This window comes from Dactylosporangium siamense (assembly GCF_016862795.1).
In the GTDB taxonomy this organism is placed as follows: domain Bacteria; phylum Actinomycetota; class Actinomycetes; order Mycobacteriales; family Micromonosporaceae; genus Dactylosporangium; species Dactylosporangium siamense.
In genome coordinates, this window is the sequence record NZ_BONQ01000029.1 from 1 (window position 1) to 110,167 (window position 110,167).

The 110,167-nt window shown below is 73.2% G+C and carries 106 protein-coding genes and 1 pseudogene (1 of these 107 cut by a window edge); 50 read left to right on the forward strand and 57 right to left on the reverse strand.

Annotation, left to right across the window (positions count from 1 at the left end; translation table 11 throughout):
- Positions 1 to 48: 48 nt before the first annotated feature.
- Entirely contained in the window at positions 49 to 1,371 is a 1,323-nt protein-coding gene (locus tag Dsi01nite_RS09565) for a sensor histidine kinase (RefSeq protein WP_203845705.1), read from the reverse strand.
- On the reverse strand, positions 1,368 to 2,024 hold the full coding sequence (locus Dsi01nite_RS09570) for a response regulator transcription factor (protein ID WP_203845706.1): 657 nt from the start codon (positions 2,022 to 2,024) through the stop codon (positions 1,368 to 1,370). The genes Dsi01nite_RS09565 and Dsi01nite_RS09570 overlap by 4 nt, the downstream gene beginning before the upstream one ends.
- Positions 2,025 to 2,153: 129 nt before the next feature.
- On the opposite strand from Dsi01nite_RS09570, the gene Dsi01nite_RS09575 reads away from it, so the two are divergent.
- Genes Dsi01nite_RS09575 through Dsi01nite_RS09585 form a run of 3 tightly spaced genes read left to right on the forward strand, consistent with a single transcriptional unit; the run spans position 2,154 to position 5,940 of the window.
- The gene (locus Dsi01nite_RS09575; RefSeq protein WP_203845707.1) at positions 2,154 to 3,230 is read left to right on the forward strand and encodes an iron ABC transporter substrate-binding protein; all 1,077 of its coding nucleotides are present in this window, start codon (positions 2,154 to 2,156) and stop codon (positions 3,228 to 3,230) included.
- A gap of 35 nt (positions 3,231 to 3,265) precedes the next feature.
- Positions 3,266 to 4,843 (forward strand): ABC transporter permease, encoded by a 1,578-nt coding sequence (locus tag Dsi01nite_RS09580; protein WP_203845708.1) that lies wholly within the window; start codon positions 3,266 to 3,268, stop codon positions 4,841 to 4,843.
- Positions 4,840 to 5,940, forward strand: a complete 1,101-nt coding sequence (locus tag Dsi01nite_RS09585; protein ID WP_203845709.1) for an ABC transporter ATP-binding protein — start codon at positions 4,840 to 4,842, stop codon at positions 5,938 to 5,940. The genes Dsi01nite_RS09580 and Dsi01nite_RS09585 overlap by 4 nt, the downstream gene beginning before the upstream one ends.
- Positions 5,941 to 6,063: 123 nt before the next feature.
- Here the strand turns inward: Dsi01nite_RS09585 and Dsi01nite_RS09590 are convergent, their stop codons facing one another.
- Together Dsi01nite_RS09590 and Dsi01nite_RS09595 are read right to left on the reverse strand one after the other, a co-directional pair.
- Positions 6,064 to 6,201 carry a hypothetical protein gene (locus Dsi01nite_RS09590; RefSeq protein ID WP_203845710.1) on the reverse strand — a complete coding sequence of 46 codons (138 nt, stop codon included), beginning with the start codon at positions 6,199 to 6,201 and terminating at the stop codon, positions 6,064 to 6,066.
- Between the two features lie 204 nt (positions 6,202 to 6,405).
- Positions 6,406 to 6,864: a DivIVA domain-containing protein gene (locus Dsi01nite_RS09595; RefSeq protein WP_203845711.1), complete on the reverse strand. Its 459-nt coding sequence runs from the start codon at positions 6,862 to 6,864 to the stop codon at positions 6,406 to 6,408.
- A gap of 40 nt (positions 6,865 to 6,904) precedes the next feature.
- On the opposite strand from Dsi01nite_RS09595, the gene Dsi01nite_RS09600 reads away from it, so the two are divergent.
- The 7 genes from Dsi01nite_RS09600 to Dsi01nite_RS09630 all read left to right on the forward strand — a co-directional run bounded on the left by Dsi01nite_RS09600 (position 6,905) and on the right by Dsi01nite_RS09630 (position 15,863).
- Entirely contained in the window at positions 6,905 to 7,297 is a 393-nt protein-coding gene (locus Dsi01nite_RS09600) for an SRPBCC family protein (RefSeq protein ID WP_203845712.1), read from the forward strand.
- A 57-nt stretch (positions 7,298 to 7,354) separates the two neighbouring features.
- Complete coding sequence (gene lepB, locus Dsi01nite_RS09605) at positions 7,355 to 7,861, forward strand: signal peptidase I (RefSeq protein ID WP_239135797.1); 507 nt, start codon at positions 7,355 to 7,357, stop codon at positions 7,859 to 7,861.
- Positions 7,862 to 8,263: a hypothetical protein gene (locus Dsi01nite_RS09610; protein ID WP_203845714.1), complete on the forward strand. Its 402-nt coding sequence runs from the start codon at positions 7,862 to 7,864 to the stop codon at positions 8,261 to 8,263. It begins immediately after the preceding gene.
- Between the two features lie 116 nt (positions 8,264 to 8,379).
- Positions 8,380 to 8,823, forward strand: coding sequence for a hypothetical protein (locus tag Dsi01nite_RS09615; protein WP_203845715.1), 444 nt, complete (start codon positions 8,380 to 8,382; stop codon positions 8,821 to 8,823).
- 2 nt (positions 8,824 to 8,825) lie between these two features.
- On the forward strand, positions 8,826 to 10,856 hold the full coding sequence (locus tag Dsi01nite_RS09620; RefSeq protein ID WP_203845716.1) for a trypsin-like peptidase domain-containing protein: 2,031 nt from the start codon (positions 8,826 to 8,828) through the stop codon (positions 10,854 to 10,856).
- A 10-nt stretch (positions 10,857 to 10,866) separates the two neighbouring features.
- Positions 10,867 to 11,799 (forward strand): AAA family ATPase, encoded by a 933-nt coding sequence (locus tag Dsi01nite_RS09625; protein WP_203845717.1) that lies wholly within the window; start codon positions 10,867 to 10,869, stop codon positions 11,797 to 11,799.
- Complete coding sequence (locus Dsi01nite_RS09630; RefSeq protein ID WP_203845718.1) at positions 11,796 to 15,863, forward strand: SAV_2336 N-terminal domain-related protein; 4,068 nt, start codon at positions 11,796 to 11,798, stop codon at positions 15,861 to 15,863. The genes Dsi01nite_RS09625 and Dsi01nite_RS09630 overlap by 4 nt, the downstream gene beginning before the upstream one ends.
- A 3-nt stretch (positions 15,864 to 15,866) precedes the next feature.
- Here Dsi01nite_RS09630 and Dsi01nite_RS09635 read toward each other — a convergent pair whose 3' ends face one another.
- Together Dsi01nite_RS09635 and Dsi01nite_RS09640 are read right to left on the reverse strand one after the other, a co-directional pair.
- Entirely contained in the window at positions 15,867 to 18,605 is a 2,739-nt protein-coding gene (locus Dsi01nite_RS09635; RefSeq protein WP_203845719.1) for a beta-L-arabinofuranosidase domain-containing protein, read from the reverse strand.
- 65 nt (positions 18,606 to 18,670) lie between these two features.
- Positions 18,671 to 19,720, reverse strand: coding sequence for an aldo/keto reductase (locus tag Dsi01nite_RS09640; protein WP_203845720.1), 1,050 nt, complete (start codon positions 19,718 to 19,720; stop codon positions 18,671 to 18,673).
- 86 nt (positions 19,721 to 19,806) lie between these two features.
- On the opposite strand from Dsi01nite_RS09640, the gene Dsi01nite_RS09645 reads away from it, so the two are divergent.
- Both Dsi01nite_RS09645 and Dsi01nite_RS09650 read left to right on the forward strand, forming a co-directional pair.
- Positions 19,807 to 20,355 carry a TetR/AcrR family transcriptional regulator gene (locus tag Dsi01nite_RS09645; RefSeq protein ID WP_203845721.1) on the forward strand — a complete coding sequence of 183 codons (549 nt, stop codon included), beginning with the start codon at positions 19,807 to 19,809 and terminating at the stop codon, positions 20,353 to 20,355.
- Positions 20,356 to 20,464: 109 nt separating this feature from the next.
- Positions 20,465 to 23,203, forward strand: a complete 2,739-nt coding sequence (locus Dsi01nite_RS09650; RefSeq protein WP_203845722.1) for a helix-turn-helix transcriptional regulator — start codon at positions 20,465 to 20,467, stop codon at positions 23,201 to 23,203.
- A 10-nt stretch (positions 23,204 to 23,213) separates the two neighbouring features.
- On the opposite strand, the gene Dsi01nite_RS09655 is transcribed toward Dsi01nite_RS09650, so the two are convergent.
- From Dsi01nite_RS09655 to Dsi01nite_RS09665, 3 genes are read right to left on the reverse strand one after another with little or no spacing between them, the layout of a single operon-like run.
- Positions 23,214 to 23,984: an oxidoreductase gene (locus Dsi01nite_RS09655; RefSeq protein ID WP_203845723.1), complete on the reverse strand. Its 771-nt coding sequence runs from the start codon at positions 23,982 to 23,984 to the stop codon at positions 23,214 to 23,216.
- 55 nt (positions 23,985 to 24,039) lie between these two features.
- Positions 24,040 to 25,002: an alpha/beta hydrolase gene (locus Dsi01nite_RS09660; protein ID WP_203845724.1), complete on the reverse strand. Its 963-nt coding sequence runs from the start codon at positions 25,000 to 25,002 to the stop codon at positions 24,040 to 24,042.
- Positions 24,992 to 25,783, reverse strand: a complete 792-nt coding sequence (locus Dsi01nite_RS09665) for an alpha/beta hydrolase (protein WP_203845725.1) — start codon at positions 25,781 to 25,783, stop codon at positions 24,992 to 24,994. Before Dsi01nite_RS09665 ends, Dsi01nite_RS09660 begins: the two co-directional genes overlap by 11 nt.
- A gap of 154 nt (positions 25,784 to 25,937) precedes the next feature.
- Between Dsi01nite_RS09665 and Dsi01nite_RS09670 the strand changes: the two genes are divergently transcribed.
- Positions 25,938 to 27,773, forward strand: a complete 1,836-nt coding sequence (locus Dsi01nite_RS09670) for a glycoside hydrolase family 15 protein (RefSeq protein ID WP_203845726.1) — start codon at positions 25,938 to 25,940, stop codon at positions 27,771 to 27,773.
- A gap of 14 nt (positions 27,774 to 27,787) precedes the next feature.
- Here Dsi01nite_RS09670 and Dsi01nite_RS09675 read toward each other — a convergent pair whose 3' ends face one another.
- Genes Dsi01nite_RS09675 through Dsi01nite_RS09695 form a run of 5 tightly spaced genes read right to left on the reverse strand, consistent with a single transcriptional unit; the run spans position 27,788 to position 35,228 of the window.
- Complete coding sequence (locus Dsi01nite_RS09675; RefSeq protein ID WP_203845727.1) at positions 27,788 to 28,771, reverse strand: alpha/beta hydrolase; 984 nt, start codon at positions 28,769 to 28,771, stop codon at positions 27,788 to 27,790.
- Entirely contained in the window at positions 28,743 to 30,032 is a 1,290-nt protein-coding gene (locus tag Dsi01nite_RS09680; RefSeq protein ID WP_203845728.1) for a hypothetical protein, read from the reverse strand. Before Dsi01nite_RS09680 ends, Dsi01nite_RS09675 begins: the two co-directional genes overlap by 29 nt.
- Positions 30,029 to 31,423, reverse strand: a complete 1,395-nt coding sequence (locus Dsi01nite_RS09685; RefSeq protein ID WP_203845729.1) for a hypothetical protein — start codon at positions 31,421 to 31,423, stop codon at positions 30,029 to 30,031. Before Dsi01nite_RS09685 ends, Dsi01nite_RS09680 begins: the two co-directional genes overlap by 4 nt.
- Positions 31,420 to 32,931, reverse strand: a complete 1,512-nt coding sequence (locus Dsi01nite_RS09690) for an AAA family ATPase (RefSeq protein WP_203845730.1) — start codon at positions 32,929 to 32,931, stop codon at positions 31,420 to 31,422. The genes Dsi01nite_RS09685 and Dsi01nite_RS09690 overlap by 4 nt, the downstream gene beginning before the upstream one ends.
- Positions 32,928 to 35,228, reverse strand: a complete 2,301-nt coding sequence (locus Dsi01nite_RS09695; RefSeq protein WP_203845731.1) for an ATP-binding protein — start codon at positions 35,226 to 35,228, stop codon at positions 32,928 to 32,930. The genes Dsi01nite_RS09690 and Dsi01nite_RS09695 overlap by 4 nt, the downstream gene beginning before the upstream one ends.
- Before the next feature lie 164 nt (positions 35,229 to 35,392).
- On the opposite strand from Dsi01nite_RS09695, the gene Dsi01nite_RS09700 reads away from it, so the two are divergent.
- Positions 35,393 to 36,280: an arginase family protein gene (locus tag Dsi01nite_RS09700; RefSeq protein ID WP_239135806.1), complete on the forward strand. Its 888-nt coding sequence runs from the start codon at positions 35,393 to 35,395 to the stop codon at positions 36,278 to 36,280.
- Positions 36,281 to 36,356: 76 nt separating this feature from the next.
- Positions 36,357 to 37,544 (forward strand): FAD-dependent oxidoreductase, encoded by a 1,188-nt coding sequence (locus Dsi01nite_RS09705; RefSeq protein ID WP_203845733.1) that lies wholly within the window; start codon positions 36,357 to 36,359, stop codon positions 37,542 to 37,544.
- 16 nt (positions 37,545 to 37,560) lie between these two features.
- On the opposite strand, the gene Dsi01nite_RS09710 is transcribed toward Dsi01nite_RS09705, so the two are convergent.
- Positions 37,561 to 38,388 (reverse strand): RNA polymerase sigma factor SigF, encoded by an 828-nt coding sequence (locus Dsi01nite_RS09710; RefSeq protein ID WP_203845734.1) that lies wholly within the window; start codon positions 38,386 to 38,388, stop codon positions 37,561 to 37,563.
- A 263-nt stretch (positions 38,389 to 38,651) separates the two neighbouring features.
- Between Dsi01nite_RS09710 and Dsi01nite_RS09715 the strand changes: the two genes are divergently transcribed.
- Positions 38,652 to 39,380 carry a hypothetical protein gene (locus Dsi01nite_RS09715; RefSeq protein WP_203845735.1) on the forward strand — a complete coding sequence of 243 codons (729 nt, stop codon included), beginning with the start codon at positions 38,652 to 38,654 and terminating at the stop codon, positions 39,378 to 39,380.
- A gap of 10 nt (positions 39,381 to 39,390) precedes the next feature.
- On the opposite strand, the gene Dsi01nite_RS09720 is transcribed toward Dsi01nite_RS09715, so the two are convergent.
- On the reverse strand, positions 39,391 to 39,744 hold the full coding sequence (locus Dsi01nite_RS09720) for a MerR family transcriptional regulator (RefSeq protein WP_203845736.1): 354 nt from the start codon (positions 39,742 to 39,744) through the stop codon (positions 39,391 to 39,393).
- Positions 39,745 to 39,748: 4 nt separating this feature from the next.
- On the reverse strand, positions 39,749 to 40,657 hold the full coding sequence (locus Dsi01nite_RS09725; protein ID WP_203845737.1) for an MDR family NADP-dependent oxidoreductase: 909 nt from the start codon (positions 40,655 to 40,657) through the stop codon (positions 39,749 to 39,751).
- Between the two features lie 127 nt (positions 40,658 to 40,784).
- On the opposite strand from Dsi01nite_RS09725, the gene Dsi01nite_RS09730 reads away from it, so the two are divergent.
- Positions 40,785 to 40,967, forward strand: coding sequence for an antitoxin (locus Dsi01nite_RS09730; RefSeq protein WP_203845738.1), 183 nt, complete (start codon positions 40,785 to 40,787; stop codon positions 40,965 to 40,967).
- Between the two features lie 49 nt (positions 40,968 to 41,016).
- Here the strand turns inward: Dsi01nite_RS09730 and Dsi01nite_RS09735 are convergent, their stop codons facing one another.
- From Dsi01nite_RS09735 to Dsi01nite_RS09745, 3 genes are all read right to left on the reverse strand, one after another.
- The gene (locus Dsi01nite_RS09735) at positions 41,017 to 41,370 is read right to left on the reverse strand and encodes an STAS domain-containing protein (RefSeq protein ID WP_203845739.1); all 354 of its coding nucleotides are present in this window, start codon (positions 41,368 to 41,370) and stop codon (positions 41,017 to 41,019) included.
- 150 nt (positions 41,371 to 41,520) lie between these two features.
- Complete coding sequence (locus Dsi01nite_RS09740; RefSeq protein ID WP_203845740.1) at positions 41,521 to 41,994, reverse strand: DinB family protein; 474 nt, start codon at positions 41,992 to 41,994, stop codon at positions 41,521 to 41,523.
- The gene (locus tag Dsi01nite_RS09745; protein WP_203845741.1) at positions 41,991 to 42,599 is read right to left on the reverse strand and encodes an SAM-dependent methyltransferase; all 609 of its coding nucleotides are present in this window, start codon (positions 42,597 to 42,599) and stop codon (positions 41,991 to 41,993) included. Before Dsi01nite_RS09745 ends, Dsi01nite_RS09740 begins: the two co-directional genes overlap by 4 nt.
- Before the next feature lie 64 nt (positions 42,600 to 42,663).
- On the opposite strand from Dsi01nite_RS09745, the gene Dsi01nite_RS09750 reads away from it, so the two are divergent.
- From Dsi01nite_RS09750 to fxsT, 3 genes and pseudogenes are all read left to right on the forward strand, one after another.
- On the forward strand, positions 42,664 to 43,257 hold the full coding sequence (locus tag Dsi01nite_RS09750) for a helix-turn-helix domain-containing protein (protein ID WP_203845742.1): 594 nt from the start codon (positions 42,664 to 42,666) through the stop codon (positions 43,255 to 43,257).
- Between the two features lie 242 nt (positions 43,258 to 43,499).
- Positions 43,500 to 43,637, forward strand: a pseudogene (locus Dsi01nite_RS58865) (VMAP-C domain-containing protein); the annotation flags it as partial.
- Between the two features lie 118 nt (positions 43,638 to 43,755).
- Complete coding sequence (gene fxsT / locus Dsi01nite_RS09755; RefSeq protein ID WP_203845743.1) at positions 43,756 to 46,368, forward strand: FxSxx-COOH system tetratricopeptide repeat protein; 2,613 nt, start codon at positions 43,756 to 43,758, stop codon at positions 46,366 to 46,368.
- Between the two features lie 69 nt (positions 46,369 to 46,437).
- Here fxsT and Dsi01nite_RS09760 read toward each other — a convergent pair whose 3' ends face one another.
- Both Dsi01nite_RS09760 and Dsi01nite_RS09765 read right to left on the reverse strand, forming a co-directional pair.
- Positions 46,438 to 47,565 carry an effector-associated domain 2-containing protein gene (locus Dsi01nite_RS09760; RefSeq protein WP_203845744.1) on the reverse strand — a complete coding sequence of 376 codons (1,128 nt, stop codon included), beginning with the start codon at positions 47,563 to 47,565 and terminating at the stop codon, positions 46,438 to 46,440.
- 5 nt (positions 47,566 to 47,570) lie between these two features.
- The gene (locus tag Dsi01nite_RS09765) at positions 47,571 to 48,221 is read right to left on the reverse strand and encodes a trimeric intracellular cation channel family protein (protein ID WP_203845745.1); all 651 of its coding nucleotides are present in this window, start codon (positions 48,219 to 48,221) and stop codon (positions 47,571 to 47,573) included.
- Between the two features lie 43 nt (positions 48,222 to 48,264).
- Between Dsi01nite_RS09765 and Dsi01nite_RS09770 the strand changes: the two genes are divergently transcribed.
- On the forward strand, positions 48,265 to 48,864 hold the full coding sequence (locus Dsi01nite_RS09770) for a hypothetical protein (protein WP_203845746.1): 600 nt from the start codon (positions 48,265 to 48,267) through the stop codon (positions 48,862 to 48,864).
- A 4-nt stretch (positions 48,865 to 48,868) separates the two neighbouring features.
- Here the strand turns inward: Dsi01nite_RS09770 and Dsi01nite_RS09775 are convergent, their stop codons facing one another.
- Positions 48,869 to 51,625: an FAD-binding and (Fe-S)-binding domain-containing protein gene (locus Dsi01nite_RS09775; RefSeq protein WP_239135799.1), complete on the reverse strand. Its 2,757-nt coding sequence runs from the start codon at positions 51,623 to 51,625 to the stop codon at positions 48,869 to 48,871.
- Positions 51,626 to 51,641: 16 nt separating this feature from the next.
- Here Dsi01nite_RS09775 and Dsi01nite_RS09780 point away from each other — a divergent pair, with 16 nt between their 5' ends.
- The gene (locus tag Dsi01nite_RS09780) at positions 51,642 to 52,364 is read left to right on the forward strand and encodes a GntR family transcriptional regulator (RefSeq protein ID WP_203845748.1); all 723 of its coding nucleotides are present in this window, start codon (positions 51,642 to 51,644) and stop codon (positions 52,362 to 52,364) included.
- 11 nt (positions 52,365 to 52,375) lie between these two features.
- Here the strand turns inward: Dsi01nite_RS09780 and Dsi01nite_RS09785 are convergent, their stop codons facing one another.
- The gene (locus Dsi01nite_RS09785; protein ID WP_203845749.1) at positions 52,376 to 53,194 is read right to left on the reverse strand and encodes a MerR family transcriptional regulator; all 819 of its coding nucleotides are present in this window, start codon (positions 53,192 to 53,194) and stop codon (positions 52,376 to 52,378) included.
- Positions 53,195 to 53,241: 47 nt separating this feature from the next.
- Here Dsi01nite_RS09785 and Dsi01nite_RS09790 point away from each other — a divergent pair, with 47 nt between their 5' ends.
- Positions 53,242 to 54,111, forward strand: coding sequence for an SDR family NAD(P)-dependent oxidoreductase (locus Dsi01nite_RS09790; protein ID WP_203845750.1), 870 nt, complete (start codon positions 53,242 to 53,244; stop codon positions 54,109 to 54,111).
- Between the two features lie 10 nt (positions 54,112 to 54,121).
- On the opposite strand, the gene Dsi01nite_RS09795 is transcribed toward Dsi01nite_RS09790, so the two are convergent.
- Positions 54,122 to 54,322 (reverse strand): hypothetical protein, encoded by a 201-nt coding sequence (locus tag Dsi01nite_RS09795; protein ID WP_203845751.1) that lies wholly within the window; start codon positions 54,320 to 54,322, stop codon positions 54,122 to 54,124.
- 249 nt (positions 54,323 to 54,571) lie between these two features.
- Between Dsi01nite_RS09795 and Dsi01nite_RS09800 the strand changes: the two genes are divergently transcribed.
- Together Dsi01nite_RS09800 and Dsi01nite_RS09805 are read left to right on the forward strand one after the other, a co-directional pair.
- Complete coding sequence (locus Dsi01nite_RS09800) at positions 54,572 to 55,771, forward strand: hypothetical protein (RefSeq protein ID WP_203845752.1); 1,200 nt, start codon at positions 54,572 to 54,574, stop codon at positions 55,769 to 55,771.
- Positions 55,772 to 55,886: 115 nt separating this feature from the next.
- Positions 55,887 to 58,268 (forward strand): ATP-binding protein, encoded by a 2,382-nt coding sequence (locus tag Dsi01nite_RS09805; protein WP_203845753.1) that lies wholly within the window; start codon positions 55,887 to 55,889, stop codon positions 58,266 to 58,268.
- Positions 58,269 to 58,299: 31 nt separating this feature from the next.
- Here Dsi01nite_RS09805 and Dsi01nite_RS09810 read toward each other — a convergent pair whose 3' ends face one another.
- From Dsi01nite_RS09810 to Dsi01nite_RS09825, 4 genes are all read right to left on the reverse strand, one after another.
- The gene (locus tag Dsi01nite_RS09810; RefSeq protein ID WP_203845754.1) at positions 58,300 to 59,907 is read right to left on the reverse strand and encodes an alpha/beta hydrolase family protein; all 1,608 of its coding nucleotides are present in this window, start codon (positions 59,905 to 59,907) and stop codon (positions 58,300 to 58,302) included.
- A 62-nt stretch (positions 59,908 to 59,969) separates the two neighbouring features.
- Positions 59,970 to 60,770, reverse strand: a complete 801-nt coding sequence (locus Dsi01nite_RS09815; RefSeq protein ID WP_203845755.1) for a hypothetical protein — start codon at positions 60,768 to 60,770, stop codon at positions 59,970 to 59,972.
- 106 nt (positions 60,771 to 60,876) lie between these two features.
- A complete protein-coding gene (locus Dsi01nite_RS09820; RefSeq protein WP_203845756.1) occupies positions 60,877 to 61,788 on the reverse strand; it encodes a hypothetical protein in 912 nt (303 codons plus the stop codon).
- Entirely contained in the window at positions 61,785 to 62,357 is a 573-nt protein-coding gene (locus Dsi01nite_RS09825) for a TetR/AcrR family transcriptional regulator (RefSeq protein ID WP_203845757.1), read from the reverse strand. Before Dsi01nite_RS09825 ends, Dsi01nite_RS09820 begins: the two co-directional genes overlap by 4 nt.
- 84 nt (positions 62,358 to 62,441) lie before the next feature.
- Here Dsi01nite_RS09825 and Dsi01nite_RS09830 point away from each other — a divergent pair, with 84 nt between their 5' ends.
- Positions 62,442 to 62,873 carry a nuclear transport factor 2 family protein gene (locus Dsi01nite_RS09830; RefSeq protein WP_203845758.1) on the forward strand — a complete coding sequence of 144 codons (432 nt, stop codon included), beginning with the start codon at positions 62,442 to 62,444 and terminating at the stop codon, positions 62,871 to 62,873.
- 79 nt (positions 62,874 to 62,952) lie between these two features.
- Positions 62,953 to 63,387 (forward strand): hypothetical protein, encoded by a 435-nt coding sequence (locus tag Dsi01nite_RS09835; RefSeq protein WP_203845759.1) that lies wholly within the window; start codon positions 62,953 to 62,955, stop codon positions 63,385 to 63,387.
- Positions 63,388 to 63,434: 47 nt separating this feature from the next.
- Here the strand turns inward: Dsi01nite_RS09835 and Dsi01nite_RS09840 are convergent, their stop codons facing one another.
- The 7 genes from Dsi01nite_RS09840 to Dsi01nite_RS09870 form a co-directional block, all read right to left on the reverse strand.
- Positions 63,435 to 64,769: a hypothetical protein gene (locus Dsi01nite_RS09840; protein ID WP_203845760.1), complete on the reverse strand. Its 1,335-nt coding sequence runs from the start codon at positions 64,767 to 64,769 to the stop codon at positions 63,435 to 63,437.
- A 4-nt stretch (positions 64,770 to 64,773) separates the two neighbouring features.
- Positions 64,774 to 65,733, reverse strand: a complete 960-nt coding sequence (locus tag Dsi01nite_RS09845; RefSeq protein WP_203845761.1) for a LacI family DNA-binding transcriptional regulator — start codon at positions 65,731 to 65,733, stop codon at positions 64,774 to 64,776.
- A 126-nt stretch (positions 65,734 to 65,859) separates the two neighbouring features.
- The gene (locus Dsi01nite_RS09850) at positions 65,860 to 66,492 is read right to left on the reverse strand and encodes a TOPRIM nucleotidyl transferase/hydrolase domain-containing protein (protein WP_239135800.1); all 633 of its coding nucleotides are present in this window, start codon (positions 66,490 to 66,492) and stop codon (positions 65,860 to 65,862) included.
- Positions 66,493 to 66,497: 5 nt separating this feature from the next.
- Positions 66,498 to 67,637, reverse strand: a complete 1,140-nt coding sequence (locus tag Dsi01nite_RS09855) for a monooxygenase (RefSeq protein ID WP_203845762.1) — start codon at positions 67,635 to 67,637, stop codon at positions 66,498 to 66,500.
- A 35-nt stretch (positions 67,638 to 67,672) separates the two neighbouring features.
- Entirely contained in the window at positions 67,673 to 68,479 is an 807-nt protein-coding gene (locus Dsi01nite_RS09860) for a methyltransferase domain-containing protein (protein ID WP_203845763.1), read from the reverse strand.
- 27 nt (positions 68,480 to 68,506) lie between these two features.
- Positions 68,507 to 69,178, reverse strand: coding sequence for a TetR family transcriptional regulator (locus tag Dsi01nite_RS09865; RefSeq protein ID WP_203845764.1), 672 nt, complete (start codon positions 69,176 to 69,178; stop codon positions 68,507 to 68,509).
- A gap of 43 nt (positions 69,179 to 69,221) precedes the next feature.
- Positions 69,222 to 69,419 carry a hypothetical protein gene (locus tag Dsi01nite_RS09870; protein WP_203845765.1) on the reverse strand — a complete coding sequence of 66 codons (198 nt, stop codon included), beginning with the start codon at positions 69,417 to 69,419 and terminating at the stop codon, positions 69,222 to 69,224.
- A 17-nt stretch (positions 69,420 to 69,436) separates the two neighbouring features.
- Between Dsi01nite_RS09870 and Dsi01nite_RS09875 the strand changes: the two genes are divergently transcribed.
- Complete coding sequence (locus Dsi01nite_RS09875) at positions 69,437 to 70,114, forward strand: GOLPH3/VPS74 family protein (RefSeq protein WP_203845766.1); 678 nt, start codon at positions 69,437 to 69,439, stop codon at positions 70,112 to 70,114.
- Positions 70,115 to 70,118: 4 nt separating this feature from the next.
- Here Dsi01nite_RS09875 and Dsi01nite_RS09880 read toward each other — a convergent pair whose 3' ends face one another.
- Positions 70,119 to 70,577 carry a winged helix DNA-binding protein gene (locus Dsi01nite_RS09880; RefSeq protein WP_203845767.1) on the reverse strand — a complete coding sequence of 153 codons (459 nt, stop codon included), beginning with the start codon at positions 70,575 to 70,577 and terminating at the stop codon, positions 70,119 to 70,121.
- A gap of 102 nt (positions 70,578 to 70,679) precedes the next feature.
- Here Dsi01nite_RS09880 and Dsi01nite_RS09885 point away from each other — a divergent pair, with 102 nt between their 5' ends.
- A complete protein-coding gene (locus Dsi01nite_RS09885) occupies positions 70,680 to 71,324 on the forward strand; it encodes a hypothetical protein (protein ID WP_203845768.1) in 645 nt (214 codons plus the stop codon).
- Here the strand turns inward: Dsi01nite_RS09885 and Dsi01nite_RS09890 are convergent.
- Positions 71,312 to 72,280 (reverse strand): aldo/keto reductase, encoded by a 969-nt coding sequence (locus Dsi01nite_RS09890; protein ID WP_203845769.1) that lies wholly within the window; start codon positions 72,278 to 72,280, stop codon positions 71,312 to 71,314. The two genes, Dsi01nite_RS09885 and Dsi01nite_RS09890, sit on opposite strands and share 13 nt — an antisense overlap.
- A 103-nt stretch (positions 72,281 to 72,383) precedes the next feature.
- Here Dsi01nite_RS09890 and Dsi01nite_RS09895 point away from each other — a divergent pair, with 103 nt between their 5' ends.
- From Dsi01nite_RS09895 to Dsi01nite_RS09905, 3 genes are all read left to right on the forward strand, one after another.
- The gene (locus Dsi01nite_RS09895) at positions 72,384 to 73,256 is read left to right on the forward strand and encodes an AraC family transcriptional regulator (RefSeq protein ID WP_203845770.1); all 873 of its coding nucleotides are present in this window, start codon (positions 72,384 to 72,386) and stop codon (positions 73,254 to 73,256) included.
- Between the two features lie 216 nt (positions 73,257 to 73,472).
- Positions 73,473 to 74,195, forward strand: coding sequence for a nucleoside/nucleotide kinase family protein (locus Dsi01nite_RS09900; RefSeq protein WP_203845771.1), 723 nt, complete (start codon positions 73,473 to 73,475; stop codon positions 74,193 to 74,195).
- Positions 74,196 to 74,482: 287 nt separating this feature from the next.
- Positions 74,483 to 75,265: a hypothetical protein gene (locus Dsi01nite_RS09905; protein ID WP_203845772.1), complete on the forward strand. Its 783-nt coding sequence runs from the start codon at positions 74,483 to 74,485 to the stop codon at positions 75,263 to 75,265.
- On the opposite strand, the gene Dsi01nite_RS09910 is transcribed toward Dsi01nite_RS09905, so the two are convergent.
- Positions 75,260 to 76,183, reverse strand: a complete 924-nt coding sequence (locus Dsi01nite_RS09910; protein WP_203845773.1) for a LysR family transcriptional regulator — start codon at positions 76,181 to 76,183, stop codon at positions 75,260 to 75,262. The two genes, Dsi01nite_RS09905 and Dsi01nite_RS09910, sit on opposite strands and share 6 nt — an antisense overlap.
- 61 nt (positions 76,184 to 76,244) lie before the next feature.
- Between Dsi01nite_RS09910 and Dsi01nite_RS09915 the strand changes: the two genes are divergently transcribed.
- Positions 76,245 to 76,571 carry a DoxX family protein gene (locus Dsi01nite_RS09915; protein WP_203845774.1) on the forward strand — a complete coding sequence of 109 codons (327 nt, stop codon included), beginning with the start codon at positions 76,245 to 76,247 and terminating at the stop codon, positions 76,569 to 76,571.
- Here the strand turns inward: Dsi01nite_RS09915 and Dsi01nite_RS09920 are convergent.
- Positions 76,560 to 77,114: a TetR/AcrR family transcriptional regulator gene (locus tag Dsi01nite_RS09920; protein ID WP_203845775.1), complete on the reverse strand. Its 555-nt coding sequence runs from the start codon at positions 77,112 to 77,114 to the stop codon at positions 76,560 to 76,562. The two genes, Dsi01nite_RS09915 and Dsi01nite_RS09920, sit on opposite strands and share 12 nt — an antisense overlap.
- A gap of 75 nt (positions 77,115 to 77,189) precedes the next feature.
- Between Dsi01nite_RS09920 and Dsi01nite_RS09925 the strand changes: the two genes are divergently transcribed.
- A complete protein-coding gene (locus Dsi01nite_RS09925) occupies positions 77,190 to 78,143 on the forward strand; it encodes an alpha/beta hydrolase (protein WP_239135801.1) in 954 nt (317 codons plus the stop codon).
- 57 nt (positions 78,144 to 78,200) lie between these two features.
- On the opposite strand, the gene Dsi01nite_RS09930 is transcribed toward Dsi01nite_RS09925, so the two are convergent.
- Together Dsi01nite_RS09930 and Dsi01nite_RS09935 are read right to left on the reverse strand one after the other, a co-directional pair.
- A complete protein-coding gene (locus tag Dsi01nite_RS09930) occupies positions 78,201 to 78,869 on the reverse strand; it encodes an MBL fold metallo-hydrolase (protein WP_203845776.1) in 669 nt (222 codons plus the stop codon).
- A 29-nt stretch (positions 78,870 to 78,898) separates the two neighbouring features.
- Positions 78,899 to 79,972 (reverse strand): CapA family protein, encoded by a 1,074-nt coding sequence (locus Dsi01nite_RS09935; protein WP_239135802.1) that lies wholly within the window; start codon positions 79,970 to 79,972, stop codon positions 78,899 to 78,901.
- A gap of 19 nt (positions 79,973 to 79,991) precedes the next feature.
- Between Dsi01nite_RS09935 and Dsi01nite_RS09940 the strand changes: the two genes are divergently transcribed.
- On the forward strand, positions 79,992 to 81,800 hold the full coding sequence (locus tag Dsi01nite_RS09940) for a hypothetical protein (RefSeq protein WP_203845778.1): 1,809 nt from the start codon (positions 79,992 to 79,994) through the stop codon (positions 81,798 to 81,800).
- Positions 81,801 to 81,865: 65 nt separating this feature from the next.
- Positions 81,866 to 82,555 (forward strand): hypothetical protein, encoded by a 690-nt coding sequence (locus Dsi01nite_RS09945; protein ID WP_203845779.1) that lies wholly within the window; start codon positions 81,866 to 81,868, stop codon positions 82,553 to 82,555.
- A 4-nt stretch (positions 82,556 to 82,559) separates the two neighbouring features.
- Here the strand turns inward: Dsi01nite_RS09945 and Dsi01nite_RS09950 are convergent, their stop codons facing one another.
- Positions 82,560 to 82,952, reverse strand: a complete 393-nt coding sequence (locus tag Dsi01nite_RS09950) for a PPOX class F420-dependent oxidoreductase (RefSeq protein ID WP_203845780.1) — start codon at positions 82,950 to 82,952, stop codon at positions 82,560 to 82,562.
- Positions 82,945 to 83,628, reverse strand: a complete 684-nt coding sequence (locus Dsi01nite_RS09955) for a DUF899 domain-containing protein (protein ID WP_203845781.1) — start codon at positions 83,626 to 83,628, stop codon at positions 82,945 to 82,947. The genes Dsi01nite_RS09950 and Dsi01nite_RS09955 overlap by 8 nt, the downstream gene beginning before the upstream one ends.
- Positions 83,629 to 83,718: 90 nt before the next feature.
- On the opposite strand from Dsi01nite_RS09955, the gene Dsi01nite_RS09960 reads away from it, so the two are divergent.
- The 3 genes from Dsi01nite_RS09960 (at position 83,719) to Dsi01nite_RS09970 (ending at position 85,949) form a co-directional block, all read left to right on the forward strand.
- Entirely contained in the window at positions 83,719 to 84,174 is a 456-nt protein-coding gene (locus Dsi01nite_RS09960) for a winged helix-turn-helix transcriptional regulator (protein WP_203845782.1), read from the forward strand.
- Between the two features lie 137 nt (positions 84,175 to 84,311).
- Positions 84,312 to 85,100: a hypothetical protein gene (locus Dsi01nite_RS09965; RefSeq protein WP_203845783.1), complete on the forward strand. Its 789-nt coding sequence runs from the start codon at positions 84,312 to 84,314 to the stop codon at positions 85,098 to 85,100.
- Between the two features lie 291 nt (positions 85,101 to 85,391).
- Positions 85,392 to 85,949, forward strand: coding sequence for a GNAT family N-acetyltransferase (locus tag Dsi01nite_RS09970; protein ID WP_203845864.1), 558 nt, complete (start codon positions 85,392 to 85,394; stop codon positions 85,947 to 85,949).
- Between the two features lie 67 nt (positions 85,950 to 86,016).
- Here Dsi01nite_RS09970 and Dsi01nite_RS09975 read toward each other — a convergent pair whose 3' ends face one another.
- A complete protein-coding gene (locus Dsi01nite_RS09975) occupies positions 86,017 to 86,502 on the reverse strand; it encodes a hypothetical protein (RefSeq protein ID WP_203845784.1) in 486 nt (161 codons plus the stop codon).
- A gap of 2 nt (positions 86,503 to 86,504) precedes the next feature.
- A complete protein-coding gene (locus Dsi01nite_RS09980) occupies positions 86,505 to 87,371 on the reverse strand; it encodes an RNA polymerase sigma-70 factor (protein WP_203845785.1) in 867 nt (288 codons plus the stop codon).
- 241 nt (positions 87,372 to 87,612) lie between these two features.
- Between Dsi01nite_RS09980 and Dsi01nite_RS09985 the strand changes: the two genes are divergently transcribed.
- The 3 genes from Dsi01nite_RS09985 (at position 87,613) to Dsi01nite_RS09995 (ending at position 90,028) form a co-directional block, all read left to right on the forward strand.
- Positions 87,613 to 88,098, forward strand: coding sequence for a carboxymuconolactone decarboxylase family protein (locus Dsi01nite_RS09985; protein WP_203845786.1), 486 nt, complete (start codon positions 87,613 to 87,615; stop codon positions 88,096 to 88,098).
- A 237-nt stretch (positions 88,099 to 88,335) separates the two neighbouring features.
- A complete protein-coding gene (locus Dsi01nite_RS09990) occupies positions 88,336 to 89,487 on the forward strand; it encodes an epoxide hydrolase family protein (protein ID WP_203845787.1) in 1,152 nt (383 codons plus the stop codon).
- A 106-nt stretch (positions 89,488 to 89,593) separates the two neighbouring features.
- Positions 89,594 to 90,028 carry a VOC family protein gene (locus Dsi01nite_RS09995; protein WP_203845788.1) on the forward strand — a complete coding sequence of 145 codons (435 nt, stop codon included), beginning with the start codon at positions 89,594 to 89,596 and terminating at the stop codon, positions 90,026 to 90,028.
- A gap of 19 nt (positions 90,029 to 90,047) precedes the next feature.
- Here Dsi01nite_RS09995 and Dsi01nite_RS10000 read toward each other — a convergent pair whose 3' ends face one another.
- Positions 90,048 to 90,878, reverse strand: a complete 831-nt coding sequence (locus Dsi01nite_RS10000) for a helix-turn-helix transcriptional regulator (RefSeq protein ID WP_203845789.1) — start codon at positions 90,876 to 90,878, stop codon at positions 90,048 to 90,050.
- A gap of 133 nt (positions 90,879 to 91,011) precedes the next feature.
- Here Dsi01nite_RS10000 and Dsi01nite_RS10005 point away from each other — a divergent pair, with 133 nt between their 5' ends.
- Positions 91,012 to 91,530 carry a hypothetical protein gene (locus tag Dsi01nite_RS10005; protein WP_203845790.1) on the forward strand — a complete coding sequence of 173 codons (519 nt, stop codon included), beginning with the start codon at positions 91,012 to 91,014 and terminating at the stop codon, positions 91,528 to 91,530.
- Here Dsi01nite_RS10005 and Dsi01nite_RS57230 read toward each other — a convergent pair.
- Positions 91,488 to 93,476 (reverse strand): sensor histidine kinase, encoded by a 1,989-nt coding sequence (locus Dsi01nite_RS57230; RefSeq protein WP_239135803.1) that lies wholly within the window; start codon positions 93,474 to 93,476, stop codon positions 91,488 to 91,490. The two genes, Dsi01nite_RS10005 and Dsi01nite_RS57230, sit on opposite strands and share 43 nt — an antisense overlap.
- Positions 93,477 to 93,484: 8 nt before the next feature.
- Entirely contained in the window at positions 93,485 to 94,177 is a 693-nt protein-coding gene (locus tag Dsi01nite_RS10015) for a D-alanyl-D-alanine carboxypeptidase family protein (protein ID WP_203845791.1), read from the reverse strand.
- A gap of 154 nt (positions 94,178 to 94,331) precedes the next feature.
- Here Dsi01nite_RS10015 and Dsi01nite_RS10020 point away from each other — a divergent pair, with 154 nt between their 5' ends.
- On the forward strand, positions 94,332 to 96,719 hold the full coding sequence (locus tag Dsi01nite_RS10020) for a putative bifunctional diguanylate cyclase/phosphodiesterase (RefSeq protein WP_239135804.1): 2,388 nt from the start codon (positions 94,332 to 94,334) through the stop codon (positions 96,717 to 96,719).
- A gap of 19 nt (positions 96,720 to 96,738) precedes the next feature.
- Here the strand turns inward: Dsi01nite_RS10020 and Dsi01nite_RS10025 are convergent, their stop codons facing one another.
- From Dsi01nite_RS10025 to Dsi01nite_RS10045, 5 genes are all read right to left on the reverse strand, one after another.
- Positions 96,739 to 99,246: a CHAT domain-containing protein gene (locus Dsi01nite_RS10025; protein WP_203845792.1), complete on the reverse strand. Its 2,508-nt coding sequence runs from the start codon at positions 99,244 to 99,246 to the stop codon at positions 96,739 to 96,741.
- A 90-nt stretch (positions 99,247 to 99,336) separates the two neighbouring features.
- Positions 99,337 to 100,920, reverse strand: a complete 1,584-nt coding sequence (locus Dsi01nite_RS10030; RefSeq protein WP_203845793.1) for a S8/S53 family peptidase — start codon at positions 100,918 to 100,920, stop codon at positions 99,337 to 99,339.
- Positions 100,921 to 100,994: 74 nt separating this feature from the next.
- Positions 100,995 to 101,456, reverse strand: a complete 462-nt coding sequence (locus Dsi01nite_RS10035; RefSeq protein ID WP_203845794.1) for a hypothetical protein — start codon at positions 101,454 to 101,456, stop codon at positions 100,995 to 100,997.
- On the reverse strand, positions 101,453 to 102,070 hold the full coding sequence (locus Dsi01nite_RS10040; protein WP_239135807.1) for an RNA polymerase sigma factor: 618 nt from the start codon (positions 102,068 to 102,070) through the stop codon (positions 101,453 to 101,455). The genes Dsi01nite_RS10035 and Dsi01nite_RS10040 overlap by 4 nt, the downstream gene beginning before the upstream one ends.
- Before the next feature lie 86 nt (positions 102,071 to 102,156).
- The gene (locus Dsi01nite_RS10045) at positions 102,157 to 103,095 is read right to left on the reverse strand and encodes an NADP-dependent oxidoreductase (RefSeq protein ID WP_203845796.1); all 939 of its coding nucleotides are present in this window, start codon (positions 103,093 to 103,095) and stop codon (positions 102,157 to 102,159) included.
- Between the two features lie 48 nt (positions 103,096 to 103,143).
- Between Dsi01nite_RS10045 and Dsi01nite_RS10050 the strand changes: the two genes are divergently transcribed.
- Positions 103,144 to 103,755, forward strand: coding sequence for a TetR/AcrR family transcriptional regulator (locus Dsi01nite_RS10050; protein ID WP_203845797.1), 612 nt, complete (start codon positions 103,144 to 103,146; stop codon positions 103,753 to 103,755).
- Positions 103,756 to 103,757: 2 nt separating this feature from the next.
- Here Dsi01nite_RS10050 and Dsi01nite_RS10055 read toward each other — a convergent pair whose 3' ends face one another.
- Positions 103,758 to 104,165, reverse strand: a complete 408-nt coding sequence (locus tag Dsi01nite_RS10055) for a DUF1622 domain-containing protein (RefSeq protein WP_203845798.1) — start codon at positions 104,163 to 104,165, stop codon at positions 103,758 to 103,760.
- A 480-nt stretch (positions 104,166 to 104,645) separates the two neighbouring features.
- On the opposite strand from Dsi01nite_RS10055, the gene Dsi01nite_RS10060 reads away from it, so the two are divergent.
- The 3 genes from Dsi01nite_RS10060 (at position 104,646) to Dsi01nite_RS10070 (ending at position 107,980) form a co-directional block, all read left to right on the forward strand.
- Complete coding sequence (locus Dsi01nite_RS10060; RefSeq protein ID WP_203845799.1) at positions 104,646 to 105,773, forward strand: SigB/SigF/SigG family RNA polymerase sigma factor; 1,128 nt, start codon at positions 104,646 to 104,648, stop codon at positions 105,771 to 105,773.
- A gap of 137 nt (positions 105,774 to 105,910) precedes the next feature.
- Entirely contained in the window at positions 105,911 to 106,666 is a 756-nt protein-coding gene (locus Dsi01nite_RS10065; RefSeq protein WP_203845800.1) for an ATP-binding protein, read from the forward strand.
- A 48-nt stretch (positions 106,667 to 106,714) separates the two neighbouring features.
- The gene (locus Dsi01nite_RS10070) at positions 106,715 to 107,980 is read left to right on the forward strand and encodes a PP2C family protein-serine/threonine phosphatase (protein WP_203845801.1); all 1,266 of its coding nucleotides are present in this window, start codon (positions 106,715 to 106,717) and stop codon (positions 107,978 to 107,980) included.
- Positions 107,981 to 107,983: 3 nt separating this feature from the next.
- Here Dsi01nite_RS10070 and Dsi01nite_RS10075 read toward each other — a convergent pair whose 3' ends face one another.
- Together Dsi01nite_RS10075 and Dsi01nite_RS10080 are read right to left on the reverse strand one after the other, a co-directional pair.
- A complete protein-coding gene (locus tag Dsi01nite_RS10075) occupies positions 107,984 to 108,343 on the reverse strand; it encodes an STAS domain-containing protein (protein WP_203845802.1) in 360 nt (119 codons plus the stop codon).
- A gap of 79 nt (positions 108,344 to 108,422) precedes the next feature.
- Positions 108,423 to 108,635 (reverse strand): hypothetical protein, encoded by a 213-nt coding sequence (locus Dsi01nite_RS10080; RefSeq protein WP_203845803.1) that lies wholly within the window; start codon positions 108,633 to 108,635, stop codon positions 108,423 to 108,425.
- Between the two features lie 54 nt (positions 108,636 to 108,689).
- Between Dsi01nite_RS10080 and Dsi01nite_RS10085 the strand changes: the two genes are divergently transcribed.
- Both Dsi01nite_RS10085 and Dsi01nite_RS10090 read left to right on the forward strand, forming a co-directional pair.
- On the forward strand, positions 108,690 to 109,445 hold the full coding sequence (locus tag Dsi01nite_RS10085; RefSeq protein ID WP_203845804.1) for a response regulator: 756 nt from the start codon (positions 108,690 to 108,692) through the stop codon (positions 109,443 to 109,445).
- Positions 109,442 to 110,167 carry the start of an ATP-binding protein gene (locus Dsi01nite_RS10090; protein WP_203845805.1) on the forward strand. The gene runs 963 nt beyond the window's last position, so the window shows 726 of its 1,689 coding nt (coding positions 1–726); its start codon is at positions 109,442 to 109,444; the stop codon falls past the right edge of the window. The genes Dsi01nite_RS10085 and Dsi01nite_RS10090 overlap by 4 nt, the downstream gene beginning before the upstream one ends.

A 110,167-nucleotide genomic window follows, 5' to 3' on the forward strand; every position in this document is an offset into this window, starting at 1 on the left:
GCCGCCGCGATCGTCGCGGAGCTTGCGCAGGGTCGGGACGAGCAGGCGCTATGCACCTGTTCCGGGCACCGGGAGCGCAACGGTGGCGGTGCAGCCCGCGCCCGGCATCGACGTGATCGACAGCGTTCCGCCGGCCGTGGCCGCCGCCTGTGCCAGCAGGGCGAGTCCGAAATGACCGTCCGGTGGCGCATGGCCGGGGTTGAACCCCGCGCCGTCGTCCCGGACCACCAGCACGACCTCCTGGCGGCGCGCGACGACCGTCACGGTGACGGTGATCCGAGCGGGCCCGCCATGCCGGACCGCGTTGCGGACCAGCTCGAGTGCCGCCTGGCTCACCAGCACCCGATGCGGTCCACGGATCAGGTCGGCCGCCGCGGAGACCGTGACGTCGAGCCTGACGGTCCCGCCGACGTGCTCCTGGAGCAGCCCGGGCAAGCTCTCCGCGAGATCGCCCGCCGGGGCGGCGGGCAGCAGTCCGCCGGTGAGCGCGCGGAGCTCAGCGATGCTGATCCGCACGATCTCCCTGGCCGTCGCCATCCGGTGACCGCCGGCGTCGGATCTGGCTGCGGCGGCATCGGACAGGACGATGCCCGCCGCGGCGAGGTTCTGGATCGGGCCGTCGTGCAGTGCCCGGGCCAGTTCGCGGTGCTGCCGGTCGCGCACCGCCGCGGCGATCGCAGCAAGATCGGCGCGCTGGGCGGCCAGCCGACGGGAACGGCGCGTGGCGCTCACCGTCAACGGCAGCGCGACGGCGGACGCGCCCAGGACGACGAACAGCAGCGAGGGCAGTTGCGTCCGGGCGACCTGCCACGCCGCGGCGCCTGCGCCGGTCGGCACGTATGTCTCCAGGCTCAGCAGGTTGTCGCCGGCGTCGCGGAAGGTGGTGAACACCTCCAGCAGCTGATTGCGGTGGTCGACCTCGAATCGGTGCTCGATGTCGTCGGGCACTGCCAGGGCGGCGCCCTCCCCGGCCCGGCCAACCGGTGCGGCGGACGCGAGAGGGCCGTCAGCGGCCCGGGTGAAGCCTTCCAGCTGCGGCCGGTCGGAGACGACGATCCTGGCGGTGCCGTCGCTGATGATCCACAACTTGACCCGGAGAAGCACCCCCGAGCGCAGGAACGGGTCCAGCGCCTCCAGCAGGTGCGCCCGGTGGTATCCGTCGGAGCTGCCGTAGTCCGCGGCGGACAGCGTGTCGATCACCGTGGCGCTGACGGCCGATGCCGTGCCGACGGCCTCCCGCACGGAGGACGCACGGGCGGCGCTCGCCATGCCCGGGCTCGCGCCCGCGACGGCCACGACCGCGATCAGGGCGGTGACCGCGAGGTGGCGCAGCACGGGCCGGCGCCAGGTCACCCCACCGCGGCCGGTCACGGATACCGCTTCCCCGTGGTGACCAGGCCGGACTCGACGGCGGCGGCGACCGCGGCGTGCTGGGTGTGCACGCCGAGTTTGGCCAGGATCGTCTTGATGTAGTCACGCACGGTGTGCATCGACAGGCCGAGCTCCTGGGCGATCCGCCGGGCGTCGGCACCGCAGGCCAGCAGGGCCAGCACCTCGCGCTCGCGCGGGGTCAGTTGCGGTCCGGCGGCGCCGTCGAAGCGCCGCCGGGGCGGTGGCGCACCGCGCAGGACGCCGAGCACGGCGGTCAGGGCGTCGTCCTTGGCCAGGAACGCGTCGGCACCGGCGCGGTGCGCGGCGGCGGCCAGATCGGCACGCGGGTGCCCGGTCAGGACGACCAGCAGCGCCGCCGGGCGCATCGCCCGCAGCGCCTCGACGACGGCCAGGCCACCGGCGTCGGGCAGGTGCAGGTCGACGATGGCGACGTCGAATGCGTAGACGGCGGCCTTGGCCAGCCCGTCCCGCGCCGAGTTGGCCACCGCGACGCACCGCAGGTCCGGTTGGGCGTCCAGCGCGAAGGCGAGCACGTCGGTGAAGATCCGGTGGTCGTCGACGAGCAGCACTGCCCGCGGCTCCCGGCCCGCCCCGCCCGCGCCGGGTACGGCGGGCATGGTCGCCGTGCTCATCACGCCATCGATCCCTTCCGGGGACAACCCCCCAAATTTGGGGGCTCAGCCGGGGTTGGCCCAGCCCTACGGTACTTAGGCAAGCCTAACGTAATACCGGCGTGAGCTCTCCAGCGAAGGACCACCTCGATGTTGATCACTTTTGCCCCGACCCGGCGGCGGGCGCTCGCAGCGCTGCTGGCCATTCCGGTGGCGGCACTGGCCGCATGCGGCGGCACCGACGCCGGCAGCGGCGCGGCGGCCCCGACCGGCTCGTCCGCGCCGGCGCTGGACCGCAACGCGACACTGACGCTGTACAACGCGCAGCACGACACATTGACCAAGGCGTGGGTGGAGGCGTTCACCGCCAAGACCGGCATCAAGGTCGAGATCCGGCAGGGCAGCGACCTGACCATGGCCAACCAGCTGGCCGCGGAAGGCGCCGCGTCACCGGCCGACGTGTTCCTGACCGAGAACTCCCCCGCCATGTCGCTGGTCGAGAACGCCGGCCTGTTCGCACCGGTCGACAAGGCGACGTTGGCGCAGGTGCCCGCCGAGTACTCCCCGTCGACCGGCAACTGGGTGGGCATCGCCGCCCGCAGCACGGTCCTGGCGTACAACCCCACCAAGGTCACCGACGCGGAACTGCCGAAGTCCATCATGGACCTGCAGGACCCGAAGTGGAGCGGCAAGTTCGGCGCCGCCCCCAAGGGCGCGGACTTCCAGGCCATCGTCTCGGCGATGCTCGAGCTCAAGGGCGAGGCGGCCACGAAGACGTGGCTGGCCGCGCTCAAGGCCGGCGGGCAGGCACACACCGGCAACAGCGCGGCCATGAAGGCCGTCAACGCCGGCACGTCCGCGACCGCCGTGATCTACCACTACTACTGGTACGGCGACCAGGCCAAGACGAAGGAGAACAGCAACAACGTCAAGCTGCACTTCTTCGGCGGTCAGGACCCGGGCGCGTTCGTGTCGGTGTCCGGTGGAGGGGTGCTCAAGTCCAGCAAGCACCCGGCCGAGGCGCAGGCGCTGCTGCAGTACATCACCGGCAAGGACGGCCAGAAACTGCTGGCCGACAGCACCGCGTTCGAGTACTGCGTCGGCAGGGACGTGCCGTCCAACCCCGCCTTGAAGCCGCTCGCCGAGCTCGGTGCGCCGAAGGTCGACCCGTCGAAGCTCAACAGCAAGAAGGTCGTCGACCTGATGACCGCCGCCGGGCTCATCTGAAGCATCATCCGAATCCGGCACCGCACGCTCCAGCCGTGACACCAGCCATGATCCCCACCGGGCCGGCAGCAGGTGCAGCCAGGCGGCGACTCCGGTCGCTGCCGCCGCTGCGCCTGCTCGTGCCGTGCCTGCTGATCGCGGGCTTCACCGCGATCCCACTCGCCGTCATCGTCTACTACTGCTTCGACGTCGGCTGGGCCGTCGTCGAGCCGCTGGTGTTCCGGCCGCTCATCGGTGAGCTGCTCGCCAACACCGTCCTGCTGTGCGCCACCACGACCGCTTGCTGCCTGACGGCCGGGGTGGCCCTGGCGTGGCTGGTCGAGCGCACCAACCTCCCGGGCCGCGGCCTGTGGCTGGCGCTGCTGGCCAGCCCGCTGGCGATCCCCGCGTTCGTGAACAGCTACGCCTGGATCAGCCTCGTGCCGGAGCTGCACGGGCTCTGGGCGGCCACGCTGATCACCTCCCTGTCCTACTACCCGTTCGTCCTGCTGCCGGTCGCCGCCGCCCTGCGCGGCCTCGACCCGGCGCTCGAGGAGACCGGTCGCAGCCTCGGCCTCGGCCCGGTCAGGGTCTGGGCCCGGGTCGTGCTGCCGCAGCTGCGGCCCGCGATGCTCGGCGGCTCGTTGCTCGTCGCGCTGCACCTGCTCGCCGAGTTCGGCGCCATCGAGCAGCTGCGGTACGCCACCTTCGCCACCGCGATCATCGCCCAGTACGAGTCGACGTTCGCGTCCACGGCGGCGAACGCGCTCGCCGCCGTCCTCATCGCCTGCTGCCTGCTGTTCATCACCCTGGAGGTCCTGACCCGCGGCCGCGCACGGACCGCCCGCCTGGGATCCGGTGCCGCCCGGGCGGCCACGCCGGTCCGGCTCGGCCGCCTCACCGCACCGGCCGTCGCGGTGCCGCTGGCCGTCGTCGGTCTCGCCGCCGGCGTGCCCGTCTACAGCGTCACCCACTGGCTCGGCCACACCGGCAGCGCCGGGCACGCCATGTCCGCCCTGCTCCCGGTGCTGGCGACCACCGCCGAACTCGCCGCGCTCGCCTCCGCCGCCACCGTCGCCGCCGGGTTCCCGCTGGCGTGGCTCTCGGTGCGGCACCGCAGCCTCATGACCACCGTGCTGGAACGCAGCACCTACCTGGCCAGCGCCGTCCCCGGCGTCGTCGTGGGCCTCGCACTGGTGACCGTCGCGATCCGCTACACCCGGCCGCTCTACCAGACCACCATCCTCGTGGTTGCCGCATACGTGATGCTGTTCCTGCCGAGGGCGATGGTGAACCTGCGCTCGGCGATCGGCCAGGCACCGCCGGTGCTCGAGGAGGCGTCGCGGGCGCTCGGCCAGACCGCGTCCGCCACGTTCCGCCGCGTCGTCATCCCGCTCACCGCACCCGGGGTCCTGTCCGCGGCCGCACTGGTGTCCCTCGCCGTCACCACCGAGCTGACCGCCACGATCCTGCTCGCACCGACCGGCACCCACACGCTGGCCACCGAGTTCTGGTCCGCCGCCGCCGAGATCGACTACCCGGCCGCCGCACCGTACGCCGTCTGCATGATCGTCCTGTCGCTCCCGTCGGCCTACCTGCTGCTGCGCCAATCAGCCCGAGGAGTCACCCGATGACCGCCCTGTCCGTGCACGGACTGCACAAACGCTACGGCCGGGTGCCCGTCCTCAACGGCGTCGACCTCGACGTCGCCCGGGGATCCGTCACCGCGATCCTCGGGCCCTCCGGCTGCGGCAAGACCACCCTGCTGCGGATCGTCGCGGGATTCGACCGGGCCGACGCGGGCACCGTCACCCTCAACGGCACCGACGTGTCCAGCGGCCGCACCGTCCTGCCACCCGACAAACGCGCCATCGGCTACGTCGCGCAGGAAGGTGCCCTGTTCCCGCACCTGGACGTCCAGGCCAACATCACCTTCGGCCTCCCGTACCTGACCACCGGCAGGCGCCAACGGCGTGACCGCGCCGCCGCCCTGCTGGAGCTGGTCAGCCTCGATCCGTCCCTTGCCCGCAGGTACCCTCATCAGCTCTCCGGCGGCCAACAACAACGCGTCGCCCTCGCTCGCGCCCTCGCCCGCAAACCCTCGCTCATCCTGCTCGACGAACCGTTCTCCTCCCTCGACGCCGCCCTCCGCGAAGCCACCCGGACCGCCGTCGTCGCCACGCTCAAGGCCGAGAACATCTCCACGCTCCTGGTCACCCACGACCAGGCCGAAGCGCTGTCCATGGCCGATCACATCGCCGTCATGACCGACGGCAGGTTCACCCAGACCGGCCCGCCGCAACAGCTCTACGCCCGGCCCGCCACCCTGGGCACCGCGCTCCTGCTCGGACCGGCCAGCACCCTCGACGGCACGGTCGACAACGGCCGGGCCAGCTGCCCACTCGGTGCCCTCCCCCTCACCCGGCACTGCCCCGACGGCGACGCCACCGTCGTCATCCGCCCCGAACAGCTCCACCTGTCCGACGCCGGCACCACGGCCGACACCGGCGCCACGGTCATCGGGTGCGAGTTCTTCGGCGCCGACACGGTCGTCACCGTGCGGATCGCCGGCGGTGCCACGATCCGGGCCCGTGCCGCCGGCACCACCCCATACCACCCAGGACGACCGGTCGCCGTCACCGTGCACGGACCGGTGCACGCCTACCCACGGCAGGGGCCTGGCAGCCGCCCCGACGACGTGCCGCCGGCCGACGGACCGGGCTCCAGGTAGGGCCGGGCCGGCCCTCCGCGGTTTCAACGATCGTTCAGCGCATCCGCACCGTTCGCGCGCTCATCCGCACCGTCCGCGTGCTCATCCGCACCGTCCGCGTGCTCATCCGCACCGTTCGCGCGCTCAGCCGCCCAGCCAGCCGACGATCCGCTCGCGCACCGGCGGGTGGCCGAAGAAGCCGATGTGGGCGATGAACGGCGGGCCACCGACGACGTGCAGCGGGTCGTCCACGTTCGCCCTTCCGGTCGTGGACCGGGTCACCGGTTGTCGCCTCGACCGTACCGTTCGTCACGGCCGTCCGGTCATCGACCGAACCGCTCGCACCACGGATCACCCGGCGGACCCGCTCCGGGCCGGTCACACGTCGACCGCGGCGCGGCGTCCCGCTCGCAACATCGCGTCCATCCATGGACCACCGGCTATACCGTGCCGGCGACTTCCGTTCCGCCGCCGAGGAACTCCACGTTATGCCAGGTCCCGTGCCGCCTGCTGAAGGAACCGGTCCACCTCGTGCCGGGCGTACCCCCGGAACTTGACCGCGAACACCGCTTCCCGCACGACGTCGGCGGCCTCGGCGCGGGCGGTGGCACTGCCGGACTGCAGCGCCCCGCCGACCTGCTCGACGAGGTCGTCGACCGCGGTGATGTCGTAGCCGCGCAGGACCACGGCGAACTCCACCGGCGTCGGGTCCGCCAGCGACCCGTCCTGAAGCTGCGCGGTCAGGCGCGCGATCGCGCCGGCGACCTGCCCCCGGTCGAACCCGCGCAGCACGACGGGCAGGTTCGCGCCGCGCAACGCGTCGACCGCGGCCGCCCGCGCACGTTCGTCGGTGGTCGTGAGCGCTTCGGCGGCCGGGGCGAGGAGCGCGTCCACGGCTCTGGGGTCGTAGCCGCGCAGGACCACGGCGAACTCGAAGGGGATCACCCGATCAGTGTTGCGACGGTGTCAAGCGCATGATGGGTGGATGACGCTGCGGCGGGAGATCAGCGTCGAGGGGCCGCGCGACGTGGACGACGTCTGGGACCGCTACGTGCGGCCCGGGCGGTGGCCGGAGTGGTCGCCGCAGATCCGTTCGGTCGACTATCCGCTTGAGGTCCTGCGACCGGCGACGTCCGGTGTGGTGCACGGACCGGCCGGGATCAGGGTCCGTTTCCACGTCGTCGACGTCGACGGCCGCAGTGCGATCCGGAGCTGGTCGTGGATCGTGTCGGTGGCCGGGGTACGACTGACGCTCCGGCACACCGTCCAGGCCATCGCCGCCGGCACGCGGACCGGGCTGGCGGTCGAGGGGTTCGCGCCGGTGGTGGCGAGCTACCTGCCGGTCGCCCGCGTGGCGCTGCACCGCCTGGTGCGGTGAGCCGGCGACCGTCGAAGCGGGCACATGGGTGACGGGCCGGCGGTGTATCGTCCGCGGATGCGGACCCGGATCCTGCTGTGCGCGGTGTTGCTGCTCGCCGGTTGCGTGGCCGACGGGCCGAAGACCAAGCAGTACTCGCTCGGCACCGACGCCATGCTGCCGAAGCTGAGGGCCAACCAGCCGTTCACGGCCAAGGTCGTGAAGGCCGGCACGTACAAGCCGACGCCCGGTGACGTGGTGGTCTTCCGCAACCCGGCGAAGTGGGGGCCGAGCGACAACAAGTCGGTGAAGCGGGTGATCGCGGTCGAAGGATTCGTGATCGCGTGCTGCGACGTCGACGGGCGGGTGACCCTCGACGGGGTCGGGCTGGACGAACCGTACCTCGGTGAGAACTCCCCCCTCGGAGCCTCGCCAGTGGCGGGCCAGTGCACGTCGCGCCGGTTCGGGCCGGTCACCGTCGAGCCCGGCCAGGTCTTCGTCATGGGCGACAGCCGCGGCGTCTCCATGGACTCCCGCTGCCTCGGCACCGTCCCCAACAGCAACGTCATCGGCGTGGTCGAGTAGGTGGGGATCGCCGAGGACTACTCGTGGAAGTCGGCCACGGTGCGGGTGACGCAAGCCGTCCTCGGCACCATCGCCGTGTCCCTGGTCCTGGGCATCTTCTGGCCCGCGGCCGCTGCGGTGGTCCTCCGGCTGACGGGCGCGTTTGCGATCATGACCTTCATTCGAACGCTCGGCCCGACGGCCCGGTTCCGGGACACGGTGCTTGTCCTGGCCGGGTTGCCTGTCGCACTCGTCGTCGCGTGGTACGGCGATCGGGTCATGCCGTGGGACTCGTTACCCACGTGGCTCGAACCCTTCGTCGCGTCCGTGCTCCCGGCCTGGGTGTACTGCCTGGCCATGAGCTGGATCATCGACCGGCTGGTCACCCGGCGGCGGGCGAGAGCCGTCGCGCCCGAGGTGTAGCGCAGGAGTCCTGGCCGTACGTGCGCCGGTGGATGGCGGAACGGGGAGTTCCTGCGCCGCTACCGGGTGGATAAGGTCAGGTCGCTGATCGCCGCCCAGGAAGAGGAGACTCCAGCGTGGAGACGCCGCCGTTCGAGTCGCCGGAGATCCAGGTCGGGGTCCTGCTGACGCCGTCGCCGGCGGCCGCCGGCGACGTCGAGCGCTACAACGGCGAGCTGGACGACTCCGGTCACGCGCAGGCGTGGGGTGAGCGGGGCCGGCACGCCGCGCCGCGGCGCACTGTGGCGGTGTTGGGCCAGGACGTGTTGCGGGCCGCGGCCGAGGCGGTCGGTCGTGAGGTCGCCGTGGTGGTCAGCGGCGTCGTCAACGGCCTGGAGCACCCGGGCTCCGCGGGGTCACAGACCGGCTCCTTCGACATCGACGGCGTGGACCTCAAGTTCGGGGTGAAGGCCACGATCGGCGCCGGCAAGGCGGTCGAGGCGCTGCTGAGCGCCAGCAGCGAGGCCACGGTCGAGGTGACGTTGACCCTGCGCCGGCGGAGCGCGGCCGGAGACCGGTAGCGATGGCGGAGCGCGGAGTCGGCCGGCTGCTGACCTCGGCCGAGCGCCAGACCTGGCCGGACGGGCCGCTGCGCAGCGGGTTCGTCATCGACGGCCGGCACGTCCTCACCGCCTGGCACTGCGTGGATCGGGTCGGCGGCACGTCGGCCCGGCTGTGGCTGCGGCTGCACGGCGACACCGGCCGCGTCGACGTCCCCGTCGCATACGTCGACCACGTGGCCGACCTCGACGCCGCGGTGCTGGCCCTGGACGAGCAACGCGCGGACGGCGTGGAGGAGCTCCGCCGGCATCTGGAGTCGGTGGCGTTGCCGCTCGGCGCCGACGTCCAGGCCTACGAGGAGGTCCGCATCGCCGGCTTCCCCCAGCTGAACCCGGCCGTCCAGACGGTGGTCCTGGTCGGGAAGGTGAGCTCCGCCGCCGCGGTCGTCGGGGGCAGGCGGGCGATCCGGCTGCACGTGCCGGAGATGGCCGCCGCCTACGGCGAGAGCCCGCAGGGCATGTCGGGCGGGCCGCTGCTGCGCCGTGGACCTGGCGGCGTCGAACGGGTCGTGGGCATCGTCTACGCGTTCCCGCCGTCGCCGACGGGCGCCGGGACGCTCGGCGGTGAGGTGCTGTGCCGGCAGATCGCCGACCTGCGCGACGCGTTCCCCGCGGTGGCCGACGCACTACGCCCCGCGATAGCCGACGCACTACGCCCCGCGCCGGCCGACGCACTACGACCCGCAGCGGCGGACGCACTCCACCCCTCGACGGGCGAACCGCTGCGCCCCTCGGCGGGCGACCCGCTACCGGACCGGGGTGTGGAGCTCTCGTCCGACGTCGTGGACCGGTACCGGCCGATCCTGACCGCGGCGGAGATCCGGCCACCGGCCCACTGGACCGAGCGGGAACTGGCCGCCATCGCGGACACGATCGACGCGCCGTCCCGGGCCGCCCACGCCGTCCTGGCGCTGCGCCGGGCCGCCGCCGCCAAGGCGGTGTGCGCCGGTATCGGCGTGCACGCGGCCGAGTTGAGCCGGCTGCACTCGATCTACCAGCGGGAGGTCGGCGCCTGGCCCGCGGGCGCGTCACTGGACGCGTTGCTGGTCGAGGCCGCCGACGTGCACGCCCACGAACGCGCCACCGGCACCGGCCTGCCGCTGGGCGCCCTCGCCCGGTTCGTGGTCGGGGTCGCGGCCGCGGTCGGCGCCGAACCGGCGGCACAGTCGGCGTTCGTCGAGTGGATCGGCGACCTGGGCCACCAGCTCGCCGACGCCGCCCGCCTGTACGCCGAACGCCGCAGCACCGGTGCCTGGCTGCTGCTCGACCTGGGCGACGAACCCCTGCCGGGTGAGCCGCCGTGGCCCGCCGTCGTCGGCTGGACGTACGTGTCGACCGGCCCCGACGTGGTCGGACAGATCTCCTGCGACCGCACCCCGGACGGGCTCCTGCAGGCGCTGCGCGCGGTGCTGCGGGCCGTGCCGCCGGCGTGGCCGCTGATCGTCGACCTGGCCGTCCCGCACGCGCTGCTGTGCGAGGGCATCGAGGAGTGGCCCGTCTACGAGGTCGACGGCGAGCTGGAGCCGTTCAGCGAGTGGGGTCGCCCCCGGCTGCGCTGGTCCAGGCGGCGCCGCCAGCCGGCGCTGCAACGGCGGCTCGTCGAACGGACCGGGCAGGCCCGCTGGGAGGCGATCCCGGACCCGCTGCCCGAGGACCTCCTCAGCGATCATCCCCGGCTCCGCGAACGGATCCGGGCCGAGCGGCATCAGCCGTGGCTGCTGGGCGGCGCTCCCCCGGACCGCGCCGACACGCTGCGGATCCTGCTGCGGGAGGGGTGCGGCTTCGTGGTGTGGTTCCCGTCGGGGCTGCAGCCGGCCCAGCACGACAGGATCCGCGCCGCGGTGGCCGGCGTGTCGGCGCCCGCCCGGCGGCACGCGCTGCCCGACGAGCTGCCCCGCTTCACCGGCTTCCGGCCCGCCGTCATCTGGGACGACCCACGTGGCCGGGACCAGTTCTCGCTGCCACCGCTCGCCGCCGCGGAGTCGATCACCTAAGGAGCGCCACATGCCCTGGCACATCTTCACCGGCAACGGGCAGCCGGCCAGCGAGACCGAGGCATGGCGGGCGCTGCCGCCGGCGCCGCCGTGGCGGGACCGGGCGACCGCGATCGAACACTTCGTCATCGGCCCCGAGCTGCTCGACGCGGTGAACACGGCGCTGCACCTGCGCCGGCCGCTGCTGCTCACCGGGGCGCCCGGCTCCGGCAAGTCGACGCTCGTCGCGCTCATCGCCGCCGAGCTGCAGCTGGGTGAGCCGCTCGCCTGGCACATCACGTCGCGCAGCACGATCACCGACGGGCTGTACCAGTACGACGCGCTCGGCCGCCTGCACGCCACCCAGGCGCAGCCGGCGGGCGGCGCCGCGGTCGAGCAGTTCGTCACGCTCGGCCCGCTCGGCACCGCCCTGGCCGCCGCGGACCGGCCCCGCGCGGTCCTGATCGACGAGATCGACAAGAGCGACTTCGACCTGCCCAGCGACCTGCTCACGGTGCTCGACCAGGGTTCGTTCGACGTGCCGGCCCTGGTCCGCGACGCCCAGTCCGGCGCCGGCTCGGCGCACCGGGTCCGCGGCGCCGACCGGGCCGGGTACACGGTGACCAACGGTGTGATCCGCCGGTCGCACTGGCCGGTGATCGTGCTGACCAGCAACGGCGAACGCACGTTCCCGGCGCCGTTCCTGCGCCGGTGCGTCCGCTTCGAGATCCCGACCGCCACCGAGTCCCTCATCCGCGACGTCGTCGCCGGGCACCTCAGCGGCGTCGAGGACCGCGAACGCGACGAGATCCACCGCTTCGCGCGACGCCTCGTCGAGGGCGAGAGCCTGGCCCTGGACCAGCTGCTGAACTTCCTGCACCTCGTCTCCGGCGACGCCGCCCCGGACCCGCAGACCCGCGAGCGGGTGGCGCGGATCCTCCTGGAAGAGCTGAACGGCAAGTGATCGACCGGGTCGTCCGTGCCATCGCCGCGGCCGCGCCGGGCTGCAGCGCGGAGGCCATCGCCGACGCGCTGTGGCTGGCCACGCTCGCGGCCCGGCAGGACCCCGAGCCCGACGTGGCACTGCCGGCCGCGGCAGACCCGCGCCCGCCCGACCGTGACACCACCCCCGCTGCGCCGGTGCCGCCTCCGCGCGCCGAACCGCCCCCCGGGCCACCCGCCGGCGACCTCGTCGAGACCGGTCCTGCCGAGACCGCTGCGGCAGGTGTACCGGCGATCGCGGTCGGACTCACCGCTGCCGCGGACCGGCGCCAGCAGATCCCGGCCGCGTACGCCCTCGCGCCGTTCCGCCGGGTGCACCGGCCCGGCCCGCCCGTCGTCGACATCGACGCCACCGTGGACGCCACCGCCGACGCCGGGAGCCTGACGGTGGTGACCCGGCCCGGCCGGGAACGCGGACTGGACGTGGCGATCGTCGTCGAGGACTCCCCGGTCGCGGCGGCCTGGGCCGAGGCGATCGCCGACTTCGAAGGAGTGGTACGCCGCGCCGGCGCCTTCCGCCAGGTGACCCGCTGGACCCTGCACTGGGAGCCGGCCCCGGTGCTGCGGGACGCGAACGGCGCCGACCACGGCCCGCTGCGCCTGACCGACCCGACCGGCCGGCGGCTCATCCTGGTGGTGACCGACGCGACCGCCGACCCCTGGTACGCACCGGAGATCTGGACCCTGCTGCAACGCTGGGCCCAGCTGATGCCGGTCGCCGTGCTCAACCTGCTGCCGGCGCGCTACTGGGGTTTCACCGCCGTCGGCAGCCCGACGGTGGCCCTGCGGGCCCGCCGCCCGGGTGCCGTCAACGCCACCGCCGACGTCCTTCGGGCGTGGTGGTCCGGCGACGACACCGGTCCGGTGGCGGTGCCGGTCGTCGCGTTGCAGCCGGCGGACGTGCGCCGCTGGGCGCACGCCATGGCCGCCGGCACCGGCTGGATCGACGCGGTCTGGGCCGGCCCGCCGGACGCCCGCCCCGGCGGCGAGACCAACGCCGGGCTGTCCGCGGCGGACCGGGTCCGCGCGTTCCAGGCCCGCGCCACCCCGCACGCCCAGACCCTGGCCCGCATCCTCGCCGGCGCGCCGGTGCTGTCCCTGCCGCTGCTGCAGATCCTGCAACGCGAGCTGCTGCCCGCGGCCGGCCCGGCCGAACTCGCCGAGATCCTCGTGAGCGGCCTGCTGGAGCGGCTGCCGGCCGCACCGACCGGCCCGCAGTCACGGCTGCGGTGGCGGCCCGGGATCGCCGAGCTCCTGGCCCGCGGCACGTCCGCGAGCCAGGACTGGAGCGTGTACGAGGTCCTCAGCGCACACCTGCAACGCTGGGCCGGCTCGGGCCAGTCCATCGAGGCGCTGCTGGCCCATCCCCTGGGCCCGTACACCGTCGACCCGGACCTGGAACCGTTCGCCCTGATGAGCCGCCGCCTCGCCCAACGCCTCGGCATCGACGCGCCACCGTCGCCGGCCGACGGTGCCGATCGGCCGGCAAACGGTGCCGCCCGCACCGCAACAGTGCTGTGCGTCGACGGATCGAGCAGCTGGTACTGGAGCCTCGGCCGGGGCGTGGAAGCCTGGCACGCGGCGATGGCCGACGGTCTGGCCCGCGCAGTCGACGACCCGCAACAGGTGCCGCTGCGCTTCCCCGACAACGTCGAGGTGATCGACTTCGCCGACCTGTTCGGCGGTGGCCCACCGCCCACCAGCGCGACCGAGATGGGCAACCTCGAACGGGCCGTGCTGCTCGGCTGGCTGAGCGCGTCCGGCGCCGACGACACCGCCGCGCGCACGCAGTCGTGGTCGAAGGTGCGCGCGACGGTGCTACGCACGCTGAACTGGACCACGCAGGGAAAGACCCTGGTCAGCAGGTCCGGATCGCCGCTCGCGGAACTGATGGTCCGCTACCTCACCGATCCCGACGTCCGCACGGCCGTGCAGCAGCGTATCGCGGCCGCCATCACCCCGAACATCAAAGTCATCGTCGCGAGCTCGGTCGGTGCGATCGCCGTGTACGAGGCGCTGAGCGCGCATCCGGAGCTGACGATCCAGGCGCTGATCACCTTGGGTGCGCCGCTCGGCGATCCGGTCGTGCTGCCGCGCCTGCAGCCGCCGCCCGGCCACCCGCTGACCAACGTCGGCTTCTGGACGAACATCGCCGCGCAGGGAGATCTGGTCGCACACGTGGACCAGTTGCCGCGCGGTCTCGTCGACAGGTGGCAGAACGTCTTCGTCGACAACGGCGACCAACCGCACGGCGCGCTGCGGTACCTCGGTCAACCGGAGACCGGCGCCGCGATCCTGGCCGGGCTCACCGGTCAGCGACCCGTGGGCGCACCACGCTTCGACAACCTCGCGGCCTCGTGCGTCGTGCTCGTCCACGCCGCCGGGCTGACGGGCAGCGGCTTCTTCGTCGCGCCCGGCGTTGTCGTCACCTCGGCGCACCTGGTGCGCGGGGGTGACGACGTGCAGGTTCGGTGGCGGGATGAGCAGTTCACGGCGACCGTCCGCTGGGCGCCGGACGAGACATCGCCCGACCTCGCAGTGCTGGACGTGGAGCTGGCGCCGCGCCGGCACCCGACGCTCCGGCTCGCAGACCGGACGCCGGCGCTCGGCGCGTCGCTGATCACGGTTGGATTCACGCAGGTGAGCGGTGGCCCGGAACTGCAGGCTGCCCACCTTGCATATCAGGGAAGCTCCGGCGGGTTCCTGAGGCTCCTCGGCGAGGTCCGACCCGGCATGAGCGGCGCACCGATGATCGACCCGCAGACCGGAGCCGTCCTCGCGGTGGTGAACAGCACCAACCAACTGGAGTCGGCCGTCCACGCCGTCCCGATCGGTGCACTCCGCCAGATGCCGGTGCAGGAGTATCAGCGGCTGCTGCGTGCCCACGACCTGCACCACCGCAACGACCCTGACCCGGCTGCATCCGAAGAGCGGGAACTCCTGGCGCTGCTCGCCGAACACCCGGCCGCGCCGCAGGTCGAGCACCACCGGGCGTTCGAACGGGCGACGGGTGGCGCTGTGCGGGAGCCCGAGCTGCCCTTGAACGACTACCGCGACGTCGTCGCCGAGCTCGGCGAGCTGATGACGCCGGCAGGTGAGGTTCCGCCGGTGCTTGGCTATGTGGCATCGCTGGCCCGCACCTCCGAGTCCCTGCGCACCTGGCTGATGCGCGCCGCCACCGAGCGCGGGTTGGACACCGAACTGCTCGCGCAGATGTCCGCGCCGACGCGAACGTCGCTGATCATCAGCGTCGAACCGGCGGTGCGGGCGCCGGACCGCTACAGGTCCACCATCTGGTTCCACCACGAGGCTTCAGCAATCTCGCAGTTCACTTCGTTCGAGGTCGCCGCCGGGATCGAGGAGATCGGCCGGCAACTGCGCCGCAGCATCGCGGATGCCATCCACGCGACCGAGCCTGACCGGCACCTGGATCTGCTTGAGTTCGTCGTGCCGGACACGCTCATGGATGTCGACTTCGAGAACTGGAGGGAGCCGGGCAGGAGTCGGCCGGAGTTCGGTCGTTCGCACGCCGTGGCGGTCCGGTCGCTGGACCGCTTCCGCGACGTGGAGATGTTGACATCGTCCTGGCGCCGGTGGGAGGCCATCGGAAGCAAGGCCGCGATCACGCCGCGGGCCATGCCGTGCAGGTTCGACGACCAGCGTCTTGAGTCACTCATAGAGGACCTCGAACTGGACGACGGTGACGTGCCGGTCTTCGGCAGCTCGCCGGTGAGCACCGACGCGTTCGCCACGATGATCTACTCCGGCGTGCCGGTCATGGCCTGGCGCCGCGGCGCCTGCGCCGGAACACCGGACGGAGACCATGAGCAGTGCCAGGGACAGCTGAGTGCCGCGGAGATCTGTCGCGCTCTGCAGGGCGCGCACCGCGACGACCTGCCCGAGCGGGTGCGACACCACCGCATGGTCGCGGCCTCCATGCTCACACCCGATGAGCATGTCGGCCGCGACCTCGTCCTGCTCTGGGACGACCCAGGCAGAAGGCTGGACCCGCTGCCTCTTTCCTGACGGTCAGCGCAGGCGCCACAGGTGGTCGGCGGTGCCGCTGTCGTTCCATTGCAGGCACACGGCGCCCGCCGTCGTGGAGGCGTCCTGGACGCCGAGGATCAGGTTGCTGTTGACGTTCAGCAGGCGGAACTGGTCGCCGTTGCCCGTCACCAGGATGCGCCACAGGTGGTCGCGGGTGCCGCTGTCGTTCCACTGGAGGGCGGCGGCGCCCCGTGCCGTGGACGCGTCCTGAACGCCGAGGACCTTGCCGCTGTTCTGGTTGCGGATGCGGAAGGCGCCGTCGGCGTCGGGCACGAACGTCCAGCCGTGGTCGGGGGTGCCGGAGTCGTGCCACTGCACCGCGGCCGCGCCGTCGGCGCCGCTGGCGCCCTGGACGCCCAGGATCAGGTTGCTGTTGACGTTGTGCAGGCGCACCCAGCCGTCGGGGATGATCTGCCACAGGTGGTCGTCGGTGCCGGTGTCGGACCACTGGACGAGGGTGGCGCCGCGGGTGGTGACGCCGCCGTTGACGCCGAGGACCTTGCCGCTGTTGCGGTTGATGAGCTTGACCCAGCCGCCGCCGGCGTCGACGAGTTTCCAGTCGTGGTCGGCGGTGCCGTTGTCGTTCCACTGCACGACGGCGGCACCGTCCGATGTGGACATGCCGGTGACGCCGAGGACCTTGCCGCTGTTGCGGTTGCGCAGGCGCACGAAGCCGGCCGACGGGACCAGCTCCCACCGGTGGTCGGCGGTGCCGCTGTCGTCCCATTGCAGCGCGGGCGCACCGTCCACGGTGGACATGTCTTGGACGCCGATGATGAGGCCGCTGCGGCGGTTGCGGAGGCGGACGTACCCGGACCTGGTCGGGTTGGTCCAGTACACGGTGCCGTACTGGTTGTGGGTGTCGAAGTACGGCCGCAGCGTGACCGCGGAACCGTCGGCGCGGGCGGTGAAGGTGAGGGTCCCGGCCGGCACGATGGACGCCGGATCCAGCGAGGGCAGGTGTTGCAGGACCTGCGGGCTGGGCGCGGGCGGCGAGCCGGGGTTGGGGCCCTGGCTGAACGCGCCGTACTGCCCGGCGAGCAGCACCGGCCCGTAGCTGACCGACTGGACCGTCGGGTCGTCCGGGGTCGAGGTGAGCGCCAGCGCCATCGGCAGGGTCACGACGATGGTGTCGCCGTTGGCCCAGGCGCGGGTGAGCGTCGCGTAGGTGCCCGGCACGACCGCCTGCGGGGCGCCGTTGACGGTCAGTGCCGCGCCCGTGGCCCACTTCGGGATGCGGACCCGGATCGTGGCGCTGCCGGAGCCCGCGACGGTCAGCGTGCTCGTGTCGGCCGCCGGGTAGTTCGTGGTCTGGGTGACGGTGAGGCCGGTCGCGGCCCAGGTGAGCACCGACGGGATGAACAGGTTGACGAAGAGGGTCCGGCCGTTGGCGAAGTAGATCGAGTCGTTGAACTTGGCGTATGTCTCCAGGCTGCTGCCGGTGTCGCACCAGAAGGTGCCGTAGTCGTCGTCGTACACCTTGGCCGCGCCGGGTCGCAGGTCCAGGTAGTACGTGACCCGGCCGTGCGCGCTGGCCGGGTCCTGCTGCGGCAGGATCTCGTTGTACAGCGCGTGCTCGTAGTAGTCCATGTAGTCGGCGCGGGCCGGGTTCAGGAAGAACAGCTCGCGGGTGAGCTTCAGCAGGTTGTACACGTTGCAGACCTCGCACGAGGCGCGCGAGAGCCGGTTGGAGATCTGGTCCGGTCCGTGGAAGATCTCGCCGTCGCTGTTGCCGCCGGTGCTGTAGGTGTGATGCTGCAGGACGATGTCCCAGAAGTTGCGGGCGATGTCGTAGTACCGGGTGATGCCGGTCGCCTCGTACTCCTTGACCGCGCCCATCAGCTTGGCCAGCTGCGTGTTGGCGTGCAGCCCGGCGAGCTGGTCCTGCCCGGCGGCGAGGGGGTCGTAGATCCTGGCGTGGTCGAAGCGCTGGGCCACGGTGAGCCAGCGGCTGTTGCCGGTCAGCTGGTAGAGGTTGGCGAGGATCTCGTTCATGCCGCCGAACTCGGTGTTCAGGTTGCTCTGCATCGTGTCGTAGCCGCGCTGCCCGGTCCACCAGTCGACCCAGTCGGCGAGGTTGAGCAGGACGGTGAGCGCCTGGTCGCTGCCGACGAGCCGGTGCGCGTCCAGCAGCCCGGCCATGAGCTTGTGCGTGGTGTAGAAGACGACGAAGAACTCGCCGTTCTCCATCCGGGTGAAGTAGCTTTCCGGGAAGCCGGCGAGGTACCCGGTCCGGAACCCGGCGGCGCCGGCGTTGGCCTGGCACTTGGCGAGCTCGGCGACGAGGTACGTGACGTTGTTGCGCAGCTGCGTGTCGCCGGTGGCGGCCACGGCGAGCGACGCGCCGGACAGGTAGTGCCCGGCCATGTGCCCGCGCCAGCTCCAGGTCGGGCTCTCCCAGCCGCCGCAGGGTGCGGCGCCCTGCGTCGACAGGCCGGCGGTGGCCCGGTAGTTGTAGAGCAGCCGGTTCATGTCCAGGAACCGCAGGTACGCGAGGCGGCGGTTCTGCGCGTCCAGGAACCGGCTCGGGGTGAGCCGGACCGCGCCGGCGGGGAGCGGGTACACCTGGACCCCGAAGTCGGCGCGGACGTTCGCGACGGGCGGGGTCGCCGCATGGGCCGTGCCGGGCGGCAGCAGGGTGGCGAGGGTTGCGCCGGCGGCGGTGCCGGCGGTGAGGCGGAGCAGGTGACGACGGTCGAGACCGCCGGACGAACCGGTCATTGACGCACTCCCGTTGGCGGACGATGTGAGCGCTAACATTCAGGTCGCTCAGTTTCCGACAGGCTTCACCACTTGTCAACACTTCTCGAAACGCCCGACCGTAAGGCCGCGCGGTGCTGCCCGTTCGTCGGCGGCACGACCGTGAACTGGCTCGCGGCGTCCAGGCGCGCGGCGGCCTGCTCCGGCAGGTCGAACGCGAGGCCGGCCAGGCCGGCGGTCAGCTGGTCGACGGTGCGGGGGCCGAGGATGACGGAGGTGATCGACGGCCGGCGGGCCAGCCAGGCCAGGGCGATGGTGGCGGTGGTGGTGTGCAGCGCCGCGGCGACGGCGGCGACCTCGTCGCGGATGTCGAAGTGCCGTGGGGCGAGCACGCCGGCCACGAAGTCGCGGGCCATGGGGCTCGGCATGTCGGCCCACTGGGCCAGCCGGGATCCGGCCTCCGGCGGGGTGTCGCGGCGGTACCGCCCGGCGAGCAGGCCGCTGCCCAGCGGACTGTACGCGAGCACGCCGAGGCCGCTCTGCACGCACGTGGGCAGGATTTCGGCCTCGATGGCGCGGGCCATGACCGAGTAGTTGGCCTGCAGACTGACCAGCGGCGTCCCGGCACCGCGTTGTGCGGCCCATTGGGCGGAGACGATACCGGCGGCGGTGAAGTTGGAGCAGCCGATGTAGCGCACCTTGCCCGCGCGGACGAAGCCGTCCAGCGTCGCCATGGTTTCCTCGATGGGGGTGTCCGGGTCGGCCACGTGACACTGGTAGAGGTCGACATAGTCGGTGCCCAGCCGGCGCAGGCTCGCCTCGAGTGCGCGGGTCAGATGGGCTCGCGACAGGCCCCGGTGGTTGGGCCCGACACCCTGCGGTGCCGCCCCCTTGGTGGCCAGCACGACGTCGGCGCGGCGCGATGCGATGGCCCGGCCGACGATCTCCTCGCTGCCCCCGCCGCGGTACGTGTCCGCGGTGTCGATGAGATTGTGTCCGGCGTCCAGGAACGCACCGACGATGCGATGGGCTTCCGGCTCGGATGTCGGCGCCTGCAGGTCGGTGCCGAAGTTCATGGTGCCCAGCGCGACCCCGGAGACGCGCAGGCCGGATCGCCCCAATGCCAAGGTGTGCATGCTTCCCCCGCTAGAATCGGAATCATGATTCCGCTTGAAGATACGGAACCTGGATTCCGCTTGTCAACGGTACGGGTGGGCGCGGCGTGATCCGTTCGGATGCCGCGCGCAATCGGGCCAAGGTGCTGGAGGCGGCCGAGGCCGTCCTCGACGAGCACGGTCTGTCCGCCCGTATGGACGAGATCGCCCACCGGGCCGGCGTCGGTGTCGGCACGCTCTACCGGCACTTCGCCACCAAGGAAGCCCTCTACCAGGCCATCGTGACCAGCCGGGTCGACCTGCTCCTGGAGCAGGCCACCCGGCTGGAGGCGACCGCGGCGCCGGAGACCGCGTTCTTCACCTTCTTCGCCCAGATCGTCGCCGACGCCGGACGGAAGAAGCCCCTGACCGACGCCCTGCGCGGCGCCGGCATCGACATCAAGGCCGGGCAGACGCAGCAGCAGGCGCGGATGCGCGCGGCGATCGCGGACCTGCTGCACAACGCCCAACGCGCCGGCACCGTCCGGTCCGACATCGGCCTGCCCGAGGTGCTCGCCCTGCTGCGGGGCGCCAGCATGGCGGCCGAAACCGGCGACTACCCGGCCGCGGTCCTGGACCGGAGCCTCGCCGTCCTCTTCGACGGCCTGAAACCCTGACGCGGCGTGAGTACGGGAACTCACAGCACCGGGACCTTGGGAGCGCGCCCGTCGGCGGTACCCTCATGACCGAAACTGGCGGGCACGATCTGGGTTGGTGACTCTCGGTATGGCTGGCGGTCACCTGTTCGGACGGGACGTCGAGCTGGGGCGCCTGGACGCGCTGGTGCGCGGGGTCCACGACCGGGGTGGTGCCCTGGTGGTGCACGGGGAGGCCGGCATCGGCAAGACCCGGCTGCTCGCCGAGGCGCGCCGGATCGCGGCCGCCGCCGGGATGCTCGTCCTGGCCACCGCGGGCGTCGAGGCGGAGTCCCGGGTGCCGTTCGCGGGCCTGCACAAGCTGCTGCAACCCGTCTTGGCCCGCGCCGAGGCGCTGCCCGGGCCGCAACGCGACGCGGTGCTCGGGGCGTTCGGCATGGCCGACGTCGGCGGCTCGGACCTGTTCCTCATCGCGCTCGCCGTGCTGAACCTGCTCGCCGACGCGGCCACCGGACCCGGGGCCCTGCTCGTCGTGGAGGACGCGCACTGGCTGGACCCGGCGACCGCGGAGATCCTCGGGTTCGTCGGGCGCCGCCTCGAGGCGGACCCGGTGCTGCTGCTGGCCGCGGTGCGCGACGGTTTCCCCACGTCGTTCGGCACGGATCTGCCCCGGTTGCGCCTCGACCGGCTCGACGAGGAAGCGGCCGAGGCCGTCCTGGACGCGCACGTGGCCGGCCTGCCCGCGGGTGCGCGGCGGCAGCTGCTGCAGGATGCCGCCGGCAACCCCCTCGCCCTGGTCGAGCTGTCGTCCGCCACCGGGCGCGCGGACCCGGCCGGGCCGATGACGGCGCGGCCGCTGACCGACCGGCTGCAGGAGGCGTTCGCGGCGAGGATGGTGCAGCTGCCCGCGGCGACCCGGACGCTGCTGCTGGTCGCCGCGACCAACGACGGTGACGCGCTGTCCGAGGCGCTCGCCGCGGCCGCGCTCGTCACCGGTGGCGTCGTCACCGCCGGTGACCTGCCGCCCGCCGTGGCCGCGTCGCTGGTCGACGTGGACGGCGACCGGATCCGGTTCCGGCACCCGCTGATGCGCTCGGCCATCCACCAGTGGGCCGACCTCACGCAACGAGACGCGGCGCACGCCGCGCTGGCACGGGTCCTCACCGGCCGGCCCGAGCGGGGCATCTGGCACCGGGCCGCGTCCGGTCACGGGCCGGACGAGGAGGTCGCGGCCGGCCTCGAGGAGATCGCCACCGCGGCCCGGCGACGGGGCGCGACGCTGTCGGCGCTCGCCGCGCTCGAACGGGCCGCGCAGCTCACCGACGACCCGGCGCGGCGGGCGGCCCGGCTGTTGCGCGCCGCCGAGGCCGCCGTCGAACTCGGCCGGCAGGACGTCGTGCACCGGCTGCTCCACGACGCCCGGACCCTGGAACTGTCGTCGTGGCAGCGGGCCCAGCTGCTGTGGATCGAGGCCAGCTTCGGCGGCGGGCTGCGTGACGAGCACCGCCGGCCCGCCGCGGTCGCCGACGTCGCCGAGGCGGTCGCCGCGGACGGGCACGTCGACGTGGCGGTGCGGCTGCTGAACGGGGCCGCGCTGCGGTCCTTCTGGACCGAGGCCGACCTGCCGGCCCGGCACCGGATCGTCGACGTCGCCGAGGGGCTGCCGATCCGGGCGGACGACCCGGACCTGCTGGCGATCCTCGCGTTCGCCGCGCCGATCGAACGCGGCGCGGCCGTCATCGACAGCCTGCACCGCGGCGCGGCGCGGGCCGGCGGCAACGCCGAGGCGCTGCGCCTCGTCGGCAGCGCCGCGGTCCTGGTCGGCGCGTTCGACCTGGCCGAGGCGTGCTGCACGGCGGCGCTGCCCGACCTGCGGGCGCAGGGCCGCCTCGGGCTCGTCGCGCGGGCGCTCGGGGCGCAGGCGTGGAGCGCCGCCCACCTCGCCGACCTCAACGTCGGCATCCCCGCGGCCGAGGAGTGCACCCGGCTGGCGCGGGAGACGTCGCAGCCGCTGTTCGTCGGGATCGGCCAGGCCACCGCCGCCGTCCTGGCCGCGCTGCGCGGCGACGAGGCGGCGGTGCTGACCCTCGCCGGTGCGGCGGAGCAGGCCGCCACGTCCGGCCGGGTCCGCCCGGTGCTCGCCACCGCACGGCTCGCCCGCGGGCTCGCCGCGCTCGGCGCCGGGCGCTACGCCGACGCCTACGAGCACCTGCGCCGCATGCACGATCCGGCCGACCCGTCGTTCCACCCGGCGCTGCGCTGCTTCGCCCTGTCCGAGCTCGCCGACGCCGCCGTGCACAGCGGCCAGCACGACGCCGTCACCGGGATCGTCGCGGAGCTCGAGGCGTTCGCGCTGCAGACGCCGTCGCCGGCCCTGCACGGCGGTCTGCGGCACGCCCGCGCGGTCCTCGCCGGCGACGACGAGGCGGAGGCGTTGTTCGAGGCCGCGCTGCGGGTCGACGCCGGGCCGTGGCCGTTCGCGCGGGCCCGGGTGCAGCTCGCCTACGGGCAGTGGCTGCGCCGGCAGCGCCGCATCGCCGACTCGCGGACGCTGCTGCGCACGGCCCGGGACACGTTCGACACCCTCGGCACCGTCCCGTGGGGCGACCACGCCCGGCGGGAGCTGCGCGCCTCCGGTGAGACGAGCCGCCGGCAGATCGTCGACGCCCGGGACCGGCTCACCGCGCAGGAGCTGCAGATCGCGCAGATGGCCGCGGAGGGGATGACGAACCGGGAGATCGGCGAACGGCTGTACCTGTCGCACCGCACGATCAGCTCGCACCTGCACCGCATCTTCCCGAAACTGGAGATCACGTCGCGGTCCCAGCTGGCCGGGATCGTCCGCGTCCCGGCCGGCCACCCCGCGTAATACGCGTCTCCTACAGCGTGCTGATGAGGCCGCCGTCGACGGCGAAGTCCGCGCCGGTGACGTTCGCGGTGCGGTCGCTGGCCAGCAGCAGCACCAGGTCGGCAACCTCCTGCGGGCGGGTGAACCGGCCGGTCACGGACTCGCCGGCGGCCCGGTCGGCGATCGCGGCAGGGTCGCCGCCACCGAGTGACCGGGCGATGGTCGCGGCGACCCCGTCGTCGCCGAGCCACAGCCCGGTGCTGACCGGCCCGGGGCTGACCGTGTTGACCCGCACCCCGCGCCCGCCGACCTCCTTCGACAGCGACTTGGAGAAGCTGGCGAGGGCGGCCTTGGCGGCGCTGTAGTCGATGACGAGCGGGTCGGGCAGGGCGGCGTTGACGGACCCGACGGTGACGATGCTGCCCGCGCCGCGCTCGATCAGGTGCGGCAGCGCGGCCCGGGTCGTGCGGACCGCGGCGAGGAAGTTCACCGTCAGCGTCGACAGCCACTCCTCGTCGGTGACGCTGAGGAACCCGCCCGTCCGCGGCCGCACCGCCCCCACGTTGTTGACCAGGATGTCGAGCCCGCCGAACGCCGACACGGCGGCGTCGATCAGCCGGGCCGGGCCGTCCGGCGTGCTGAGGTCCACCTCGACGGCCAGCGCACCGGACGCCGGGGTGGCGCTCCGGGCCCCGGCGACGACGTTGACGCCCTCCCCGACCAGGGCCTCGACAACGGCCAGGCCGATACCCTTGCTGGCGCCCGTGACGACGGCCGTCTTGCCGGACAGGTGCAGATCCACGTCGGTTCCTCTCTGATGCGGACGTTGGTGTCGTACCCCGGAAAAGGCGCCTTGCTCAGTGCAGGGCGGCGGACAGGAACGCGACCGCCTGCGTGATGGCGGCCTGCGCGGCGCCGGTCCCGCGCAGCGCGTCGAGCGCGACGAAGTCGTGCACGACGCCCTGGTACCGCACGGCGGTCACCGGCACGCCCGCGGCCCGCAGCCTGCCGGCGTAGGCCTCACCCTCGTCGCGCAGGACGTCGGCCTCCGCGACGACGACCAGGGCCGGCGGCAGCCCGGTGAGCTGCTCGACCGTCGCCCGCAACGGCGACGCGGTGATCTCGGCCCGCTGCCGCGGGTCGGTGGTGTACTGGTCCCAGAACCACTTCATCGCGTCGCGGCGCAGGACGTAGCCCTCGGCGAACTCGTGGTAGGAGCCGGTGCCGAACGCGGCGTCGGTGACCGGGTAGAACAGCACCTGCCGGGCGAAGGACACCCCGCCGCGCTGCTTCGCCAGCAGCGTGACCGCCGCGGCGAGGTTCCCGCCGGCGCAGTCCCCGGCGATCGCGACCCTCGCCGGGTCCAGCCCGTGCCCGGCGCCGGACCCGGCGATCCACTGGGCGACCGCGTACACCTCCTCGAGCGCGGTCGGGTACGCCGCCTCCGGCGACAGGCTGTAGTCGGGATACACGACCGCCGCCCCGACCCCGACCGCCAGCTCGCGCACCAGCCGGTCGTGGCTGCCCGGGCCGCCGAACACCCAGCCGAGGCCGTGCACGTAGAGGATCACCGGCAGCGGACCGGCCGCCCCGGGCGGGGCGACGATGCGGACCGGCACCGGCCCGGACGGCCCGGCGACGACCAGGTCGGTCACGTCGGCGCCGGGCAGGAACGGCGGGCGCGCCTGGAGCTCCGCCACGATCCGGCGGCCTTCGGACGGGTCCAGCTGATACAGGAACGGCGGCTCGGCGTAGTCGTCGGCGAACTGCTGGGCGGCCGGCTCCAGCACCACCGCCGCCCGCGCCGCCTCAGAGCCCATGCTGTCGAAGCCACGCCAGGCTGTCGTCGGCGATCGCCCGCCAGCCGCTGTCGATCGTCAGCGAGTGGGCCCGGTCCGGGAAGTCGTGGATGTCGGTGACCGCGTGCGAGTGGCGGTACTGCTTCAGCGTCGCGCGGGTCACCGACTCCGGCACCGTGTGGTCCCGGCCGCCCGTGACGAGCAGCAGCGGCCCGCGCAGCTCGTTGGCCGTGTCGACCTTCGCCGGGGAGTGCGGGTCGAAGTTGGCCGCGGCCGCCTCGAACAGCGGCTTGCCCGGCGCCGGCACCGCCCAGCGGTCGAACAGCTCCTGCGACTCCTGCTCGGTGACCGCGTTGCCGAACGCGAACCGGAACTGCTCCGCCGTCAACGACACCGCCCGGTGCTTGTTCGCCGGGTTCTTGAACACCGGCAGCGTCGCCCGCAGCGCCGACAGCGGCAACGGCAGGACCCCCTTGATCTGCGCGGCGTCGATGGCGACCGCCGCCGCGGCGAGGTCCTGGCCGAGGAGCTTCTGGGCGATCATGCCGCCGAACGAGTGACCGATCAGGATCGGCTTCGCCGGCAGGCCGGCGATGACCTTCGCGTAGTGCGCGACGACGTCGTCGATGCCGTGGTCCGCGACGGCCTCGGGGTGTTCGCGGGCCTCGGCGACGGTCCCGGGCTCACCCGGCCAGCCGGGCGCGACCGGCACGTAGCCGGCCTCCTGGAACAGCTCGACCCAGGGCTGCCAGGACGAGGCGTGCAGCCACAGTCCGTGGATGAAGACGACGGGCGTGCTCATCGGTGTGCTCCTCGCGGTTGCAGAAGTGCGGTCGACGAACGGTAGCGCGCGCCCTGTGGACATTGAGTGGACAGAAACTTGTCGCCCGAAAAGGAGGAGGGCACCCGGCGGACCGAGGTGAAAGGTGGGTGAACGACGAGCAGGAGGTATCCCGATGGCGACGTACCCCACGATCGAGCAGCACGGCCTGATCGGTGACCTGCAGACGACGGCGCTGGTCTCGCAGGACGGCGCGGTGGACTGGTTCTGCGCGCCGCGGATCGACTCACCGAGCATCTTCGCGGCGCTGCTCGACCCGAAGGCGGGCGGACACTTCAAGATCGCCCCGGAGGGTGAGGACCACACCACCCGGCAGCTGTACCTGCCGGGCACCCCGGTGCTGATCACCCGGTTCCTGAGCGACGCGGGCGTCGCCGAGGTCGTCGACTTCATGCCGGTCACCGGCACCGAGGTCACCGACACCCACCGGCTCGTGCGCCTGGTGCGGGTCGTGCGCGGGCAGATGCGGCTGCTGTTCGACTGCCAGCCACGGTTCAACTACGGCCGCGACGAGCACGAGCTGCAGCTGTTCCCCGACGGCGCGGTCTTCCGCAGCGAACAGCAGAACCTGACCGTGCACACCGCGCACCGCGACGGGCCGCTGCTCAACTCGGACAACGTCTGGACCGACGGGACCGGCGGGTTCCAGGCCCTCGCCACGCTGCACGCCGGCGAGATCGCCGGGATCATCCTGGAGACCGGGACCGACGGGCCACCGCAGGCGCTGCCCGCCCGGCAGGTCGAGCGCATGTACGAGGAGACCCGTGACTACTGGCGCGACTGGATCGGCCGCTCCCGGTACACGGGACGCTGGCGGGAGATGGTCGAACGCTCCGCGATGACGCTGAAGCTGCTGACCTACGCGCCGACCGGGGCCCTCGTCGCCGCGCCGACCGCCGGACTGCCGGAGCAGATCGGCGGGGAACGCAACTGGGACTACCGCTACACCTGGGTCCGCGACGCGTCGCTGTCCGTCGGGGCGCTGCTCGGCCTGGGCTACAAGGACGAGGCGCAGGCCTACCTGCGCTGGCTCGACGCGCGGGTCCGCGATGCCAGCGAACGCGGCGCACCGTTGCAGATCATGTACCGCGTCGACGGCTCCCCCGAGCTCGACGAGGAGGTCCTCGGCCACCTCGACGGCTACCGCGACTCCCGCCCGGTCCGGGTCGGCAACGGCGCCGCCGGGCAGCTGCAGCTCGACGTCTTCGGCGAGGCCCTCGAGGCGATGTGGCAGGCCGACCAGGCGGGCCTCGTCGTGACCGCGGCGGGCTGGCGGCACGCCCGCACCGTGCTGGACTGGCTCACCGAGCACTGGGACCAGCCGGAGGACGGCATCTGGGAGACCCGCGGCGGCCGGCAGGACTTCACCTACGGCCGGCTGATGGCCTGGGTCGCGTTCGACCGGGCCATCCGCATCGCCCAGCACCGCGGCCGCCCCGGCCACGTGGCCCGCTGGGCCGCGGCCCGCGACGCGATCTACGAGCAGGTGCTGAGCCGGGCGTACAACGAACAACGCCAGGCGTTCGTCCAGCACTACGCTTCCGACGTCCTCGACGCGGCGCTGCTGGCCATGCCGGCCGTCGGCTTCATCGCCCCGAACGACCCGCAGTGGCATTCCACGCTCGCCGCCATGGACACCGAACTCGTCGCCGACAGCCTCGTGTACCGCTACGACCCGGAGGCGTCCCCGGACGGGCTGCGCGGCTCCGAGGGCACGTTCACCATGTGCACGTTCTGGTACGTCGACGCCCTGGCCCGCTCCGGCCGGCTCGAGGATGCCCGGCTCACCTTCGACAAGATGCTCACGTACAGCAACCAGCTTGGCCTCTACGCCGAGGAGATCGCGCCGAACGGCGACCAGATCGGCAACTTCCCGCAGGCGTTCAGCCACCTCGCGCTCATCAACACCGCGATCCTCCTCGACCAACAACTCACGGCGGCCGCGCACTGAGACCCGAGCGATGGTCAGCGGCTCAGGGCGGCCAGGGACAGCAGCAGGTGGATGGTCTCCGGATACCAGATGTCGGAGTGCGCGCCCAGGGCCGCCGGGCCGCGGTTGAACCGCCAGGCGGCGTCGACGTTGGTCACCTTGCCGAACTCGTCGGTGGTGTACGGCTCGTCCAGCCGGTGCAGCGGCACGGACCGCGCGTCCAGGGCGCCGCGGGCGCCGAGCCCGGGCTCACCCTCCGGGAGCTGATGCCACAGCGACAACGCCCGGTCGTGCGGGGACACGGTGAGCGCGACCGGGCCGACGATCGGGGCGCTGCCGTCGACCAGGGACCGGAACCGGTGCTGGAAGACGTCGGTGCGAGCGGCCATCTGCAGCCCGGTGAAGCTGTCCACGGCGAAGCGGTGCGCGGACGTCCACGGCCACGCCAGGACCCGCTGGTCCGGTGACGCCGCCGCACGGATCGCCTCGCCGAGGAGCCGGCACCCGAAGGAGTGTCCGACGCAGTGCAGGAACTGCCCGCCCGCGGTCCGCAGGGTGTCCGGGCGGTACGGGCTGGTCCTGGTGTGGTCGAGCAGCCCGAGCAGCCCGGCCATGACGTGTGCCGCGTCCCCGGTCGTCGTCATCGCGTGGGCCCGGTCGCGGATCTTGCGGTAGCCGGCGGTCGTCGGCAGGCTCTGCGACGGCCATTGCACCGAGAAGAAGTACGGCCGGAACCCGTCCAGCGCCGGATAGCGGGCCGGATCCTCGGCGTGCAGGTCGCGGATCCCGGCGAACAGGCGGCGGGACGCGGCGTCGGCGCGGCGGCCGGTGTTCTGCCAGCCGTGCACGAAGACGAAGATGTCGGTGACGCCACGCGGCAGGTCCACGAGCGTGCGCAGGTGGGCACCGACCCGGCCGGGCGGGACCCGCTCGCCGCCGGTGAGGAGGGCCCCGTCGGTGTCGAGACGGATCACGTCGAAGTCGGTGAAGTCATCGGCGGTCGGCAGCGGGCTCCGCATCTGTCTCCCATCGGCAGAAGTGTCCGTCGATTCCCTGATACAGCGAGTACGCCAGGCCGAGGGGGTTGCGGTGGTCCCGGGCGAACTCGCGGACAAGCTTGCGCATCGCGGTGCCGAACCGGACATCCCGCTGCCGGGGCAGAATCAGCTCGAACAGGCGGCGGCCGAACTCGCCCGCGAACACGGTCGGCACGTTGACGACCGGGCCGACGACGCAGTTCGCCCGGCGCTGCAGCAGCATCGGGACGAAGTCCGTGAGCGAATTGGAGTTGGCCGCGCCGGCCTTGCAGGCGTTGACCACGACCAGCGGTCCGCGGCTGAACCCGTTGAACAGCCACGACCGCAGGTCCGCGGGTGAGACCGCCTCGCTGTCGTCGAGGCCGAACATCAGCCGCTCCGCATCGGTGCAGTGGCAGCAGAAGTACACCAGGTGGTCGTCGGCTCCGTCGGCGCGAAGCCGGATCCGGAGCTCGTCCTTCGAGGTCCGTTCCTGCACCCTGCCGAACTGGGCGAGCACCCCGAGCACGGGGCCGACGACGGGTGCGTCGGGCTGGCCGTCGTCGCGGATCCGGTCCAGGCTGATGTCGTAGTACGCGCCCGCGTCGACCTGCGTGTCCACCCGGATCGCGGTGTCTGGTCGCTCCTCGATGTCGAAGGTCTGCTCGACGCGGTGCCGGTAGCCGATGAAGGCATCGAGCTCGACCGGAAACTTCGGAGGCAGCGGCTGCCAGATCTGCTCGGGTACGTACAGCATCGCCCACGGCACCACCACGTCATCGGAGCAGACGGTGATGGTCTGCTCGCCGCTGCGGAGCACCCGCGCGATCCGCTCGCCGACCTCGCGAAGCGCCGGATCCCCGTTGAACAGCTGCTGGAAGAGGACATGACCGGCGTCGGCGAGACGGCACCACATGGCGTCGACGAGTTCGTCCGCCAGTTCGCGGAAGTCGAACCTGTCGGCGAAGGGGTGCCGGCGGTAGCTGTGCGCGTCCCGGACGTCGACCAGGTAGGTCGCCCAGTCTTTGAGCAGGTTGTTCACCAGCTCCTGGATCTCCTCCGGAGTGGACTTGAGATGTCCGATGACGCGCATCGCGCTGTCCTCGGACAGACTCCTGCCGTACGCGTGGACCTTGAAGCCGCCGGACACCTTCCAGAAGTCGATCCGGAGGGTGCGGAAGATCCCAGGACATGGGGGGCCCGGAGCGTGGAAGTCGTCGCTGGCGTCGAACTCGTCGTGCAACTCCACCTCGTGCCGGGTCATATGGTCACAGGGTGGCTCAGGCGGGCGGTCCGCGGCGGCCGCACGTCGGTGCGCCGCAGCAGGACGCCGTATGCGGCGTCGTAGACCAGCACCTGCATGCGGGTGACGCCGGAAAGCTCCGGCCGCACCTCGAACCGCAGCTCCGGCAGCGCGACGAGCGGGTCGAGCCGGACGCTGTGCACCAACGGCAGCACGTCGCCGCCCTCGACGCGCAGCACGATGTCGAGGTGGCGGGCGCCGGCCGGCGGCAGGTCGGCGGTGACCGCGGGCGCGGCGACCGTGTAGTGCACCGCGAACGGCTGGTCCAGTCGCAGCTCCGGGCCGAACGCCTCGATCCAGATATCGGTCCTGCGCCCCGGCGGCCCGGCCGCGAACGCGTCGTCGGGCACGGCATCGAGGCCGGCGGCGTGCAGGACGCCCGCTTCGCTGTTGCGGTCTCCGTGCAGGCGGAACAGCACGGCGGCGGCGAGCAACGTCCGACGAGCGCCCGCCGCGTCACCCAGGTGGAGCAGGTACTCGCCCGCCGCCCACTGCAACGCCGCCTGCAGCGGCGACAGCTGGTGCCCGAGCATCGGGTCGACCCGGGCGGCGTCCTGCCGCGCGAAGTCGAGCTGCTCTCGCGCCTCGACCGCGCGGCCGGTGGCGAGCAGCGCCCGCACCAGCACGCAGCGGGCCCTGGTCGCACCGGCGTAGTCGTAGATCCGCTGGAACCGGTACAGGGCCTCGGCGGAACGGTGCACCGCGCGCACTCTGGACCGTTCCGGCTCGACGTCGGGATCGAGCCGCAGCTGGTCGATGCGCAACTCGGCGAGACGCAGCAGCAGGACCGCCGAGCGCAGCGCGTCATCGGCGAACAGGGCCCGCAGGACGTGCAGGGCCTTTGACGCGGACTTCCACTGGTATCGGCGGCAGGACCGCTCCGCGTCGATCCACGTCTCCCAGAACATGAGCTCGTCGTCGTCGGTGTTGACGGTCAGCACCACCGGCAGCCGGTGCAGTGCCACGCTGCGGGTCAGGTCGATCAGCCGGATCAGCGACTTGTCGCCGACCTGGTCGGCGAGCTGGGCGGCCCGGCCGAGCTCGACCGCCGCGTCCCGGAACGCGCCGTGGTGCAGGTGCACCTCGCCGAGACGGCGGTAGGCCTCGGCCTCCTGGCGCAGCGCCGGGCCCGTGTCCTCCCGCAGGTTGGCCCGGCGAGCGGCCCGGGCGAGGCGGTCGTAGGCGAACGCGAGCCCCTCCCCTGCCTGCTTCTCGCCCTCTGCCGCGTTCTCCTCGGCGTACGAGCCCAGCCGGCCGAAGTACCGTCCCAGGGCGAGGTCGACCTCGGTCTCCGCGTCGGCGTCGCCGAGTCGTACCGCGGCGTCGCGGGCCAGCAGGAGCGCCTCGATCATCTGCTCCCGGCTGATGCCGTCCGCACGCTGTCCGCGAGCCTGACCGCGATCCGCCAGCACAGCACGAACCTGCGACGCTGGTGGGCGGCGCCGACGCAGCGCAGCAGGTTGCGGTACTCGGCCCGGACCCACCGGCCGGGCAGCCCGTCACTGATCCTGGGCAGGGCCGTCGCCGCCGCGAACCACCGCAACGGCTGCGGGGCCGGGTTGCGGTCCCGGTAGCCCGCCTCCGACGCGGCGAGGATGAGATCGATCGCCTCCAGGTAGGCCTCGTCGACCCGCTCCAGGATCCTCACCGCGTCGACGGGACCCCGGACCGACACCGCGAAGCTGCGCACCAGCGGGTGCAACTGGTACCGGTCCAGGCCGGTGACCTCGTCAAGCCCGGCGATCGTCAGCAGCTGCCGCTCCGCGAGGCGGCTCACGGTGTTCTCGACCGCGAGCTGCTCCACCCGGTGGCCCGCGGCGTCATAACCGAGCAACGGCGCGAGGACCCACGGCACGAAACTCGGGGACTCGATCAGCGACAGCAGCGCGAACGCCTGGCGTTCGGCCCGGTCCAGCCTCGAGTACTCGCTTTCCACTCGCTCGTGCACCACCGGCAGGTGCCGGCGCAGCGCGTCGGCGCCGGGTTCGCTCTGCCAGCCGCGCAAGCGCAGCGCCGCCGGGGCGAGCGCCCCGCCGTCCCGGACGATCTCGTCGCCGACCGCCCGGATCGCCAGCGGGAGCCGGCCGACCCGGTCGACGATCTCGATGGCGAACTTGCGGTCCTCGTCGAGGGTGTTGGAGACGGCCCGCAGCATGGCAAGCCCGTCGTCCATGCTGGGCACGTCGAGGGCGAGCGACTCCACGCCCAGCGCCGGACCCAGGTTCCGGCGACTGGTGACGATGACCGCGCAGTTGGCCCCGGCCGGGATCAGCCGAGCCACCTGCTCGTGGTCGCGGGCCGCGTCCAGGACCACCAGGATGCGCGCGGTCGCGGTCAGGGAGCGGAAGAGCGCCGCGCGGTCGTTGGTCGACATCGGCAGCTCGGCGTCGGGCCGCAGGTCGGCGAGGAAGCTCTTGAGGATCTCCGCCTCCGGCCGGATGTTGCCGGCGTTGCCCAGGTTGGCGTACAGCTGCCCGTCGGGGAACTCGGCCGCGAGGGTGAGCGCGAACTCCCGGGCGAGCGCCGATTTCCCGACGCCCGGCAGGCCGTGGATGGGCAGGATGATCGCGCCGTTGGAGGCTTCCGGTTCCCGCAGCCGCTCGTACCGCTCCCGCAGCTCGGCCAGATGGCGCGTGCGGCCCCGGAAGGTCGCCAGCCGTGGCAGCCTGCCGCCGACCACCTGCGTCGCCGGCAGCGGGCCCACCGGCCGGGGCCGGCGGGCGGCCCACAGCGCCAGTCCCGTGGCCACGCCCAGCAGCACCGCGCCGGCCAGCCGCAGCGGCATCGGGCCCGACCAGATCAGCAGCCCTCCCGCGGCCGCCGACGCCACGGCAACGGACCAGAACATCACCCGGGTCATGTCCCACCTCCCAGCACCGCCGTGTGGTGTGCCGCCAGGTGCTGGCGGACCCGGGTCAGCCGCTCCCGGGCCCGCGCCGACGCGGCACTGCGTTCGATGGACTCGTACAGCTGCTCCGCCGCCCGCCACAGGTCCACGGCCTCCGCGATGTAGCCACGCTCGGCCTGGACCTCGCCGAGCCGTTCGGCGGCGGTGGCCTCCACCCAGGCGTCACCGCAGTTGTGGAACGTCTCCAGCGCCTCGGCGAGGAACCGCACCGCGCTGTCGGGGTCGTCCACGGCGAGGACCCGGCCGATGATCTCGCGGCAGTGCGCGCTGCCGTAGCGGTGCCGCATCCCGCCGAAGCGGTTCAACGCGTCCAGTGCGAGCTCCAGCACCTGCTCGTGCTGCCCCCGATGCCGGGCGACCTGCGCCTGCTCGTAACCGATCCAGCTGCGCGAGAGCTCCTGCTGCTGCTGCTCGGCGTCCTGAGCGCCGTGCCGCAGCACCCACTCGGCCTCGTCCAGCTGGTCGAGCGCGATCAGGACCCGGCTCTCCGCGTAGGCCAGGGCCGGCAGCTGCCGGCGCTGGCCGGCCTCCGCTTCGGCCCGGTCCCGCGCCTCCCTGATCAGCGGCAGCCCGGCGGCGGGGTGGGCGCCGAGGGACTCGACGATCGCGCGTTCCCGCAGCAACCGGATCTCCTCCGACGGGTTCGGGGTGGCCCGGCACAGGTCGCTCGCCGCGGCGAGCAGCCGGCGCGCGTCGTCGAGCTGCCGCTGGCGGCGGTGCAGCTTCGCCCGGATGCGCAGGGCCCGCACGTGCGGCAACGGGTACTCGACCGGCAGCGACGCCAGCAGGTCCCGGACGTCCTCCAGGCCACCCAGTTCGGCGTGCAGCTCGGCGAGCATCGCGGTCGCCTCGGCCGCGGCCTCCCGGTCGCCGCAGTCACGGGCCAGCGCCACCGCGTCGCGGGTGTTCTTGAACGCCCGGGAGATGTTGCCCTTGTCGAGGGTCTGCTGCTCCGTTTCGAAGACGTCGGCGAGGTCCACCTGCTGCGTGCTGCGCCCCTCGCGGGCCGCGTCCAGCCGCGCGGTCGCCGCCGCGCGCTCGGTGTCGTCGTACCGGTCGCCGGCCCGCCGGCGCGCGTAGCGCTCGACGTGCTCCAGCAGCCGGAACTCCTGCACACCGACCGCGTCCACGCTGTGCCGCTCCAGCAGGCCGACGCCGGTGAGCCGCAGTGAGTACTCGAACGCCTCCCCGTCCAGGACGACCTCGCCGAGCAGCGCGGCCAGCTCCCAGTGCGCGAAGTTGCGCCGGTCCAACAGCCCGAGCGCGACCAGGGCGTCCTGCTCGCCACTGGTCAGCATGCTGTACGCGAGGTCCAGCGCGTTGTCGAAGGTGCCTTCACGACCGCCACCGCCGCGGGCCATCCGCCCCAGCGCGACGTCGAGCCGGCTGTTGGGCCGGTTCGCCAGCGCCATGCCGACCAGCTGGATCGCCAGCGGATGGTAGGCGGCGGCCCGCACCAGCTGCCGCGCCGCACCCTGCTCGGCCACGATCCGCGCGTTGCCGACGATCGCGGCCAGCATCTGCAGCGCCGCGGCCGGCTCCAGCCGCCCGAGGTCGAAGTCCTTGCCGGGCAGGTCGTCGAGCCGGTTGCGGGACGTGATGACCACCGCGCACCAGCGGGTCCGCGGCAGCAGCGGCCGGACCAGCGCCGCCCCGGTCACGTCGTCGAGGACGATCAGCAGCTGGTTGTCCTCGCCGAGCCGGCGCAGCAGCCGGCGGTACATGACGGCCTGCCGCCACGGACTGTCGGGGACGACGGTGCCGGCCGGGCTGAGCGCGGCAATGAACCGGCGGCGCACGGCGACGATCGCGTCGCCGGCCGGGGTCTCCGGCACGAACCTCGCGAACAGCTCACCGGCCTTGAACTTCGGTGCGGCGCGGTGGGCGGTGTACACGGCCAGCGCCGTCTTGCCGATGCCGGCCACACCGTGCAGGTTGGCCACCCGACGCCGCTGGACGGCGTCCTCGAGGTAGGCCTGCAGTTCCGCGACCTCGGCCTCCCTGCCGGTGAGGTGGGTCGGCGGCGGCGGCAGGTTCGACGGCGCGACATACCCGGCGGGCCGCAGCCCACCGCGGGAGACGACCGCCGGGCCGGCGACCGCGACCAGAAAGCCGGCCAGCGCCGCGGCGAACGCCTGCCACCCGTCCCGCTCGATGGCGGCGACCGCGACGACACTCACGACGATGACCAGCACCAGGGCGGTGGCCCGCACCGGCACGATCCGGAGTCGTTCGGGCGGTCGCGTCATGAGGCCCCCCTCGCGGTGAGTGCTCCCAGCATGACGCAGCGCTGCCGCTCACGCCATCCACGATCGGTTGGATGATCGCCCCGAACGTCGATCTTCGCCAGTGCCGTCGGTGGATCGGTTTCCGGTTTCCAGTTTCCGGTTTCCGGCAGAATGGCCGGGTGACGATGCGCCGGCCCGGGTTCGCTGTGATCGCCGCGCCGTCGGCGTTGGGGCTGCAGGTCGACGGGGTCGCCGGGCTGCCCGACGCGCTGCTCGAGGCCGGGCTCGGGGACCTCCTCGGCGCACGGTTCGCCGGCCGGGTCGAGGCCCCGCCGCGACAGGACGGCGTCGACCCCGTGACCGGCGTCCGCAACGCGGGCGGCGTCGCCGGCTACGCCCACCGGCTCGCCGGGACGGTCGCCGAGGTCCTCGACCGGGGCGAGTTCCCGGTGGTGCTCGGCGGTGACTGCTCGATCCTGCTCGGCAGCCTCCTGGCGCTGCGCCGGCGCGGGCGGCACGGGCTGCTGTTCCTGGACGGGCACGCCGACTTCTACCAGCCGGACACCGACTCCGAGGCCGAGGCCGCGTCGATGGAGCTCGCGTTCGCCACCGGCCGCGGCCCGGCACTCCTGGCGGACCTCGACGGCACCGGACCGTTGCTGCGGGACGAGGACGTGGCGGCCTTCGGGATGCGCGACGCGGAGGAACAGGCCGCCGCCGGCTGCGCCCCGCTCCCCGACACCCTGCGGTCGTGGGACCTCGACCGGATCCGCCGGGTCGGGGTGGCCCGGGCCGCCGCCGAGGCGGTGGCCCACGTGGCCCGGCCCGAGCTCGACGGGTGCTGGATCCACGTCGACGCCGACGTGGTCGACGACGCGGTCATGCCGGCCGTCGACTACCGGCTCGCCGGCGGGCTGAGCTGGGCCGAACTGCACACCGTCCTGGCCACCGCGATGGCCGGCGGACGCGTCGTCGGCTTCGAGGTGACCATCTACAACCCGGACCTGGACCCCGGCCGCACCGCCGGCCGCGCCCTCGCCACCACGATCGGCGGCGCCCTGACCCGGGCGTGATGATCGTGTGGAGGTACCGGGCGGATGGCGTGCAAGCCGTCGCCGGGACGGTGTCGCGCACCTACCGTCGGCAGGTATGCAGACAGTGGATGTACTGGTCGTGGGCGCGGGACTGGCCGGGCTGCACACGGCGCGGCTGCTCGCGCGGCAGGATCTGGACGTTCTCGTCGTGGACCGGCGCCGGTCACTGTCGGCGGGCATCCGCACCACCGGGATCTTCGTGCGCCGCACCCTGGACGACTTCGACCTGCCGGCGCACCTGCTCGGGCCCGGCGTCCGGGACGTGCTGCTCTACCCGCCCTCACGGCGCGCGCCGATCCGGCTCACCAGCGACCGCGACGAGTACCGGGTCGCCGACATGGCCGGCATCTACGAGCACGCCCGGCACGCGGCGGAGTCGGCCGGGGCGCGCGTCCAACTCGGTGTCCGATACACGGGCATCACGGCGACGGCCGCGGGGCGCAGCGGCATCACGGCGACAGCCGCGGGGTACACCGGCATCACCGGGCACACCGCGACCTTCGAGCAGGCGGAGCCGGTCCGGGCCCGGTTCGTCGTCGGCGCTGACGGCGCGCGGTCCCGGGTGGCCCGCGACCTCGGCCTCGACGTCAACCGGCGGATGCTCGTCGGCGCCGAGATCATCCATCCGGTCGCATCGACGACCTCCACGCCGGCGTTTCATTGTGTACTGGACCCGCGCGTCGCCCCCGGATACCTCGGCTGGGTCATCGACGACGGCCGGCACGCGCACGTCGGTGTCGCCGGCTACCCGGGCGCGATGCGGGCCGGCGTGCGGCACCTGCTGGACACGTTCGCCGCCGACGCCCCCGGCGGGGTGGCACCGGCCGGCCCGGTGGAGCGGCGCGGCGGGCCGATCCCGGTCGGTGGGGTGCTGCGCCGGATCGCGTGCCCGGGCGGTCTGCTCGTCGGCGACGCCGCGGGCGCGGTGTCGCCGTTGACCGCCGGCGGCCTCGACCCGTGCCTGCGCATGTCGGAGCTGGCCGCGACCGTCACGGCCGGCTACCTGCGCACCGGCGACGAGCAGCTGCTGCGCGGCTACGACGGCGGCGCGTTCCGGGCCCGGTTCCGGGGGCGGCTGCTGCTGCGCCAGGTCCTCGCCGGCGTCCGCTCCCCCGCCGCCGCCGAGGCCGCGGTCGCCGTGCTGCGCACCCGGGCCGGCCGGGCCGTCGCCGCCCGGGTCCTGTTCGGCGACGGCTCGTTCCCCGACGTCGCCCCGCGGCTGGCGGTGACCGGCGCCTCCTGAGCTGGCGGCGCACGGGTCAGCCGGCGAGCAGGCCGGCCCGGAGCTTGGTGAGGGCGGCGGCCTGGAGCCGGGACACGTGCATCTGGGACATGCCGAGCTGGTCCGCGATCTGCGACTGCGTCAGGTTGCCCGAGAACCGCATCGCGACGATGCGCTGCTCCCGCGCCGGCAGGCGGGCGAGCAGCGGCCGCAGTGCCTCGCGGACCTCGACCTGCTCGATCTCGGGATCGGCGCCGCCGAGCAGGTCGCCGAGGCCGGTGACCTCACCGTCGCCGCCGTGCACGGGCGCGTCGAGCGACGCCGTCTGGTAGGCCTGCCCGGCCTCCATCCCCTCGATGATCTCTTCCTCGGTGGCGTCGAGGTGCACGGCCAGATCGGTGACCGTCGGCGACCGGCCGAGCGTTTGCGTGAGCTCCTCGGTGACCCGGCTGATCCGCATCCGGATCTCCTGGAGCCGGCGGGGCACCCGCACGTCCCAGCATTTGTCGCGGAAGTGCCGCTTGAGCTCGCCGGTGATCATCGGGATGGCGTAGCTGGTGAAGGCCGAGCCGCGCCCGGGGTCGAACCGGTCGACCGCCTTGACCAGGCCCAGGTTCGCCACCTGCGCGAGGTCGTCGAAGAGTTCGCCGCGGTTGCGGAAGCGCTGCGCCAGGTACCTGGCCAGCGGCAGGTACATCTCGATGAGCCGGGCGCGGATCCGTTGCCGGTCGGCGCTTCCCTCGGGCAGGTCCGCCATCAGCGACAGCAGCGACATCGCGGCGGAGTCCATCGCATCCCGCGATCCGGACGCATCCCGCGACCCGGACCGGGAGGTGGACAGCGTGGATTCGGCAGTTGCGGACATGGGGCATCCATCCTTCAGAGGAGGCGCGCGGCGCAGGCCCGCTTCCGTCTTGGCACCCGTTGCTTGAGTGCGCGGTGGGGCGGCCACGCTGCGGGCCGGGTGGCAAGGATCGCCGCTGCTGGACGATGCGCGAACCGGGCCCTTTCCTCGACCGTAGCCCGGCCCCCCGGCACCCGGAAGGCCTGGACCAAGATTTTGCGTCGTTTTTTGCGTCGATTTTTTCGGGGTCGAAGCCGGGGATCGGGTGTGGCAGGCTGAGCCGTGTGCGGAGCATCGACGCCCTGTTCGTGGATGGGTCCGGCATGCTCCGCGGGTTGTTCCCGCCCGGCCCGCTGATCTTCCCCGTCGCCGCCACCGAGATCCTCGCGCTCGACGCCGCCGTCCGCGTCGCCACCACCGGACACCAGATCCAGCCCGGCGCGCCGCGTCCCTGGCTCGAGCCGTTGATCGGCTACCTCAGCCGGCGCCTGCCGGCGTTCGAGCGGGCCCTGTCCGCCGAGCCCGCGGTCGTCCAGAGGTCCCTGGACCGCGCGGCCGAGCGGCTGGCCGCGCTCGAGGATCTCGGCGCTCCCGCCGTCGTGCTGGATGCGGCACGCCGGCACGCCCGCGCGGTGGGTGCCGCATCCTGGTCCGTCTCGATCGACCTCGCCGCGTGGATCCCTGATCCGGCCGCGATCGCCGCGACCGTGGACGTCGACCGGTGGCCGACCCGGCCGCCGGTCGTCACCGCGGACATCTCCGACCTCGTGCTGCTCGCCGCGCTGTGCACCGTCGGCCCGCACGCCGCCTCGGTGCGGGTCGACGACGCCGGGCGCGGGCGCGACGGGCACGGGCTCCGCTGGCGTGGGCTCGGCGGCATCGGCGAGGACCGGCCCGGCCCCGAACCCGGTCTGGTCCCCGACGGCGGCGTCGTCGTCGAACTGGCCGTCGACGACGAACGGGTGCACCGCCTGCAGTTCGCGGGCGCCTACCTCGCGGTGGAGCTGGCGTGACGCAGCCCGGTCAGGACGGCATGCGGGCGGTGAGCGCGTCGTGCAACGTGGTCAGGGCGCTGATGCGGTCCCGGAGCTGGTCGACGCGCTCCCGGGCCACCCGCATCGCGGTGGCGCAGCCGCCCTGGTCACCGAAGGCCGGCGGCAGCGGCTGGTCCAGGAACCTGACGAAGCACCGCACGTCGGCGACGGTGAAGCCGATGGCCAGCAGCTCCCGGATGTTGTTGACCCGCAGGACCGCGCCGTCCGGATAGCTGCGGTAGCCGTTGCCGGACCGCTCGCTGTGCAGCAGGCCTTCGGCTTCGTAGTGGCGCAGGGTCCGGGTGGTGACGCCGGCCGCCCGCGCGAGCTCCCCGATCCGCATCCAGTTACTCTGCCAGGCGCACCAGGACCGTGCCGACGAAGCGTCCGGCGAACAGGTCCAGCAGCGCCTGCGGTGCGGCTTCGAGACCGTCGACCACGGTGTGCGCGAAGTCCAGCCGGTGTTCGTCCACCAGCTGCAGGTAGGCGGGTTCCAGCGCCGGGTCGCCAGTGACGCCGTGCAGCGACAGCCGGCCGCGGATCACCGTGAGCAGGTCGATGGTCGGTTCGGCGGCACCGCCGAGCTGCTGGGCGAGGGCACCGCAGAGCGCGACCCGCCCGCCCGGGTTCAGCGTGGGCAGCGTCACGGTCAGCAGCGGCCCGCCGACCGTGTCGACGTAGACGTCCGGGGCGACCTCCAGCAGCTGCTTGGCGACGGTGGCCGGGTCGCGGTGCTCGAAGGCGTCGTCGTACCCGAGCCGGTTGACGAGTTGCGGCACCTTCGCCGCCGTGCCGGTGCTGCCGACGACCCGCCCCGCACCCATCGCCCGGGCCAGCCGCCCGGCGACGCTGCCGACGGCACCGGCCGCGCCCGACACGTACACCGTCTCCCCCGGCCGGAGCCCGGCGGCCACCAGCCCGGTGTACGCGGTCAGCCCGTTGGACAGCAGCAGCACCGGATTGTCGCCGTCGACCACCCGGCACTGCGCCGCGTCCAGCAGCGTGAGCTCCTGCCAGCCCCGCATGTGCACGACGGCACTGCCGGCCGGCACCGCCGGATCGCTGGACGCGACGACCGTGCCGAGGGTCTTGCCCGCCATCGTCGGCAGCAGTGACCGCATCACCGCGCCGAGCAGCATGAACCGGTTGCGCACCAGCACCTGTCCGGCGCCGGGCTCGGCGACGTCCTCGGTGGTGACGGTGAAGTCCGTGGCGTGGGTCGCGGCCCCGGTCGCCTGGACGCGTCTGCTCCGCATGGCCGGAACCGTAAACGTTGCCGCATGCGGCAAGGTCAAGCGCGAAAAAGCGCTGCGGTGGCCGCATCGAGCTGGGTGTGCCGGGTAGTGACGACTTCGTACCCGCTTCCGACACCTGGAGGATGAGATGGGCAAACTCATGGACAAGGTCAAGGACCTCGCCCACCGGCACGACGACAAGGTCGACCAGGGCATCGGCAAGGCCGGTGACCAGGCGGACCAGCGCACCGGAGGCAAGTACACCGAGCAAATCGACAAGGGCGTCGACGCCGCGCAGCAGCACACCGGCGAGGGCGACACCCAGCGGTGAGCCGGACCCCGATTGCGACGGTGGCCGCGGGCGACCCGGCCACCGTCCGTCACCGCAGCTCGCGGGCCACGTCCTCCTCGGCGGCCTCGACGCTGTCGTAGATGCCCAGCAGCCGGTCCACCGACGTCAACAGGAACACGTTGCGCACCGACGGCTGCACCGACACCAGGCACAGCCGTCCACCTCGCTGCTGCAACAGCTTGAACGTCGACACGATCGCGCCCAGCCCGCTGGAGTCGAGCTTCGGCACCCCGGCGAGGTCCAGCACGATGCACCGGGCGCCGTCGTGCATGACCCGCTGCAGGCACTCCCGCAGATCCGGCTCGGTCACCAGGTCCACGATGCCGCCCACCCGCACGATGGTGCAGTCCCGGCCGGGCCGGACCTCCAACGACAGCTTCACGCATGCCCCCGATCAGACTGTTGCCGGTTGTTCCCGCCGATAGGCATGGACGGTCACGTGGTGCCCGCCCGCCCTCCGCGGCAAACCCGGCGCCGCAGCGCCTCATGACGGGGGCCTGAGCCGGCTGTGAGCGGCTCGACCGGATCGACGTCACCGGCCGGTGGCACCGTCGATCTGCTCGCGGAGGATGTCGGCGTGGCCGGCGTGCCGGGCGGTCTCCTCGATCATGTGCACGAGCACCCAGCGCATGGACGGGGCCGGTCCCCGGCGGGCGGGTAGCGTCAGGTCGGTGCAGGCCGCGATCACCGCGTTCGCCTGCGCGACGGCGTCCCGGTAACCGGCCAGCACGCCGTCGACGGTCTCCCCGGCCGACGGGCGCATGGTGCGGCGCCAGTCGCTGGTGCGTTCACCGAGGAAGTACCAGCGTTCGACGTGGGTCAGGTGCTTGACCAGGCCCAGCAGATTGGTGCCGGACGGCACGCCGGCGGTGCGGACCTGTGGCTCCGGCACGCCGGCGACCTTGGCCGCGACGGCGTCGCGCAGGTAGTCGAGGAACCCGGCCAGGGTCTCCGTCTCCGAGGCACCCGGCTGCGGGGGTCCCGCGTCGCGGCGGCGGGCCGTCATGCGTCGGACCGCTGGATGAGCAGGACGTTGTCGGTGACGGTGGCGGTCTCGCCGGAGGGGCCGGTCGCTTCGCGCCGCGGCATGTCGGCGCGCAGGATGCGGCACCGCGAGAGGTCGAGGTCGGCGGCGATCTCGTCGGGGGTCGGGAAGTGGGTCTCGGGGTCCTGGTTCCACGACCAGGGGGCAATGGAGCCGTGGTCGACGACCAGGAGCAGGCCCCCTGGGCGCAGGGCCCGCACGGCGGTGCGCAGCACCCGGCCGCGGTCCAGCGGGAACGGCGTCTGCAGGTACTGCGCCGAGACGAGGTCGAACGTCCCGGCGGGGAAGGTGCCGGCCAGGTCGTGCTGTTCGGCGGTGACCCGGCCGTCGACGCCGGCCTCGCGGGCCCGGGCCCGGACCTGTTCGACGGCGACGCCGGAGATGTCGACGGCGGTGACCTGCCAGCCGTGCCGGGCCAGCCAGACGGTGTCGCCGCCGGCGCCGCAGCCCAGGTCCGCGGCGGCACCCGGGGGCAGCGGCCCGGCGGTCTCGACGAGCAGCGGGTTGGCGTGCGTGTCCCAGGTGCGGCGGGTGCCGTAATGCTGATCCCAGAAGGCGGAGTCCATGACCCCAGGATCGCCACGGCGGTGACGGGTTGCAAGAAAACTTGCGGATCCGCATGATGACCTGATGGACGATGTCCTCGCCGGGGTCGGGCCGCGCCTGCGTGACCTGCGCAAGGCGCGCGGCGCCACGCTCGCCGACCTGGCCGCCGAGACCGGCCTGACCGCGAGCACGCTGTCGCGCCTGGAGAACGGCAGGCTCCGACCGACCCTGGAGCAGCTGCTGCCCCTGGCCCGGGCGCACGGTGTCCCGCTCGACGACCTGGTCGCGGCGCCGCCCACCGGCGACCCGCGCATCCACCTTCGGCCGGTGCGGCGGTTCGGGCTGACCGTGGTGCCGCTGACCCGGCGGCCCGGCGGCGTGCAGGCCTACAAGGTGGTCTATCCGCCCGCCGGCCGGGCGGCCACCACGCGGCTGCAGACCCACGACGGCTACGAGTGGTTCTACGTCCTCGAGGGGCGGGTCCGGTTCGTGCTCGGCGAGCGGGAGTTCCTGCTCGGCGCCGGCGAGGCCGCGGAGTTCGACACCCGGGTGCCGCACTGGATCGGCAGCGCCGACGACCGGCCGGCGGAGCTGCTCACGCTGTTCGGCCCACAGGGCGAGCGGGCCCACCTGGCACCGACAAGGCCCTCGCAGCCCGCAAAGCCCGCGAAGCGGTGACCGATCGTTCAACGATCCCCTCGATCGTGCTCATCGTGTTCGGCGCGCTCGGCATCAAGTAGCACGTCGACTAGCGTCAATGTCCCGGCGAGTCGCTGACATAACTCTTCGTTATCGAACGCTTCCAGCGCTCAACTGATTGCACGACGCAAGGTGCGTGCATCCGTTTGGGTTGTAAGAAAAACTGACGGGTTGTCGTCACCGGCCATGCCAGCCCTACCCCGGGGCGGCATGGCCGTCGCGCCGTCCCGGTATTGAGCGGACCCCCGGAATCTGAAAGTGTGGGTGAGCACCGGTTGTTCACCGGAGTCCGGGCCGGAGTTCCTGCTATCGTCTGGCACCGGACGGCAGAGCCACCACTCGCTTGTGTCAATTCATGAGAACGACATTCACTTCATCGCTGCGCAGCGGCTCGGCCGGCTCCCCGGCTGGCCGATACCCGCGCGGAAGCGTCGGTCGACGATGTCTTACGTACCCGATTCAAGCAGGGAATCCGGAATGTCTGAAATACTCCCACTGTCGGTCCCGCTGAACGTGCCCGACGCCAGGCAGCCCCTGCCCTATGACTCCTACGACGCGGAAGGGAATGCGATGTCCGTCGTCACCGAAGACGCGCCACGCCACGCCCGGACTGCACCCATCATCGGCAACCTGCCGTTGCGCAACCCGAACTTCACCGGGCGGCGCGACCTTCTGGACCGGCTGCACGAGCGGTTGCGCACCGGGACCACTGCGGTCCTGCCCGAGGCGATCCACGGCGCCGGCGGCGTCGGCAAGTCGCAGCTGGCGGTCGAATACGTCTACCGCCACCAAGAGGACTTCGACCTGATCTGGTACATCCCGGCCGAGTGGCCGTCCCAGATCCAGTCCGCGCTGGTCAGCCTGGCCCAGCGGCTCGACCTGCGGGTGCCGATGACCGCGAACACCGCGGTGCCGGCCGTGCTGGAGGCGCTGCGCCGCGGCCAGCCGACGGCGAACTGGCTGCTGGTCTTCGACAACGCGGAGGACCCTGAGGACGTTGAGCCCTTCTTCCCGAAGGGCGGCACCGGCCGGATCGTCGTCACGTCACGCAACAGCCAGTGGCGGGAGAAGGCCAACAGCCTGCCCGTCGACGTGTTCGACCGGCAGGAGAGCATCGAGCTGCTGCGCCGGCGCGGCACCGAGCTCTCCGAGGACGCCGACCGCCTCGCCGCGGCGCTCGGCGACCTCCCGCTGGCCATCGAGGTGGCCGCCGCGTTCTGTGCGGAGACGAGGATCGGCGCCGACGAGTACCTCGCGCGGCTCCGCGGCGCCCTCGCCGACATCGACGAGGTCGCCGGCTCGCAGCAGGACTACCCGACCCTCGCCGCGGCCTGGAAGCTGTCGCTCAACGGCCTGCGCGAACAGGATCCCACCGCGCTGCGGCTGCTCCAGGTCTGCGCGTTCTTCGCCCCGGAGCCGATCAGCAAGGCGCTGCTGGCCAAGCCGCGGTCCCTGCGGATCGACCCGGAGCTCGATGCGCTGATGCGCTCCCCGAACCGGCTCAACCAGGCCATCCGCACCATCGTCCGGCTGTCGCTGGCCCGCATCGACTACCGCACCAACGCGTTCCAGCTGCACCGGCTGGTGCAGCGGATGCTCGTCGCCCAGCTGCCGCCCGACGACCACGAACGGATGCGGCACGCCGCTCACCTGCTCCTGGCCGGCAACGACCCGAACCGGCCGGACGACGCCGAACACTGGTGGCTGTACGCCGAGCTGTTCCCGCACATCCGGGCTTCCGGGGCCGAGCACAACATGGACGACGGCGTCCGGGCGCTCATCCTCAACGAGACCAAGTACCTGTGGCGCTGGGGTGACCACATCGGCGCCCGCGCCCTCGCACTCGGCGCGCACACCGCGTGGACCGAGCTGGGCGACGAGGCGGACCCCGACACTCTGCGGCTGGCGGCCTGGCTGAGTTTCATGCACTTCGTGGTCGGCGACTACGACACCGCCGCGGAGCTCAACGCCAGGATCCTGCCGCTGTATCAGCAGACCTTCGGCGAGAACGCCGAGGAAACCCTCAACGTCATCGGCGCCATCGCCGCCGACCACCGCGTGGCCGGCGACTTCGCCGGTGCGCTGAGCCGGTGCGAGGACGTCTACCGCCGCTCCGACCGCGCCTACGGCGCCGACGACCCGTTCACCCTGAGGGCCGCGCACAACCTCGCCGTCAGCATGCGGCTGTCGGGGCTCTTCGGCCCGGCGCTGCGGCTCGACGAGCGCACCCACAGGTGCTTCGTGCAGGTCCTCGGCGCCGAACACGCCGACACGCTCAGCACCGAGGGCGGCATCAACCTGGACCGCCGTGAGCTCGGCGACTATGCCGCCGCCCACCGCAGCCAGGAGTCCGTCGTGGCCACCGCCCGGCGGGTGTTCCAGTACGAGGACCACCCCGACCTGCTCCGGCAGCGGCTCGTACTGGCCGGCCTCCGCCGCAAGGCGGGCGAGCACCACGCCGCGCTCGACGCGTCCAGCGACGTCCTGCGCCGTTTCCGGTCCCGCTACGGCCCGGAGTACCCGGACACCGTCCTCGCCGCCCTCACCGTCTCCATCGACCTGCGGGTGACCGGCAACCTGCGGGCCGCGCGCGAGGCCGGCGAGCAGGCCGTCGAAGGGATGCGGGCCCTGTATGGCAACGACCACCCGCACACCGCCGCGGCCGAGGTCGACCTGGCGGTCACCCTGCGGCTGCTCGGCGAGAGCGACCGGGCCAAGGCGATCGACCAGGACGCGCTGGCCCGCCTGACGGGCAACCTCAACGATTCGCACGTGCTCGTCATCCGCGCCAGGATCAACCTGGCGAGCGACCACTTCGAGCTCGGCGAGCTCCAGGCCGCGCACGACCTGGACGCGTTGAGCTTCGCCCAGTGCGACGAACAGCTCGGCTCCGCCCACCCGACAACCCTGTCCTGCGGCGCCAATCTCGCGATGGACCTGCGTGAGCTGGGCCGGCCGGCCGAGTCGGGCACGCTGTTCGAGGAGATCATCGAACGGTTCCGCACCACGCTCGGCGTCGACCATCCCGCCACCGCCGCCGCGACCGCCGGCGTGCGCGCCAACTGCGACATCGACCCGCTGCCGCTGTAACACCCGTCGTCACGGCCGGGCGGGTCGCCACTCCGCCCGGCCCGCGTCACGGACATCAGCGGCGATCCCCTAGGCCTGCAGTTTCGCCGACGCGGCGATGAGGAGGTCGACCGCGGGACCTTCGGGCACGAAGAACTGGACGGCCTCGACGAGTTCGGTCAGGCCGCCCGGGAATCGCAGGCAGGTCCGCACGATGCTGATGGCGTCCGGGCGCGCCGCCGGGTGCCGCCGGATCGACCCGTACAGCGACCCGCGCAGCAGCTGCAGAATCTCCTCACGGGTCGCGGGTTCGCGGAACTCGGCGAGCGCGAGCAGCGCCTCGACCACCGGCACGAGCGCCGAGGACGGCGGCGGCACCGGCACCTCCGTGACCGGTGCCGCCGGGTGCCGGGACGCGCTGTGCAGCAGCTGGCCCTCGTCGCCGAGCTCGTTGCGATACCACAGATAGGTCGGGGTCTGCCGGGTCAGCCCGGCTCCTCGCCGGGTGCTGAACCGCTCGCGGAGCGCCTCGAACAGCGCGGGCGGATCGGCGAGCAGCGCCGCGCCGCCGTCACGGTGCAGCAGCCGCAGCACCTCGCGGCTGAACAACCCGGTCCGCTGCACCCGTAGGTCGGCGGCGCCCTGCCCGTGCCCCGCGGCGAAGAGCACCTGCTGGGTGAGCCCTGCGACGGGCTCCCCAGCCGGAAACGTCTCGTGCCCGCGCACCCGCAGGCGGCCGCCGTCGTCGTGCAGCTGGCACACGTCGACGAGCCACAGCTGCCGCCGCAACGCGGTGACGACGTCCGAGGTGTAGGTCGCCAGCAGCGAGTCGAGGTCGACGTCCACGGCGTCGGACTCGATCGTGTCGGCGAGGTACAGCCGCCGGCGCCGGGCGGTGTCGAGAAACCCGTGGCCGCCCCAGACGACATACAGGTCCGTGGCGTCGCTGGCGGGCAGCTCCCGCAGGAACACCTGCCGGACCGTGCCCCGGTCGGCGGGCCGGCAGCGCACGCCGTCCGGCAGCGCGCCGTGCGGCGGCAGCGGCGTGGACAGCACCTGCACCCGCTGCGCCGGCACGCCCCGGTCGAGGAAGTACTGCGCGAACCGCAGCGCGTCGGGCACCGGCCCGGCCAGCGACCAGCCGGCGCCCGCCTGGTGCTCCCCCACGCCGACGACGACCACGGTGGCGGTGGCCAGGTCCGCGCCCGCATCCGTCACGGGGCTCACGATACGTCGCGGCCACCGGACGCGTCGTGGTGGCGGGCGCGGGGCGCGGTCCAGTGCCGGAGCATCGCGGTGAGGCGGAACGCGAAGACCAGCGCCGCCGCGCCCACCGCGACCGCGGGCACGGGCAGGCCCGCCTCGTGCGCCACGGCGACGATGACGGCGCCGGCGGCGGCCGGGATCGCATACAGGTCCGTCTCCACCTGCACGAGCGCCGGGGTCTCCCGGGCGGTGATGTCGCGCAGGACCCCGCCGCCGACCGCGGTGGTGATGCCGAGCAGCACCGCCTGCAGCGGCCCGAGGCCGAAGTCGAAGGCCTTGAGGGTGCCGGTGACGCAGAACAGCCCCAGTCCGGCGGCGTCGAACACCAGCACGGTGAACGTCAGCCGGTGCACGAGACCATGGGCGAAGAACGTCACGACGGCGGCGAGCAGCGGCACCACCAGGTAGCTCAGCTCGGTGAACGCCGCCGGTGGGGTCGCCCCGATGATCAGGTCCCGCAGGATGCCGCCGCCGAGGGCGGTGAGCAGCGCCAGCACGACGATGCCGACGACGTCGAAACCCTTGTAGACGGCCATCAGGGCGCCGGAGGTGGCGAACACGTACAGCCCGGCCAGTTCGAGGATGGTGATGACCGTGCTCGCCGACATCCCCACAGTGTCCCGCCGTCGGGTTGCCGTACGCTCGGCGGCCATGCGACGCGTCCTCGGCTGGATCCTTCCGGTGCTCATCACCGCGGCGGTCGCCGTGTACGTCGGCGGCGTGGTCACCGGCCGCTGGGACGCGAACCCCGAGCTCGGCTCCGGCGCGAACGCGGCGCCGTATCCGGAGTCGACCGACCCGGAGCAGCGCAAGGCCCAGGCCGAGCTGTGCCCGCTGATCGACCGGCCCGACGTGTACGGGCTCGTCGAGCCGGCGGGCAAGTCCAAGGGCACCGGCACCTCGTACCTGCGCGACACCGACTGGCACCAGTGCTCGGTGTCGCTGCCGACCAGCGTGCTCAGGCTGGCCGTCGGGCACGACCGCACCACGATCGCGGCCTACCAGAAGCTGTTTCCGGAGGCACAGCCGCGCACGGTGCTCGGCCGGCCGGCGCTCTGGACCGCCGGCAAGTCGATGATCGTCAACTCCCCGTGGCAGGAGGCGACCCTGCTGATCGCCTGGAACCGCGCCGACACGGGCGGGATGGTCGAGCTGACCATCCTGCGCACCAAGCTCAACCCCGCCGACGAGGGCACGCTCACCCAGATCGCGGAGCGGCAGGTCCCGGGCGTGCCCGGCTGGACCAACTGAAGGTTCAGCGATCCAGCAGCTGCGCGAGGTGGACGGCCGGCCGGTCCCGAAGGTCGGCGACCTGGGTGCGGCACGAGAACCCGTCGGCGAGCACGACCGCGTCCGGGGCGGCGTCGAGGGCCGGCAGCAGCTGCTGCTCCGCGACCGCGACGGACACCTCGTAATGGCCGATCTCGACGCCGAAGTTGCCCGCGAGGCCGCAGCAGCCGGCCAGCCGCCTCACCTGCGCGCCGGTGGCCTTGAGCAGGTCCGCGTCGGCCTTCCAGCCCAGGACCGCGTGGTGGTGGCAGTGCGGCTGGGCGACGATCTCGACGCCGGACAGGTCCGGCGGGGTCCAGTCCGGGGTCTGTGCGAGCAGCTCGGCAAGGGTGCGCACCGACCCGGCGACCACCGCCGCGTCCTCGTCGCCGGGCAGCAGCTCGTGGATGTCGGAGCGCAGCACCGCGGTGCAGGAGGGTTCGATGCCGACGATCGGGACGCCGGCGCGGGCGTCCGGGGCGAGCGCCGCGACGGTCCGGGTGAGGATCTTCTTCGCCGCGTCCAGCTGGCCGGTGGTGATCCAGGTCAGGCCGCAGCACACCGTCCCGGACGGCAGTCTGGGTTCGTAGCCGGCGGCGCGCAGCACCCGTACCGTCGACTCCGCCGCCTCCGGGGAGAAGGCGTCGGAGAACGAGTCGGCGAAGAGGACCACGGGTTTGCCGCCCGCGGCCGGCTGGAACGTGCGGCGGAACGGGCGCCGGGCGAACGCGGGCACGGTGCGGCGCCGGTCCACGCCGGCGAGCCACAGCAGCAGGCCGCCGATCACGGGCAGGCGCATGCCGAGGTTCGCCAGCCGCGGCGTCCAGCCGGCCAGACGGGCCCAGAACGGCAGCCTGCCCAGCGTGTAGTGCGACCGCGGCCGCAGCTTCTTCCGATACGTCTGGTGCAGGACCTCGGACTTGTACGTCGCCATGTCGATGCCGGTCGGGCAGTCCGACGCGCAGCCCTTGCACGACAGGCACAGGTCCAGCGCGTCGTGCACCGACGGGTCCGACCAGGTCAGCTCGCCGCGCACGACCTCCTGCAGCACCCGGGCGCGGCCCCGGGTGGAGTCCTTCTCCTCGCGGGTCGCCAGGTAGGACGGGCACATGACGCCGCCGGCGGCGGAGTTGTCGGCCCGGCACTTGCCGACGCCGGTGCACCGGTGCACGGCCTGGGCGAGGTCGCCGCCGTCGTGCGGGTAGGCCATCGCGAGCGCCTTGAGCGGGAACCGCCCGGCGGGCCGCACGTCGGCGTCGACCGGGTCGGGGTCGACCAGGACGCCGGGGTTGAGCAGGTTGTCCGGGTCGAAGGCGTGCTTGATCCCGGCGAACAGGGCGATCGCGTCCGCGGAGTACATGTGCGGCAACAGCTCGGAGCGGGCCCGGCCGTCGCCGTGCTCCCCCGACAGCGAGCCGCCGAACTCGCCGACCAGCTTGGCGGCGTCGGTGAGGAACTCGCGCAGCACCTTCGTGCCGCCGGGCTCGCCGAGCGGGAAGTCGAGGCGGACGTGCATGCAGCCGTCGCCGAAGTGCCCGAACGGCGCCGACGTCAGCTTGTAGGAGGCGACGAGCTCGTCGAACCGGGCCAGGTAGGCGCCCAGCCGCTGCGGCGGCACGGCGGCGTCCTCCCAGCCGGGCCACGCGGGACGGTCCGACGGGGCGCGCCCGGCCAGGCCGGCGCCGTCCTCGCGGATCCGCCACAGCTGCGCCTGGACGAGCGGGTCGGTGACGACGAGGGCCTCCTCGCCGATGCCGTCGGCGGCGAGGCGGCGGGCCCGGGACTCGACCTCGCCGAGGTCGTCGCCGGCCAGCTCGACGAACAGCCAGGCGCCGCCGCGCGGCAGCGACGGGACGGCGGCCGGCCCGCGCCGGGCCACCAGCACGTCGATCAGCCGCGAATCGAGGCCCTCGCACGAGGTCGGGCCGTGGGCGACGACGGCCGGGGCGCTCTCGCCGGCGGCGACGATGTCGCGGAAGCCGAGGACGACGACGACCCGGACCGGGGCGTCGACGACGAGCTTCACGGTCGCCTGGGTGATGACCGCGAGGGTGCCTTCGGAGCCGACGAGGGCCTGGGTGAGGTCGAAGCGTTCGGGCAGCAGGTGCTGCACGGCGTAGCCGGAGACCTGCCGGCCGAACCGGTCGAACTCGGTCCGCGCCGTGGCGAGGTGCCCCTCGATGACTGTTTTCAGCTGGTTTTTCAGCATTTCTGGTGGCTTTTGGGTACTGATCTGCTCGCCCGCGGCGGTCAGCAGTTCCAGGCCGGCGACGTTGTCCGACGTGCGGCCGTAGGCCAGGGAGCGCGAGCCGCAGGCGTTGTTGCCGATCATCCCGCCGATCGTGCAGCGCGGGTGCGTCGACGGGTCGGGCCCGAACCGGACGCCGTGCCTGGTGACGGCCTTCTGCAACACGGCGTGCACGGTGCCGGGCTCGACCACGGCGGTGCGGGCGTCCGGGTCGACGGACAGGACGCGGTTGAGGTGGCGGGAGAAGTCCAGCACGATCCCGCGGCCGACCGCGTTGCCGGCCACCGATGTGCCGGCGCCCCGGGAGGTGAGCGGCACCCCGGTCGCACGGGCGACGGCGAGCGCCGCGGCCACCTCGTCGACGTGCCGCGGGCGGACGACCGCGAGGGGCGGGATCCGGTACAGCGAGGCGTCGGAGGCATACATGCCCAGGGTGCCGGCGTCGGCCCGGACCTCGAGCCCGGCCTGCTGCAGTGCACCCACCACGTCGTTCATGGGTAACATGTTACTCATGCCCTCGCCCGACCTCCCAACCGAGGCGCCGTCGTTCGCTCTCCGCGCACCCGCCCTCGCGCTTCGCCTCCCGGCCGAGGCGCCCTCGCTCGCCGAGGCCGTTGCCCAGGCGGTCCGCGACGGCGTCGCGGCCGGGGAGCTGGTGCCCGACCGGACCTACTCCGTGTATCAGCTCGCCGAGCTCCTCGGCGTCTCCCGCAGCCCGGTCCGGGAGGGGATGCTCCGCCTGGCCGAGGCGGGCCTGGTCGAGATCCGGCGCAACCGCGGCTTCCGGGTGCTGCCACCACGCGCCCATGACGTGGCGGAGATCATCGAGATCCGCCTCTGGCTGGAGCCGCCGGCCGCCCGCAAGGCCGCCGCGCACGGCACGGACGAGCAGCACGCCGCCATCCGGGCGGCCCTCGACACCATGGCCGCCGCGGCCGCCGGCGGCGACGAGGCCGCCTTCTGGCCCGCCGACCGCACCCTGCACGACCTGCTGCTGCGCGCCGCCGGCAACGCCCGGGCCGCCGGGATCGTCGCGCAGCTGCGCTCCACCACCGCCCTGCTCGGGCCGCCCACCACGGCCAGCGGCCGGGCCCTGGCCCAGATCCACGCCGAGCACGAACCGGTCGTCACCGCCGTGATCGCCCGCGACGGCGCCGCCGCCGAGGCCGCCATGCGCACCCACCTCGAGGCGACCGGCGCCCTGCTCGTGGCGAACCTGACCGCCCGGCGCTGACGCCGAGCCGGTCAGGCCGGCTCCGGGGCGAGGCGGAACACCGGCCAGCCGATCTCGGTGCGCCAGTCCGCGGGTGTGGGACTGTCGCGGGGGCCGACCAGGTAGGTCTCGTCGACTGGGCCGTCGACCGCAAGGGCGTGCTCCACCACCCACGCTCCCAACCGGCCGTAGGTCACGTCGATGTCGTCGTGCCGGCCGGCGTGCACGGCGACGGCGACGTCGGCCGGTGGCAGCTCGACGATCTCGATGCGCCCCCGGGCGAGGGGTTCGCGGACCGGGCGGTACACCGTCATCGCCCCGGCGCCGGCGGTGAACAGCTCGTTGGCGTAGCGGCCGCCGGGCGGGCCGGTGCGCTCGGCCGGACCGAACGCGGCGTCCAGCTCGGCCATCGCGGCGTCGTACCACCGCGTTGCGTCCTGCAGTGTGACGTCGCCGCGGACCGCGACGACCGATCTGGCGGGCAGGGAGCGCAGCTCGACCCGGAAGTCGTCCTGCTCCGGGCGCAGCAGCCGGCGCAGCGACACCACGGCGGCCCGGGTCCGTTCGAGTTCCTCCTCCAAACGGCGCAGGTGCCCGGCGATGAGATCCGCGCGCCGCTGCGGGTCGTCGGCGGCGAGGATGGCCCGCACCTCGACCAGCGGCACGTCGAGCTCCCGCAACCGGTGGATGACCTGCGCGGACGGGATCTGCTCGGCGGAGTAGTAGCGGTATCCGGTGAACGGGTCGACCGCGGCCGGCTCCAGCAGGCCGCCCTCGTGATACCGGCGCAGCGTCCGCACGCTCAGACGGGTCAGCGTGGCGAACTCCCCGATGGTCATTCCTTGGCGCATGCGTCCAGTCTTGACCCTCTCCCGGCGGGAGACTGCACGGTTGACGCATGGACCTTTCTCCCCCAATTACACCAAATTCGACGTGGTTCATCACCGGTGGGACGCCGGGTGGCTTCGGTCAGGCGTACGCCGACGCCGCCCTCGAAACGGGTGACCGGGTGGTGCTGACCGCGCGGCGCCCCGAGCAGCTGCGGGAGTGGGCGCGCCCGCACGGCGACCGGGTGCTGCTCCTGCCGCTGGACGTCACCGACGCGGCGCAGATCCGCGACGCGGTGGCCGCGGCCTCTCATGCCTTCGGCGGGATCGACGTGCTGGTCAACAACGCCGGGCGCGGATGGTACGGCTCGATCGAAGGCATGGCCGAGGATGCGGTGCGCCACACGTTCGAGCTGAACTTCTTCGCCCTGCTCGCGGTGACCCGTGCGGTGCTGCCCGGCATGCGGGAACGGCGCCGCGGCTGGATCCTCAACATGTCCTCGGTCGCCGGCCTGCGCAGCGTGCCCGGGTTCGGCTACTACAGCGCCGCGAAACACGCGGTCGAGGCGGTGACGGCGGCCCTGCGCGAGGAGGTCGCCCCGCTGGGCATCCGCGTCCTGGCGATCGAGCCCGGAGCGTTCCGCACCAACGCCTACGCCGGCTTCGCCGACGAGCCGCTCACCGAGTCCATCCCGGCCTACCACGGGATGCTCGACGGCGTGCGGTCCGCGATGATCGACCAGGACGGCACCCAGCCCGGCGACCCGCTGCGCGGCGCCCGCGCGGTCATCGCCGCGATGGCCGAGGACCCACCGCCGCACCGGCTGGTGCTGGGCAGCGACGCCTACGACGCGGTGACGTCGACGCTCCGCGACGCCATGACCGACATCGCCAGGTCCGAGGCCGCCTCCCGCGCCGCCGACTTCCCGCCGAGCATGTGAGGCCGGATCCCTACCTCCGCTCGAGTGCGACGACCGCATCCAGCAGACAGTGCAGGCAGAGTTCGTAGCGGTCGGCGTCCACCCGGTCGAACAGCAGCTCATCGAGCGGCACACCGTCGGTCCGCTCCGGCTGGCCGGCGATCGCCAGCTCGGCCAGAACGGCAAGTTTGAGATCGTGCAGTGCCGTCGGCTCACTGTCCAGGGTGCTCATCGCCCCTCCGGTTCCGACTCGGAGCGTGGACGGAAACACTGCCCACCCGGTGCCCGTTCCCGCCGGGCGCCGCACCGACGCTCACCCGAAGGGATGAGTTACGGGCTCATGCACATGCATCTGAACCTGTACGGTGCTCGCGTGACGACGCCGCCCTCTCCCTCCGGGCCGAACCCGGACGTTCCTGCGTGGGGCCCACCGAACACCCCCGCACCGGGCATGCCGACCTCCGGCATACCAGCGTCCGGCATGCCGATGCCCGGGCCACCCACCTCCGGCTTCCCCGCGTTCGGCCCGCCCACCTCCGGCTTCCCCGCGTCCGGCCCGCCCACCTCCGGCATTCCCGGGTACGGGCCGCCGGACCCGTTCGGGGCACAACCCCCCGGTGCACCCAACTGGATGACGCCGCCTACGGGTCCCGTCATCGGCGGACCGGGCAGCTGGCCGAGCGGTTATCGGCCCCCATCCGGCAGGCCCGGCAGGTCGCGGAACAAGCTCATCGTCGGCGTCGTCGCCGTCGTGCTCCTGCTGGTGTGCGGTGTCGGTGGGGTCGCCGCGTTCGTCGGTGGTGACTCCGACAAGACGCCGGCCGCCGTGGGCGCGACCAGCAGCGCGTCGGCGAGCCCCACGCCGAGCAAGGCGCCGGAGCCGATGACCTCCACCGCGTACCAGTCGGTCCTGACCGAGGTCGACGGGCTGCTGGGGCCGGCGTGGCAGCTGGTCGTCGCGGCGAAGAACCAGACGGCGACGACGGATGCCGTGCAGGCGCTGGCCGACGCGGTCAGGACGAGCGCGCCCAAGTTCGCGTCCCTCACCCCGCCGAAGGAGGCGGCCGCCGGCCACGAGCAGATCAAGCGGGCGTTCAACTCCTTCAGCAGCGACATCAGCGCGCTGGCCGGGGCCGTGAAGTCGGGCGAGTACTGCGCCGGCTCCTCGGCGGTCTCCCAGGTGACCAGCCTGCCCTCGGCGAACCTCCTCCGGGAGGCGGTCAAGGCCTTCGGGACCTCCTTCGCGTTCGGCGCGTGGCTGCCGGCACCGGTCGCCCAGCAGACCCGCACCCTCGCGAACGGCACCATGGTGAAGAAGGGGACCCTCAACGGCTCGGGCGAGTTCACGATCAACAACAACGGCAGCCAGACCGACGTCACCGTGAGCCTCGTCCCGAACGGCGGCAAGGTCGCGGCCTTCACGGTCTTCGTCTCGGCCGGCAAGACGTTCAAGGTCAAGAAGGTCAAGGACGGCAACTACCAGGTGTACATGAGCAGCGGCGTCGACTGGGACGCGGGCGTTGCCGGGTTCACCCGCTCCTGCGATTTCGAGAAGTTCGCGGACGTCTTCGAGTTCAAGACGACGAGCCGGCAGTACACCACCTGGGAGATCACCCTCAAGGCCAGCGTCGGCGGCAACGCCGACACCGACCCGGTCAACCCCGGCGACTTCCCGCAGTGACCACGGTCCGACCGGACCACTGACCGAACGACACCCGTCGATCGGCCTATGCTGCCACGGCAGGTCGGGACCTATCCTGCTGTGAGTGGATGGTCCCGACCGGTAAAGGCGGCGGATGGTCTTCGGCGCGGACGAGCAGGACCTGAGCAGCGCCGGGCGCGGCGTGGAAACGTTGGCGGAGCTGGCCGGCCTGCTGCGTGCCCTGCGGCGCCGGCACGCCCGCCGGTGCGGCGAGCGGGAGTTGTCCTACCGGACCCTCGCCGCCCGCACCGGCTGGTCGCACACCGCGGTGGCCGAGTACTTCACCGGCAAGACGCTGCCGCCGACGGACCGGTTCGACGTCCTCGTCGACCTGCTGGGCGCCGGCCCGGCCGAGCGGGGCGCCCTGGCCACCGCCCGTGACCGCGTCCACGAGCGGCGCCGGGGCGACACCCGCCCGCCGGACCCGCAGCCGGACCGGGCGGCGGCCGCCCCGGTGCCACGGCAGCTGCCGCCCGCGGTCCACCAGTTCAGCGGCCGGTGCCCGGAGCTTGCCGAGCTGACCGACCTGGTCGCCCGGACCCCGGCGACCGGGCCGGTCACGGTCGCGATCACCGGCACCGCCGGCATCGGCAAGACCGCCCTCGCGCTGCACTGGGCGCACCGGATGGCCGGCCGGTACCCCGACGGCCAGCTGTATCTCGACCTGCGCGGCTTCGACCCGAGCGGCGCGGCGATGCCGGCCGGGGAGGCCCTGAGCCAGCTGATCGACGCGCTCGGCGTGCCATCGCAACGGATCCCGCCGGACCTGGCGGCACGGGCGGCGCTGCTGCGCACCGCCCTTGCCGGCCGGCGGATGCTCATCGTCCTCGACAACGCCCGCGACAGCGCCCAGGCCCGCCCGCTGCTGCCCGGCACGCCGGGCTGCCTGGTCGTGGTGACCAGCCGCAACCAGCTTCCCGGTCTGGTGGCCGCCGCGGGCGCGCATCCCGTGACGCTCGACCTGTTGGGCCCGGACGAGGCCACCGAGCTGCTCCTGCGCCGCGTCGGACCGCACCGGGGCCAGGTGGAGCCGGCGGCGGTCGATGCCATCGTGGCCCGCTGCGTCGGGCTGCCACTCGCCCTCGCGCTGGTCGCCGCCCGCGCCGCCACCCGGCCACGGGCCATGCTGTCGTCCCTCGCCGGCGAGCTGCGCGACGCCCGCACCCCACTCGACGCGCTGGACATCGACGAGCCGGACGGCGCGGTCCGGACGGTGTTCTGGTGGTCGTACCGCGCGCTGCGACCCGCCGCGGCGCGGCTGTTCCGGCTGCTCGGCCTGCACCCCGGCGGCAGCGTGTCGGTGTGGACCGCCGCCGGCCTGGCCGGGCTGCCGGTGGATGGGACGCGGCCGTTGCTCGCCGAGCTGGTCCTGGCGAACCTGCTGACGGAGCACACCGGCGGCCGGTACCACCTGCACGACCTGCTGCACGCGTACGCGACGGAACGGGCCACGGCGGAGGAACCGTCCGAGCAGCGGGCCGCCGCCGTGCACCGGATGATCGAGCACTACCTGCACACCGCGCACCACGCCGACGCGCTCCTGGGCTCCCAGCGGGAGGAACTGATCCTCGACCGGCACGAGCCCGGGGTCGAGCCCGTCGCGGACCGCCGGGCAGCACTGGAATGGTTCACCACTGAGCAGCCCGTCCTGCTGGCGGCCGTGCCGCTCGCGGTGGCCGCCGGGCTCGACGCCACCGCGACCCGGCTCGCCTGGACGCTGACCACCTTCCTCGACTGGCGCGGGCACTGGACGGCCCTGGTCGAGGTCCAGCGGGCCGCGCTGGCCGCCGCCGAACGCATCGGTGACCTGGCGTTCCAGGCTTACGCGCGGCGCGGCCTCGCCCGGGCGCACACCCGCACCGGCCGCTACGCCACGGCCCACCGGCACCTGGCCGCCGCGCTGGAGCTGCACCACCGATGCGGCGACCCGATCGGGCAGGGTCAGACCCACCTCAGCATCGCGCTGGTCCTGGAGCGGGAGCAACGCTACGCCGAGGCGCTCGACCACGCCCGCCGCGGGCTCGAGTCGTTCGGGACGGTCGACAACGGCCGGTGGAGGGCTCGCGCGCTGAACGTGGTCGGCTGGTATCACGCGCTGCTCGGTGACCACGCCCGGGCGCTGACCTCCTGCCGCGCGGCGCTGGACCTGCTCCAGGACTTCGAGACCCCGGCCGATCACGTCTACACCTGGGACAGCATCGGTTTCGCCCTGCACCACCTGAACCGGTTCGACGAGGCCATCGCCGCCTACCGGGAGGCCCTCCGGCGCGGCCGGGACCTCGGCGACCGGCACGTCGAGGCGATGATCCTCGACCATCTCGGCGACGCACACCGCGCCGCCGGCGCCGTCGACGAGGCCCGGGCCGCCTGGCAGCGGGCCGCCGGCCTGCTCGACGAACTGCACCTGCCGGACGACCTCGAACAGGTCCACGCCCGGCTGGCAGCCATCGCACCACGCTCCCCGCAACCGGCGTGAATGCCGCCCGTGGCGGCGACGCGGTTGACGATCAGACGAAGGCCAGGGCCACCACCACCGCGACGATCGCCAGTGCGGCGGTCACCGATGTCGTGCTCGGTGCGACGACGGCCGCGGCGAGCACGACCACGGCGAGACCGGTCAGGACGAGCAGGAGCACCGGCGACAGCCGGGACATCCTGCCGAGCAGTCCGCCGTCGCTGTCGACCAGCCCATCCGGGCGGTCCGCCAGTCCGGTGGTGATGTAGGCGGCGACATTGCGGCGACGTTCCGGAGTCGCGAGAGGTGCGCCGTGCCCGCCGGAGAAGAACGGCCACTGGATCGCCGGCGGCGCGTCGAGCTCTGCGAACCCGCCGAACCCCCCGTTACCGACGTCGTGCATCCGCAGGCCGCGCAGTCCCTGGGCGAGCAGGGCCACCGGGATGTCGCGATTGCCGCGGTCACTGCGGATCTGGCCGATGCGGGGCGCCCGGCGCACGTCGCGCAGATAGGTGTGCCAGGGGAAGGTGGCCGGCAGGACGCTGCCGGCGAGGTACACCCGACGGAAACGCACGGCGGGCACCGTCTGCAACGCCCGGCCGAGCAGATACGTGCCGTTGCTGTGACCGACGAAGTGGAAGTTCGCCGTCGGGTGCTGGGCCACCTCGCCCGAGTACTGGTCCAGGAACCAGCGCACCTTGCGCCGCCGGGTGACCGGGAACGCGAAGGCCAGCGCCGAGAAGTACCGGTAGCTCGGCGTCACCACCCGCCACTGCGTGCCGGTGTCCTCCACCAGCTGCCGGACCTCCCGCACCCAACCATGGACACCGGCTCGGATCCCGTGCACGACGAAGACGACCTCGGTCGCCTCCCGCTTGACCGGCGGTGGCGTCGTCGGGTCCGGCGCCCCGAGGATGTAGGAGCGGAGCAGGAGATACCGGTTGTCGCGGTCCGGCCCGGCGACGTCGAGCACGTCGAAGTGCGCCGCGTCGGCCACCTCGACGTGAGCGGCGCGGGGGAACTGTTCGATGTCCCGGCTGTCCTCGCGCCGCACCAGCCGGTCCGACGTGCCGAGGAACTGCACGACGAACGGCTGCCGGTCGGGGTGCTCCGCCAGGTGCCGCATCCAGGTGAGCCGCAGGTCGGTGACGAACGGCGCCCCGGCCAGCGCGTCCTTCCACGCGAAGCCGAACGGCGACGCCAGCGAGATCACCACCTTCTCGGCCAGCAGCCGCGGACCGCGGCGGCCGGACTCCCACCGGGTCGAGAAGCCCCGGTTGATGCCCGCCATGAGCACGATCCGGGTCACCTTCGCCGCCCATGGGCGGGGCGCGTCACCGGAGAACGCGCCGCATCCGTCGAGCCAGGCCCACCGCACCACCAGCGCGCCAAGGCTGCTGCCGAACAGGATGATCTCGTCGTACGGGCTGTCCCGCGCGGTTGCGGCGGCGTCGAGCTCGGCCAGATGCGCGGAAAGGTTGCCGGCGTAGCCCTCCAGGGTCCTTCCCCGGGTGTACTTCCCGAGGTGGCGGCCGTGGGCCGGCCAGGACAGGAACGTGTCGCCCTCGCATTCCGGCTCGGTCTCCAGCCGCGCCTTCAGCCCCTCCCACAGCAGCCGGGAGCCGGTGATCGCGGGCACGTACAGGAACAACCGACGCATACGCGCATGGTCGACCCATTACACAGCGTTGTCAGTCCAGTACCTGACGGGCCTGCAGCTCGTCAATCAGCGTCATCCAGGACCGCAAGCGGCAGGGACGCCAGTTCATCGATACTGGTTGCGCGCACGTGGATGCCGTCCGGGGCCGACCACTGCCACTCCGGGCTCCCCACCGCCCAGATCTCGACCTGGAAACTCCCATCGACGACGGTCAGGGTGTTGGCGGTGCGGTCCCGGCGGACGGTGCAGTCGCGGCATCGCAACACCGACACCCACAGGTCGGCCGGTCCCCGCATGTCGACCTGGAGGAGCCGCCCCTCACCCCGCACGGCGACCACGGTGTAGCCCGGAATCACCGGCAACACCCGCGGCGCCGACGCGTAGGTCTCCTTGCGCCACCGGTACTGGGACGCGTCGTCGTAGGCGATCATCAGCGGTGCGGCCGCGACGACGAGGACGCTTGCGAGCACGCGGACCTTCCGCGACGCGCCCCGGCCGAACCCGACGCCGGCCGCGCCGTACATCAGCACGACGACCAGCGCCCAGCCCAGCCGCTGTTCGGTCACCGATTCGACCGGCCCGCTCGTGACCGCACCGGCCAGCAGCACCACCCACATGACGAAGGGCGCGACGATCACCCAGGAATGCCGCCACGGCTCCGTTCCCCGGTCGAGGAGCGCCCAGACCACCACCCACCCGGCCGCCGCGGCGGCGAGCACGATCATCGGTCCGTACACGAGAAATACGATGAGACCGCCGAAGCCGCCCATGGTGGACAGGTCCGCCGCGAAGGCCCAGACCGACGCGACGATCGGCACGCTCGCACCGATGCCGACCAGACCCGCCCTTGCCCTGTCATCCATTGGCGTCAGCGTGCCCGGCCGACGTCCGATCCCGCGACAGCAGGCGCGGGATCTTCACAACATCATCACCCGCCCGGCTGCACCCGCGCCGGAGCCGGACGACGTGTCAGGAGCAGTCGAACCGATAGTCGAACGGGCGATCGGCGCAGGTTGCGCAGACGAACACGTAGATGCCGCCGACGTCGCCGAGCATCAGGCCGGCCGGGTTCTGGATGCGCCGCCAGGGATGGTCGTCCGCGGCGTCGAATCCCCAACCGGCCATCGCCTCGCGGTCCTGCAGCGGGACCCACCGCTTCTCGTCACCGCGGCTGAACTCCCAGCTGGCCACGGTGAGGAGGTGATCCATCCGTGCGCCGCAGCCGCAGACCGGCCAGTCCGGCACCTGGGTCCAGCCGGGATAGCCGCCCACCTTCGTGCCGGATGCGACCGACAGGTCGTCCTCGTACTGCCAACCGGTGTCCCGCTCGACCGCGGCGATGTCGTCCCGGATCTGCGACCAGACCGCCGCGGGCAGGTCGTGCTTCGGGTACTCTGTGACCCGCTCGGGGTGCAGCACGCACGGATCGGGCACGTGCCAGGGGTCGGCCTCCCCGTCCGGCTCGGGCATCGCCTGCCGGCGGTCACCGATCTCCGCGCGGCGGCGCCATCGCAGCTGCGGCCGGGGCGAACTCCACGGCTGGTGATCGAACGGGCACCACAGCACCTGCAGCACGTCCGTGCCGGCGGGGAACGGAAGCTCGGGAACGTCCTCGGCGAGCAGTTGCAGCACCGGGACGAGGGGCACCTCGACCTCCCCCGGCTGCTCGTCGAGGTGGTCGTACGGATCCGGCCCATCGCACATCGGCCACGGCTCCGTCGCCGGCCACAGCAGCGGACCGCCCATCGAGCTCTGCTCGGCGGTGGGCGCGCCACGCCTGGGATGCAGCCGCACGGCCGTCATGGCGAGCGACGCCACCTGCGGGAAGACCTCGGAAACGACGATCGGGCTGGAACCGGTGGTGCGCACGGTGACGCTCACTTCGACGGCGGTGTGGTCAGGCTCTGGAAGCACGGGCGCAGCAGGTCGATGATCTGCTCGGGTGAGGCGTCCGCGAGGTGCGTGAGGCGCAACAGGTACCGCTCGGCGATCACGCCGTGGACGATGGCGCTGAGCAGGCTCGCGCGCAGGTCGGCGTCGGGCGTCGGGATCGCCTCGGTGATCTGGTTGAGCTGGGGCTCCGCGGCGGCCCGGTAGCGGTCGGCGGCGTCGGCGTTGGTGAGCATCGAGCGCAGGACCGCCAGGGAGGCGGCCGGCTCGCTGGTCAGGCGCCGGCCCAGCGACGTGAGCAGCGCCTCGGCGACCTCGCCCGAAGTGCCGCCGGGCAGCTCGTCGGCGGGCACCTCGACGGCCCGGGCGAAGAGCAGGTCCTTGCTGCCGAAGTAGTGCATGACCAGACCGGCGTCGACGCCGGCGGCCGATGCCACAGCCCGGATGGTGGTCCGGTCGTAGCCGAGCTCGGCGAAGATCTGGCGGGCCGCGGCGAGGATCCGCTCCTCGGTCCGGTGGCGTTGCTGCGCTCTGGTCGGGCGGGCGCTCGGTTCGGTCACGGGTTCATTCTACGGCCGTTGACCGACAGCCCTCGCCGTTCTACACTCGTTCAATCAACAAGCGTTGAATGAGAGGAGGCGACGGTGACCGTCACGTCCCGCGAAGTCGCCGAGCAGCTCCTGCGCGCGAGCCGCGAGCAGGACACCGAACGGTTCGTCGACCTGTTGGCGCCGGACTGCTGCATCGAGTGGCCGTTCCGCCCGGCCGGCGTCCCGGGCCGCGTGCAGGGCCGCGACCGGATCCGCGAATTCCTGACCACGCAGGCCAACGGCTTCGTCACGTTCGACGAGTACCGCGGGACGGTGTTCCACGAGACGACCGACCCTGAGGTGGTGATCGTCGAATACGAGGCGCACGGCACCGTGGTCCCCACCGGCGCACCCCTGCACCAGACGATCATCGCCGTGTTGCGGATCAGGGACGGCCTGGTCGTGTCGTACCGCGACTACCTCAACCCGCTGGTCCTGGCCGAAGCCCTGGCGAGCGTCAGCTCCGGTGCGGATCGCCTCCGGTGACCGACCGAAGTCGTGTCTGACCCGTCGCGGCGCGGGCCCGGTTTGGCCCACCGCCACCTGGACGGCTACCGTGCCGTCGATGCGTGACCAGCCGACCGCTCAGCAGCTGCTGACCCTCGCCCGTGCGGGCGACCTCGAGCCGATCCTGCACCTGTGCGACCTCGACGGCCACGGCGACCTCCTCGCCTACAAGTGGCTCACCGTCGCCGCCGACTTCGGTCACGACGACGCCGACGACCTGATCGACGACGTCCTGCAGGTGACGTCGCTGCGCTACGACGACGACAGTTCCCTGACCGGCGAGGTCCACTTCGAGCTCGGCGTGGCGTACCTGACCGGCGGCGACGGCCTCCCCGTGGACCCCGAACTGGCCCGGCGGCACCTCACCGCCGCGGCGGACGCCCGCTACCCGGCCGGCATCCAGGGCGGCGACGAACTGGTCGAGGCCGCCCGGGCCGCGCTGACCGGCGGGGACCGGCCGCTCTTCGACGCGATCTACCCGCCCGCGACGTGACCGGCGACGCCCGCCGGCGCGGTGGACCGGTCGCTCTTCGACGCGATCTACCCGGCCGCGACGTGACCGGCAACGCCCGCCGGCGCGGTTGACTCGACCTGCTGCAACGTCGTCGGGTCGATGCTCCACGCCGCCGCGACCCGCATGACGGTGTCCTCGTCGATGTCCCAGTCGTCCTCGGTCATCGCCGGGACACCGAGGTCGGTCTCCACGGCGGTGGGCTGCCCCTGCTGCTCAAGCGTGCCGTCGCAGCGCAGGTGACGGACGAGCCGGCCACCGGTGGCCAAGGCCCACTCGTGATACTCCGACCCCCGGTGGGTGCCGAAGAACTGGACCTCGGTGCCGAGGCGGGCGCTGAGGTCCGCCACGGCGAGCCCGTCGAACGACAGCACGGCGCCGACGACGAAGACCCATCCCGCGGTCGGCGGCGAGACGAACACCTGCTCGTCGTAGGCCGCCTGCACACCGTCATACCAGTCGACCGGCTGGGCGCCGAGCAGCCCGACGGCGGCGGCGACCTCGTCGAGCCGGCCGTCGCGGACCGCCAGCCAGCAGCACTTGTATCCGAAGGCCGCGGCCGGGGTCGTCGGTGCCGGCGGCAGGTCCCGGAGCAGCCGCGCCGCCTCGACGCATGCCTCGGCGAGCCGGTCGACCCGGCCGAGCCACGGCGGACCCCAGACATCCTCGCCGTCCGTCGTGTGGGCGCCGGTCACCCGGATCGTGCCGTCGGACAACTCCTCCAGCGACACCGACGCCCTGCCGATCGAGCCCGGCTTGACCGACACCGCCGCCAGCGCCGCCTCATACGCCGGGGCCTCGGTGTGGTCGCGGTCGCTATCGGTGAGCCCCGCGCGGACCGCATCGGGCAGGGCCGGCCCGCCGGCGGTGAGGTCGAGGACCCGGGCGGGCCCGACGGACCATCCGCCGATGCTCGGCATGACCACCAGCTGCCGCGCCGCCGTGGTCAGCAGCACGACCTGGCGCAGGGTGGGCCACCGCGGCTGCATCAGCGCCAGCTCGCGGCGCACCTCGGCACCCAGCGCGGCGAGGTCCCCGGGCACCGCCCGCGCCGGGGCGTCCCGGTCCTCCGGTTTCGCATCGACCTGCCACCTGCGGTCGACCTGATATGCGCGGACCCGTTTCTCCGGGCGATACCGGCGGGTCGCGACGCCGGCCACCTCCTCGCAGAACACGTCCCACGGGGTCCGCTCGACCGGGGGTGACCACGGGTAGCGGCGTTCGGTGCGCAGGTGCTCGTGGTGGCGGATGAGCAGGCCCAGGTCCGCGTCGCCGACGGTGTCGGCGACGCGGACGCCGGACGATCCCCAGGTGCCCGTCACATACGTCCGGCCCTGGAACACGTGGATCTCGGCCCAGCTCACGGGATCAGCTCGATCCGCGCAGGGTGAGGGTGGTCGGCAGGCGGCCCGGCGGGGGCAGCGCCGGGTCGAGCAGCCGGCGGATCGCCGACTCCGCCTCCTCCTCCACGGGCATGTAGACCGACGACAGGTCCGCGGCCTCGGCCAGGGCGCTGCCGTCGAAGCTGACGACGGCGACGTCGTGACCGACCCGCCGGCCCGCCTCGCGCAGCGCCTGCAGGACCCCCATCGCGGACACGTCGCAGGCGGCGAACACCGCGTCGAGCTCCGGGTCCCGGGCCAGCAGCTCCTTCGCGGCCGCATACGCCCGCGCGCGGGTGAAGTCGCCGTCGATCGACGCGACGGGCTGGGCCGCGCCGGCCATCACCCGCAGGAAGCCGGCCTTGCGCTCCAGCGCGCACGGGGTCGGCGGGCCGAACACGGCGCCGATGCGGCGGCGGCCGGTGCTGACGAGATGGTCGGCGGCCTGGTGCCCGCCGCCGTCGTTGTCGGGGGCGACGAACGGGATGCCGGGCGCCGTCTCACCGAGCGCGATCGTGCGGTTGCGGCGCAGCCGGGCCGCCGCCGCGGCGGGCATGTTGATGAGGACCTGCCCGAACGGCGGGTCCACATCTCCCGCCGGCGGGGTCGCGACCCGCCTGACCTGCAGCGCCACGTCCTGGCCGGCGAGGGCGCGCAGCGCGCCGGTCAGCACCCGGCCGTAATACGGCTTGACGCTCAGCGCGTCGGGATCGGGGTCGACGATGAGGACCTCGATGCGCTCCACCGGACCCGCCGTCATCCGGCCGGTCGCCAGCGCCCGCGCCGCCGCGTGCGGCTGGAAGCCGAGCTCCTCGGCGGCGTCACGGACCCGCCGGCGGACCGCCTCCGTCGTGCCGGGCAGGCCGTTCATCGCCCGCGACGCGGTGGCCCGGGACACGCCGGCCACGCGCGCCACGTCGGCGAGTTTGGGACGCTGGTTCTCCACGCGGCTAACTTAGCCGCTACCACCGACAAAAAACCGCGCCGAGTTTCGTCGCGACGGCGCACGGGCATCCCGGCACCATGACTCCAGCGATGTGGATCGGTGTCGCCATCGCCCTGCTGGCCGGCATCATCGGGGTGCCGCTGGCCCTCGGCGTGTTCCGGAAGCGATGACCGCCAGCAGCCCGTCCAGCGGTCCCGGCAGGGCGTCCCGGGCGGCGGCGGCCTCGACCAGCAGGCTCGCGTAGCGCAGCTTGCGCCGTGAGCCGGCGCCCAGGAACCGCCGCAGCTGCGCCGGCGCGGGCCGGTCCCGCCACGCCGGCTGCCGCTGCATGGACCGCAGCGACCCGAGGTCGCCCTGGGCGTCGAAGAGCGCCTCGACGCCCGCGACACCGACCGCCCGGATCAGCTCGTCCTCCAGATCGTCGACGCAGACGCACACGCCGAGCGGCGTCGACGAGGCGGTGGCCAGTCCGCGCCGGAACAGGCCCTCCTCCCGCAGGTCGCACAGTCCGGCGAGGCGCACCGGACCCAGCGTGGGCACGAGGCGGCCGATCGCGTGCGCGCCGCCGATCGGCACGACCACGACCCGCTCCGCGTCGAGGTCCCGGCCGCGGGCGGCGGCGGCCGTCTCCACCGCGATCTGGTCGCTGATGCCTTCCACCAGCACCAGCGTCGCGGCGCCGCCGGCCTTGGCGAGGGCGCGGGCGGTGGCCCGCGGCGGCGCGTCGGGTCCGTGCGGGTAGCCCGCGAGCTCGGCCACGTGCCTCAGCCTCCGGTGGCCATGATGACCAGGCCGAGACACATCTCGTCGCTGGTGCCGTCGCCCCACACCACATACCGCGGCGCCGTCCCGCGCAGCTGCGGCAGCACGGCCCGCAGCGCGGCGTCGTGGGTGCAGGTGACCCGCAGCGTGTCGCCGGGCCTCAGCGCGACGGGCTCGGCGAGGGGCCGGATCGCCTGGTCGTCGAAGTTGTACGCCGGGACGTCCAGCAGCGTCCGCGCACCGGGCCGGCCGGGGTTGAGCTCGATCCTGACGGCGCGGCCCAGCAGGTGCATGTGCCCGGCCACGGCGTACACCGTGCCCGGCCGCGAAACGGGTCGGTCGCAGTGTTGCGTCGGCCCCGCGACGGGCGGTTTGCCCTGGTAGCACAGCCGCACGAGCTGTTCCTCCCGGCCGCCGACCTCCTCCCCGAACCGCGCGGTCACGTCGGCGATCGCGGCGGACCGCTCGCACAGCGGGCCGGACTCGCCCGCCGTGCACGGCAGCTCGATCGGTGCGAGCAGCAGCGAGGTCTGCAGCGGCGTCATCGCCTCGGTGGTGTCGTTCAGCCGCAACCGGATGCTCGACTGATCGGCCCCCTTGGTGGCCAGCAGGTTGTAGTGGATCTGCATCACCAGCAGGCTGCCGGGCGGCATCGGGTAGCCGAGGTTCGGCGCGAGCAGGGTCTCGTTCGAGCCCGGCGCCCAGGACGCGACCCAGGTGTCACCGGCGACACCCGAGTCGCCGAAGCACGTCCAGCCGTCGCCGGGCGTGCCGGCGTCGAGCTTGCGGGCCGCCGCGGCGGAGCCCGGCCCGATCCGGAAGAAGATCGCGTGGTGCACGATGTCGGCGTTCTGCGGCCGGAACTGGCTGCCGGTCAGGTACGCCTCGCTGGTCAGCTCCGGGTCGATCAGGAAGCAGCGGTACTCGTCCGTGCCGCCGTTCGGCGCCTTCGGCGTGTACCGCGCGGGCATGGACAGGTCCTGGAACCGCTCACCCGCCCGCAGCGGCGCGGCCGGCTGGGCCGAGACGTGCCCGGCGTGCGCACCGGCCGGCGGCGTGGCGACCGGTTGCGGGTCACCGGTGCCCTTCGCGCACGACGCGACCAGGACGACCGCCGCGAGCGCGGCGACGAATCCTCGCATGGCACCCCCCGGTATCCGACCGGACATCGACGACGTTACCTCCCATCGAGGGGTTTCCGGCCCCACGCCGAGATCATCGGTGAGGTGGCGAGGTCGAGCCGCCCCGCCGTGACGTTGTCCAGGTGCTCGTCGATCTCGCCGTCCGTGGCCAGACCGGCGGCGACGAGGCGGTCGCGGATCTGCCGCACCGTGGCCGCCTCCAGCGCCGCGCAGGCTCCCCCGGTGATCGGGAAGTAGGCGTCGGCCCCGACGTCGGTCAGGCCGGCGGCGCGCAGCAGTCGGGGCAGGGTCCGCCCGTAGGACAGGTCGACGCCGCGCCCGGCCATCAGGGTGCGGAAGCCGTGCTTGAGCCGGTTCGCCAGCCGCTGCTCCGGGCCCGACTCGTCGGGGCTGACGAGCGGCTGCAGCGCCGGGTCGGCCTCCTCCAGCAGCAGCCACCCGCCGGGGCGCAGCGCTGCGACCATCGCGGTGAGGGCCGCGGCCCGCTGCGGGACGTGCACGAGGACCAGCCTCGCGTGGACGAGGTCGAACCCGTCGCCGGGCGGCGGTTCGGCGCCGACGTCGTGGCGCAGGATGCGGTACCCGGTGCCGGCCGCCGTCCAGGTGACGTCGATGTCGGTGGCCAGGACGTGTCCCGACGGTCCGACCCGCCCGGCGAGCCAGGCCGGCACGCTCGCGCCACCCGCGCCGACCTCCCAGCACCGCCAGCCCTCGGCGATGCCGAGCGCGTCGATGTGCCGGAACGTGGACGGGTCGAACAGCGCCGCCAGGGCGTCGAAGCGGGCGCCGGCCTCCGCCTGCTGGTTGTCGAGGAGGTACCCACGCTCGTCGCCGCCGTCCATTGGCACCAGCGTAGAAGCTACGTCGCCTTACCGCGGGCCGGACATGCCCGTGAGGATGAGGTCGATGCCGGCCAGGAACTGTTCGCGGTCGTCGTGGTCGCGCAGCTGGTCCGCGACGCCGCGGGTGAACGGGTACTCCTCCGCGTCGAGCCCCGACCACACCGCCGCCGCGGCCTCCAGGACGGCGGTGCGGTCCGTGCCCGGCTCCTGCGAGCGGGCCAGCGCCGCGTTCTGCTGGGCGACCCCGAGGATGTAGTGCAGCACCGCGGACGCGGCCGTGAACTGCCCGGCGGCGGGCACGCCGAGCGCCTGCACCTGCCGCCCGACGCGTTCGAAGATCCGCAGCAGCGCCGGCTGCGCGGGCGTGCGGGACAGCTGCGTGCCCGCCCACGGGTGCACGTCGATCGCGTCGAACACGCCGAGCGCGACCGCCCGGATGGCGTCCCGCGGCGTCTCGCCGGCGACGCCGGGCACCGTCGCGGGGATGAGCACGGCGTCGGTGGCGGCGATGAGCAGCTCGCTCTTGTTCGCCACGTGCCAGTAGATCGCACCGGGCCCGGTCCTCAGGCGCGCGGCGAGCGCACGGAACGTCAGCCCGCTCTCACCGGCGTCGTCGAGCAGCTCAACGGCGGCGGCGACGATCCGCTCCCGGGAGAGGGCGTCCTCGCGCCGCTCCGGACTCCGCGTCCTGACTGCCATGCACCGCATCCTGCCACAACCTGGAACACCGTTCCACAGACCGTCAAGCGTGCCTGGCGAGCCGCCACGCACACAGCAGGACCGCGAGGGGCAGCGGGATCGCCGGCCACCACGGCCAGCCCTGTTCGACGAACACGGCCACCCCGGCCAGCACGAACGCCAGGGCGGACCCGGCCACGCCGGCGAGCAGCAACGGGCCGCCGCAGATCGATGGATTCGCGACGGTACCCAATGACGGCAACGACTATCGTGGAGATCATGAGCAACGGACTGGCTGACGACTTCCTGCTGCTGGCGCTCGACGACCGCGGCACGAACCTGGTCGGCGACCCCGGCCTCGACTACGGCCTCGCCGGCGCCGTGTTGCTGGACCTGATGCTGGCCGGGCGGCTCGGCCTCACCGACGGGCGGGTCGTGGTGACCGACCCGGCGCCGGTCGACGACCCGGTCGCGGACGCGGCGCTGACCCGCGTCGTCAAGGAGGCCACGCCACGCAAGCCCGACGCGTGGATCCAGCCGCTCACCGACGGGCTGCGGGCCAGGGTGCTCGAGCGGCAGGTCGAGGCCGGGGTGCTGCGCGTCGAGCGGGACAAGGTGCTGTGGGTCTTCCCGCGCACCAGGTACGCGTCGGCGACCGGCGACGAACCCGTCACGGAGACCGCGGTGCGGCGGGAGCTGGCGGAGGCGGTCGACGGCACCGGTGCGGTGCCGGCCCGGACCGCGGCGCTGCTGGGGCTGGTGCAGGCGGTCGGCCTGGCCGGCCAGGTGTTCCCCGACCACGACAAACGGCACCTGCGGGCGCGGCTGGACGAGATCGCCGAAGGGAACTGGGCGGCCGAGGCGGTGCGCCAGGCGATCGCCCAGATCCAGGCGGTCATCGCGTCGATGGCGGCGATGACCGCGGCCACGATGGTCATCACCACCGCCACCGGCTGACGCGTCAGCCGGTGGTGTTGCGGATCATCCGCCGCAGCACCTGCAGCGCCGTGACGTAGTCGGCGTCGTCGATGCCGTCGTGGATCAGGGCGCGGATGGCCGGTGCGTGCCGTTTGAGGCCGGCGCGGGCCTCGTCGCCCGCCTCGGTGATCCACAGCCGGTCGTCGCCGTCGCGGGTGAGCCAGCCGCGCTCCACCAGGACCGCGGACTCGGCCTCCAGGTCGTCCTCGGACCTGAGGTAGGTGCGCATCGCCTCGCGGAGCTGGGGGACGGTCATGCCGTGGCCGTCGGTGGACAGGTCGTGTTTCGACAGGTTGCGCAGCAGCCAGTACTGCGGCTGCGTGAACCCGAGCTCGGCCTGCCGCGCGCGGGTGAAGGCGATGAGCGACTCGTAGGCCACGCCGGTCCAGAAGGCGGCGGGCTGGTCCACGAGGTCGGCGTCGGTCAGGTACTCCACGGTCATGTGCGCTCCCCTGTGCTGGTGCGACCACCGTAGAACCTCAAGTTTGGTTGAGGTCAACCGCGCCTGGCACGATGCGGCGACGTGCTACCCGGGGGAGACTGCATGTCCGACGCTGCCACAACCCAGTTCGTGCTGGTCCGCTCGCGGCGGCGGGCAGGTCTCCCGCTCGCCGTGACGGTGCTGTTCCGCGGGCTCGTCGTCGCGTACGCGGTGCTGCTGGGCGCCGAAGGCCCCTACCTGCTCCTCGTGATCGGGATCTTCGGGCTGGCCGGCGTCATCGGCCTGGTCGCGTTCATCGCGACGCTCAACTCGCCGCCGGCCACGCTGAGCGCCGACGGGCTCCGGGTGCGCGCGGAGGCCATCTCACCGGGCCTGACGGACATCGCCTGGTCCGACGTCCGCGAGGCGTGGTTCGCGTACTACGGCAGCCAGCGCAGCCTCGGCGTGCTCGCCGGAACGCGGGAGCGGGCGTACGTGACGCCGATCCCCGACGGCACGATCGACCCGGCGGAGGTCGCCGCGGCCGTGCACGAGCTCAGCGGCGGCCTGGTCACCGTCGCCGACACTCCCCCGGCCCGCCCGCAGACCGGCTCGGCGATGTTCCGGCGCGGCGGCTACGGCCGGGAACGCAAGACGTCGCTGCTGATCGCCGTCCTGCCCTGGGTGGCGATCCTCGCGCTGCTGCCGTGGCTGCTGGACACGCCCCAGCCATGGGACCAGTCCTGGTGGCCCGGTTACCACCAGTAGTTGTCCTGCGGCGTGTACGGGGCCTCGAGCGCGGCGATCTCGCTGCCGGTGAGCTCAAGGGCGAGCGCCGCCACGGCGTCGCGCAGGTGGTGCGGTTTGGTGGCGCCGACGATCGGGCCGGAGACGACCGGTTTGGTCAGCAGCCAGGCCAGGGCGACCTGCGCCATCGGCACCCCGCGGGCCTCGGCGACCCGCTGGACCGCGTCGACGACCGGCCGGTCGACGTCGCGGTCGAACGCCCGGGCCACCGCGTCGGACGAGGACCGTGCGGTCTGCTCGCCCCACGGCCGCGCGGCCCGCCCCTTCGCCAGCGGCGAGTAGGGAGTGAGGCCGACGCCCTGGTCGAGGCACATCGGGATCATCTCCCGCTCCTCCTCGCGCTTGAGGACGTTGTACTGGTCCTGCATGGCCGAGAACGGTGTCCACCCGCCGAGGGCCGCGACGTGCTGGAGCTTGGCGAACTGCCACGCCCACATGGACGAGGCACCCAGATAGCGGACCTTGCCCGCCTGCACCAACGTGTGCAGGGCGGCCATGGTCTCCTCCGCCGGCGTGTCGGGGTCGAAGCGGTGGATGTAGTAGACGTCGATGTAGTCGGTGCCGAGCCGGCGCAGCGACGCGTCGGCCTGCTCCAGGATCGCCTTGCGGGACAGGCCGCTGCCGCCCGGCCCGTCGTGCATCCTCCCGCTGACCTTGGTCGCCAGCACGATGTCCTCGCGCCGGGAGAACCGGGTGATCGCGCGGCCGACGAACTCCTCCGACGTGCCGCCCTGATACACGTTGGCGGTGTCCCAGAACGTCACGCCGAGCTCGACCGCCTGCCGGAAGAACGGCGCCGCGGCGTCCTCGTCCAGGGTCCACTGGTGCATGCCGGCGGCTGCGGTGCCGTAGCTCATGCATCCCAGCCCGATCCGGCTCACCCGCAGACCCGCCCGGCCCAGCCGTGTGTATTCCACCGTCATGCCCCTCCGCGACCAGACAGAACCCGGCACAGGATGTCGGGTGGCGCAGGTCCGCGCCCGCTTAGCGTGGTGATCGCAAACAGGAAGGATACCGAGGATGCTGGACCGGCTGAACGCGGCGATGGAACACATCGAGCGGCATCTCGACGGGGAGATCGACCTCGCCGACCTCACGAAGATCGTGGTGACGTCGGAGTACCACCTGCGGCGGCTGTTCGCGTCCCTCGCGGGGATGCCGCTGTCGGAGTACGTCCGGCGGCGCCGGATGACCGTCGCCGGTGCGGAGGTCCTCGCCGGCCGGGAGACGCTGCTCGACATCGCGGTCCGGTACGGGTACAGCTCCGGCGAGGCGTTCGCCCGCGCGTTCCGCGCCGTGCACGGCGTCGGGCCCGGCGAGGCGCGCCGGGCCGGCGCGGCCCTGCACTCGCAGCCCCGGATGTCCTTCCGTCTCGTCGTCGAAGGGAGCAGCAGCATGCGATACCAGATCGTGCACCGGGACGAGTTCCGGGTCGTGGGCAGGAAGGCCCGCGTCCCGCTCGTCCACGAAGGCATGAACCCGGCGATCGCCGCGTTCATCCGCGGGATCGGGCGGGAGGAACTGCAACGGATCGAGGCCCTGTCCGACGCCGAACCCGGCGGCATCATCAGCGCGAGCGTCAACATCGCCGAAGGCCGGGCCGAGGGCACGGAACTGGACTACCACCACGGGGTGGCCACGACCGGCGCCGCGCCCGCCGACCTGGACAGCCTCGACGTCGACAAGGGGACGTGGGCGGTGTTCGACAGCTACGGCCCGTTCCCGCAGGCGCTGCAGCACCTGTGGCGGGACGTGTTCACGGAGTGGTTCCCGTCCAACCCGTACCAGAGCCGGCCGGGGCCCGAGATCCTGCGGGTGCGGCTGAACGGCGGCGCCACCGAGGCCGAGGCACAGCTGTGGATCCCGGTGGAGCCCGCCGCCCAGGTGCGGTGAACGACGGGCCGGCGCGAACCGCGCCGGCCCGTCGGCATCGGGTCTCCTTGCGTCCCGGTCGGTGATCCGCCGGCAGCCACCACCCTCGTCGAGCTCGAGGCCGAGATCCCGCACAACGGGCGACAGCACCGCTGGTCCTGCCCGACGGGCACCGGCCGGGCACCTGGGCACGCCGGACGGCATGCCGGGACAACCGCATGTGGATACAGTTCGACGATGCCCGAACCTGGTACGTCGCCGAAATCTGACCTGGAAGCACGGCAGCAGGTCATCGACGGGTTGGCCGCCCGGATCCTCGCGTTGCGACTGGGGCACCCGGCCCGGGTGGGGATCGACGGTCACTCCGCGGCCGGCAAGACGACCCTGGCCGACGAGCTGGCCGCCGCGCTGCGGGCGAAGACGGCGCGGCCGGTGCTCCGGGTCATGATCGACCACTTCAAACGGCACGTCGACCTGCGCACGCGGTATCCGTCCGGTTCGCCGGAGAGCTACTACCACGAGATGTTCGACGTCGACGCGATCCGCGATGCGCTGCTGGTGCCGCTCGGGCCCGGCGGCGACCGCCGGTATCGCACCCAGATCATGGACTTCAGCGGCCGCGCGTCGATCGACTCAGGGGTCGTGGTGGCCGCGGACGACGCGATCCTGGTCGCGGACGGTGGTTTCCTGCAGAAGCCGGCCCTGGCACCGCACTGGGACCTGTGCGTGTACCTGCACATCGAGGTGGCGGAGGTGCTGACCCGCGGCACGGCCCGCGACCAGGAGTGGATGGACTCGGCGGAGGCCGCCGCCGAGCGGTATCGCACCTACTACATTCCCGGCGAGGAGCTGTACCTGGCCGAGATCCGGCCCGCCGAACGGGCGGACATCGTCATCGACAACCGGGATTTCGACGCACCCCGCGTCATACGTGACGCTTCCGATCGAGCCGCGCCCTGAGGTCCGCTTAAGGAAGCCGGCCGGGACCGTTCGAGCGGTTTCGGACCCGCCGTCCCGTTCCGGCGGGGCTCCCCACTCCCGGATGCCCGCCGACCGGGTCGTGGCGGTGCCGCTGTCGGCAACCGGGCCGGCCGAACGGCTGATGCGGGTCGCCGGGAGCGGGCCCGCGCTTGCGGAAGACTTAAGTTGACCTGCGGCGGGACGCCTCATAGCTTTCGAGACGCAGCGGACGGGCCCGGCACCGGGCACCGTCCGCCGTCCATGTCCGGCACCGGCGAGAGGCGACAATGGGCGATCATCGCTTCCGGGCACGGCGGCACTGGCCCGTGTGGTTCGCCGCCGCCGCGATCCTCGCCGGCCTGTGCGGCATCGCCGTCAACCCGTTGATCGGCGGCCACGGCCCGGTCGGCGGCAACCGGGCGGTGCAACCGCCGTTCGTGCCGGCGCCGCTGAGTTCGCAGAGCCCAACGGCACCGCCCAGCCCGGCGCCGTCCAGCCCGGCGCCGTCCACGCCGGCGCGGACCGGGAACCTGCTCGCCAGTCCGGGCGGCGACGACGTGCCGGGCGGCGTCGGCGACGCCACCAAAGGCATCGCCGGGTGGACGGTCCTGGAGGGCGCCCCGGCCGTCATCCGCTACGGCAGCGACGGCTTCCCCGGCACCGCGAGCCCGGGCCCGGCCGACCGCGGCCAGAACTTCTTCGGTGGCGGCACCGTCGCGCTCAGCCGCCTCGGCCAGACGGTGCAGCTGCCGGACCATGCCGGTGACGCCCGGTTCAACCTCGCCGGCCTCCTCGGCGGCTATGCCGAGCAGGGCGACAGCACCACCTGCACCGTGACGTTCGTCGACGCGAGCGGCAAGGCGCTGTCCAGCGTGACGCTCGGCCCGGTCACCGCCGCCGACCGGGGGCAGCGCACCGGCCTGTTCAAACGGGCCACGACCGGCACGGTGCCGGCCGGGGCCCGCACCGCGGAGGTCGAGCTGTCGTTCGTGCGGGCCGCGGGCACCGACAACGACGGCTACGCCGACTCGCTGTATCTCGACGTGACACCGCTGTCAGACGGGTCATAGCCCTTCCCCGGCGTGGGTTGAACGCGGCGATCCGGTCGCGTGCAGGCAACAGGCGACGAAGTCCTGGACGACCGGGTCGCGGTCGGCGGCCGGTGGCCAGGCGACGCCGACCCGGCTGGGGCTGACGCCGCGGACCGGCCGGTACGTGACACCGGGGCGGGCGTAGAACCGGGCCGCCGACGCGGGTGCGAGGGCGACACCGTCGCCGTTGGCGATCGCCTGCAGCCAGTCGTCGGGCTGGTCGGTGACCGCGCCGATGCGCGGCGGACGGCCGTCGCGTTCGCCGGCGGCGAGCCAGTAGTCCCGCCACGGCCCGGTCCCGGCGGGCGCGGCGACGAACGGCTCGCCCCACAGGTCCTCGAACGGGATCTCGTCGTGGACCGCCAGCGGGTGCGCGGCGGGCAGGGCGACCCAGCGTGGTTCGGTGATGAGCACCCGCACCCGGAATCCACTGGAACCGGGGAACGGCAGGCGCAGCAGGGCGGCGTCGACGTCGCCGTCGGCGAGTCCGGCGGTCGGGTCGGACCAGGACGCCTGCCGCATGGTGACGTGCCAGTCCGGCCGGATCCGGGTGAACCGCGCGACGATCTCCTGGGTCGCCTCATTGGCGGCGTTGGCGAGGAACCCGACGCGCAGGACGTGGTCCACGCGCCGGGCCGTGGCCTTCGTCTCCCGCAGCGCGTTGTCGCAGGCGGCGAGCGCGGCCGGCGCCCGCGCGGCGAGGGCCCGGCCGGCGTCGGTGAGCGCCATCCCGTCGTGCGACCGGGTGAACAGGCGCACGCCGAGCTGGGTCTCCAGCTGTTTGATCTGCTTGCTGAGGGCCGGTTGGGACACGAACAGCCGCTCGGCGGCGCGGGTCAGGTTCGCCTCGTCGGCGACCGCGAGGAAGTACCGCAGCAGCCGGGTGTCGACGTCCATGCCGTCAGGTTATCGATGCGGGTATTGGACCGTCGCGGTGCGGCCGGTCGAGGGTGGGGGCATGGTCATCATGTACGTCGTGACGGCGGCGCTCACCCTCGCCGCAGCCGCCGCCGACCTCGTCCGTCCACAGTGGATTCTGGCGAACATGTCGCGGTACGGGGTGCCGCACGCGTGGTTGCCCCTGCTCGGGGCGGTGAAGGCGGCCGGCGGCCTGGGGCTCCTGCTCGGGCTGGTCGCGCCGGTGATCGGCGTGGCCGCCGCGGTGGGGCTGGTCCTGTACTTCATCGGCGCGGTCGGCACCGTCGTGCGGGCGCGCTGCTGGTCACACCTGCCGGCGCCGGGCCTGCTCCTGGCACTGTCCGCCGGCTGCTGCTTAGTGTCGTAGGACCATGGCGACGAGCGCGTCCACGTCGGCGTCCACCATCGGCTCGCCGGTCATGCCCATCCGGTGCAGCAGGGTGCCGACCACGACGTCGATGAGGAACAGGACCCGCTGCTCCGGCTCGCCGAGGGTGTCCTGCAGGGCGAGGCGGTACGGATCCTGCAGCTGCGTGGAGAGGACCTGGCGCAGGGCCGGGTCGTTGACGGCGTCGGTGAACACGCCCGCGAAGGCCGCGCCGATGCCGGGTTCGCCGATCTTCGCCGCGATCCAGCGGATGGCGGCCGACAGGATCTCCTCCCGGTCCGCGCCGTCCAGCGGCACGGGTCCGAACGCGTCGACCAGGCACGCGGTGATGAGCGCGCCCTTGGTCGGCCAGCGGCGGTACACCGTCGTCTTGGCGATGCCGGCCGCGGCGGCGATGCGGTCGACGGTGGCGTGCGCGTAGCCGACCTCGTGGACCGTGCGCAGCGTCGCGGCGAAGACGGCCGCGTCGACACCGGCTCGGGGACGGCCGGGGGTGCGGGCCGGGGTCGCTGGTCGGGGCATGGACACAGCATACCGAGTTATGCTACTTCTAGTATCGATACTTCAGGTAGCGTAATTTGATCGACAGGAGAAGCCATGACCGCTCCCCTTGGCATCCGGCTGCTGCAGACCCTGCGCAAGGAGCCCGACTGGTCGACCATGCCGGACGACGAGCTGGCGGCGTTCCGCGAGGCCGAGAACCGCCGGCGCGCCTCCACCCTGATCCGGGTCGTCACCGGCTTCCCGTCCCGCGGCGTCACCATCGGCTGGGAGCCCTTCCCGCTGCCCGATCGTTCGCTGCAGGTCCGGGTGTACCGCCCGGCGCAGACCCACGCCCGCCTCCCGCTCGTGGTGCACGTCCATGGCGGCGGGTTCGTCGGCACCGCCGTGCAGAGCGACTGGGTCAACAGCCACCTCGCCGCGCAGCTGCCCGCCGTGGTCGTGTCGGTCGAGCACCGGCTGCTCGCCCCGGGGGTGCCGCTGTCGGCGGCCGTCGACGACGGCTGGGACGTCCTGCGCCACGTCGTGGCGAACCCCGCGCGGTGGGGCATCGACCCGGCGCGGGTCGCGGTCTTCGGGGAGAGCGCCGGATCGGTGGTCGCCGCCCTGTCGGCGATCCGGGCCCGCGACTCGGATCTTGCCCTGCGGGCGCAGGTGCTCGTCAACCCGTGCGTCGACCTGACCACCACCGCGTTCGACTACGCCTCGATGCGCGAGCACGCCGACAGCCCGACCCTCACCGTGCCGCAGCTGCACCTGTTCCGCCGGCTGGCCGTGCCGTCGGGCACCGACGCCCGCGCGGTCTCACCCCTGCACGCCGACAGCCTGAGCGACCTGCCCCCGGCGCTGGTGGTGGTGCCGACCCTCGACCCGGTCGCCGACCACGGCCGCGCCTACGCCCGACGCCTCCGCGACGCCGGCACGACCGTGCAGCTCACCGAACACCCGGGCGCGACCCACGCGTTCCTCAGCATGCCCGGCGTGGTCCCGCACGCCAAGGCCGCCCGCGCCGAGATCACCGGCTTCCTCCACGGCCGCCTCACCGCCTGACGACGCCGCGGCCGGTGCGATCTCACGAACGGCGCCACGACAGCGCGCCGCCGGGCGTCACGCGGACGTCAGGTCGCGGAACCGGTCCGCGGCGGCCGCGGTCACCGCGCGGCCATGGCCGAACACGGCCACCTCGAACCGCAGCTCCGCCAGCCGCGCGACGCTCGCGTCGGCCGCGGCGGCGTCGGCCGTCATCAGCCGCGGCGTGCGGCGGACCTTCGTGCCGCCACCGCCCGCCGCGTCACCGGCGAACAGCACGCCACCGCCGCGGTCCAGCAGAAACGACACGTGCCCCGCGGTGTGCCCGGGTGTGTGCACGGCGGTGAACCCCGGCACCGAGAACGGCCCGTCGGCAGCCAGCACCTCGTCGACCGGTGCGGGCTCGGGCACGCCGGTCACCAGCTTCGTCACCCGCTGGAGCGGGGTCAGCGGCATCGGCGCCGCGCCGGTGATGATCGGCGCGTCGAGGGTGTGCGCCACGGTGCGGGCGCCCGACACCCGGCGGATGTGGGCGGCGCCGCCGGTGTGGTCGGCGTGCCAGTGGGTGAGCAGGACGGCCCGCACGTCCCCGACCGTGCGCCGGGCCTCGTGCAACGCCTGCTCGACCTTGGCCGAGCGGCGCGGCAGCCCGGTGTCGACCAGCACCACCCCGTCGTCGACCACGACGAGATGCGCGTGCACGAACGCGATGTCGATCTCGAACACGCCATCGACCACCTGCCGCATGGCGCCCATCGTAGTCCGTGAAAAGGTGCTCACGGTTGCGCCGGCGGGGCCGGGGCCAGACCCGTACAGCGGCGCAGATCGGTGAAGCGTTTGAGCAGGGCCGTGGCGGCGGCGCCGGTGACCGGCTTGGGCTGGCCGGTGCCGGACACCACCGCGGGGACGAGGTCGGCGCCGACGACGGAGCGGCCGCGGACCCGGACCTTCAGCACGCCGGTGTCGGCCGAGCCGACGTACCAGACGAAGTTGCCCAGACCGTAGGCGACGTACGTGCGGCCGAGCCAGCCGTCGCCCTGCAGGACGTGCGCGTGCGCGCCGATGATCATGTCGGCGCCGGCGGCGGCGAGGGCGGCGGCGAAGGACTTCTGGTTGGCGTTCGGGCAGGAGTCGGTCTCGGTGCCCCAGTGGTTGAACACGACCACCAGGTCGGCGCGGTCGCGGGCGGCCCTGACCGCGGCGACGGCGCGCGGCACGTCCCAGGCGAGGGCGATCCCCGAGGTGGTCGGGCCGGCCTTCCAGCTCTCGGCGAGGGTGTGGATCTGGCTGAAACCGACGATCGCCACCCGCACGCCGCGCGCGGTCAGGATCAGCGGGGCGTACGCCTCGTCGATCGTGCGGCCGCCGCCGAAGACCGGCACCCCCGCGGCGGCCGCGCCGTCCAGGGTGTCGGCGAACCCGACCCGGCCGTAGTCGAGCGCGTGGTTGTTCGCGACCGACACGGCGTCGACGCCGGCGGCCCTGACCGCCTCGTACGCCGACGGGGGCGCCCGGAAGTGGAACTCCTTCGGCTCGGGCGTGCCGCGGGTGGTGACCGCGGTCTCCAGGTTGACGACGGCGAGATCGGCGGCCGACAGCTCACCGGCAAGCGGCCCGAACGCGGTCGCCGGGTTCTTCAGCAGCGCCGCGGTCCGCTCGGTGAAGTGCACGTCACCCCCGAACGCCAGCGTCAACTCAACCGCCGCCGCCGGTGAGGGTGTGGATGACGGCGACGCGGTCGGCACGGCGCCGGGAACACCGGACGGCGACGGCCGCGCCGCCGGAGGGCCCGCGTCGCAGCCGGAGAGCAGCACGGCCGCCGCCGTCGCAAGGACCCATCGCGCCTTCACAGCGCATAGGGTACGAGCCGTGCGAACGCCCGACGAGCTCGACACCATCGACTGGACGGCCCTGACCCACGCGTACGGCGAGGCGGAGGACCTGCCGGAACTGGTCCGCGCCCTCTACGACGCGGACGCCGCCGGTGACGCCCTCCACGAGCTGTACGCCACCGTCTGGCACCAGGGCAGCGTCTACCCGGCCACGGCGGCGGCCGTGCCGTTCCTGGCCCACGCGGCGGTGCACGGCGCCGACCCGGCGGGAGTGCTGCGGCTGCTCACCCATATCGCCGACCGGCCGGCCGAGGAGCTCGGGCACCCCGTGGCGGTGGCCGTCGTCGAGGCGAGCGCGGCCGCCGCCGTGGACCTGCTGCCCGCCGCGCGGCACGCCGACGCCGACCTGCGCGCCCGGTACGCCCGGCTGGCCGCGGCGGTCCCGCTGCCGCTGCCCGACACCGTCGTCGCCGAACTCGCCGCGCTCGAGGCCGGCGACCCCGACGTCGACGTGCGCGCCGAGGCACTGACCGCGCTCGCGGCGCACCACCCGGTGCCCGAACCGCGCCTGCGGGCCGCGCTTTCCGATGCGTTCGCCGCGGTGCGGCTGACCGCCGCCGTGCTGACGATGCGCCGCAGTGGCACGCCCTATCCCCCACCGACCGTCGAGGTCGTCGCGGCGGTCGGGGACCGGCCGCGCGGCGACGACCAGGCCAAGCGGATCACCGAGCTGCTCATCGAGGAGCCGGACACCGGGTTCGCGGTGGCGGCACGATGGATCGACGCCGGCGACCACGACGGTCACGGCTCCACGCTCGCGGCGGAGCTGCACCGCACCTGGCGGGACCGGGACGAGCTGACGGCGCGGCTGCTCACCCGCGCCCTGCCGCACCACGACACCGGGCTGTGGCAGCGGCTCGTCGACCTGGAGCTCGCACTGTCCGCGCTGCCGGCCCTGCCGGACACCACCCGCCGGGCCCTGACCGCGGCGGCCGGGCACGCGGACGAGCGGGTGCCGCCGGTGGCGCTACGCTGCCTGGCCCGGTTCGACGCGGTGCCGCCGGACGCCGGGCCGCTGCCCGCCGGGGTCCTGGCCGTCCTGCCCGCCGGGAACCGCCCCGTGGCGGCGGTCCGCGGCGCGCTCGCCACCGCCGAGGGCAACGACGCGATCGCGCTGGTCCAGTCGCTGAGCCCTGACGACGCCGCGCGGCTGCTGCCGGAGCTCCTCGCGCTCGCCGGACGGGGCACGGCCGCCGTCGTCATCGTCCGGCTGCTCAGTGACATCCCGGGCGCGGCCGACGACCCTGGGGTCACGGCCGCGCTCGCCGACGCGATGCGCGCCCAGGAGGGGGTGCTCGCCCCGGACGAGATGCGACGGGCGACCGCCGCCGCCTCGTGGCTCCTGCTCGGCCACCCGCCGGCCGGCGCGCTCGACGTGCTGCGCGAGGTGCTCACGACGGGCCGGATGCCACCGTGGTACCTCGGCGAGGTCGCCCGCGCCGCGACCGCCGCGGCACCCCTCGCGGACCTGGTCACGCCGATGCTCGACGGCAGCTACGACTGGACCCGGGTGCGGGCCGCCGCCGCGTACGGGCGTATCACCGGCGACACCGCCACGGCGGCCACCCGCCTCGGGGCGGCCCTGGGCGCGGTGGGTGACGCGGCGGTGCCCGTACACCTGGCCGCAATGGAAACGCTCGCGGCGTTCGGAGTGGCGGCGGCCGCCGACCGGGTCCGTGAATTCCGTGACTCGCCGCGCCGGGTGCTCAGCGCGACGAGCTGGCCGGTCGAGATCCCGCATCCCGATGACCGGCTCCGCGACGCGGCCCGGCGCGCGCTGCGCTGACATCGCCGGTGTCCGGTTCCCGTCGCGAACGGGACCATGGACCTCGATGTCCCTACCTTCGGCGAATGACCCTCCCTCTCGCACCGAAACCGGCCACGGTGCGCCTCGCCCGCCTCCTGCTGGCGCTGCTCGCCGCGATGCAACTGCTCAGTGGCCTGCTCGCGGTACTGTTCCTCGACGACATCCGGGCCGGCTACGTCGACGCCTTCGGCGACCCGGACAGCGCCTCCAAGGGCACCGTGTCCGCAGTGACCGGGCTCGTGCTGTGCGCGGTGTACGCGCTGATCATCATCGTCCCGGCGCTGCTGCTCGGCCGCCCCCGGCAGTGGGTGCGGGTCACGACGATCGTCCTCGCCGGCCTGTCCTACTGCTGCGTCTCCCCGCAGATGTTCGGCGGCGTGTCGATGGCGTCGCCGCGCATCTCCTCCGGCTCCGGAGGGCCGAGCCGCACGCAGGTGGACCAGAGTCTGGCCGACCACCTCCCCGGCTGGTACGGACTGGCGAACGTGGCCTTCGCCGTGATCGGGCTGCTCGCCGTGACCGGTATCATCGTGCTGCTGCTCCTGCCGCCGTCGGCCGCCTGGTTCCGCCGGCCGGTCGTTGCCGGGCCGCCCGCCTACGGTCCGCCGCCGTTCGGCCCTCCTGCCTACGGCCCTCCGCCGTCCGGGCCGCCGGCCTACGGGCCTCCGCCGTCCGGGCCGCCGGCCTACGGGCCTCCGCCGCAGGGTCAGCAGTGGCGGCCGCCGAACGGGTGACGGTTCAGCCGAAGGTCGGCGCCTGGGCGTGGGTCGGTTCGATGAGGAGCACGACCCGGTCGGTGCGCAGCGGGTACGGGCCGCCGGTGTACTTGTGGGCGATCCGGTCGATGATCCGCCAGGCGTCGGCATCGTCGAGCACCTCGGCGACGCGACCGCGGATGAGCGCGGTGGCCTTGGGATCGGCCTGGTCGATGATGGAGATGGCGACCCGCGGGTCGCGGGCGACGTTGCGGGCCTTGCGCGACCCCGGTCCGGTCAGCACCGCGATGCGGTCGCCCTCGCGGTCGACCCAGACCGGCACGACGTGCGGCGAGCCGTCGGGCAGCAGCGTCGCGATGTGGGCGTAGTTGACGTCGTCGACCAGCCGCGCGACGTCGGCGGAAAGCTCAGCCACGGTGGGCTCCGATCGGGTACTCGTCGTGGGGCCGTAGCCACTGCATCGTCGGGGTCTGCGGCCAGCCGTCGGGTGAGTCCTCCCAGGCCTCCTGCCGCCCGAACGGCGTCAGGTCCAGCAGGTTGAAGTCCAGGCGCAGCCGGTCCACGCCGCGGCCGGTGGTGGCGTACGTGCGGAAGACCTCGTCGCTGTCCTCGTCGCGCAGCAGGACGCTCAGCGCGAAGCCGTCGATGCGCAGGTCGTCGTGGAAGGTGGTGCCGTGGCAGGAGTACCAGGGCACGGTCCAGCCCATCCGGCGGCGCACCGGTTCGATCTCCTCCTGCGGGGCGCGGGACATGAGGATCAGCCGCGTGTCGCGAGCGCCGAGGTGGGCCTGCGAGTGCTCGGCGAGGTTGTCGGTGAAGGTGCTGCAGCCGGGGCACAGGTGATCGTGGCCGGGCTCCCGCATGAAGTGGTAGACGACCAGCTGCCGGCGGCCGTCGAACAGGTCGGTGAGGCCGACCTCGGCGCCGTCCGGCGCCACGAACCGGTAGGACGGGTCGAGGGCCACCATCGGCAGCCGCCGCCGCTGCGCCGCGAGCCGGTCGAGGGCGTGGGTGAGTTCCTTCTCCTTGACCAGCAGCGCGTCTCGCGCCGCCTGCCACTCCTGCGGCGAGACGACCTGTGGGCGTTGCATGGCGACCTCCGGCTGCGGTTGGGTGCGTTCCTTCAGGGAACCCTATCGTAGAGCGTTCCTTAAGGGAACCCAGTCGGCTATGGTTGCGGCATGCAACGCACGCAGTTCGCCGACATGGCGTGCTCCATCGCTCGCACCCTCGACGTCATCGGCGAACCGTGGTCGCCGCTGATCCTGCGGGACGTGTATGTCGGCATCAACCGCTTCGACCAGCTGCAGGACGACCTCGGCATCTCCCGCAAGGTCCTGGCCCAGCGCCTCGCCTGGCTGGTCGAGCAGGACGTCCTGGAGCGCCGGCAGTACACCGACCGGCCGCCGCGACACGAGTACGCGCTGACCGTGAAGGGGCAGGAGCTGTGCGACCTGCTGCTGGTGATGGTCGGCTGGGGCGACCGCTGGACCGCGGGTCAGGCCGGGCCGCCGGTGCTGTACCGGCACCACGCGTGCGGCGAGATCGCCCACGCCGAACTGCACTGCTCGCACTGCGACCGGCCGATGCGCGCCACCGACATCGACGTCCTCCCCGGCCCGGGCGCCGCGCCCTGACCCGACGGGCTACCTCTGCGCCGCGACCGTCCCGTCGGGGTCCTTGCGCACGCCGGTGAGGCACCCGCGGCAGTCGTGCGGTGGCTGCCCATGCACAGGCCGTCAACGACCTGCCATGTCGCGGTCAGCCGCTCTCGGTGGACACGCTGACGGCGCGGACCGGCGCCTCGGTGCCCGCCGGCCTCGACGACTGGGTCCGCGCCGAGCCGGGCAACCCGACCGCCCTCGCGGTCCGCGGCGGCGTCGAGGTCATCCGCGCCTGGGAGATCCGCGGCGGTTTCGTCGCGCGCCAGACGCAGGAGCAGCGGCTGCGCGACTTCATCACCGTCCTCGGCCAGGCCGAGGGCTACTGCCGGGCGGCCGCCCAGGCCGACCCGCGCGATCCGGCGCCCTGGGCCTACCTGCTCCAGATGGCGCGCGGCCAGCAGGTCGGCACCGACGAGGTGCTGCGCCGCCGGGACGAGCTCGAGGCACGCGCGCCGCAGCACTTCACGTCGCAACTGCACGCGGCCATCGCGCTCGGCCCGATGTGGGGCGGCTCGGCCGACCTGGCCGTCGACCACATCCGCAAGTGGCTGACCTCGGCCCCGGCCGACTCGACCCTGCCCGCGCTCTTCTTCGTCGTGCAGTTTCAGCGGTTCCTGCGGGAGGGGCGAGGCTTCGCCCGTGACGCGGAGGTCCGCGCCGACGGTCACCGGGCGGCCGAACAGTTGCCGGCCCGGCCCTGCGCGACGCCGGACGAGTTCCTGGCCCACAACTACGCGGCCGCCTGGTTCTCGCTGACCCGCGAGCCCGGCGCCGCCAACGGGCACTTCAAGCTCCTGGGGGGCAACGCCACCGAGTACCCGTGGACGTTCCTCGGCGACCGGCCGCTGGCCACGTTCCGCGGCAAGCGGCAGAGCGCACTGCTCCGCCTGCCGTTCTGAGCCGGAACCCGCGACCGCTGCCGCAATGGCGCGGATCGCGCTGGGATACTCCGTCTGGAGGCAGTGGGCGAGGTGCCAGAGCCCCGCCTCCACCAGTCGCGGATCGTTTGAGGTCAACCCTTGCAGCTTGGTGGCCGTGTCCGCGGGCGGCCATCCCGTTTCGATGTCGTCGAAACTCTCGAAGGCGGTCCAGTCGGTTTCTTCGAGGATCGTGCGTGCCTCAGGAAACCCGCCGGCCATCGCCAGATCGTCGCACGTGAGCGCTTCGACGGTCTGGTATCAATGGAAGCTGTGCCCGAGCTGAGCCTGCCAACCGCGCGTGTGCAGCGGTCGTTCCGCGCCGCCATGGCCGAGTTCGGCGGTGAAGGCCGGGGAGAGCCCGCGGACTTCAGCATGATCGGCAAGGAGATCAGGGGCTTCGCGGAGCGCTGGTCGTCGCCGGACGGCTTCGCCGCCTACGTCGACTGGTTGCGGGCCCAGGCACTGGAGGACACGACCCGGCCGGACGGCATCGTGCCGTCGACGACACTGTGGTGGGTCGAGGGCGAGGACTACCTCGGTCGCATCGCGATCCGGCACCGCCTGACCGCGAGCCTCCTGGAGGAGGGCGGTCACATCGGCTATGACGTGCGGCCGTCGGCGCGCCGCCGCGGCCACGCCACCGCGATGCTGCGCGCCGCGTTGCCGCTGGCGCACGGGCTGAACATCGAGTCCGCGCTGGTGACCTGCGATGCCGGCAACGTCGCCTCCCGCCGGGTGATCGAGGCGAACGGCGGGATCCTCGAGGACCAGCGCGGCGCCAAGTTGCGCTTCTGGCTGCCCACCGCGCCGCCGGCTCAGCGTTCCTGACATCGCCCGCATCGTCCGCCGGAGAAGCGCTCCCCCACCTGGAGCCGGACGGCAACGCAGCACCTCGTCACCGACGCAGCAGTCGACTGATGCCGCTGCGGCGCGGCCCCTTGAAGTGTGGCCATCGGGGAGCGGGCCACGGGCTGCCGGCGATCGCCTCCAACGCCGTGGACAGTTCCTGGCGGGTGATGCGCGTCTGCTCACGCGCCCAGAACCAGCCGTTCTCCCGCTCCCTTTCGACCAGTCTGCGGAGGATGAACACCCTGCGCCAGTTGCGGTGGAAGTCCTCGGCGACGAAGAACGACCAGGTCCTCATGACGCTCTCGGCCAGCCGTGCCCGCCCCAGCGGGTCAACCGTCGGGAAGGTCACCGAACCGGCGCACCGCTGCAGCTGCTCGTCGCTGCGGTCGTCCCAGAGCTGCAGCGTCCAGCCCGGCCACAGCCGTGGCCAGTACCCGGCCAGGCCTTGCAGCGGCCGCACCGCGCTCCACACGCCGGCGGTGCGCGTGCCCGGGTCGAGGTGCAGACCTGCCAGGTCGAGGTTGGCGTCCATGCTCAGCGGCGCAGGGTGGTCTCCCGCCGCATGTGCGACAGCTTCTCGGGATTGCGGACGACGTAGAGCCCGGTGATGTGCCCGTTGTCGATGCGCACCGCCATGACGGTGTCGATCTCGCCGTCGAGCCGGAGCATCAGCGCCGGGTAGCCGTTGACCTGTGCCTGCTGCAGCGACGCCGTGGCGGCGATCCTGCCCAGCACGTGGGCCACGCTGCCGGCACCGACGACGGGCGTCAGCGCGGCCTGTTTGATTCCGCCGCCGTCACCCAGGAAGACGACGTCCGGAGCGAGGAGGTCGAGCAGGGATTGCAGATCGCCCGTTTCGATCGCCCGCTGGAACGCGTCGAACGCGCCTCGGGTTTCGGCTGCGGAAACAACTCCGAGCGGTCGGCGCGCGGCGACGTGGGCCCGGGCCCGGTGGGCGATCTGCCGGACCGCGGCCGGGCTTTTGTCGACGGCTCCGGCAATCTCGTCGTATTCCAGATCGAACACCTCACGCAGCACGAACACCGCCCGCTCGGTCGGTTTGAGTGTCTCCAGCACCAGCAGCATCGCCATCGAGACGCTGTCGGCCAGTTCGACATCGTCGGCCACGTCGGGCGCGGTCAGCAGCGGCTCGGGCAACCAGGGACCGACGTAGGACTCCTTGCGCCGGCGGAGCGTCCGCAGCCGGGTCAGCGCCTGGCGAGTGGTGATCTGGACCAGGTACGCACGCTGATTCTGGATCGTGTCCAGATCGACGCCCACCCACCGCAGCCAGGTCTCCTGCAGGACGTCCTCGGCGTCGGCGGCCGAGCCGAGCATCTCGTAGGCGATGGTGAACAGCAGGTCGCGGTGGGCGACGAACGCCTCGGTGGCGGTCTCCATCCGGTCGCCCCGAGCGACCGGCTCGGCTGTGTCCGTTGTTCGCTCGCTGCGCTGGTTCATAGCTGGTTCCCGCCTGTTCGCTCTCGACTGCGCCGTCCACGAGATGCCGATCCCAGCTTCTTTGTGACACCCGCGATCAGTGCCTCGCGTCACATCACTGCGCTGTCACACGGATCCGGTCGCCGACATCTCGTGTTCGTCCGGTGCGACAGCACGCAACTGCACGAGTAGGGACGAAGTCATGGAACCCCGGTTCAATCTGTTCGCCAACGAGATCGGCGCCAAGATCGGCAAGAGGATCGCCAACGTCAGCATGGTGATCGAGCAGTCGCCGCTGTCCAAGGCCGTCCAGGAGTTGGTCAACCTTCGCGTCAGCCAGATCAACGGCTGCGGATTCTGCGTCGACTACCACACCAAGGAGGCGGCGGCCGCCGGCGAGACCGCGGTCCGGCTCCACCTGGTCGCCGCATGGCGCGAGTCTACGGTGTTCACCGACGCCGAGCGGGCCGCGCTGGCGCTCGCCGAGGAGGGGACCCGGCTCGCCGACGCCCACCACGGCGTGTCCGATGAGACCTGGGCCCAGGTGCGCAAGCACTACGACGACGACCAGACCGCCGCGCTCGTCTCCGGGGTCGCGATGATCAACGCGGCCAACCGGCTCGGCGTGATCCTGCGCAACCCGGGTGGGTCCTACGAGCCTGGCATGTTCTCCGGCATGACGAGCTGATCGGCAGACGAGTCCGGCCCGGCCAGGATCAGCCGATCCAGGCCGGGCCCGCGCATGTCGGTGCGCGGCCGGGCGTCGACTCGCACATCGCGCCAGAAGGGGATGTGTATAGTGGATCATTGTCAGCGATGAGGGAGGTGAGCCCGATGAACACCCAATGTCACGTCTGGGCGCTCCACCCGGCCATCCCTTCCAGCTGACCTCGCGTCGGGGAGCGCCCTCCAAACCGGAGGACCAATGACCTTCTCCCCCTTCCGTATCGGCGTATCCGATGAGGTACTCGCCGATCTACGGGCCAGACTGGCCCAGACCCGCTTCACCACCCGCAGCGGCGATCAGCCGTGGCAGGCCGGTGCCGACCCCGACTACCTGCGGGACCTGGTGTCCTACTGGATCGACGGGTTCGACTGGCGCGCTCAGGAAGCCGACCTCAACGCACTGCCGCACCGCCAGGCCCAGATCGGCGGCAGGCGGTTGCACTTCCTTCACGTACCCGGGACCCGCCCGGCGGACGCGCCCGCACCACCACCGCTGATCCTGAGCCACGGCTGGCCCAGCAGTTTCGTGGAGATGCTGCCGCTGGTCGATCGCCTGACCAACCCCGCGCAGTACGGGGAGGACCCCGCCGACGCGTTCGACGTGGTGGTGCCCTCGCTGCCCGGCTTCCTGTACTCCGAGCTGCCCAACGGGCCGCTCACCCGCGCAGCGATGGCGCGGACGCTGCACGCGCTGATGACCGACGTCCTCGGTTACCAGCGCTACGGCGCCTTCGGCGGCGACATCGGCGGCGTGGTCACCGGCTGGCTGGGCGCCCTGTACCCCGAGCAGGTAGCCGGCATCCATATGATCCACCCACCGTTCCCGGCCAGCTTCGACTCCCACCCGCTCTCGCCCGCGGAGCAGGCGTATCTCGATGCCGAGGCGGCGTACGACGAGACCGATGGCGGCTACAGCGCCATCATGGGCACCCGGCCGGACACCATCGCCGCCGCGCTGCATGACTCCCCAGCCGGCCTTGCCGCCTGGCTCGTCGACAAGTACCGGGACTGGACCGACAACCGCGGCGACCTGGAGCGCAGTATCGACCGCGATACCCTGCTCACGACCATCACCCTGTACTGGGCGACCGGCACGATCGGCTCGTCGTTCCGGCAGTACGTGGACTTCGGCCACAACGGCCCACGGCCCGCCATCACCGTGCCCGCCGCGTTCACGGTGAGCACCGAACCGTCGCACGCCAACTTCCCTCGCGATATCGCCGAACGCGCCTGCACCGACATCCGGCACTGGAGCGAGCCAGGTAGGGGCGGACACTTCATGCCGCTGGAGCAACCGGACCTGCTCGCGGGCGAGCTGCGACAGTTCTTCACCTCGCTCCGCCCGCGCTGATCGGGAGGGAGCCGGGTCACCGAGGACCCGGCTCCCTCCTGTTCCGGTCACCCGGACTGACGTCGTCGACCGTGCGAGTCTCGCGGAACGGCGTATACAGATCACCATGACCATCGTGTGGGGAGTCACCGTCGACTGCGCCGACCCGAAACGGCTGGCCGCGTTCTGGCGCGAGGCCCTCGGATACGTGGATGCTCCGGTACCCGACGGCTTCGCCACCTGGGAGGAGTGGCTGATCCGGTGGGAGGTGCCGGAGGACGAGTGGAACGACGGCGCCTACCTGGTCGACCCCGACGGTGTCCGGCCCAGCCTGTCGTTCCTGAAGGTGCCCGAGCCGAAGGTGGTCAAGAACCGGCTGCACATCGACCTCAAGGCCGGCGGCCGGGACCAGCCCCAGGACGTGCGGTGGCCGCAGGTGGCCGCGACCGTCCAGCGGGTCCTCGACGCGGGTGCCACCGTGGTGCGGGAGGTGGCCGTCGGCGGCGTCCCCAGCCACGTCATCATGGCCGACCCCGAAGGCAACGAGTTCTGCGTCGTCTGACGCCGGCGCAACAGGACGGCTACGGCTCCGCCGCGGCCGAGCCGACAACCGCCAGGAGGGCGAGCCTGCTGTCGGCGTCGCTGCCGGGCTCGGCGGAGTACACGACGATGCGCAGGTCGCCGCGGCTGGTCGTCAGGATGTCGCAGTCCAGGTCGATCGGGCCGACCTCGGGGTGCAGGACGGTCTTGCGGGACGGCCCGTGCTCGGCGATCTCGTGGCGCTGCCACAGGTCCCGGAAGCGGTCGCTGCGTCCGAGCAGGCGGGTGACGAGCGCGCGCAGGTCGGGGTCGTCGGGATACCGGCCGGCGGTGCGCCGCAGGTCGGCGACCATGGACGCGTCGAAGTCCGGGTCCGGCGGGTGGCGGGTGGTGCCGGCGGTGAAGGCGCGCCACACCGTGTTGCGCTCGGCCTCGGGCAGCGCCGTGGGATCACCGACGAGCGCCGCCCAGGTGCGGTTCCACAGCAGCAGGGTCCACATCGCGTCGAAGATGGCGACCGGCCGGTCGTCGGTGCGCTCAACGAGCCGCCGGATGCTGGCGGGCACCAGCCGGCTGATCCGGCCGCCGCCGGTGGCGTGCCCGGCCAGGTGCAGCAGGTGCTCCTGTTCGGTGTCGTCGAGCTGCAGCGCCCTGGCGAGCGCGGCGCACACCTGCGGCGACGGCGCTGAGGCCCGGCCCTGCTCCAGCCGCACGATGTAGTCCGCGGAGACCCCGGCGAGGACGGCGAGCTCCTCGCGCCGCAGCCCGCTGGTGCGCCGGACGGTGTGCGCCGGCAGGCCCGCCGCGCGGGGCGACAGCCGCCCGCGCCAGACCCGCAGCACCGCGGCCAGCTCCCCGGATTCGCCGCTCATGCCCCCATCGTGCCAGCCCACGCCCTGGGCAGCCTGGTACCACCGATACCAGGAAGCGGCACGCCTGGACCGGGCCGGAGGCGGGCCACACACTCGGCGTCAGTCCGCACCGCCGTCCGAGAGAGGCACCGTCATGCCCGAACCCCGCTTCAGGACCCTGGCCCTGCTGCCCATCGTGCTCTTCATCCCGTCGCTGGTGTCCTTCGCCGTCTCCGAACCCGGCGTCGTGTGGCCGGAGTACAGCGGCGTCTTCTTCCACCTCGCCATCCTGTTCCTGGTCGCGCGGATGGACGCCCCCCAATGGGCGAAGGCCGCCGGCTACAGCTGGATCGCCCTGGACGTGCTCACCGGCATCCTGTCGATCAACGACGTGCCGTACGAGATCACCTGGCCGGTGCGTCTGGGCGGGCACGTGTTCGCCGGCCTGTGGATCGCCGTCAGCTCCGTGCACGCCCGGTCGGTGGCGATCCGCGTCGTGGGTGTCCTGACCGGTGTGTGGCTCGGCGCGTTCTCGTTCGTCGCCGACGTCGCCCCGGAGGAGGCCCTCTACCCGGCCGGCCTGCTCATCGTCGTGTGGTTCGGGCTGTTGGCCGTCCGGTACGAGCAGGATCAGCGCCGCCGCGGGACCCAGAACTCGATCTCGGTGCCCTGACCGGGACGGCTGAAGATGTCGATGGTGCCGCCGAGGTCGGTGATCCGGCCGCGGATCGACTGCGCGACGCCGAGGCGGCCCTCACCGGCCGCTTCGGCCAGGCGGACCGGGTCGAAGCCGACCCCGTTGTCCCGGACCGTGACCCGCACCCCGTCGCCCTCGTCCTCCAGCAGCACCCAGGCCCGTGCGTCCGGACCGGCGTGGCGCCGCACGTTGTCCAGGGCCGCCAGCACCACGGCGGTCACCTCACCGGCGGCGGGTTGCGGCAGCGGTACCGGATCCGCCGGCGCCGCCACTTCCACGGTCGCCGATGCCAGGGCGGTCAGCGTCGTACGCAGGTCGTCGGAAGCCGGTGGTTTTTCACCCGGTGGGGTGGGCGCGCCGCCGCTGAGCAGGCTGCGCAGCGCCACCTCCTGCTCGCCGGCGAGCGCGGCCAGCTGCGAGCCGGTGCCGCCGAGGTCGGCGCCGTGCCGCTGGACGAGGGCGAGGACCTGCAGCACGCCGTCGTGGATGGGGCGGGCCAGGCGGTTGCGCTCCGCCTCGGCGGCCTCGAGGCGGATCTGCTCGGCGAGGCGGCGTTCGGCCCGCCGATTGGCCCACTGCCGGGCCAGCCCCAGGCCGCCGACCCCGGCGGCGGCGACGAGCAGCAGCCAGACGGACACGTCGAGGTCCGCGGCGCGGCCGTAGCCGGACCAGACCGCGGTGCCCCGTGGGTTGGTGCCGTTGACGACCTGCAGCCCGCCGATCGCCAGCATGCCGGCGAGCGGGCCGAGGGCGGCCGGCACGACACCGGCCGGGGTGAGGGCGGTCGCGGTCGCGCCGACGACGGCGGTCGCCGCGGCCGTGACGACCACCGCGAGCAGCACCCCCGGGATGACGCTCTCCTGGTCCGCGAGTTTCTCCGGCCGGCCGCTGGTGGCGACGGAGACGATGATCAGGGCGACGGCGGCGGTCACCGTGACCGCGGCACTGAGCGGGTAGCGCCAGCGGCTGCCGGCCAGCGTCGCGCCGAGGGCCAGCCCGGCGAGCACGGCGACCCAGGACGCCGGGCCCAGCTTCAGCGACGTCAGCGCGAGCAGCATCGGGCCGACTGCGGCGACCTGCACGACCGCCGCGGTCAGCGCGCCGCCGAGCGACCACGGCCCGGTCATCGCGGCCAGCACCGCCACGATGACGACCGCGATCGCGCCGATGACCGCCGACTGGGCGTACTGGTGGCGGTTCAGCGAGCTCTCCGACACGCCGATGAGCACCGAGAGCCGGTCGCTGGTCAGCTGCCCCAGCGGCCAGGTGAGCGCGATCGCCAGCCCGCCCGCGACGACGAGCCGCCACCGCCGGCCCCGGCTTCCGCCGGCCGGGAGCACCGCGGTGTCGCCCCGGCGCAGCAGCCACCCCGCCGGGACGGTGCCGGCCAGCGCGGCGACCGCAAGGCCGGCGAACCAGTCCAGGCCGCCGCCCCGGCCGGTCCCGAACCAGTACTGCAGCACGGACGCCGAACCGATCATGGCGGCGCCGACGCACGACCCGGCGACGACGGCGCCGAGCCGGATCTCCCCGCACCGGATCAGCGACTGGGCGGCGGCGAACACGCCGATGACGACGAGGGGCCGCACCGCGAGCAGCAGCGAGCCGAACCACTCGGGGGTCGCCACCCCGGCGACGCCGCACAGCAGCGCGGTCAGCGTGAGCAGCGCCGCGGCCGACAGCAGCCACGGCCACCGCCGGATCGCGAGCAGCCCGGCGACCACGGCGACGACCGGCGCGCCGACCGCGACGACGGCGTCCAGAGCTCCGGACACGCCGACCGGCCGCCCCTGCAGCGGCACGTCGAGCAGCAGCGGCATGGGGCCGCTCCGGCGCAGCGGCACCACCAGCAGCACCGCGGCGGCCAGCGCGGCGGTCACGGTGGCGGCGCGCAGCGCGGGCGTCGTGGTCGGCTCCTCCATGCGAACGATCATTGCCGATCCGCTCCGGCGGCGATGAGCCCGGGGGTGCCGGCGATGAGCCCGGGGGTGCCGGCGACGAGCCCGGGAGTGCCGGCGACGAGCCCGGGAGTGCCGGCGACGAGCCCGGGAGTGCTGCAGAGCGTGAGGCCGGAGTGCGGCAGGCGGACCGGGCGGCCGTCCGGGCGGTACTCGAAGTGCCACCACTCGTTGTCGTAGGTGCGGTAGAGGCTGTGCCGGTCGCCGTGCCGTTCCAGCCAGCGGGCGCCCTCGCTCGGGCGGACGTCCAGGGCGGTGCCGGCGACGTGCCGGGACGCGTGCGGTGGCAGCACCCGCCGGGTCGCCGCCGCGACCGACCCCTCGTCCGCCACCGCCTGCCGGAACAGCCGGGCCTGCTCGATGGGGTCGCGGTAGCCGGACGTCAGCCCGATCAGCTCACCGTCGCGCCACAGCGCCTCGGCCCGGGCGGCTTCGAACGCCGCCCGGGTCGCCCCCGTCAGCCCGCCGAGGTCCTCGGCCGGGAACCGCGCCGCGAGCGCCCACTGGCACGCCGTGTGCCTGGCCCGCCCGGGCGCGGCCACCCACGCCGCCGGGATCAGCACGACCGCGAGCGTCCGGGTGATCCGCCGGTACACCCCGTCGCGCCGTCGGATGGGCGCGGTACGGGCGGGGCCGGTGCTACGTTCGGTGATCGCGAGCGGCATGCCAAGGACGATGCCAACCGCGCCGCCCCGCGGTCCTGAGTCGGGTTACCCATCTCGGGTAGGTACCGCCACTCAGACCGGCACGGGTGCGAGAACGCCCGTTTCGCACCTGAGCGGCGCTCAGGGCGGGCCGGCGGGGGCCGATAGTGCGGCCATGAGCGCCTCGCCACCCACCAGCCGCCCGACCGGTGGCGTGGTGGCACCGTTGCGGGTGACCGGCTCCCTCGCTGTCGCCGCCGCTCTGGTCGTCCTGTCGACGCTGTGGTTCGGCGTCGGGCTGGTGTACGAGACACCGTCGCTGCTCGGCTGGTCGGCGCTGCTGGTGAGCGTCCCCGTCGCCGCGGCCAGCTCGTGGCGGGCCGGCGGCTCACCGGGCGGGGACCAGCCGCGCACGTTCTGGCGGTATGTCAGCGTCGGGCTGGTGCTGGTCGGGTGCGGCGCGATGAGCAACGCCCGCGACAACCTCATCGGCACCGACCGCAACCAGCACGTCAGCGGTGTCACCTCGGCCATCTACCTCAGCGGCCTGCTGGTCATGATGATCGGCCTGCTGCGCATCCCCGGGACGCGTCGCACCGGCGGCGCCTGGACCCGGTTCGGGCTCGACATCGCCACGGTCATCGTCACCACCCTCACGTTCGCGTGGCATCTGGTGTACCCGCGCTGGGAGACCTGGTTCGCCGGCAGCGCCGGGGACACGTGGTCCGCGCTCACCGTCGTCGGCGGCGGCTTCATCTGCGTCTTCGCGTTCATCAAGGTCGCGTTCACCGGGACCGGCCCGATCGACCGGCGGGCGCTGCACCTGCTCGCGCTCACCGGCGCCGTCGGCGCGGGCGGCGGGTCGCTCGCGCCGCTGCTGGCGTCCCGGCCGCACCTCAACACCGCCCACCTGATCCTGCCGGCGACCTGCCTGGTGCTGTGCCTGGCCGCCGACCGGCAGCTGCGGGCCGCGTCCCTCGCACCCGTCCCCGACCGGCCGCCGGGCCGCAAACTGAGCACCATGCCCTACGCCGCGGTCGTGGCCACCGGCGGGCTGCTGCTGCTGTCGTCCATCCAGGGCTCCCCCGACAACGTCGTCGTCGCCGTCGGCGCGATCACCGTCACCGTGCTCGTCGCCGCCCGGCAGATCATCGCGTTGCGCGACAACGCGGCCCTGCTGCAGCAGCTCGACGCCCGGCTGCAGGACAACGCCCGGCTGGTCAAGCAGCTGGACTCGCGGGTGCGCGACCTGCACTCGTACCAACGCAAGCTCGCGCATCAGGCCAGCCATGACGCGCTCACGGGACTGGCGAACCGCACCGTGTTCGCCGACGCCACCACCGCGGCGCTGGCGACCGGTGACGACGCGGTGAGCGTGGCGGTCATCGACCTCGACAACTTCAAGGGCATCAACGACGAGCTCGGCCACGCCGTCGGCGACGCCCTGCTCCAGGCGGTCGGCGAGGTCCTCACCGCGCACGTCCCGGCCGGCGCCACCGTGGCCCGGCTCGGCGGCGACGAGTACGCGCTGCTGCTGCACAGCACCGACCAGGCCGCGCACGAGCGGACCCTGAACACCATCACCACGTCGCTGCGGCTGCCGCAGCACTGCGCCGGGCACGACCTCGTCGTGGAGGCCAGCATCGGCCTCGCCGCGGCCCGCACCGGCGACACCGCGGCGGAACTGCTGCGCCGCGCCGACGTGGCCATGTACGAGGCCAAGAACCAGGGCAAGGGCCGCTGGAGCAGCTACACGCCGGCCATGGACCAGCGCGGCGCCGAGCAGGCCCGCATCGCCGGCGATCTGCGCACCGCGCTGGACACCGGGCAGCTGCACCTGGTGTACCAGCCGATCGTCGACATGAACGACGGCAGCCTGTACGGCGTGGAGGCCCTCATCCGCTGGAACCACCCGGACCGTGGACCGATCCCGCCGGTCGACTTCATCCCCGCCGCCGAACGCACCGGCCTCATCGTCCCGCTCGGCGCCTGGATCCTTGCCGAGGCGTGCGGCCAGGCCGTCCGGTGGCGGCGCGAGCTCGGCCCGGCCGCCCCGGAGACCGTCAGCGTCAACGTGTCGGCCCGGCAGCTGCGCGAGGCCGGGTTCGCCGCCGAGGTCGCCGCGATCCTGCGCCGCACCGGACTGCCGGCCCGGCACCTGACCGTCGAGGTCACCGAGACCGCGGTGTTCGACGGCGGCGCCGCCCTGCTGGAACTCCACGCGCTCAAGGCCCTGGGGGTGACCGTCGCCCTCGACGACTTCGGCACCGGCCACTCGTCGCTGGGGCTGCTGCGCACCTGCCCGGTGGACCTGCTGAAGGTCGACAAGTCCTTCGTGGACACCGTCACCCACGGCGGTGAGCACGCCGTCATCGCCGCCGCGCTCATCGACATCAGCAACGGCCTGCACCTGCGCGCCGTCGCCGAGGGCGTCGAGACCGCGGAGCAGGCGGCCGAGCTGCGCCGGCTCGGCTACCGCTACGCGCAGGGATACCACTACGCCCGGCCGCTGCTCCCCGAGGCCCTCGCGCGGCGCCAGGTCCCGCAGCCCGCCGCGGCGTGACCCGCGGCCGGTCGGCCGCTCACCAACCGGCACCGAAACAGACCAGCGGCGGCGGGTCCTCGTCCGGGTCGAGCGCACCGATCGCGCCGGCCAGCGCCGCTGCCGGCGACAGCCCACCGCGCAGCCCGGTGTGATGCGCGGCCGCGACCCGGCAGGCGATCGCGTCGGACACCAGCGCCACCCCCGCGACCACGCTGCCGGCGCCGGCGTGCAGGATCGCGACCGTCATGCCGAGCGTCTCGTCGGCCGGCCGCGCACCGGCCAGCCCGAGCTCGCAGGCGGACAGCACCACGTGGTGCGGCAGTTTCGCGAGCCGCTCGAACTCGTAGCCGAACAGCGGCCCGTCGCCGAGGACCAGGTGCGAGAACAGGGGGTTGTCGGGCTCGTGCGTGCCGTGCGCCACGACGTGCAGGATGTCCGCCCGGGCCGCCGCCGCGCGCACGCCCGCGGCGGTCGTCACCGCCGTGGCCGAGCTCGACCAGACTCCGGCCAGCAGCCCGATCTCCTCCGCGGACCGGGCCAGGTCCGGACCGGCGGCGAACGCGACGACGGGCGCGGCCGGCATCGGCGGGCGTTCATGCGCCGCGAGCCACGCCGTCACCGACGGGACCACGGCGACGGCCCGGCCCCGCAGCGTCGACATGAGCGTCCACGGCGCCGTCGCCAGTTGCGCCGACGGCGCGAGCAGCACGGGGCCGTCCTCGACCGCGGCCCGCAACGGGTGCCACAGCGCGGCGTCGAGGCGGGCGAGCGCGGAGCGGCGGCTGGCCCGGATCGTCTCGCGCACCTGCTTGGGCACCGTCGACAGGGCCAGCAGGTCCAGGTCGCGGCGCAGCCTTCGCTGCGTCTCCAGCACCGGTTCGGCGCTGCCGAGGTCGACCACCGACTGGCGCCGCGCCGTGACGACGAGGGCGCACAGCCGGTCCCCCGCGATGAGGTGCGCGACGAACGTCGCCGACGCCGCGCCGAGCCGCTCCCGAAGCTGCGGCAGCGGCGCCGCGGCGCGCGTCTGCGCCGGTCCCGGCGTATACCAGGAACGCTGCCGGACCAGCTGCTCCAGCTGCGCGCAGCGGACCCGCAACCGCGCGTCCACCCGCCCGGCAAGCAGTTGCTCGTGCAGCTCCCGCCGGGCGTGCCGCAGGTCCTCCAGCAGGTCGGCCGCCTCGTCGTTGTCCGGCGGCAGCACCGGCGGCAGCCGCGCGGACAGGGCCCTGGCGCGCTCCGCCCAGCCGAACACGGTCGCCGGCCGGCCGGTCGACAGAGCCCGGGCGAGGCCGTCCTCGGCGATGCGGTGGGCGTGGCTGCCGATCGCGGTCTGCAGGTCCAGGCTGCCGAAGGAGGCCTGGTACCGGTGGACGTCGGCCATCGCGGCGCGCCGCTCCCGGTCGGCGGCGGCGGGCCGGCCGCCCGCGTCGGCGAGCGCCGCCCGGACCGTGCGCGCCTGGAGGCGGGTCGCGATCGGGTCCCGCGCCCGCAACGCGATCGCCTGGCCGGCGGCCCGGCGGGCCCGGGCGACCCGGCCTGGCCCGGCACCCGCGAGGGCGGCGAGCGCGGCGGTCAGCCGGCTGCGGCGGGCCTCGTCGTGCAGGCCCGCGCCCTGCAGCCGGTCGGCCAGCCGGAGCGCCTGGACGGTGGCCGCCCGGTGCATGCCCGCGCCGACCCTGGCGGCGATGGCGACGTGCCCGGCCAGCATCGCCCAGGCGCTGGTGCCCCGGCCGGCGAACCGGCGGCGGGCCCGCGCCGCCGTGGCCCCCGCGTCGGTCCACCGCTCATCCAGCAGCGCCAGCTGGGCCTGCCCGAGCTCGGCGACCGCGAGGTCGTGGGTCGAGCGGGCCGCCTGGAACAGGGTCGCCGCCGTGCGCAGCTCGTCGTCCGCCTCCCGGAACAGCCCGGCGGCGACCAGCGCCTGCGACCGGTCGACGTGGCAGACGCCCGCGTGCAGCGGCGACTGGGTCATCAGCACCGGCGCCACGCCGTCCATCATGCGCAGCGCGGTCGGCAGGTCCCCGGCGAGCATCTGCAGGTAGCCGAGGTTGTGGGAGGCCTTGGCGGCGAGGACGTCCAGCTTGTGCCGGGCGGCGACCTCCGCGCAGCGGGCGAAGTCCGACCGGGCGGCCCGGTTGCGGCCGCGCTGCATGTTGACGAGCCCCCGGTTGAGCAGGTTTCGGCACATGCCCTCCGGTTCGGCCTCGCTGAACAGGCCGAGCGCCAGGTCGTAGCTGGCGGCCGCGCGGTTGAGCTCCCCGGCCCGCTGGTACAGCAGCCCGCGCTGGCTGGCCGTCAGCCCCCGCAGTGCGGCCGGCAGGTCCGGCAGGGAGTCCGCCTCGTCGAGCAGCGCGAGGCCGTCCATCAGCCGGCGCCGCTCCGCCTCGTGATAGGACAGGCTGATCAGGATGTGCGCCCGGCGCACCGGATCCGGGTCCCGGGTGAGCGCCCGCTGCAGCAGCACGTACGCCGCCGACCTGCGCCCCCGTTCGGCCTCGCGCTGTGCCTGCTGGTGCAGTTCGGTAGCGGTCGCCGCGCCCATGGGGGCCATTGTGCGCCAGTGCGTTGTCGCGGCGGCACAGGGGCGCGCCGTTCCCGGCCGGTGGCCCGGCCGGGAACGGCTCCGGACGGGCTACCTCGCGATGACCTGCCGGACCGCCTCGCTGCGCAGCTTGATCTGCTGCAGGTCGAGGGCGCCCAACGCGGCGAGCCGCTTCGCGATCCGGCCGGCGACCACGGGCGTGGCGAACGACGTGCCCGAGCCGATCGCGAACCCGCTCGAGAAGTCGTCCGGGTCCACGCTGGCGCGGTCCTGGCTGGAAGCCTCGTCCCTGGTCCGCGCGCTCGCCTGCAGGCTGAACTGGAAGTCCTCCGGCATCGTGCTGACCAGCGCGGCGCCGCACGCCCACGCGGTGACCCACGCGCCCGTGTTGCTGAACATCGCCACCGTCCTGCCGTCCGGGTTGAGCGCGCCGACACTCACCACGGGCACCCCGTCCCACTGGTACCTGCCCGGCTCGGCGAGCGCGGCCGGGTAGTTCTCCCGGGCCGTGCAGTCGTTTCCGGCGGACATGACCACCACGACACCGAGCGCGGTCAGCGTCCGCAGCGACGAATACAGGGCGTTCGTCGCGGCGACGTCGTCGGGGTCCTCGTGGTAGTGACCCATCGAGATCGACACGACGTCGACCGGGTCGCCGCCCTTGACCATCGCGGTGATCTGGTTGACGGCCGCGATCAGGTTGCTCTCCGGGATCGTGCCGTCAGCCTCGATCACCGGGATCGCGATGATGTCCGCCTCGGGGCACACCTGCCGCACCAGACCGCAGATGAACGTGCCGTGCCCGGCGAGCGGGTCGCGGAGCCCGTCCAGCGGCCGGTTCGCCGCACCCCGGTACTCCCTCGGCGCCGTGGCGGCGCCGGCGCCCGCCTTCTGCAGCGGCGTCCACCGCACCTTGGCCAGCCACTGATGCTCACCGCAGCCGGTGTCCACGACGGCAACGACCGGCACACGCCGGGCCGGCGGCTCCAGATCCGGATCGCATGGTCCGTCCGGTCCTGGCCTGGTCGACGCCGGCAGGGCCGCCTCCGGTCCGGCCGGTTCCGGTCCCGTCGGTGCGGGGAGGTCCAGCACCAGCGCGATCGGTCGCGGGCCGCTGTAGGCCAGATCGGCGTACGGATGCGGCGAGTCGAACGGGTGCGGCGAGTCGAACGGATGTGGCGAGTCGAACGGTGCCGGACGGTACGGCTGGATCGACATCAGGTGGTCCAACCCGACACCGGGCAGGCGTGGATAGCCGGGCCCGTCCAGTCTCGCGGCCGGGTCCGGGTCGGCGAGCCGCCGGGCCCGCTGCAGCACCGTCCAGGCGTCGACGTTGACCGCGTTGCCCTCCGATGTCGGCGCCAACCGCATCGTGAACGTGGTGACCCCGCCGTCGGAGCCGTCCGTGCGGTCCGCGGTGTCGGCGGTGAGCTCGGCAACGGTGTCACAGGTGGCGTCAAGACCGACGTCGCGGGCGGCGGTGCAGAGCAGGTCCACGACGGTCGGCCGCCACTCGGCCCGTGCCCGGCTCCAGCTCGTCGGTGGTTCGGTCGTGATCAGCAGCCGGTCCGCCAGGTAGACGGTCGGGCGGATGCGCTGCCCCGGGAACAGCGGGGCGGTCAGGGGATCGAGCAGCCGGGCACCGTAGCGGGACAGGATCTCCGCACCCGGCATGACTGGGTCGTAGTCGGACTCAGGTCCGTCCGATCGGGGCGTCGTCATCGTGTGGTCTCCAGACTCGAGCGAGGTCAGATCGAAATCGCCGGTGTCGCCACCGGATGGTCGAGGCGCACCGCGGCGCCCGCCGTCGGCTCGACGGTGAAATGCACGAACCCACCGGCCACGTCCACGAATGCGAACCGGCCGTCCTCATCAGCAGTCTCCTCCAGCACGCCCTGGGCGCCGTGCAGGCACACCCGCAACGCTGCTGACGGACTGATCCACCCGTCGACCCGGCGGCGCTGCCGCAGCCGCCCGTCGGAGACCGTGATGGTCAACGCCAGCCGCTGCGACTCGAAGATGACCGTGTCGGTCACTTCCGTGGTGCGCGCTCCCGCCCCGGTCAGCGCCGACTGGAAGACCATCAGCTCGACGTCCGGTTGCTCCAGGCCCAGCCGGAACAGCACCCGCTCGGCGAGATCCGGCGGGCACGGATCGGTGCGCTCCCACATGGTGCGCATGGCGGCCAACAGCTGCTCATCAGGACTCATTGGTCGCTCCATTCCGGATCGCCGTCGAGATTGCGGCGCAACTTCTCCAGGCACCGGCCCCTGGTCGGCCCGATCGCACCGACCGGCATGTCCATCTCGGCGGACAACGTGGCGTAGTCCGGCCGCTCGGCGAAGGCGATCACGCGCAGCAGCCGCCGGCAGCGCTCGGGCAGCTCCGCGACGTGGTGCCAGAGCCGCGCGACGCTGCTGTGCAGGACGACCTCGACCGCGGGGTCCGGCGACCCGTCGATCTCCCCGTCCACCCGCAGCAGGTCGGCCGGCCGCTCCCGCAGCCCGTGCCGGGTCACCCGCCACGCCTCCCGCCGAGCGACGGTGGTGATCCAACGGCCCACGGCGTGCGGCTCGCGGACGGTGCCCGCCTTGCCCATGACCGCCAGCCAGGTCGTCTGGACGACGTCCTCCGCCTCCGCGCGGTCCAGCCCGTACGCCCGCACGACCTGCCACAGCACCGGCGTCAGCAGCCGGACGAGCCGGTCCAGCGCCTCGCGGTCGCCGCGATCCCGCCAGTCGCCGAACGCCTGCGCCACGGCGTCCCAGATCGGAGCGTCGCCGCCGACGATCGGAGCCCCCGGAACGGGGGCGTCGCGTTGCATCACGCACACAGGTGTGCCGGCGGGGGCCTCCTGATACATCCCCGCGCGAAAAAGATCCGGAAACTTTTGACCGCCCCTTGCGCCGTTCAGTTGACCAGGACGATCTTTCCCGGGGCGTGACTGCGTCCGGCGAGGTCGTGGGCGGCGGCGGCCCCGGTGAGCGGGAACGCCGCCGCGACCGGCACCCGCAGCCGGCCCTGCCCGGCCAGCCCCGCCGCGATGTCCAGGCTGTGCACGGCCAGCGGGTCCGCGCCCGCGCCGGTGTCGCCGGCCGGGGCGCTGCGCGAGAAGTGGACGCCGTGGGCGGCGGCCGCGAAGTCCGCGATCGTCACCACGCGGGCCGGGTCCCCGGCGATCGCGATCAGGTCGGGCAGCGCACCCCGGGCGCAGTCGAACACCGCGTCCACGCCGTGCGGTGCCAGCGCGCGGACCCGCCCGACCAGACCCGGACCATAGGTCGTCGGCGTCACGCCCAGCGAGCGCAGGAAGTCGTGATTGCGTTCGGCGGCGGTACCGATGACGGTGGCCCCACGAGCCGCCGCGAGCTGGACGGCGACGGCGCCGACCCCGCCGGCCGCGCCCTGCACGAGGACCGTGTGCCCGGCGCCGACCCGGAGCCGGTCCAGGACCCGGATGCCGGTCTCGACGGTGCCCGCGGCGCCGCCCGCCTCCTCCCAGCTCCACCCGACGGGTTTCGGCGCCCAGGCGGTCAGGACCGCGTGGTCGGCGTTGGCGCCGCGACCGGTCGTGCTCGTCATGCCGAACACCGGGTCTCCGACGTCGACACCGGTGACGCCGGCGCCGATCTGGTCGACGACGCCGGCCGCGTCGAACCCGGTCCGGTAGGGAAACGCCACCGGCACCAGGTCCCGCAGCGTCCCGGCGCGGATGAGGGTCTCCCCCACCGACAGCCCGGACGCCCGCACCGCGATCCGGATCGTGCCCGGCCCGGCGTGCGGCGCCTCGACCTCCGCTACGTGCACCACGCCGGGCGGGCCGTAGTCGCTGAACTGCACAGCTCTCATGGCCGGACCGTAACGGAGCACCCCGTCCGTTTGGCTAAAGTGAGAGCGGTGACGGATCAAGTGAGTCTCCGCTCCGACGCGCGCGACAACCGTTCGCGCATCCTCGCCGCCGCCCGCCTCGCCTTCGCCACGGAGGGGCTCGACGTGCCGCTGCGGGAGATCGCGCGGCGCGCCCAGGTCGGCGTGGCGACGCTGTACCGCCGGTTCCCGACGAAGGAGGCGCTGCTGGCCGAGGCCTTCGCCGAGCAGATGGCGCTGTGCTCGAGCGTCGTGCGGGAGGGCCTGGCGGCGGAGGATCCGTGGGACGGGTTCCGGCTCGTCATCGAGCGGCTGATGGAGGTCCACGCCCTCGACCGCGGGTTCGCCCGGGCGTTCACGTCGCCGCCGTCGCCGTATCTCACCGCCGACCGGGACACGACGCTGCGCCTGCTGCTCGAGCTCATCCGCCGGGCGCAGGCCGCCGGCGCGCTGCGGGCCGACTTCGTGCTGGAGGACGTGATCCTCGCGCTGATGGCGAACGACGGCATCCGGGCCGAGTCGCCGCGCCTGCGGGTGGCCGCGACGCGGCGCTTCGCGGCCCTGATGCTCCAGTCGTTTCAGGCCGACCCGGTCCGGGCGCCGCTGCCCCCACCGGTCCGCCTGCCGCTGCCGGCCCGCTGAGCTCAGCTGCCGTCCGCCGACGCCTCGCGGGCCTTGCCGGCGGCCCGGGCGATGTGCACCGCACCGCTGGTCACCGCGCGGCGCCACGGCAGGGCGCCGTCGATCTCCACCTGCAGCGAGAAGCTCAGGAACGTCCGGATGAGCACGATGAGACCGAGCACCGCCACGTTCTCTGTCGTCGGCGCGACGGCCACGGTGCGGATCAGGTCCGCGGCGACGAGCACCTCGAGGCTGAGCAGCAGCACGCCGCCGAAGCTCTCCCGCAGCGCCTGATACGCGGGCCTCCCGCCAGCGGACCGCCACGTCCGCAGGGCCAGCCCCACCGACCAGAGCAGCCCGACCACCAGCACCCCGGCGCCCAACGCGTCGAATCCCTGCGCCGCGTGCTCCATCAGCTCGGTGAACGTCATGCGGCTCTCCCACCCGTCGATCGAGCCGAACGTACCAGCCTCGGAACGGCCGGCGGTCCTCGTCGCCGGACTCGCGCCCCGACGGGCTCACGGGTCCACGCCGGTTGTGGAAGCAGGGGCTCACCCGGTTGTTCCCGGAGACTCCGGCCGCGCTGGACGGGCTGGACCCGTGGGCCGTGCTGCTGTGGTCCGCCGGGCGGCGCGACCTGCCGGGGCACCCACGTCCCGAGCGATGGCGCTGGCGTGGCGCCCCGCCGGGCGAAGACGGCGACGTAGCGTCATAGCCACCTACTGCCGTGGTCACCGAACGGGAGTAGTGTGTGGGCCGGGTCACATTATGGGGATGCGGCCGGCCGCCAGCCCGTCGGGCGGTGAGTGCACGGACCGCGCTGGGACAACGGCCACCCTTGGGAATGAGCGCCGGGTGATGCCGCACGCAGGTGCGTACACCACCGCTGAGCAGGCCCAGGAGGAGAAGGCATGGATCTCACGGTCACGGTGTCGACGCACGAGGACGGTGGTCTGGTCGAGCTGACCGGCACGCTGGACTTCGCCGCCGCGCCGTTCGTGCGACACGTGATGTTCGAGCTCTTCGACGACGGACGGCACCACATCGCCGTCGACGTCACCAGGCTCCGCCTGCTCGACGCCGGCGCCATCAGGGCGCTGCTCTACCTGCTGCGCCGGGCCGAGCAGCTCGGCGGCGGGCTGCACGTGGCCGGTGCGACCGGGGCGGTGCTGACCGCCCTGGAGATCACCGGAGTCGCGAAGAAGCTGCGGGCCTACGACGAGCTCGACTGGCCCGCGACCGGCCTCGAACGGCGCGTCGTGCCGCTCGACGGCGCTCCCGCCGCGCACGGACTGTGGCCGGTCGAGGTGACCGACCTGCTCAGCAGCCTGCATCGGCTCGCACCGCAGGACCCGGCCCGGGTCCGCCTGCGGGACGACATCATCGAGCGGTGCCTGCCGGCCGCGTACCGGCTCGCCCGACGCTTCCACTCCGACTCGATCAATGACCTGCTGCAGGTCGCCGCGCTGGGTCTGGTCAAGGCGGTCGACGGGTTCGACGCCGTGCGTGGCGTCGAGTTCGGCACCTATGCCACACCGACCGTCATCGGAGAGATCAAACGGCATTTCCGCGACCGCAACGCCGGCATCCGGCTCCCCCGCCGCCTGCAGGAGCTGCGGCTCGCCGCCAACCGGGCCCGCGACGATCTCACCCAGACGCTCGGGCACGCGCCGAGCGCCCCGGAGCTCGCCGCGCACCTCGACGTCGACACCGGGCAGATCCTGGAGATGATGGAGTCGACCGGGTCCACCCGGCCGCTGTCGCTGGACCTGCCCGTCTCCGGCGCCGACGACGAGCAGACGCTGGGTGACACCGTCGGCGCGGAGGACCCGCGGCTCGACCTCGTCGACGACCGCGCGACGCTGCAGGCGATCATCGCCCGGCTGCCGGAGCGGGAGCAGCGGATCCTGTCCCTGCGCTTCTACGGCAACCAGAGCCAGTCGGAGATCGCGCTCGAGGTGGGCCTGTCACAGATGCACGTGTCGCGGCTCCTGCGGCACTCCCTGGACTATCTGCACCGGCACCTGACCGACCGCTAGCCCCGGCCGCACCGGACGCCGGTGACCGGCGTTTCCGGAGGCGACCCGCGGGTAGGCGACGAGAGCCTCGGAAAGGAACGTACCGCTATGTGCGCACCCTTCACGACGTGGTCGTTGCCGGCATCGGCGGGTGAGCCATGACCGCCGAACCGATGCTCGCCTGCGACCTGGAGCGAGGCTTCCCCGTGTCGGTGGTCCATGCCACCGGCCGGCTCAGCATCGCCTCCGCACCGGTGCTGCGCCGGGCCGTGCTCAAGGCGCTCGCCGACCAGCCGGAGCTGATCCTGCTCGACGTGTCGGGGCTGCGGGCCGAGGACGACCTGGCCCTGACGGCGCTGCCGATGCTGGCCCGGCAGTCCGCCGCCGACGGGATCGCCATGATCGTCATCGGTCCACCCACGGACCTGCGGCGGCAGTTGGAGGCAATGGCCGTGACCCGGTGGGTGACGGTCGCCGAGTCGCAGACGAAGGCGCTGGAGCTGCACGCCCACGCTCCGGGTCCGTTGCGCGCCGCGCTGCAGCTGCCGGCCCATCCGTCCGCCACCACCGACGCCCGCCGGCTGGTCGACGACGCCTGCCAGCGCTGGCGGATCACCCACCTGGCGGACACCGCCGCGCTGATCGTCACCGAGCTCGTCGCGAACGGCATCCAGCACGCCGGCACCCCGATGCGGCTGCTGCTGTCGCTGCGCGAGCATCACCTGCACGTCTCGGTGCGCGACGGGAGTTCCCGGCTGCCGCGTCCGACGGTCGCCGACGACGACCTCGAATCGGGTCGTGGACTGCTGATCGTCGAAGGTCTGGCGGCCGCGTGGGGCTCCGTCGCGGTCGCCGGTGGCAAGGTGGTGTGGGTGACACTGCGGCGCACCCGCCGGCCGTCCGACCCGCGGTAGGCCGCACGAGCGAGGTGCGGCCGGACACCGGCTGCGTATGCTCCGGGGGTGGCTCACATCGACGCGCCGGTGGTTGCCGCGGTGCTCGCCGCGGCCGAGGACGCGTCGCCGGTGGACGCCGTGGAGGCGGTCACCCGGGAGCTGGGGCTGGCCCTCGACGCGCTGATGGTCTCGTTCCTGATCGCCGATCTCGGCGGCCGGGCACTGGTCCGGCTGGCGCACGTGCCGCTCAGCGGTGCCTACGGCGACGAGGTGGGTCGCCGCCGTGACGACGAGGTCGCCACGGTCGTGCCGCTCGACGGCGGAGGCCCGGAGCAGGCGCTGCGCATGCAGACCGTGCGGGTGCGGCCCGACGGTGCCACCTGGACGGTGTGGGCGCCGGTGACGGAGCGCGGCGAGGCGATCGGGCTGCTGGAGCTGACGTTGCCGGCGCAGCCCGGCCCCCGGGACCTGGCCGAGATCAGCCGGATCGCGCACCTGCTGGGGTTCGTGGTGATCGCGAACCGGCGGCACACGGACCTGTTCGAGTGGGGGCAGCGCACCACGCCGTTCAACCTGTCCGCGGAGATCCAGCGCCGGCTGCTGCCGGGCGCGTTCACCTGCGAGGCCGGGGCCTTCACCCTGTCGGGGTGGCTGGAGCCGGCGGCGAGCATCGGCGGGGACACCTTCGACTACACCCTCGCCCGGCATGTGCTGCATTTCAGCGTCACCGACGCGATGGGCCACGGCGTCGCGAGCGCGCTGACCGCCACCCTGGGGGTGGGCAGCCTGCGCAACAGCCGCCGCCGCGGGCTGGGCCTGCCCGAGCAGGCCGGCGCCGCCAACGCCGCGGTGGCCGAGCACGCCGGGCCCACGAGCACGTTCGTGACCGCGGTGCTCGGCCAGGTCGACCTGCCCACCGGGGTCTGCCAGCTGGTCAACGCGGGCCATCTGCCGCCGCTGCTGATCCGCGACGGTGACGTGCGGCCGGTGGAGACGCCGCGCAACTTCCCGCTGGGCATGGTCCCGGACGCGACCTTCGCCGCCGGCGAGGTGACGTTGCTGCCCGGTGATCGCCTGGTGGTCGTCACCGACGGGATGCAGGAGCGCAGGGCGGCGGGGCTCGACCTGACCGCCGCGCTGCGGGCGATGGCCGACCTCCATCCGCGGGAGGCCGCCCGCGCCCTGGCCGACGCGGTGCTGGGCGTCGCCGGTCCGACCCTGGCCGACGACGCGACCCTGTTGATCATCGACTGGTACGGCGGGCACGGCCGGCTCAGGCGCAGTTCCGCCGGCGCCGACCTGGCCCGCGCCAGCGCGCCGCTGCCCGGTTGACGGTCAGCCCGCCCCGTCCGCCATGACGAGGCCGTCCTCGGCCGCCGCGACGGTGTCGTAGACGTCGACGATGCGCTGCACCGAGGTCAGCTCGAACACCTGCCGCACGATCGGCTGCGGGGCGGCCAGGCACAGCAGACCGGCCCGCTGCCGCAGCGTCCTGGACACCGACACGAGCGTGCCCAGGGCGCTGGAGTCGATCAGCCGCACACCGGCGAGGTCGAGCACGATCCGCAGCGCGCCGCCGTCCATCTCCAGCTCGAGGCAGGTCCGCAACTGGGGCACCGTGGCCAGGTCCAGCACCCCGGCCGCCACCACGACCGTGCAACCGCGGCCCGGCCGGGTCGACAACGACAGGTCCACGCACGGTCTCCAATCACTGCGCCCGCCTACCGCGTCACCATAGTCACATCCGGGCGCGGTCGGCCCTGGGACGCGGCGACTACCGGCCGGCCGTGCCGTGCGTGCAGTGCTGGCGCAACGGGGCCATGCAGCGTGCGTGTGAGGAGTCGATGAGCGTCCTGGCCCGTTCCAGCAGCGCTGCGGAGGCGCGGCGGCGCTCTGCGAGCCGCTCGGCCGCGGCCCGCGCGGAGGTCACCGGGTCGTGCCGCGGCGGTGCGGCAAGTTGGCCGGTGAGGATGTCGTCGGAGATCATGGCTGCTCCCCTCGCTGGTGGGCGAGTCGTCCGTTACGGTGATACGTTGCGCAGATGGGTGCGGGGTCGCCGGACCATGGCGAGCAGATCAACACGCCGGCCGGCCGCGAGCCGTTGCAGGCCGAGGTGAGCCGGCCCCTGGTGGCGATCGTCGACGACGAGCCGGACCTCCTGGCGATGGCGGAGACCTACCTGCGCCGCGACGGCTTCCAGGTGGTGACCGCCGGCGACGCCAGGACCGCCGCCGCCGTCCTGCGGCAACGCCCAGTCGACCTGCTCGTGCTGGACCTCATGCTGCCCGACGGCAACGGCCTGGACTTCCTGCGCGGCGTCCGCGCCGGCCGGCACCTCCCGGTGATCATCCTGACCGGACGCACCACCGAGCAGGAGCGGGTCGTCGGCCTCGAGCTGGGCGCGGACGACTACATGGTCAAGCCGTTCTCATTGCCGGAGCTCGCGGCCCGTATCCGGGCCGTCCTGCGCCGCACCTACCCGCAGCCGGCGGTCCGCCTGCTGGAGCTCGGCGATCTCGTCGTCGACCTGCAGGCCAGGGAGGTCACCGTCGGGCCGGCGGCGGTCGAGCTCACGCCGCTGGAATACGGGCTGCTGGCGCAGCTCGCGGCCGCACCCCGGCGGGTGTTCACGACCGGGCAGCTCCTGGCCGCCGTGTGGGGGTCGGACCCGTCGGTGCAGAGCCCGTCGTCGGTGACCGAACACGTGTACCGGCTGCGGCGCAAGCTCGCCGCCACCGGCGGGTCCGTCCCGCAGATCACCACCGTCCGCGGCTCCGGATACCGGCTGGACCCGTGACCCGCCCGACGGACGTCGACGACCTCGACTACCGGCGGATGTTCGAGCAGGCCCCGTCGCCGTACCTGATCATGACCGCGGACTTCACGATCGTCACGGTGAACACCGCCTACGCCGAAGCCACCATGATCGACAGGGACGCGGTGGCCGGCCGGTACATGTTCGACATCTTCCCCGACAACCCCGACGACCCGAACGCCGACGGCGTGCGCAACCTGCGCCGCAGCCTGCAGGCCGTCGTCGAGACCCGCCGCCCGGACGCGATGCCGGCGCAACGCTACGACGTGCGGACCGAGGACGGCGGTTTCGTCCTGCGGTACTGGAGCCCGGTCAACACCCCCGTCCTGCGCGACGACGGCAGCGTCGCGTTCATCATCCACCGGGTGCAGGACGTCACCGACCTCGTCGAGGCCCGCCGGCACGACCACGACCACGACCGCGACGAGCGCACCGAGGTGCTGCGGACCCGCGTCGAGCAGATGGAGGCGGACCTGTTCACCCGCGCCGGCGACCTGCAACGCGCCAACCGTGAGCTGCGGGAGGTCAACGACGAGCTGGCCGCGGCCACCGCGGAGCTGCGCGCACAGCAGGAGGCCAAGGACCGCTTCATCGCGGTGCTGTCGCACGAGCTCCGCAACCCCCTCGCGGCCGCCCGTGCCGCCCTCGACGTGCTCGCCCTGGACGTCGCCGGGCACCCGGCCAGCGCGGTGCTGGACCGGCAG

Excerpts from the sequence above, each read along its gene's own strand:
- Dsi01nite_RS09570 (WP_203845706.1), bottom strand. The coding sequence starts at position 2,024 with ATGAGCACGGCGACCATGCCCGCCGTACCCGGCGCGGGCGGGGCGGGC.
- Dsi01nite_RS09575 (WP_203845707.1), top strand. The coding sequence starts at position 2,154 with ATGTTGATCACTTTTGCCCCGACCCGGCGGCGGGCGCTCGCAGCGCTG.
- Dsi01nite_RS09585 (WP_203845709.1), top strand. The coding sequence starts at position 4,840 with ATGACCGCCCTGTCCGTGCACGGACTGCACAAACGCTACGGCCGGGTG.
- Dsi01nite_RS09600 (WP_203845712.1), top strand. The coding sequence starts at position 6,905 with ATGACGCTGCGGCGGGAGATCAGCGTCGAGGGGCCGCGCGACGTGGAC.
- lepB (WP_239135797.1), top strand. The coding sequence starts at position 7,355 with ATGCGGACCCGGATCCTGCTGTGCGCGGTGTTGCTGCTCGCCGGTTGC.
- Dsi01nite_RS09620 (WP_203845716.1), top strand. The coding sequence starts at position 8,826 with ATGGCGGAGCGCGGAGTCGGCCGGCTGCTGACCTCGGCCGAGCGCCAG.
- Dsi01nite_RS09625 (WP_203845717.1), top strand. The coding sequence starts at position 10,867 with ATGCCCTGGCACATCTTCACCGGCAACGGGCAGCCGGCCAGCGAGACC.
- Dsi01nite_RS09635 (WP_203845719.1), bottom strand. The coding sequence starts at position 18,605 with ATGACCGGTTCGTCCGGCGGTCTCGACCGTCGTCACCTGCTCCGCCTC.
- Dsi01nite_RS09640 (WP_203845720.1), bottom strand. The coding sequence starts at position 19,720 with ATGCACACCTTGGCATTGGGGCGATCCGGCCTGCGCGTCTCCGGGGTC.
- Dsi01nite_RS09650 (WP_203845722.1), top strand. The coding sequence starts at position 20,465 with ATGGCTGGCGGTCACCTGTTCGGACGGGACGTCGAGCTGGGGCGCCTG.
- Dsi01nite_RS09660 (WP_203845724.1), bottom strand. The coding sequence starts at position 25,002 with ATGGGCTCTGAGGCGGCGCGGGCGGCGGTGGTGCTGGAGCCGGCCGCC.
- Dsi01nite_RS09665 (WP_203845725.1), bottom strand. The coding sequence starts at position 25,783 with ATGAGCACGCCCGTCGTCTTCATCCACGGACTGTGGCTGCACGCCTCG.
- Dsi01nite_RS09670 (WP_203845726.1), top strand. The coding sequence starts at position 25,938 with ATGGCGACGTACCCCACGATCGAGCAGCACGGCCTGATCGGTGACCTG.
- Dsi01nite_RS09675 (WP_203845727.1), bottom strand. The coding sequence starts at position 28,771 with ATGCGGAGCCCGCTGCCGACCGCCGATGACTTCACCGACTTCGACGTG.
- Dsi01nite_RS09680 (WP_203845728.1), bottom strand. The coding sequence starts at position 30,032 with ATGACCCGGCACGAGGTGGAGTTGCACGACGAGTTCGACGCCAGCGAC.
- Dsi01nite_RS09685 (WP_203845729.1), bottom strand. The coding sequence starts at position 31,423 with ATGATCGAGGCGCTCCTGCTGGCCCGCGACGCCGCGGTACGACTCGGC.
- Dsi01nite_RS09690 (WP_203845730.1), bottom strand. The coding sequence starts at position 32,931 with ATGACCCGGGTGATGTTCTGGTCCGTTGCCGTGGCGTCGGCGGCCGCG.
- Dsi01nite_RS09695 (WP_203845731.1), bottom strand. The coding sequence starts at position 35,228 with ATGACGCGACCGCCCGAACGACTCCGGATCGTGCCGGTGCGGGCCACC.
- Dsi01nite_RS09700 (WP_239135806.1), top strand. The coding sequence starts at position 35,393 with ATGCGCCGGCCCGGGTTCGCTGTGATCGCCGCGCCGTCGGCGTTGGGG.
- Dsi01nite_RS09705 (WP_203845733.1), top strand. The coding sequence starts at position 36,357 with ATGCAGACAGTGGATGTACTGGTCGTGGGCGCGGGACTGGCCGGGCTG.
- Dsi01nite_RS09710 (WP_203845734.1), bottom strand. The coding sequence starts at position 38,388 with ATGTCCGCAACTGCCGAATCCACGCTGTCCACCTCCCGGTCCGGGTCG.
- Dsi01nite_RS09720 (WP_203845736.1), bottom strand. The coding sequence starts at position 39,744 with ATGCGGATCGGGGAGCTCGCGCGGGCGGCCGGCGTCACCACCCGGACC.
- Dsi01nite_RS09725 (WP_203845737.1), bottom strand. The coding sequence starts at position 40,657 with ATGCGGAGCAGACGCGTCCAGGCGACCGGGGCCGCGACCCACGCCACG.
- Dsi01nite_RS09730 (WP_203845738.1), top strand. The coding sequence starts at position 40,785 with ATGGGCAAACTCATGGACAAGGTCAAGGACCTCGCCCACCGGCACGAC.
- Dsi01nite_RS09740 (WP_203845740.1), bottom strand. The coding sequence starts at position 41,994 with ATGACGGCCCGCCGCCGCGACGCGGGACCCCCGCAGCCGGGTGCCTCG.
- Dsi01nite_RS09745 (WP_203845741.1), bottom strand. The coding sequence starts at position 42,599 with ATGGACTCCGCCTTCTGGGATCAGCATTACGGCACCCGCCGCACCTGG.
- Dsi01nite_RS09750 (WP_203845742.1), top strand. The coding sequence starts at position 42,664 with ATGGACGATGTCCTCGCCGGGGTCGGGCCGCGCCTGCGTGACCTGCGC.
- fxsT (WP_203845743.1), top strand. The coding sequence starts at position 43,756 with ATGTCTGAAATACTCCCACTGTCGGTCCCGCTGAACGTGCCCGACGCC.
- Dsi01nite_RS09765 (WP_203845745.1), bottom strand. The coding sequence starts at position 48,221 with ATGTCGGCGAGCACGGTCATCACCATCCTCGAACTGGCCGGGCTGTAC.
- Dsi01nite_RS09770 (WP_203845746.1), top strand. The coding sequence starts at position 48,265 with ATGCGACGCGTCCTCGGCTGGATCCTTCCGGTGCTCATCACCGCGGCG.
- Dsi01nite_RS09775 (WP_239135799.1), bottom strand. The coding sequence starts at position 51,625 with ATGAACGACGTGGTGGGTGCACTGCAGCAGGCCGGGCTCGAGGTCCGG.
- Dsi01nite_RS09780 (WP_203845748.1), top strand. The coding sequence starts at position 51,642 with ATGCCCTCGCCCGACCTCCCAACCGAGGCGCCGTCGTTCGCTCTCCGC.
- Dsi01nite_RS09785 (WP_203845749.1), bottom strand. The coding sequence starts at position 53,194 with ATGCGCCAAGGAATGACCATCGGGGAGTTCGCCACGCTGACCCGTCTG.
- Dsi01nite_RS09790 (WP_203845750.1), top strand. The coding sequence starts at position 53,242 with ATGGACCTTTCTCCCCCAATTACACCAAATTCGACGTGGTTCATCACC.
- Dsi01nite_RS09795 (WP_203845751.1), bottom strand. The coding sequence starts at position 54,322 with ATGAGCACCCTGGACAGTGAGCCGACGGCACTGCACGATCTCAAACTT.
- Dsi01nite_RS09800 (WP_203845752.1), top strand. The coding sequence starts at position 54,572 with ATGCCGATGCCCGGGCCACCCACCTCCGGCTTCCCCGCGTTCGGCCCG.
- Dsi01nite_RS09805 (WP_203845753.1), top strand. The coding sequence starts at position 55,887 with ATGGTCTTCGGCGCGGACGAGCAGGACCTGAGCAGCGCCGGGCGCGGC.
- Dsi01nite_RS09810 (WP_203845754.1), bottom strand. The coding sequence starts at position 59,907 with ATGCGTCGGTTGTTCCTGTACGTGCCCGCGATCACCGGCTCCCGGCTG.
- Dsi01nite_RS09815 (WP_203845755.1), bottom strand. The coding sequence starts at position 60,770 with ATGGATGACAGGGCAAGGGCGGGTCTGGTCGGCATCGGTGCGAGCGTG.
- Dsi01nite_RS09835 (WP_203845759.1), top strand. The coding sequence starts at position 62,953 with ATGCGTGACCAGCCGACCGCTCAGCAGCTGCTGACCCTCGCCCGTGCG.
- Dsi01nite_RS09855 (WP_203845762.1), bottom strand. The coding sequence starts at position 67,637 with ATGCGAGGATTCGTCGCCGCGCTCGCGGCGGTCGTCCTGGTCGCGTCG.
- Dsi01nite_RS09860 (WP_203845763.1), bottom strand. The coding sequence starts at position 68,479 with ATGGACGGCGGCGACGAGCGTGGGTACCTCCTCGACAACCAGCAGGCG.
- Dsi01nite_RS09865 (WP_203845764.1), bottom strand. The coding sequence starts at position 69,178 with ATGGCAGTCAGGACGCGGAGTCCGGAGCGGCGCGAGGACGCCCTCTCC.
- Dsi01nite_RS09875 (WP_203845766.1), top strand. The coding sequence starts at position 69,437 with ATGAGCAACGGACTGGCTGACGACTTCCTGCTGCTGGCGCTCGACGAC.
- Dsi01nite_RS09880 (WP_203845767.1), bottom strand. The coding sequence starts at position 70,577 with ATGACCGTGGAGTACCTGACCGACGCCGACCTCGTGGACCAGCCCGCC.
- Dsi01nite_RS09885 (WP_203845768.1), top strand. The coding sequence starts at position 70,680 with ATGTCCGACGCTGCCACAACCCAGTTCGTGCTGGTCCGCTCGCGGCGG.
- Dsi01nite_RS09895 (WP_203845770.1), top strand. The coding sequence starts at position 72,384 with ATGCTGGACCGGCTGAACGCGGCGATGGAACACATCGAGCGGCATCTC.
- Dsi01nite_RS09900 (WP_203845771.1), top strand. The coding sequence starts at position 73,473 with ATGCCCGAACCTGGTACGTCGCCGAAATCTGACCTGGAAGCACGGCAG.
- Dsi01nite_RS09905 (WP_203845772.1), top strand. The coding sequence starts at position 74,483 with ATGGGCGATCATCGCTTCCGGGCACGGCGGCACTGGCCCGTGTGGTTC.
- Dsi01nite_RS09910 (WP_203845773.1), bottom strand. The coding sequence starts at position 76,183 with ATGGACGTCGACACCCGGCTGCTGCGGTACTTCCTCGCGGTCGCCGAC.
- Dsi01nite_RS09915 (WP_203845774.1), top strand. The coding sequence starts at position 76,245 with ATGGTCATCATGTACGTCGTGACGGCGGCGCTCACCCTCGCCGCAGCC.
- Dsi01nite_RS09920 (WP_203845775.1), bottom strand. The coding sequence starts at position 77,114 with ATGCCCCGACCAGCGACCCCGGCCCGCACCCCCGGCCGTCCCCGAGCC.
- Dsi01nite_RS09925 (WP_239135801.1), top strand. The coding sequence starts at position 77,190 with ATGACCGCTCCCCTTGGCATCCGGCTGCTGCAGACCCTGCGCAAGGAG.
- Dsi01nite_RS09930 (WP_203845776.1), bottom strand. The coding sequence starts at position 78,869 with ATGCGGCAGGTGGTCGATGGCGTGTTCGAGATCGACATCGCGTTCGTG.
- Dsi01nite_RS09945 (WP_203845779.1), top strand. The coding sequence starts at position 81,866 with ATGACCCTCCCTCTCGCACCGAAACCGGCCACGGTGCGCCTCGCCCGC.
- Dsi01nite_RS09955 (WP_203845781.1), bottom strand. The coding sequence starts at position 83,628 with ATGCAACGCCCACAGGTCGTCTCGCCGCAGGAGTGGCAGGCGGCGCGA.
- Dsi01nite_RS09960 (WP_203845782.1), top strand. The coding sequence starts at position 83,719 with ATGCAACGCACGCAGTTCGCCGACATGGCGTGCTCCATCGCTCGCACC.
- Dsi01nite_RS09975 (WP_203845784.1), bottom strand. The coding sequence starts at position 86,502 with ATGGACGCCAACCTCGACCTGGCAGGTCTGCACCTCGACCCGGGCACG.
- Dsi01nite_RS09980 (WP_203845785.1), bottom strand. The coding sequence starts at position 87,371 with ATGGAGACCGCCACCGAGGCGTTCGTCGCCCACCGCGACCTGCTGTTC.
- Dsi01nite_RS09985 (WP_203845786.1), top strand. The coding sequence starts at position 87,613 with ATGGAACCCCGGTTCAATCTGTTCGCCAACGAGATCGGCGCCAAGATC.
- Dsi01nite_RS09990 (WP_203845787.1), top strand. The coding sequence starts at position 88,336 with ATGACCTTCTCCCCCTTCCGTATCGGCGTATCCGATGAGGTACTCGCC.
- Dsi01nite_RS09995 (WP_203845788.1), top strand. The coding sequence starts at position 89,594 with ATGACCATCGTGTGGGGAGTCACCGTCGACTGCGCCGACCCGAAACGG.
- Dsi01nite_RS10000 (WP_203845789.1), bottom strand. The coding sequence starts at position 90,878 with ATGAGCGGCGAATCCGGGGAGCTGGCCGCGGTGCTGCGGGTCTGGCGC.
- Dsi01nite_RS10005 (WP_203845790.1), top strand. The coding sequence starts at position 91,012 with ATGCCCGAACCCCGCTTCAGGACCCTGGCCCTGCTGCCCATCGTGCTC.
- Dsi01nite_RS57230 (WP_239135803.1), bottom strand. The coding sequence starts at position 93,476 with ATGGAGGAGCCGACCACGACGCCCGCGCTGCGCGCCGCCACCGTGACC.
- Dsi01nite_RS10015 (WP_203845791.1), bottom strand. The coding sequence starts at position 94,177 with ATGCCGCTCGCGATCACCGAACGTAGCACCGGCCCCGCCCGTACCGCG.
- Dsi01nite_RS10020 (WP_239135804.1), top strand. The coding sequence starts at position 94,332 with ATGAGCGCCTCGCCACCCACCAGCCGCCCGACCGGTGGCGTGGTGGCA.
- Dsi01nite_RS10025 (WP_203845792.1), bottom strand. The coding sequence starts at position 99,246 with ATGGGCGCGGCGACCGCTACCGAACTGCACCAGCAGGCACAGCGCGAG.
- Dsi01nite_RS10030 (WP_203845793.1), bottom strand. The coding sequence starts at position 100,920 with ATGCCGGGTGCGGAGATCCTGTCCCGCTACGGTGCCCGGCTGCTCGAT.
- Dsi01nite_RS10035 (WP_203845794.1), bottom strand. The coding sequence starts at position 101,456 with ATGAGTCCTGATGAGCAGCTGTTGGCCGCCATGCGCACCATGTGGGAG.
- Dsi01nite_RS10040 (WP_239135807.1), bottom strand. The coding sequence starts at position 102,070 with ATGCAACGCGACGCCCCCGTTCCGGGGGCTCCGATCGTCGGCGGCGAC.
- Dsi01nite_RS10045 (WP_203845796.1), bottom strand. The coding sequence starts at position 103,095 with ATGAGAGCTGTGCAGTTCAGCGACTACGGCCCGCCCGGCGTGGTGCAC.
- Dsi01nite_RS10055 (WP_203845798.1), bottom strand. The coding sequence starts at position 104,165 with ATGACGTTCACCGAGCTGATGGAGCACGCGGCGCAGGGATTCGACGCG.
- Dsi01nite_RS10060 (WP_203845799.1), top strand. The coding sequence starts at position 104,646 with ATGGATCTCACGGTCACGGTGTCGACGCACGAGGACGGTGGTCTGGTC.
- Dsi01nite_RS10065 (WP_203845800.1), top strand. The coding sequence starts at position 105,911 with ATGACCGCCGAACCGATGCTCGCCTGCGACCTGGAGCGAGGCTTCCCC.
- Dsi01nite_RS10080 (WP_203845803.1), bottom strand. The coding sequence starts at position 108,635 with ATGATCTCCGACGACATCCTCACCGGCCAACTTGCCGCACCGCCGCGG.
- Dsi01nite_RS10085 (WP_203845804.1), top strand. The coding sequence starts at position 108,690 with ATGGGTGCGGGGTCGCCGGACCATGGCGAGCAGATCAACACGCCGGCC.